Origin of the sequence: Pseudomonas sp. CFBP13528, from assembly GCF_005233615.1 — a bacterium.
Lineage (GTDB): Bacteria > Pseudomonadota > Gammaproteobacteria > Pseudomonadales > Pseudomonadaceae > Aquipseudomonas > Aquipseudomonas fluorescens_AM.
In genome coordinates this window covers 461,374-576,716 of record NZ_QGAJ01000003.1, presented here as the reverse complement: position 1 = coordinate 576,716, position 115,343 = coordinate 461,374, and the positions used below count along the sequence as shown (strand labels likewise).

Here is a 115,343-nt window from a genome sequence, read left to right as displayed (position 1 = left end):
CGCCGGCACCGGGTCTGGACGAAAAGGCCCGCCAGGAAGTCCTGGCTCGCTGCGTCAAGGCGTGCATCGACATCAACTACCGTGGCGCCGGCACCTTCGAGTTCCTCTACGAGAACGGCCGCTTCTACTTCATCGAGATGAACACTCGCGTGCAGGTAGAACACCCGGTATCGGAAATGGTCACCGGTATCGACATCGTCAAGGAGATGCTCAGCATCGCCGCCGGCAACGTGCTGTCCTTCACCCAGGACGACGTGAAGATGCACGGCCACTCCCTGGAGTGCCGGATCAACGCCGAAGACCCGAAAACCTTTATCCCAAGCCCTGGCCTGGTCAAGCATTTCCACGCGCCCGGCGGCAACGGCGTACGTGTGGATTCGCACCTGTACAGCGGCTACAAGGTTCCGTCCAACTACGACTCGCTGATCGGCAAGCTGATCACCTGGGGCGCGACCCGCGACGAGGCCATGGCCCGCATGCGCAACGCCCTGGACGAAATCGTGGTCGACGGCATCAAGACCAACATCCCGCTGCATCGGGACCTGGTCCGCGATGAAGGCTTCTGCGAAGGTGGTGTGAACATTCACTACCTGGAACACAAGCTGGCCAACCAGTAAGTGCTCCACCCACCAAAGCCGCCTTCGGGCGGTTTTGTTGTTTCTGGGCCCGTATTTTTTTGAATGCACACAGTCCAACTGTGGGAGGGGGCTTGCCCCCGATTGCGGTATGTCAGTCTCAATATCTGTAACTGATCCACCGCCATCGGGGGCAAGCCCTCTCCCACCTGGCCCTGTGTATATTCTGAGCACTGCAACTCGTCAGTACTGTCGTCTTCTGCCGTTCGCTCGCGTAAACTTGCGCGCTCTCGCGGCCTACTCGCTGCACACTCATTTTTTTCAAAGGTGCCCGCCATGCCTTGGCTGCAAGTCCGTCTCGCCATCAGCCCGGAACAAGCCGAAACCTACGAAGACGCCTTCCTTGAAGTCGGCGCCGTGTCGGTGACCTTCATGGACGCTGAAGACCAGCCGATCTTCGAACCGGAACTCAACACCACCCCGCTGTGGTCCCACACCCATCTGCTGGCCCTGTTCGAAGACGGTACCGAGGCCGCCAGCGTCCTGGCCCACCTGGAACTGCTGACCGGCGGCCCGCTGCCCGAGCATCACAGCGAAGTGATCGAAGACCAGGATTGGGAGCGCAGCTGGATGGATAACTTCCAGCCCATGCGCTTCGGCCAGCGCCTGTGGATCGTGCCGAGCTGGCACGCCGCCCCCGAGCCCGATGCCGTCAATCTGCTGCTGGACCCGGGCCTGGCGTTCGGCACCGGCACTCACCCCACCACCGCGCTGTGCCTGGAATGGCTGGACGGCCAGGACCTGACCGACTGCAACGTGCTCGATTTCGGCTGCGGCTCGGGGATCCTCGCCATTGCCGCCCTGCTGCTGGGCGCCAGGGAAGCCGTGGGCACCGATATCGATGTGCAAGCGCTGGAAGCGTCTCGCGATAACGCCGGGCGCAACCACATTCCTGAAGCCAAGTTCCCACTCTATCTGCCTGAAGACCTGCCCCAGGTGCAGGCCGATGTGCTGGTTGCCAATATTCTCGCCGGGCCGCTGGTTTCACTGGCGCCGCAGTTGTCGGGCCTGGTCCGGCCGGGCGGGCGCCTGGCGCTGTCGGGCATCCTCGCCGAGCAGGGCGAAGAGGTCGCTGCCGCCTACGCTAGGGATTTCGAGCTGGACCCCATCGCCAACCGTGACGGTTGGGTACGCATCAGTGGGCGTCGGCGCTAGAATGAGCGCTTGTCTGAATCGGATGGCCGCATGACCGACAGTTTCGTCACCCAGTGCCCGCATTGCCAGTCGCGCTTTCGCGTCAACCACGCTCAGTTGAGCGTGGCCCGCGGCGTGGTGCGCTGCGGCTCGTGCCTGCAAGTGTTCAACGCCGCTCGCCAGTTGCTGGAGCAACGGGCGCAAACGCAACCTGACCACGCCCCTGCACTTGAGCCTGCCACCGAGGCACCCCGCGCCATCAGCCAAAAGCAGTGGAGCGCCGAAGAACTGGACCTGGACAACCTGGACCTGGACGAAGAACTGGCCAAACTCGAGCGCCGCGAGATTCAGCACACCCAGCCCGTCGGCGCCGAACGCCGCCAGCCGGGGGCCGACCGTCGACACAAGGACGACGCCCTCAGCGCCAGCCGCGATACGGTCAAGGCCGAGGAAGAAAAATGGGCCGCCAGTTTATTCAGTGAGCCGCTGCAAGCGCGCGACCCGTCCGCTGAAGCAGAACCGAGCGCCCGCACCGAACCGTCCATGTCCTTTCACCCGGACGATATCGACGACGAGCCGCCACTGCGCGAGGCCCCGCACGACGACGATGATTCAGACCCACCGTTCACGCCCCTGACCCCATCGGCAGACGCAACCGATGACCGTGCGCAATCGCGGCGCAAGCGAGCCCGCGCCGAGTCCGGCGCCCACGACGACCTGTTCCAGGACCTGGAAGACGACCCGCTGCACCTGTATGCGCAGAAGCGCCCTTCCGGCTGGGGCCGCCGCCTGATCTGGATCGTGCTGGTGGTGCTCGCTGCCGCCGGCCTGGCAGGCCAGTACATCGCCTACCAATTCGACGAACTGGCCCGCCAGGACGCCTACCGCCCGTGGTTCCAGCAACTGTGCCCGACCCTGGGCTGCACCGTGCCATCGCGGGTCGACATCGCCCATATCAAGAGCAGCAACCTGGTGGTGCGCAGCCACCCGGAGTTCGCCGGGGCCCTGGTGGTGGATGCGATCATCTACAATCGCGCAACCTTCTCCCAGCCCTTCCCGCTGCTGGAACTGCGCTTTGCCGACCTCAACGGCGGCCTGATCGCCAGTCGACGCTTCAAGCCCGCCGAATACCTCAGCGGCGAATTGGCCGGAGTCAGCGAAATGCCGTCGCAGGTACCGATCCACATCTCCCTGGACATCCTCGACCCAGGCAACAAAGCCGTGAATTACAGCCTGAGCTTCCATTCGCCCGAATGAAGCCACGCCGCAGCCTTGGTTTGAAGGCGGATTATTGACTGCACCGACGTCAACCAAACCGATGGCGATAAAAAAATAACTGTTCAGATTTTATCCAATTCAGCCTTTATCCAGTCATCGAGAGCGGGTATCATGCCAACCCTTTTTCGAACTCTAATGATCCGGCCCCACAACAGGGAAGTCCTATGTCGGCGGTACGCATCGGCCCATATACATTGCACAACGGCTTGATCCTCGCCCCGATGGCGGGGGTCACTGACCAGCCCTTTCGTCAGCTCTGCAAACGTTTGGGCGCGGGTCTAGTAGTCTCTGAAATGGTCACCAGCGACATGAGTTTGTGGAACACCCGCAAGTCGCGGTTGCGCATGATCCACGAAGGTGATCCCGAGCCGCGCTCGGTGCAGATCGCCGGGGGTGATGCGCAGATGCTGGCGGATGCGGCCAGGGCCAATGTGGAGCTGGGCGCGCAGATCATTGATATCAACATGGGCTGCCCGGCCAAGAAAGTTTGCAACAAGGCCGCGGGTTCCGCCTTGTTGAAAGATGAGCAGTTGGTTGCCGAGATCCTGCAGGCCGTTGTCGCCGCAGTCGATGTGCCGGTGACCCTGAAGATTCGTACCGGTTGGGACCGGGACAACAAGAATGGCCTGACGGTGGCGAAGATCGCCGAACAGGCGGGTATTGCAGCGCTGGCGGTGCATGGCCGCACCCGCGCCGACCTTTATACCGGGGAAGCCGAGTACGACACTGTTGCCGCGATCAAGCAGGCAGTGTCGATGCCGGTGTTTGCCAATGGCGATATTGATTCAGCCGAGAAAGCCCGGCGCGTGCTGCACGCAACCGGTGCCGATGGCTTGTTGATCGGCCGGGCCGCCCAGGGGCGGCCATGGATTTTCCGTGAAATCGAGCGTTTCCTGCGTACCGGCGACGTGTTGCCGGCACCGGGACTGACCGAGGTGGAACATATTCTGCTGGAGCATCTGGCCGCCCTGCACGCCTTCTATGGGGATGTGATGGGCGTACGTATTGCTCGCAAGCATGTCGGCTGGTACCTCGCCACCTTGCCGGGCGCCAAGGAATTGCGCGCTCAGTTCAATCGTTTGGATGAAACGCAGGCACAGGTCGCCACCGTTCGTGAGTTCTTCGCCGAACGTGACAAGAGCCTGGAAACAGGGGATGGAGAGGGGGTGGCCGCATGACCATGATGACCGAGACTTTAGTGAGTGGAACAGCACCCGTGAGCGACAACGTCAATTTGAAACAGCACCTCAACACGCCGAGCGAAGAAGGCCAGACCCTTCGCGGGAGTGTCGAGAAGGCGCTGCACAATTATTTCGCCCACCTCGAGGGTGCTTCCGTCACGGACGTGTACAACCTGGTGCTCTCCGAAGTCGAGGCGCCCTTGCTCGAAAGCGTGATGAACTACGTCAAGGGCAACCAGACCAAAGCCAGTGAGCTGCTGGGCCTCAATCGTGGCACCTTGCGCAAAAAGCTCAAGCAGTACGATTTGCTGTAAGCATTCAATCAAACCAGAAAGGCGCCCGCGTAAAACCGGTCGCCTTTTTTGCTGACTCCTTTGCTTTTGATGGAAATTGAGATGACCGACCAGACTACCCGCCTGCCGATCCGCCGCGCCTTGATCAGTGTTTCCGACAAGACCGGGATCCTCGAATTTGCCCGGGAGCTGGAAGCCCTGGGCGTGGAAATCCTCTCCACGGGCGGGACCTTCAAACTGCTGCAGGACAACGGCGTGGCCGCAGTAGAAGTCGCGGACTACACCGGTTTCGCGGAAATGATGGACGGTCGGGTCAAAACCCTGCACCCGAAAATTCACGGCGGCATTCTCGGCCGTCGCGGCATCGACGACGCCATCATGACCGAGCACGGCATCAAGCCGATCGACCTGGTGGCCGTCAACCTCTACCCGTTCGAAGCCACCATCAACAAGCCGGGCTGCGACCTGCCGACCGCTATCGAAAACATCGATATCGGCGGCCCGACCATGGTGCGCTCGGCGGCCAAGAACCACAAAGACGTGGCCATCGTGGTGAACGCCAGCGATTACGCCAACGTGCTCGAAAGCCTGAAAGCCGGTGGCCTGACCTACGCCCAGCGTTTCGACCTGATGCTCAAGGCGTTCGAACACACCGCCGCCTACGACGGCATGATCGCCAACTACATGGGCACCGTGAACCAAGCGGCCCAAACCTTGAGCACAGAAGGCCGCAGCCAGTTCCCGCGCACCTTCAACAGCCAGTTCATCAAGGCCCAGGAAATGCGCTACGGCGAGAACCCGCACCAGAGCGCGGCGTTCTACGTGGAGGCAAACCCGGCCGAAGTCGGCATTGCCACCGCGACCCAGCTGCAAGGCAAAGAGCTGTCCTACAACAACGTGGCCGACACCGACGCCGCGCTGGAATGCGTGAAGAGCTTCGTCAAACCGGCCTGCGTCATCGTCAAGCACGCCAACCCGTGCGGCGTGGCCGTGAGCCCGGACGCTGAAGGCGGGATCCGCCAGGCCTACGAACTGGCCTACGCCACCGACACCGAATCGGCGTTCGGCGGCATCATTGCCTTCAACCGTGAATTGGATGCCGAGACCGCCAAGGCGATTGTCGAGCGCCAGTTCGTCGAAGTGATCATCGCGCCAAGCGTCAGCGAAGAGGCACGCGCCATCGTCGCGGCCAAAGCCAATGTGCGCCTGCTGGCCTGCGGTGAATGGTCGGCTGACCGCGCCGCTGCCTGGGACTACAAGCGCGTCAATGGCGGCCTGCTGGTACAGAGCCGTGACATCGGCATGATCGGCAGCCAGGACCTGAAAGTGGTGACCAAGCGCGCACCGACCGAGCAAGAGATCAACGACCTGATCTTCGCCTGGAAAGTGGCCAAGTACGTCAAATCCAACGCCATCGTCTACGCCAAGAACCGCCAGACCATCGGTGTCGGCGCCGGCCAGATGAGCCGTGTGAACTCGGCGCGTATCGCCGCGATCAAGGCTGAACACGCCGGCTTGCAGGTGGTGGGTTCGGTGATGGCTTCCGATGCGTTCTTCCCGTTCCGTGATGGCCTGGACAATGCCGCGAAAGCCGGCGTGACCGCCGTGATCCAACCGGGTGGTTCGATGCGTGATGCTGAAGTCATCGCCGCCGCTGATGAAGCCGGTATTGCGATGGTGTTCACCGGCATGCGCCACTTCCGCCACTGATCCAAATGTGGGAGGGGGCTTGCCCCCGATGACAGTGTGTCAGGCAACTGATCCTTAGCTGACACACCGCAATCGGGGGCAAGCCCCCTCCCACATAAAGCGTTCCTGCGACGCCTACAGAATTTGAGGTTTTTGAAATGAATGTTTTGATCATTGGCAGCGGTGGCCGCGAACACGCCCTGGCCTGGAAAGTTGCCCAGGACCCACGTGTCCAGAAAGTCTTCGTTGCGCCCGGCAACGCCGGTACCGCCACTGAAGCCAAGTGCGAAAACGTCGCCATCGACGTGCTGGCGCTCGAGCAACTGGCGGACTTTGCCGAAAAGAACGTCTCCCTGACCATCGTCGGCCCGGAAGTGCCGCTGGTGGCTGGCGTCGTCGACCTGTTCCGCAGCCGTGGCCTGGATTGCTTTGGCCCGACCGCCGGCGCCGCTCAACTGGAAGGCTCGAAAGCCTTCACCAAGGACTTCCTGGCGCGCCACAAGATCCCGACCGCCGACTACCAGAACTTCACCGAGATCGAGCCGGCCCTGGCTTACCTGCGTGAAAAAGGTGCGCCGATCGTGATCAAGGCCGACGGCCTGGCTGCCGGTAAAGGCGTGATCGTCGCCATGACCCTGCAGGAAGCCGAGGACGCCGTGCGCGACATGCTCGCCGGCAACGCCTTTGGGGATGCCGGTTCGCGCGTGGTCATCGAGGAATTCCTCGACGGCGAAGAAGCCAGCTTCATCGTGATGGTCGACGGCAAGAACGTACTGCCGATGGCCACCAGCCAGGACCACAAGCGCGTCGGCAACGGCGACAGCGGCCCGAACACCGGCGGCATGGGCGCTTACTCCCCGGCGCCGGTGGTCACCCCCGAGGTGCACCAGCGCGTCATGGACCTGGTGATCTGGCCGACCGTGCGCGGCATGGCCGACGAAGGCAACGTCTACACCGGCTTCCTCTATGCCGGCCTGATGATCGACAAAGCCGGCAACCCGAAAGTCATCGAGTTCAACTGCCGCTTTGGCGACCCGGAAACCCAACCGGTGATGCTGCGCCTGCAATCAAGCCTGGTGCTGCTGGTGGAGGCCGCGCTGGCCCAGGCCCTGGACAAGGTCGAAGCACAGTGGGACCCACGCCCGAGCGTCGGCATCGTGCTCGCGGCCGGCGGTTACCCGGCCGATTACGCCAAGGGCGATGTGATTGAGGGCCTGGACGCGGCCGCTGCGCTGGAAGGCAAGGTGTTTCATGCTGGCACTGCGTTGAAGGACGGCAAGGTCGTCACCGCCGGCGGCCGCGTACTGTGCGCCACCGCGATGGGCGCCAGCGTCGACGCCGCGCAGCAGCAAGCGTACACGCTGGCTGCGAAAATCGACTGGAAAGGCTGCTTCTACCGCACCGATATCGGTTACCGCGCCATTGCCCGTGAACGCGGCGAGAACAACTGAGTAGCTATCCGTTCGGGTAGGTAAGGGCCTCTGGCCCTTGCCGTACTCATGCCGCCCCGCGCATAGTTAACCCGTGCATTCACCTACGAAGGGACTTCGCCGTGCGCTGGCTCAGGATCGCCTTAGCTTTTACAGTCAGTCTACTGACCCTGCTCTGCCTGGTCCCGGCTCAAGCCGCGGCGCAAGGCAGTGGTTGGGCAGTATTGCTCGATGATCAGGCCGACCTGCAACTGAGCGACATCCGCTCCTCACGCTATACCAATCAATTCAGCCCCATCGAACTGGACCGGATTACCGCCGCGCAGCCGGACGGTGCGTTGTGGGTGCGCTTCAAGCTGCAACCGGGCAAGCATGAACAGGTGCTGCGGGTGTTCGCCCCGGACTTGTCGAGCCTGAGCCTGTATGTGCTGGACGGCGACACCCTGGTGGAACAGCAAACCACCGGCACGCGCCAACCCCAGGCCGAGCGCCCGCTGCCCAGCAGTGACTTCATGCTGCCGATGCCACAGAGCCAGCGCCCGCTCGAGGTTTACCTGCGCCTGGTGTCGGAGCACGAGCTACGCCCCTATATCACCCTGGAGCCCGCCGTACTCGCCGCCGCCAACCAGAACCAGACGCTGGTCTACGGCTTGCTGTTCGGCGTCCTGCTGATGTTGATCCTGCATAACCTCACGCGGTTCGCCTACCACCGCTCGCGCAGCAGCCTGTGGCTGGCCGCGTGTGAATGCCTGCTGATGCTCAGCCTGGCGCTGTTGCTCAACGTGGTGGGGCCATGGCTGCCCAACTGGCACGCAATCCAGACCCCCGGCGCCTACCTCGCCCTGCTGCTGACCGCGCCGTGCGGGCTGATGTTTGCCTATCGCTTCTTCATGCCCCTGGGCCCGCACCCGCTGAACAAACTGTTGATGGCCGACATACTGTTGATCGTGCTGTGTGGCCTGCTGCTGTTGTTCGTCAACACCCTGCCGCTGAACATCATCACTTATGCCCTGGTGGCGCTGGCCGGCCTGAGCATGCTGTTTGTCTCGGCCTATCACTGGCAACAGGGCTATCGCCCGGCGCGCCTGTTCGTGGCGGGGATGGTGGTGTTCAACATCGGCACGCTGATCATTCTTCCCGCCCTGCTCGGCCTCACGCTGGTGGCACCGCAAGGCCTGATCATCACCCTGCTGAGTTTCATTTGCATCAGCGGTCTGCTGATGAGCCTGGCCCTCGGCGAACGCCAGCGCGCCATTGTTGAAACCCGCTTCAGCCTCAGCCGCGACCTGGCCGCGAGCAACGCCGAAATCGCGGCCAAGGCCGAGTTCCTGGCGAAGATCAGCCACGAAATCCGCACGCCCATGAACGGCGTGCTGGGCATGACCGAGTTGCTGCTGGGCACGCCGTTGTCGGTGAAACAACGCGACTACGTGCAGACCATCCACAGCGCCGGCAACGAGTTGCTCACCCTGATCAACGAAATCCTCGACATCTCCAAGCTCGAATCGGGGCAGATCGAACTCGATGATGTGCAGTTCGACCTCAACGCGCTGATCGACGACTGCTTGAGCATCTTCCGCGCCAAGGCCGAGCAGCAGAATGTCGAGCTGATCAGCTTTATCCAGCCCCAGGTGCCGCGCGTGATCAGCGGTGACCCGACACGCCTGCGCCAGGCGCTGCTGAGCCTGCTGGAAAACGCCCTGCATAAGACCGACGAGGGCGAAGTGCTGATCGTCGTTGCCCTCGACGAGCGCAGCAGCAAGCCGCGCCTGCGCATTGCAGTGCAAGACAGCGGCGTGCCCATGGAAGCCGCCGAGCGCGACGCCCTGTTGCACAGCGAACTGCACAGCAAGAACTTCCTCTCGGCGACACGCTTGAGCGGCCACCTGGGCCTGGTGATCGCACGCCAGCTGGTCCTGTTGATGAACGGCGAATTCGGCGTCAAGAGCGGCAGCCACCAGGGCAGCACCCTGTGGCTGACACTGCCCCTTGACCCGGAACGCCTCGAGCACCCGACCTCCGATCTCGACGGCCCGCTCAAGGACGCGCGCGTATTGGTGGTGGACGACAACGACACCTGCCGCAAGGTGCTGCTGCAGCAATGCTCGGCCTGGGGCCTGAACGTCAGCGCCGTGGCTTCGGGCAAAGAGGCCCTGGCCCTGCTGCGCACCAAGGCGCACCTGCGCGATTACTTCGACGTGGTGTTGCTGGACCAGAACATGCCCGGCATGACCGGCATGCAACTGGCGGCCAAGATCAAGGAAGACCCGAGCCTGAACCACGATATCCTGCTGATCATGCTCACCGGCATCAGCAACGCGCCGAGCAAGATCATCGCGCGTAACTGCGGGATCAAGCGCATCCTCGCCAAACCGGTGGCCGGTTATACGCTCAAGACCACCCTGGCCGACGAACTGACCCAGCGCAGCAAAGGCGCAGCCCTCCCACGCCCCGCTCCCGCCGCGCCGGCAGCCATTACCGTGCCCAGCGACTTCCGCATCCTGGTGGCCGAGGACAACAGTATTTCCACCAAAGTGATACGCGGCATGCTCGGCAAGCTCAACCTCAACCCGGATACCGCCAGCAACGGCGAAGAAGCGTTGGAGGCAATGAAAGCCCAGCGCTATGACCTGGTGCTGATGGACTGTGAAATGCCGATCCTCGACGGTTTCTCCGCCACCCAGCAGCTACGCGCGTGGGAAGTCAGCCACCAGCGTGTCCGCACGCCGGTGGTGGCGCTCACGGCGCATATTCTCTCGGAACATAAAGAACGCGCGCGCCAGGCCGGGATGGACGGGCATATGGCCAAGCCGGTGGAGCTGTCACAGTTGCGCGAGCTGGTGGACTATTGGGTTGTACAGCGCCAGCAACGCCCGGAACACGCTCCGTCCTAATTGCAATGCACTCAAATGTGGGAGGGGGCTTGCCCCCGATTGCGGTGTGTCAGTTACAAATAAGCTGACTGTCACACTGCTATCGGGGGCGAGCCCCCTCCCACATTTGATTCGCGTCGCCTGATAGACTCACTGCACGTCCACCGCCCGCGAGTCCCCCCATGCTCCACGTGTTATTCAGCGTTTACCTGAAGATGCTGGTGCTCTACAGCCCGTTCTTCGTCCTGTCCTGCTTTATCAGCCTGACTCGCGGCTATTCCAGCAAGGAGCGGCGGCGCCTGGCGTGGAAAGTCGCGTTGGCGACGCTGGTGTCGAGCGTGCTGCTGTACCTGTTCGGCCGGGTTATTTTCAGTGTGTTCGGCATCACCGTGGACGCGTTCCGCATCGGCGCCGGCAGCGTGCTGTTTATCTCCGCCCTGGGTATGGCCCAGGGCAAATCGGCGGTGCAAACCGATAACGTGCAGCAGGACGTGACCATCGTACCGCTGACCATCCCGCTCACGGTCGGCCCCGGCACCATCGGTGCGTTGCTGGTAATGGGGGTGAGCCAGCCCCATTGGGACGACAAGCTCACCGCCATCCTCAGCATCGCCCTGGCCAGTCTCACGGTGGGTGTGGTGCTGTACCTGTCCAATCGGATCGAACGCATTCTTGGCGACCAGGGCTTGCAGATTGTCAGTCGGTTGATGGGCTTGTTCGTGTGCGCCCTGGCCGCGCAAATTATCTTTACCGGGGTCCGTGGCTATCTGGTGACCTAGATCCGGTATTTGGCAATGGCCGACTGCACGTTGTCACCCGCACTGTCGCGCATCAGCTGGATAGTCTTTTCGTTGACCACCGAGGTATTGAGCACCAGGCAGGTCTGCCCGCTGAAGGCCTCGAACGATGAGCTGTCCCATTCAAGGAACGGCAACCCCACCTGTTTGCTCACGCCGTGGCTGCTGTAGGTCACCAATACCATCATCACTTGGCCATTGGTTTCAGCACAGGACGCCACGCCGAAGTCACCTCCTTCGTGCACGCTGCTGTTGCGCTTGAACAAATCGAAAGAGGCCGGCTGTTGCTTCATGGCCTCCAGCGCATCGGCGGCCAGTTTCGGCAGCAGGCTGAGCAGCGGCCCCGACAGCGACATCGAGGCGAGCATCGCGCCGATGATATTCAGCGCCGCCAGTTGCACCGTCAGTCCTTTGCCGGCGCGTGAAACGCGCTCGAAGCTTCTGCGCAACGGCAGCCAGCCGAGGCTGACCATGACGTTGATAAATTCGTCGTACCACGCCTCAGTGCCGCGCTGCACCTTCAATACATCGCTCACGTAACGGCTGGCCAGCAGGTAGCTTTTACGGATGTACTCGCGGTTAAGCCCGGACAGCCCCTCGGCAAAAGAAATCACCCCGTTGTTGACCACTGCCGCATTGCAGTCATCTTCGGTGTCCAGCGGTAAAGTCGCGGGCGTGCCCGGCGCACCCGGCAATTTGTAAGCGGCAATCAGCTTGCGCCGTTTTGTACTGTTGATCCTTCTGTGGTGTCGCTCCATTTCCAATTCTCCACGTACACCCCGACTCGGGGCTTGTAACCACACTAGTCCAGTCACCGACAGGCTTTCCAGGCGACAAACATCCCTTGGCGCGGCCCGGCAAAACGTGCCGGCCAGCTATAACGCGGCATGAAGGATGAGTCTCGTTGTTTCGTCGTGAAAAAAAGAAAAAGCCCCGAACGACAACAGGAAAATCCCTGTGTCATTCGGAGCTTTCGGGCCGCCGCCGAGCTGTTTTCAGCAGGCGGGTTTATCGCCGTACCAGCGCGGGGTGTACACCCACTCGCCGCCACCGGCACGCGCAAAGGTGCAGGTGGTGGACGAGCCGATCAGCACCATGGTGCGCATGTCCACCTGGTCCGGGGCCAGTTGACCCAACGTGGTGACGCGCAGCGTCTGGCCCGGGCGACCGATGTCACGGCCCAGCACCACCGGCGTTTCAGGGGTGCGGTGCTGTGCGACGATCTCCAGCGCACGCCCCAATTGCCACGGCCGCGCACGGGAAATCGGGTTGTAGAATGCCAGGGCCAGGTCAGCCTGGGACGCGAGGTCCAGACGCTTTTCGATGATCGACCACGGCTTGAGGTTATCCGACAGCGACATCACACAGAAGTCATGCCCCAGCGGCGCCCCGGCCTGGGCAGCGGTGGCCAGGGAAGCCGAGACGCCCGGCAGGATTTGCAGGTCGACCTGGTGCCAGGCCGGGTCGCTGGACTCATGCAACGCCTCGATCACCGCAGCGGCCATGGCGAACACACCCGGGTCGCCGGACGACACCACCACCACCGAGCGTCCTTGGGCGGCCAGTTCGAAGGCGTGACGGGCGCGCTGCATTTCTTCACGGTTGTCCGTGCAGTGCTGCACCTGATCATCACGGAACGGCCCGGCCATGCGCACGTAGGTTTCGTAGCCCAGCACATCGGTGCAGCGCGCCAACTCGGCCTTGACCGCCGGCACCATCAATTCAGCGGCCCCCGGGCCAAGCCCGATCACGGCAAGGCGCCCGCGTGGGCGACCGACCTGTGACACGTCCAACGGCTGTTCAGCCACGCTGAGGCTGATGTCCGCCTGCGGCTCGACCTTGGCGAACCGCAGCGGTACGCCCAGTTCCAACGCGGCCTCATGCAGCGACGCTTCGGCCATCTGCAGATCGCTGGCGAGCAGGCACGCCAGCGATTGCACGGCAACGCCTGCCTCATGCAAGGCCGTGCGCACACGTGCGGCCAGGTGCACGCCTGGCTTGCAGGTGGCGCAGACGGTTTTCGGATAAATCACCAATTCGTTGGCGGCGGGCACGCGCTCGGCACTGCCCACATGGATCGCCAGGCGCGCCTGCGGGGACTGCGGCAAGTTGGCCTGCGCAAGCCAGGGCGCCGCGCCTTCAATGCGCACGCTTTCACCAGCGAGCAGGTCCGAGACAAAGCGCTTGCCCAGCTCCAGGTCCGCCAACTCATAGCCCTTGGGCGGGTTGAGCAGGCAGGTGCCGAACCGCAACTCGCCGCTGGTGGTGATCGCCGCCGTCACTCCCAACGCGGCGGCGATCTCCCGCGCCATCACATTTACACCGCCCAGCCCCCCCAGCAGTGGCACCACGGCGCTGCCGTCTTCGGCAACGGCCAGCACGGCGGGCTCCTCACCTTTTTCAAGCAGCAGCGGCGCGAGGGTACGGATGACGATGCCGGCGGCGCACAGCGCAATCAGCGGCGTCCCCTGCTGGTAGAGCTGGCGCAGTGTGGCGCCGAATTCAGGGTAGCTCTGGTCCGCGCCGTCTACCCGGCCGGTCAGGCCGTGGATCAATGCCGTCGGGTAACGCTGCTGGATCTTGCGCGCAGTCGCCAGGCTACCCTGGCCCAGAATGACAATCGCCGGGCTCATCAACCTTGCCACCGTTCACCGGGCACGATGATCAACGAAAAGTACGGTGACGACATCGGCTCCACCTGGTCCAGCGGCACGATTTTCTGATTGGCCATGGTGGCGCGCTCCACGTACAGCGCGCGCCCGGCCAGACCGAGTTCTTCCAGTACCTGGCGCACCTTGTGGAAGTTGCGCCCCAACTTCATGATCACCGCCGCGTCGGCATCCGCCAGCCGGCGCTTGAGGTCGTCGTGCGGCAACACGCCCGACAGCACCGACAGGCTCTGGTTGCGATACACCAGCGGCGCGCCCAATACCGAAGCACCGCCCAGCATCGAACACACGCCCGGGATGACGTGCGCTTCATAGCGCTCGGCGAGGCGGTCATGCAGGTACATATAAGAGCCGTAGAAGAACGGGTCGCCTTCACAGATCACTGCCACATCGCGGCCCGCATCCAGGTGCGCGGCCACGTCGACGCTGGCGGTATCGTAGAAGTCGCTGATCACTTGCTCATAGGACAGCGGCGCCGGCAGCGCCTCGGTGGTCACCGGGTACACCAGGGGCATCAGGGTTTGTTGCGGCACCAGATGGTCCTCGATGATGCCGAACGCGTTGCCCTTCTTGCCCTTGGCCACGAAGTACGCCACCACGGGCGACTCGCGCAGCAGGCGCAGGGCCTTGAGGGTGATCAGCTCCGGGTCGCCGGGCCCTACGCCCAGGCCGATCAGACGTCCGCGTGGCTGCATTATTCGACCTCCGTGGCGAGCGCATTGACGGCGGCGGCGGCCATGGCACTGCCGCCCAGGCGGCCCTGCATAATCACGAACGGCACGCCACGGCTGTCGGCGGCGAGCATCGCCTTGGATTCGGCGGCACCGACAAAGCCCACCGGGAAACCGAGGATCAACGCCGGTTTCGGCGCACCGGCGTCGAGCATTTCCAGCAGGTAGAACAAGGCGGTCGGCGCGTTGCCGATCACCACCACGCTGCCTGCCAGGTGCGGGCGCCACAATTCCAGCGCAGCGGCGGAGCGGGTATTGCCCAACTCCCGCGCCAGCTCGGGCACGCTGTCGTCACGCAGGGTGCAGATCACCGCGTTATTGGCCGGCAGGCGCGTACGGGTCACGCCTTCGGAAACCATCCGCGCATCGCATAAAATCGGTGCACCGGCCGCGAGCGCATCGCGCCCGGCCTTGCCCGCGCCTTCGGAGAATTGCAGGCCGTCGATCGCCTCGACCATGCCGCAGGCATGAATCACCCGCACCGCGAGTTTTTCCAGATCGGCCGGGATGCGGTCCAGGTTGGCTTCCGCGCGAATAATGGCGAAGGAGTTGCGATAGATCTCCTGACCGTCGCGGATGTAATCAATCATCGGTGTTGCTCCGTGGGCGAGCGCGTAACAGGGCGCCCGCCGCTTCAATGGAAAGAGTGCGCGCGTGCAGCCGGCCAAAACCTGAATGGGCGGCGTCGCGAAAATAGAGGTCGTAGTGGCCGGGGCTCACCGCCAGCAAGGTGACCGGCGCGGTGTGCGCGGCGGCGCAGGAGCGCGGGCAACCGGACAGGTGCACCTCGACGCCGGGCTGCAAGGCGGCCAGTTGCACCGCATCGGCCTTGGTATCGGCCAGGCCCTTGCCGCAACCGCTGGAACCGGTGCAGGCGATCATGCGGGCCAAGGGCTGGTCGATTGAACAGAGAAAGCCCAGTTGCCCCAAGCGTTCGGTGACGGCGCCAGGGCGCTCAATGTTAGGCAGCAGCACACCCTGCCAGGGCGTGAAGCGCAACGTGCCATCGCCGTACTCGCTGGCCAGCTGCGCGGCGCCCTGAAGCATCAGCGGATCCAGGCGACCCAGTGGCGCGACTGCCGCGACGTAGAACTGATTCTTCTGGGGCTGGGGATAACTTCCGATGTGCAGCAACGCACCACCGGCCGGGCGTTTGAAGCCCCGGGCCGACAGCAGCGGCAGGCTCAGGCGGCTCAATAACTTATCCACAGCCAGATGACGCATGCGCGTTTGCTCGGGCGTCGCCAGGTCGAGAAAAGCCTCCAGCACCGCCACCACCAGTGCATGGCCCTGGTTCAGCGGCACGGCCGCCACGGGCGCATTCAGGCCGGGGCAGCCGGCCAGGCCGAACGCCAGCAGCGTCTGCCCCTCGCGCACAAACGCCGACAGCCACAGGTCATGATGATGCTCGAGCATCGCCAGGGCTTCACCGCCGTCCAGCTGCACGGCGAACTTGGCCGACAATTGTTGAAAGCGCGGATGGTTTTCCAACGTGGCGAGGATCTGCGCGGCCAGCGGGCGGGTGTCGAACAGCATCTGTGAATCGATGCCGGCGCTGGGGCTGAGCATCAGGTTGCGCACGTCATCACCGGCCGCATTGCTCGGACCGAGGCCGGCCGCCAGCAGCGTTGCGATCAAGGCGTCCTGCTCGGCGCCGATCCCGCGAATCTGCAGGTTGGCCCGATTGGTCGCCTCGATCACCCCGCCCGCGTAAGCCTGGGCAGCGTCCGCCACGGCGTTGGCCTGGGCCGCGGTAATCGAACCACCGGCCAGTTTGACCCGGCAAATGCCACCGTCCAACGCCTGGACAATACGCAGCAACCCCGGACAAGCCGAGGGGCGCAAGGTATTCACAGCGGGCGTTGAGTTCACGGGGCTACCGGTTGACGGGTAAAGGCGCGGTATTATGCCTGCTTTGTCCGACGGCATGAAAAGCCTGCCCGTCGGATGTCGTTCAAGGAATTGCTATGTCGCCCTGGCTGACGGTTGTAGGCATCGGTGAAGACGGCTTCAAGGGCCTGGGCAGAAATGCCCGGCACGCCCTGTTGCACGCCACGCGGATTATAGGCGGCCAACGCCAGTTGGACCTGTTGCCGGTGTGTATTCGCGGCGAGCGCCATCTGTGGCCGAGTCCGTTTTCCCTGGAGCCGGTGCTGGCACAGCGCGGCGAACCGGTGTGTGTGCTGGCCAGCGGAGATCCGATGTTTTATGGCGTGGGCGCCAGTTTGGCGCGCCAGATTGCGGCGGATGAGTTGCTGATTTTACCGGCGCCGTCGTCGGTGTCCCTGGCAGCGGCGCGGTTGGGCTGGCCGTTGCAGGACGTGGTGACGGTATCCGTGGTGGCCCGCCCCTTCGCGGCAATCAACGCGCACCTGGCCAGCGGTGTGCGCTTGTTAGTACTGAGCAATGATGGTGGCAGCCCGGCGTTGATTGCTGCGTTATTGACGGAGGCCGGGTTTGGGCCCAGCCGATTGACGGTGTTTGAACACTTGGGCGGCGCGAACGAGCGGCGCGTCGACGGCCTGGCCGCAGACTGGCAACACCCCGGCTCTGCCGATCTGAACCTGGTCGCCATCGATTGCCTGGCCTCCAGCGACACGCCACCTCTGTCGCGCCTGGCAGGCCTGCCGGACTCGGCGTTCCAGCACGACGGCCAACTGACCAAACGCGATGTGCGCGCCATGACCCTCGCCCGCCTCGCGCCGATGCCCGGCGAACTGCTGTGGGATGTGGGTGCGGGCAGCGGTTCCATCGGCATCGAATGGATGCGTACGCATCCCAGCTGCCGTGCGCTGGCGATTGAGGCCGACACTGGCCGCCAAGGCCTGATCGAACACAATCGCGACGCCCTCGGCGTGCCCGGCCTGCACCTGATTCGCGGCAAAGCCCCGGACGCGTTGCACGGCCTGCCGGTACCCGACGCCATCTTCATCGGCGGCGGCCTCACCCGCGACGGCGTGCTCGATACCTGCTGGCAACAATTGCGGCCCGGTGGCCGGTTGGTCGCCAATGCGGTGACCCTGCAAAGTGAAATGACCTTGATGAACTGGCGCGCCGAGCATGGCGGCGAACTGACCCGCATCCACGTGGCCCAGGCGCAGCCATTGGGCGACTTCGATACCTGGCGCCAGGCGTTGCCGATCACGCTGCTGGAAGTGATCAAGCCGCTATGAAAAGGATTCTGCTGCTGGGCGGCGTGACGGAAGCGCTGGCCATTGCTCGCACCTTGGGGCCGGCGCATATCTACAGCCTGGCCGGTGTGGGCCGTGTGCCGACCGACCTGACCTGCCAGGTTCGCGTCGGGGGGTATGGAGGCGCTGAAGGGCTGGCGCAGTTTGTTCGTGATGAACGTATCAGCCTGATCCTCGATGCCACCCATCCGTATGCGGCGCAGATCAGCCACAACGCGGCCCGGGCTGCACAGTTGTGCGCTGTGCCGTGCTGGGCATTGCGACGTCCGGCGTGGCAACCGCAGGCGGGGGATGATTGGCGCGACGTGTCTGACTGGGCTGAGCTGATCGAAGCGTTGAAGCCCTTCAAGCGCCCGCTGTTCACCTTGGGCCGCGAACCGTTGCAGCATCTCGACGAAATCCCTGCCGACCAGTTCTGGACGCTGCGAGCGCTGGATGTGTACCCGGGCAATGAGCGGTGTGAAGTGATCGGCGCGCGCGGGCCGTTTCTCGTCGAGGATGAGCGGGCGTTATTCGAACGACGCCGAATTGACGTGCTGATCAGCAAGAACAGCGGCAGCACCGCCACCGAGCCGAAGCTGGAAGTGGCGCGGGAGTGTGGGGTGCCGGTGTTGGTGTTGAAGCGGCCGGTGTTGGCGGCGGTGGATCAAGAGTTCACCACCGTAACGGCGGTGCTACAGGCCATACACCCCCGCTAAGCAACACCGACCTGATGTGGGAGGGGGCTTGCCCCCTCCCACACTTGACCTGCGCAGCCTTGAAGTTCGGCACCCACTCAATTCCCCGTCTATCCTCAAACCCGGCACTGCGACACCAAACCACACCACGCGTTTTTACTTATCCCCCTCGATCAGGCTAAATACCCGCCTGATCGTTTAACCCTACGGATTATCCGCCATGGCCCGTCAACGCTTTGCAATTGCCTGGATCGCCTGCCTTGCAGTGCTGTTCAATGCGTTTGCCATGCCGCTGGCCAGTGCGATGCAGCAGACCGATGACCCGGTCAAGCGCCTGATGTGGGGCGGGTTCTGTTCATCCAATGGCGCCAGCCTGCAGGCCGTTGCCCTGGGCAAGCTGGAACTCCCGGCACCGGCGGACGATCACTCCGCCATGCAGCATTGCTGGTGTTGCTCGGGCTCGGCGCCGTGGGTGGCGCTGCCGGGGCATGGGCCGCAGGTGTATGTGACGCGGTTCGATACGGTCCACAGCCTGGCGCCGCGATCCTTGCAAACTCCCACCCCGCGCCAGCAATGGCCGAGCCTCAACCCCCGCGCCTCTCCAACGGTCTGATCGTCTTCGCAAGTGAACTGCGTTTAGAACCGTTCCGGAGAACTGCCATGCTTAAATCTTCCCTGCTTCTGGCGGCCTTGCTGCTGCCGGTGTTCAGTGCTGCCAATGCCGAGGATTACAAGGCCGGTGACCTGTTGGTCAGCGACCCCTGGTCCCAGGAGTTGCCACCGAATGCGCCCACCGTCGCGGCGTACTTTGTGATTCATAACACCGGGGCTACCCCGGATCGCCTGCTCAGCGTTGAAACCAGCGTCGCCGAGAAAGCCGAACTGCACGAGCATGTGATGCAAGGCGACCTGATGAAGATGCAGCAAGTACCCAGCGTTGCCGTACCGGCCAAGGGTGAACTGACTTTCGCGCCGATGGCCTATCACGTGATGCTGCTGGGCCTCAAGGACCGCAGCCTGTTGGCCGATGGCAAGCAGTTCCCACTGACCCTGACCTTCGAAAAAGCCGGCAAGGTCCAAGTGCAAGTGTCGGTGCAGAAAGCGCCGCCGATGGCCGGCCATGGGCCTGTGCACGCCCAGTAAGCCCATCCGATGGGCGCCCGCAGCGCCAGGTTATCTCCACACCGCCGCCTGATGCGCGGCAGTTGGATCAGCCTGTTCGCCATGCTGATGATTTTTATCGGTCCGCTGATTTCCCAAGCGATGCCGATGGATCATCACGCCGGTATGTCCATGGACATGCCCGCGTGCCACGGCGAGCCCAAGCCGAGCAAAGCCCCCGACGAACATCATGTTCTCTGGGAAAAATGCGGCTATTGCAGCTTGCTGTTCAGTTGCCCGGCCCTGCCCGGCAGCATCTCCTACGTCACGCTCGGCACCCCGCCGCCAGCCAACGCGCTCATTCCCACGCCGCGCCTGGGCCATGCCGGGCAGAGCATCTTCCCCGGCGCCCGCAGTCGTGCGCCGCCCATCGCGTCGTAAGCCCTTCACCGCGCTACTTCACCCCGGCCGACTTCAAACAGACAGCCGCAGGCTGCTGGCCGTGTTGTTTACGATTGATTGATGGAATTTGTCATGTCCAGGTTTTCTGCTGACACCCGTTTGGGCGCTGCCCCGGTTTTCGCCGTTCTGTGCGGCGCACTGCTTGCGCCCTACGCCCATGCTGACGAACACGAGCTGAGCCCCACGGTCATCACTGCGATCGCCCCTAGCTCGCCACTTACCGTTGTCACCAACCCCAAGGACCCGCGTCAACCGGTGCCCGCCAGCGACGGCGGCGATTACCTCAAGACCATCCCGGGCTTTGCCCTGGTGCGTAACGGCGGCACCAATGGTGACCCGGTACTGCGCGGCATGTTCGGCTCGCGCCTGAATATCCTCACCAACGGCGGCATGATGCTCGGCGCCTGTCCGGGCCGCATGGATGCGCCCACCTCGTACATCTCGCCGGAAACCTACGACAGGCTGACCGTGATCAAAGGCCCGCAAACCGTGCTCTGGGGCCCCGGCGCGTCAGCCGGCACCATTCTGTTCGACCGCGAGCCGGAGCAGTTCGGCGAGCTGGGCACGCGGCTCAATGCCAGTGTGCTGGCCGGCTCCAACGGGCGCTTCGACAAGGTCGTCGACGCCGCTGCCGGTGGGCCATTGGGCTACGTACGGGTGATCGGCAACCAGGCCCATGCCGACGACTACAAGGACGGCAACAACGACACCGTCGCTTCGCGTTATGACAAGTGGAATGGCGATGTAGCAGTGGGTTTCACCCCCGACGCCGACACCCTGCTGGAACTCACCGCCGGCCGTGGCGATGGGCAAGCGCGCTATGCCGGGCGCGGGATGGACGGCTCGCAGTTCCTGCGCGAAAGCCTCGGGCTGCGCTTCGAAAAATCCAATATCGGCGAGGTGCTGGACAAGGTCGAGGCCCAGGTCTACTACAACTACGCCGACCACGTCATGGACAACTACAGCCTGCGCATACCGTCCGGCACGGGAATGATGGCCGGGCCCATGGCCTCCAACGTCGACCGTCGCACCCTCGGTGGGCGGATCAAAGCGACCTGGCGCTGGGCCGACGTGCAACTGATCGGCGGCCTGGACGCGCAGACCAACGAACACCGCGCGCGCAGCAGCATGGGCATCGACACCTACAAGGACCTGCCGCGCAGCAAGGACGCCAACTTTCACAACTACGGCGTATTCGGTGAACTGACCTGGTACGCCGCCGACAACGACCGCCTGATCACCGGTGCGCGCCTGGATCGAGCCTCGGCCAGGGATTTTCGTCAACGTACCGGCTCGGGCATGATGAGCCGTCCCAACCCCACCGCCGACGCCACCCGCGCAGACACCTTGCCCTCCGGCTTCGTGCGCTACGAGCACGACCTGGCGGACATGCCCACTACCGTCTACGCGGGTCTGGGTCATGCTGAACGCTTCCCGGACTACTGGGAACTGTTCTCCCCCAACACCGGGGCGGCCGGCTCGGTGAATGCCTTCGACGGCGTCAAGCCCGAGAAGACCACCCAGCTGGATGTTGGCGCGCAGTACAAAACCGCCAACCTTGAAGCCTGGGCCTCGGCTTATGTCGGCCAGGTGCGCGACTTCATCCTGTTCGACTACCGGCCCGGCATGATGGGCACCACCTCCCAGGCACGCAATGTCGACGCGCGCATCATGGGCGGTGAACTGGGCGCGGCGTACAAGCTGACCACTCACTGGAAGGCCGACGCGAGCCTGGCCTACGCCTGGGGCAAGAACAGCAGCGACGGCAAAGCCCTGCCGCAGATGCCGCCGCTGGATGCGCGCCTGGGCCTGACCTACAGCCAGGACGATTGGAGTGCCGGCGCGTTGTGGCGCGTGGTCGCGGCGCAACACCGCATCGACCCGGACAAGGGCAACGTGGTCGGCAAGGACTACGACAAGAGCGGCGGTTTTGGCGTGTTCTCGCTGAACGCGGCGTACCGCATCAATAAGCACTTCAAGGTCAGCAGCGGGGTCGACAATCTGTTCGGCAAGGCTTATGCCGAGCATTTGAACCTGGCGGGCAACGCAGGCTTCGGCTATGCGGCGAACGACCCGCAGGCCATCAAGGAGCCGGGGCGTACGCTCTGGACCAAGGTGGATATGAGCTTCTAACAGCATCGGGGGCAAGCCCCCTCCCACACTTGACCGGGTTCCCAAATCCAACGATGTGAACCCAATCCAATGTGGGAGGGGGCTTGCCCCCGATAGCGGTGTAACTGACACAAAAAATCAAAAGCCTTGCGGAGCCCTGATGAGCACTCAACAAAAAGTTTCCTTCTACAACCTGGCCTGGCGCTGGCACTTCTACGCCGGCCTTTTCGTCGCCCCTTTCATGGTGCTGCTGGCCCTGACCGGCATCATCTACCTGTTCAAACCCCAGCTCGACCCGCTGATGTACGGCCACCTGCTCACCGTCCCCGCCGCCGAACACGCACTGAGCGCCGACGAGCAGTTGCAACGCGCCAGAGCCGCCTACCCCCAGGCGGTGATCAGCAAGTACCTGCCGCCCGCCGATGCCACCAGCAGCGCACAGTTCGTGATGCAACACGCAGGCCGCGAAGTGACGGTATTCGTCGACCCCTATCGCGGTACCGTCCTGGGTGAGCAGGACGCCAACTACAACCTGCAAGCCATCGCCCGCGCCCTGCACGGCGAACTGATGATCGGCACCGTCGGTGATCGCCTGATCGAACTCGCCGCCGGCTGGGGCGTGATGCTGGTGGTGTCCGGCCTGTACCTGTGGTGGCCACGCGGCAAGTCATCGGCTGGCGTGTTGTGGCCCCGACTCAACAGCCGTGGCCGCTTGTTCTGGCGTGACCTGCACGCTGTCGTCGGTTTCTGGGGCGCAGCGTTTTTGCTGGTGATGCTGCTCAGCGGCATGACCTGGACCGGTTTCTGGGGCAAGCAATACGCCGCCCTGTGGAACACCTTCCCGGCGGCGATGTGGAACAACGTGCCGCAATCCGACCAGCAGGCACGCGCGCTCAACACCGCCACCCAACAGACCGTGCCCTGGGCCATGGAAAACACGCCGATGCCAATGTCCGGTGACCATGCCGAACACCTGAACCATGGCGCCATGCACGCGGGCCCTGCCGCGCCGACCGTGCGCCTGCAACAGGTGGTCGACCTGGCCAACGCACGCAAGGTCGAGCCCGGCTACAGCATCACCTTCCCCACCACCGCCACGGGGGTATTCACCGTCGCGGTGTTCGCCAACGACCCGCGCAATGACGCCACCCTGCATGTGGACCAGTACACCGGCAAGGTCCTGGCCGATGTGCGTTGGGAACATTACAACCTGGTCGCACGCGCCACCGAGACCGGCGTGATGTTGCACGAAGGCAAGATGTTCGGCTGGGTCAACCAACTGATCGTGCTGCTGATCTGCCTGATGATCCTGCTCAGTGCGGTGAGTGGCGTGGTGATCTGGTGGAAGCGTCGGCCACAGGGCGGGCTGGGTGTGCCGCCGCTGCGTCATGACGTGCCGAAGTGGAAAACCGCGATGGTGATCATGCTGGGATTGGCAATTATTTTCCCGCTGGTGGGGGCGTCGTTGATCGTGGTGTGGGCGCTGGATCGCCTGGTGCTGTCACGCTTTTTTGCCCAAGGTGAATCTGCCTCAGGTTAAGCATGAAACAGGCGAGATGCCCGACGCTGCAGGCTTGTGTAGCCTTGCGCGACTGTTGTCGCGCAGCCAATAAGTGTTAACTTATAACACTTTCTGCGTTATCGTTGCTCGCCGCGCCCTGCGGCGAGCCCCCCTTCAAGAAGCGATTGAATCGACCGATGAACAACTCCCTAGCGTGCGGCCTGTGCCTGCTCGCCCTGCATACCAACGTCCAGGCCATGACCCTGCCCGAGAGCGCCATCACGGCACCGGCAGTCGATAACGAACGCGTCGAGCTCAATACGCCGACTACCGCCGGTTCGCGCCTGAACCTGACGGCGCTGCAAACCCCCGGCAGCGTAGAAAGCCAGACCGGCGCGCAGATCCGAGAACGTGGCGACGCCAGCGTGCAGGACGCCATCTCCCGCGCCACCGGCATCACCCGCACCGGCACCCCGGGCGACGGTGGCACCTCGCTGCAAGCCCGTGGCTTTACCGGCCAAAGCTCGGTGATGCAACTGTACGACGGTAACCGCATGTACACCGGCATGGGCACCTCGACCTTCCCGGTGGACACCTGGGCGGTGGAACGGGTGGACGTGCTGCGTGGCCCGGCCTCTGTGCTGTACGGCGAAGGCGCTACCGGCGCGGTGGTCAATACGGTCCCAAAAAGGCCTTTCACGGGCGCGATCGAAAACCACATCCGCCTCGGCTACGGTTCCTACGACCGCCAGCAACAAGCCCTGGACAGTGGCGGCTCACTGACCGATACCCTGAGCTACCGCCTGAACCTCAACCGCCTGCGCAGCAACGGTTTCATCGACCGTGGGGACGCCAGCAGCGACTTCATCAGCGGCGCCCTGCGCTGGCAGGCGGCCGACAACCTGAGTTTCACCCTGGCCAGTGACTACGGCGACCAGCGCCCACAAAACTACTTCGGCACGCCCCTGATCAACGGCCAGTTGCACAAGGGCCTGCGCGACAAGAACTACAACGTCAGCAACGACACTCAGCACTACAACGACCAGTGGACACGCCTGACCAGCGAGTGGCAGTTGAGCGATAACGTCAGCGCCACCAACGAGCTGTACTACCTGAAAAACCAGCGTCGCTGGCAGAACGCCGAGAACTACAATTTCACCAACGGCCAACTGACCCGCAGTGGCAACTTCGGGATCAAGCACGATCAGGAACAGGTGGGCGACCGCCAGACCTTCACCTTCAAGCACACCCTGTTCGGCCTCGACAGCCAGACCGTGGCGGGCCTGGAATACAACCGCATCCGCTTCCGCCTGGCGAGCAACACGCCGTTTAATGACGTGGCGCAAACCGGCCAACCCGTCGACCTGTATCACCCGGCGCCTGCGCCATTTGCCAGCCAGGACCCGTTCAACCCGGTGTTCGCCACCACCACCAGGACGGTGGCCGGCTTTGCGGAAAACCGCCTGCAACTCACGGATAAACTCGCGCTGGTCACCGGCATCCGCCGCGACTACGCGCACATCGACCGCGACGATCTGCGCACCGGTGGCCAATCCGATAAAACCCTCACCGGCAATAACTGGAAAGCCGGCCTGGTCTACGCGATCACCCCGCAGACTTCGGTCTACGGCCAGTACGCCACCAGCACCGACGGCGTCGGCGGGCTGATTTCCCTGAGCCCGAGCCAGCAGCAGTTCGACCTGTCCACTGCCAGGCAGACCGAGGTTGGTATCAAGCAAGCATTCTGGGACGCACGGGGTGAATGGACCCTGGCGGCCTACCACATCGTCAAGAAGAAGCTGCTGACGGACGTGCCGGGCGCCCCGGATTTCAAGCAGCAAGTCGGCCAACAATCCTCCAACGGCCTGGAGGCCAGCCTCGACCTGCAACTGCCTCACGCCTGGCAGTTGCACGCCAACGCCGCCATCGTGCGAGCGCAGTATGACGACTTCAAACAGGACGTCGGCGGCGTGCAGGTGTCGCGCGACGGCAACCGCCCAGTGGACGTGCCGCGCCGCACCGCCAACCTGTGGCTGAGCAAGGCCGTGACCGACAACGTGCGTGCCGGTGCCGGTGTGCGTTATGTCGATGCACGGTATGCCGACATGGCCAACCAGAACGAGTTGCCGAGCTACACCGTGGTCGATGCGACGCTGTCGTGGAACGCCATGCGCAACACCACACTGGGCCTGCAACTCAACAACCTGTTCGATCGCACTTATGCAGTCAGCCAGTACAACGATGGGCAGCAGTGGATTCTGGGTGTACCTCGTTCCATGTTCATTACTGCCGACTACACCTTTTAATGACCTCGCTCACCCTCACCGACCTGGCTTGGACTCCACCCGGCCACGACCACTGCCTTCACCAGTTCCAACTGCGTGACGCCGGCCTGCAGGTCGCTGCCGGGGAGTTTGTCGGCCTGATCGGGCCTAACGGCAGCGGCAAGACCAGCCTGCTGCGCTGTGCCTATCGATTCACCCGGCCGGAGCGCGGCGACGTGATGCTTGAGCACCAGAACGTCTGGAAGCAAAGCGCCAAGTGGTGTGCGCAACGCATCGCGGTGGTGCTGCAGGAATTCCCCGACGCGTTCGGCTTGCGCGTGGATGAAGTGGTCGCCATGGGCCGCACACCCCACAAGGGGTTGTTCGACAGCGACACCCAGCACGACCAGCAACTGATCCGCAACGCACTGCAGTCGGTGGGGATGCAGGGTTTCGCAGACCACGCCTTCGCCACCCTCTCGGGCGGTGAAAAACAGCGCGTCATCCTGGCTCGTGCCCTGGCCCAGCAACCGCAACTGTTGATCCTCGATGAGCCGACCAACCACCTCGACCCGCGCTATCAACTGGAGCTGTTAAGGCTGGTCAAGCAGTTGAAAATCGGCACCCTGGCGAGCATCCACGACCTGAACCTGGCCGCCGCGTTCTGTGATCGCCTGTACGTGATCCATCACGGGCGCATCGTCGCCAGCGGCACGCCCCATGAAGTGCTGACCGCCGCGTTGCTGCGCGACGTGTTTGGCGTCCAAGCCCTGATCGACACCCATCCCTTGTCCGGCTACCCCCGAATCACCTGGATAACTCAACCATGATCCTGCGCGCCCTGCTGTCTCTCGCACTGTTGCTCGGTACTGCCCAAGCGTTCGCCGAAGCCACCCATTACCCGCTGACCATCAAGAGCTGCAACCGCGACGTGACCTTCCAGCAAGCCCCGCAACACGCGGTCAGCCACGACATCAACATGACCCAGATGATGCTCGCCCTGGGCCTCAAGCCACACATGGCCGGCTACAGCGGCGTGACGGGCTGGAAGTCAGTGCCGCCGGACATGGCCGCGATCCTCGACGGCCTGCCGGAGCTGGCGAGCAAGTACCCGTCGGTGGAAACCTTGCTCAATGCCAACGTGGATTTCTTCTTCGCCGGCTGGGACTACGGCATGCGCGTGGGCGGCGACCTCACGCCGCACACCCTGCAACCCTTGGGTATCAACGTGTATGAGCTGACCGAGTCGTGTGCGTTCGTGATGAAGCGCCCCGCTGCCACACTGGAAGACACCTATAACGACCTGCGCAACCTGGGCAAGATTTTTGACGTGCAAGACCGTGCCAACGCGCTGATCGCCCAGATGCAGGCGCAGGTGGCCGAGGTACAAAAAGACCTGCCCGCCGACAAGCCACGGGTGTTTCTTTACGACAGCGGCGAAGACCGCGCCATGACGTCAGGACGCCTGGGCATGCCACACGCGTTAATCGACGCCGCTGGCGGGCGCAATATCCTCGACGACGTCGACGCCAGCTGGACCCGGGTCAACTGGGAAACCGTGGTGGAGCGCAACCCGCAGGTGATCGTGATCGTCGACTACAGCGAAATCACGGCCAAACAGAAAGAGCAATTTCTGCTCGATAACCCGGCCCTGCAATCGGTGGACGCCATCAGGAATCAGCGCTTTATCGTGATCCCGTACGTGCAGGCCACGCCGGGTATCGACAACGTGCTGGCGGTGCAAGCCCTGGCCAAGGGGTTCCACGGCGAATGATCGACCGTCGCTACGCCTTGCTGCTGAGTGCCCTGGGCGCGTTTTTGCTGATCTCCTGCGTGATCTCGCTGGGGTTCGGTTCGGCGCGGGTACCCGTGGACGTGGTGTGGCGGATCCTGCTGCACAAGACGTGCGGCATCGGTGAAGTGGATTGGAGTGCGGGCCAGGAACATATCGTCTGGCTGATCCGCGTGCCGCGCATGCTGCTCGGCGCCTTGGTGGGCGCCGGGCTGGCGTTGATCGGCGCGGTGTTGCAGGCCGTGACGCGCAACCCGTTGGCCGACCCACATTTGCTCGGTGTGACATCCGGCGCCACCCTCGGCGCGGTGATCGTGGTGCTGTATGTGGGCGAAGTCATCGGCCTGCTGACCCTGCCCATTGCGGCCTTCATCGGCGCGCTGCTGAGCATGCTGGTGGTGCTGGCCGTGGCCAGTCGCAATGGCCGCCTGGAAAGTGATCGCCTGCTGCTCTGCGGCGTGGCGGTGTCATTCGTGATGATGGCGGTGGCCAACCTGCTGCTGTTCATGGGCGACCACCGCGCCGCCTCAGCGGTGATGTTCTGGATGCTCGGCGGCCTGGGCCTGGCGCGTTGGGAGCTGCTGGCGATTCCCGCCGCCACGGTGGTGCTAGGGTTGGCCCTGCTGTCGGGCATGGCGCGCCCGCTCAATGCCCTGATGGCCGGCGAACAGACCGCCGTGACCCTGGGCCTGAACGCACGCAACGTGCGCCTCAAGGTGTTTTTGATCGCGTCGTTGATGACCGGCGTGCTGGTGTCGATCAGCGGCTCCATCGGCTTTGTCGGCCTGATGGTGCCGCACATCGCCCGGCGCCTGGTAGGCGCCGAGCACCGGCGCTTATTGCCGGTGTGCGTGCTGCTGGGCAGCGTGTTCCTGGTATGGGTCGACGTCGCGGCACGCACGCTGATCGCCCCTGAAGACCTGCCGATTGGCGTGGCGACGGCAGCGATTGGCGGGCTGTTTTTTATCGGCTTGATGCGCAAGCGCTGAGCGCGCCCCGTTGTAGCGCACCGCCACGCACCGACACTTGCGCCTGCCATTTCCTGGTGCGTCACGCCTGCAAAAGCGCGGGCAAACCACGCATTTCATGGGGTTTGTCGACTCGGCACAGCGCTTGCAATCCCCTGCTCAACTTGTCCCTCACACCCTTGTTGAGTTCACGGAGATCGCACTATGAAGCGTCGCAGTTTGATCAAGGCATTCACCTTGTCGGCATCCATTGCGGCCATGGGCTTGACCTGGACCGTCCAGGCCGCCGAGACCATCAAGGTCGGCATCCTGCACTCGTTGTCCGGGACCATGGCGATCTCCGAAACCTCGCTTAAAGACATGGCGCTGATGACCATCGACGAGATCAACGCCAAGGGCGGTGTGAACGGCAAGATGCTCGAACCGGTGGTGGTGGACCCGGCGTCCAACTGGCCGCTGTTCGCGGAAAAAGGCCGGCAGTTGCTGACCCAGGACAAGGTCGCCGTGGTGTTCGGCTGCTGGACCTCGGTGTCGCGTAAATCCGTACTGCCGGTGTTCGAAGAACTCAATGGCCTGCTGTTCTACCCGGTGCAGTACGAAGGCGAGGAGATGTCGCCGAACGTGTTCTATACCGGTGCGGCGCCGAACCAGCAGGCGATCCCGGCGGTGGAATACCTGATGAGCGAAGAAGGCGGCAGCGCCAAGCGCTTCTTCCTGCTCGGCACCGACTACGTGTACCCGCGCACCACCAACAAGATCCTGCGCGCCTTCCTGCATGCCAAAGGCGTGGCGGATAAGGATATCGAAGAGGTCTACACCCCGTTCGGCCACAGCGACTACCAGACCATCGTCGCCAACATCAAGAAGTTCTCCGCCGGCGGCAAGACCGCAGTGATTTCCACCGTGAATGGCGACTCCAATGTGCCGTTCTACAAGGAACTGGCCAACCAGGGCCTGAAGGCGACCGATGTACCGGTGGTGGCATTCTCCGTGGGTGAAGAAGAACTGCGCGGCATCGACACCAAGCCGCTGGTGGGCAACCTGGCGGCGTGGAACTACTTCCAGTCGGTAGAGAACCCGGTGAACCAGAAATTCGTCGCCGACTGGAAAGCCTACGCCAAGAAACACAACCTGCCGGGCGCGGATAAAGCCGTGACCAATGACCCGATGGAAGCCACCTACGTAGGCATCCATATGTGGGCGCAGGCGGCGGAGAAAGCCAAGTCCACCGACGTCGACAAAGTGCGTGAAGCCCTGGCCGGCCAGACCTTCGCCGCGCCGTCTGGCTTCACCCTGACCATGGACAAGACCAACCACCACCTGCACAAGCCGGTGATGATCGGCGAAATCCAGGCCGACGGGCAGTTCTCGGTGGTGTGGCAGACCGAAGCGCCGATTCGGGCGCAGCCGTGGAGCCCGTACATTCCGGGCAATGACAAGAAGCCGGACTATGCGGTGAAGAGCAACTGAAGCCCACCACAGGCTAAAAATGTGGGAGGGGGCTTGCCCCCGATAGCGCAGTGTCAGACATATATTCATCAACTGACACACTGCAATCGGGGGCAAGCCCCCTCCCACACTGTCCCCGCATGATCAGGACATTGTGTATGCCCACTGCCCTCCACCGTTTCATCCTCGCCGTGCTGTTGTTGCTGCCTTTGGCCGCACACGCAGGCGACGCCGAAGACTTCCTTGCCGCCAACCCGGTGCAGCAAGCCAAACTCCTCCAGGATTGGGCCGCCAACCCCGACCCTGCGCGCATCGAGCTGGTGGACGCGCTGCAACAAGGCCGGCTCACGCTCAACGGCGAAACCAAAACCCTGCGCCTGAACAACCGCCTGCGCGGCCTGATCGACAACGTTCAAGCCAGCCAGCAACTGCTCGCCGCCGACCCCAAGGTGCGCCTCAATGCCGCCCGCACCCTGCAAAAAAGCGCGGTGCCTGCGCAACTGAAATTCCTCGACCAGCAGGTCGCCGCCGAGACCGATGAGGATGTGCACAGCGCCCTCAGCCTGGCCCTGGCCAACCTGCAACTGGTCGACACCGATCCGGTGGTGCGCCTGGCCGCGGTGCGTTTGCTCGGCAGCACCGGCGACCCGCTGGCCCGCACGCGCCTCGAAGCCTTGCTTGCGCCCGGCGTCGAAACCGATGCCAGCGTGCATACCGCCGCCGAAACCAGCCTGGCCCAGGTCAAACGCAAGTTGATGTTCGGTGAAATCCTCGGCCAAGCCTTCAGCGGTATGTCGCTGGGATCGATTCTATTGCTCGCAGCCCTGGGCCTGGCGATCACCTTCGGCCTGCTCGGCGTGATCAATATGGCCCACGGCGAAATGCTGATGCTCGGCGCCTATTCCACCTACGTGGTGCAGTTGCTGATGCAGCGCTACGTGCCCCAGGCCATCGAGTTCTACCCACTGATCGCACTGCCGGTGGCGTTCTTCGTCACCGCCGCCATCGGCATGGCGCTGGAGCGCACGGTGATTCGCCATCTCTACGGCCGGCCACTGGAAACCCTGCTCGCCACCTGGGGCATCAGCCTGATGCTGATTCAGTTGGTGCGCCTGATGTTCGGTGCGCAGAACGTTGAAGTGTCCAACCCGCAATGGCTGTCCGGCGGCATTCAAGTGCTGCCCAACCTGGTGCTGCCGTACAACCGCCTGGTGATCATTGCGTTCGCGCTGTTCGTGGTGGTGTTGACCTGGCTGCTGCTGAACAAGACGCGCCTGGGCCTGAACGTGCGCGCTGTCACCCAGAACCGCAACATGGCCGCCTGCTGCGGCGTGCCCACCGGGCGGGTGGACATGCTTGCCTTCGGCCTCGGCTCCGGCATCGCGGGCCTGGGCGGCGTGGCGCTGAGCCAGGTCGGCAACGTCGGCCCGGACCTGGGCCAGAGTTACATCATCGACTCGTTCCTGGTGGTGGTGCTCGGCGGTGTCGGTCAGTTGGCCGGCAGCGTGACGGCGGCCTTTGGCCTGGGGATCGCCAACAAGATTCTGGAACCGCAGATCGGCGCCGTACTCGGCAAGATCCTGATCCTCGCGCTGATCATTCTGTTTATCCAGAAACGCCCGCAAGGACTCTTCGCACTGAAAGGACGGGTGATCGACTGATGAATCAGCCACTGATGCTAACGGCCACGCAAAAGGCCGGCCCCAAGGTGACCATTGCAGTGGGCGTGGTGATCCTGTTCCTGCTGCTGGCTCTGCCCTTGTGTTCGCTGCTGTCGCCGGAAAACCCGCTGCATGTGTCGGCCTATACCCTGACGCTGGTCGGCAAGATTCTTTGCTATGCCATCGTCGCACTGGCGCTGGACCTGGTGTGGGGTTACGCCGGCATGTTGTCCCTCGGCCACGGCCTGTTCTTCGCCCTGGGCGGTTATGCCATGGGCATGTACCTGATGCGCCAGGCATCGGGCGATGAGTTGCCGGCATTCATGACCTTTTTGTCGTGGACCGAATTGCCCTGGTACTGGGTGGGCACTCAACACTTCTGGTGGGCGCTGTGCCTGGTGGTCTTGGCGCCAGGCCTGCTAGCCCTGGTGTTCGGCTTCTTCGCCTTCCGCTCGCGGATCAAGGGTGTGTATTTCTCGATCATGACCCAGGCCCTGACGTTTGCCGGAATGCTGTTGTTCTTTCGCAATGAGACAGGGTTTGGCGGCAATAACGGCTTTACCAATTTCCGCAGCATCCTCGGCTTTGGCATCACTGAACCTGGCACGCGGGCGGTGTTGTTCGTGGCCACGGTGCTGTTGCTGGTGGCGAGCCTGTACATCGGCTGGCGCCTGGCCCGCAGCAAATTCGGCCGCGTGCTCACTGCACTGCGTGACGCGGAAAACCGCCTGATGTTCTGCGGCTACGACCCGCGTGGCTTCAAGCTGTTCGTGTGGGTGTTGAGCGCCGTGCTGTGCGGTTTGGCGGGTGCGTTGTATGTGCCGCAGGTGGGCATCATCAACCCCGGCGAAATGTCCCCGACCAACTCCATCGAAGCCGCCGTGTGGGTGGCCCTGGGCGGGCGTGGCACGCTGATCGGCCCACTGCTCGGCGCCGGGGTGGTCAACGGCATGAAGAGCTGGTTCACCGTAGCATTCCCGGAATACTGGCTGTTCTTCCTCGGAGCGCTGTTCATTATCGTCACCCTGTACCTGCCCAAGGGCGTCATCGGCCTGCTGAAGAAATGAGGAACGTCATGCTTGAACCTATTTTCGATGCGGGCAGCGGCCGCGATGCGATCGGTATCGGCCAGGCCGCAGGCTCTGGGCTCAACACCCGCCACGGCACCATCCTGACCCTGGAAGATATCAGCGTCAGCTTCGACGGCTTCAAGGCGCTCAACGACCTCAACCTCTACATCGGCGTCGGTGAACTGCGCTGCATCATCGGACCCAACGGCGCGGGCAAGACCACGCTGATGGACGTGATCACCGGCAAGACACGGCCCAGCCACGGCAACGCCTGGTTCGGCGAAACCCTCGATTTGACCAGCATGAGCGAAGTGCAGATCGCCCAGGCCGGTATCGGCCGCAAGTTCCAGAAACCGACGGTGTTCGAAGCCCTCAGCGTGTTCGAAAACCTGGAGCTGGCGCAGAAAACCGACAAGTCGGTGTGGGCCAGCCTGCGCGCACGCCTGAGCGGCGAACAGAAAGACCGCATCGATCAAGTGCTCGACACCATCCGCCTCAGCGCCTCGGTGCATCGGCCCGCCGGTTTGCTGTCCCACGGCCAGAAGCAGTTCCTGGAAATCGGCATGCTGCTGATGCAGGACCCGCAACTGCTGCTGCTGGATGAACCGGTGGCGGGCATGACCGACGCCGAAACCGAATTCACCGCCGAGCTGTTCAAGGGCCTGGCCGGCAAGCACTCGTTGATGGTGGTGGAGCATGACATGGGCTTTGTCGGCTCGATTGCCGACCACGTCACCGTGTTGCACCAGGGCAGCGTGTTGGCCGAAGGGTCGCTGGAACAGGTGCAGGAAAACGAGCGGGTGATCGAGGTTTACCTCGGTCGCTAAGGTGGTTTTCCTGTAGGAGCGAGCTTGCTCGCGAAGATCGTCAACGATAGCGCGGGCATTCTGAATGCACGCGGTGCCCTCAGGTTTTTCGCGAGCAAGCTCGCTCCTACAGGGATTGAGGAGGTTTTTGGAATGCTGCAAGTCGACAAGCTGCACCAGTATTACGGCGGTAGCCACATCCTGCGCGGGCTGTCCTTCGATGTGAAGATCGGCGAAGTCACCTGCCTGCTCGGGCGTAACGGCGTGGGCAAGACCACCCTGCTCAAATGTTTGATGGGCCTGCTGCCGGCCAAGGAAGGCGCAGTGAACTGGGAAGGCAAAACCATCACCGGCTTCAAGCCGCACCAGCGCGTGCATGCCGGCATCGCCTACGTGCCCCAGGGCCGCGAGATTTTCGGCCGGTTGACGGTGGAAGAAAACCTGTTGATGGGCCTGTCGCGTTTCCCTGGTTCAGAGGCCAAGGAAGTGCCCGCCTTCATCTACGAACTGTTTCCGGTACTGTTGCAAATGAAGCATCGGCGCGGCGGCGACTTGTCCGGTGGCCAGCAGCAACAGTTGGCGATCGGCCGCGCCCTGGCCAGCCGTCCGCGCCTGTTGATCCTCGATGAACCCACCGAAGGCATCCAGCCGTCAGTGATCAAGGAAATCGGCGCAGTCATCAAGAAACTCGCCGCCCGTGGTGATATGGCGATCCTGCTGGTGGAGCAGTTCTATGATTTTGCCGCCGAACTGGCCGACCAGTACCTGGTGATGTCACGCGGCGAAATCGTGCAGCAGGGCCGTGGTGAAAATATGGAAAGCGAGGGTGTGCGCGGTCTTGTAACCATCTAATCTGTAGCCTCCTGACGATAAGCACTCTGCCATGAACCTGCCCGTTTCCCCTGCCCTGTTCACCCCCAGCTGGCACGCCGAGCTGGAACTGGGCTATGCGCGTTTCGGCGACACCACGCGCCCGGTCATGCGCCGTCACCTTGGCCCGCTGCGGGTGCAAAAACACCTGTATGCCGAAGGCCCCGAGGTGTGCCAGCACATCATCGTGCACCCGCCCGGCGGGATTGCCGGTGGCGATCGCCTGGACATCAGCGCCCACGTCGGCGCCGGTGCCTGGGCGCAGTTGACCAGCCCCGGCGCAGCCAAGTGGTACCGCGCCAGTGGCCCGGCATTTCAGCACGTCGAGTTGACCGTCGAGGCCGGCGCGACGCTGGAATGGCTGCCCCAGGAAACCATCGTGTTCAGCGCCGCCCAGGCCGAGCTCACCACGCGCATTGAGCTGCAAGGCGATGCGCGGTTGTTCTACTGGGATGTGGTCGCTCTCGGGCGCCCGGCCAGCGGCGAGCGGTTTGATCTCGGCCACTTTCAATCGCACCTGGATATTCGCCGCGACGGCCAGTTGCTCTGGCATGAGCGCCAGCGCATTGTGGGCGGCGACGGGTTGCTGGATTCGCCCATCGGGTTGGACGGCCAGCCGGTGTTTGCCACGTTGCTGGTGACCGGTGAGGTCGATCCCCAATTGCTCGAACAATGCCGCTCACTGCCACACGCGGTGCGCGGCGACTTGACCCAATTGCCCGGGTTGCTGGTGGCGCGCTGCCTGGCCAGTGAAGCGCTGCTGGCGCGGGGGTGGTTGAGTGATTTATGGCGGTTGTTACGCCCGGCGCTGCTGGGCCGCGAAGCAGTCGCACCACGAATCTGGAGCACATGAAGATCAACATGTGGGAGGGGCAAGCCCCCTCCTACACTTGACCTGCATTGTATTTAAGAATGTATTCAAAGGACCTTGAACCATGGACCTGACCCCACGGGAAAAAGACAAGCTGCTGATCTTCACCGCAGGCCTGGTCGCCGAACGGCGCCTGGCGCGCGGTGTGAAGCTCAATTACCCGGAAACCATCGCCTACATCTCCGCCGCGCTGATGGAAGGCGCCCGCGACGGCCGTACCGTGGCCGACCTGATGCACTACGGCACCACCCTGCTCAGCCGCGAACAGGTGATGGAAGGCATCCCGGAAATGATCCCGGATATCCAGGTGGAGGCCACCTTCCCGGACGGCACCAAGCTGGTCACCGTTCATCAACCCATTGCATGAGGCGCTGTGATGATTCGTGATGCAACCGAACACGACCTGCCGGCGATCCGCGCTATCTACAACGACGCGGTGCTCAACACCACAGCGATCTGGAACGAGCAACCAGTGGACCTGGCCAACCGCCAGGCCTGGTTCAGCGCACGCCAGGCGCAGCAGTACCCGATCCTGGTGGCGGTGGAAAACGATGAAGTTACCGGCTACGCCTCATTCGGCGACTGGCGCCCCTTCGAGGGCTTTCGCTACAGCGTCGAACACTCGGTGTACGTGCGCAATGACCAGCGCGGCAAAGGCCTAGGCCCACGCCTGATGCAGGCCCTGATCGAGCGCGCCCGCAGTTGCGGCAAGCACGTCATGGTCGCGGCCATTGAAAGTGGCAACCTGGCGTCCGTCCGCCTGCATGAACGCCTGGGCTTCATCACTACCGGGCAGATGCCCCAGGTAGGCATCAAGTTCGGCCGCTGGCTGGACCTGACCTTTATGCAACTGACGTTGAATCCGGGCTGTGAGCCGCCCAAGGAGTGAGATCGATGAGCGCTGCACACCTGCGTCGAGTCAATGCGGAAAGTTTTGCCCATTACCGCCTGGGCTTGATCGAACTGTTGCTGGACGCGGTGCAGCATGGCGCCTCGGTGGGCTTTATGGCCGACTTCGATGAGACCCAGGCCCGCGAGTATCTGACCGGCGTACAAGCCGGTATCGAAGACGCCAGCCTGCTGTTGTGGGTAGTCGTGCGGGAAGAACGGGTGGTCGCCAGCGTGCAATTGGCGCTGTGCCAGAAAGCCAACGGCCTCAACCGCGCCGAAGTGCAAAAGCTGCTGGTGCACAGCAGCGCCCGCCGTCACGGCCTGGGCCAGCAATTGATGAACACCCTGGAACTCGCCGCACGCCAGCACAAGCGCGGCTTGCTCTATCTGGACACCGAGGCCGGTTCCGGTGCCGAAGCCTTCTACCAGTCGCTGCACTACACCAAGATCGGTGAACTGCCCGACTACTGCCAAAGCCCGGACGGGCGCTACAGCCCGACCGCCATTTACTTCAAGACTCTGGGGCAACCTGCATGATTCCTGGTGAGTATCAGATCCAGCCTGGCGACATCGAACTGAATGTCGGCCGTCGCACCATCACCCTCGGCGTGGCCAACAGCGGCGACCGGCCGATTCAGGTGGGTTCGCATTACCATTTTTTCGAGACCAATGACGCGTTGGAGTTTGACCGCTCCGCCAGTCGCGGCATGCGCCTGAATATTCCGGCGGGAACAGCGGTGCGGTTTGAACCGGGGCAGAGTCGTGAAGTCGAGCTGGTGGATTTAAGCGGCGGGCGGCGAGTATTCGGGTTTGCCGGGCGGATCATGGGCGACCTTTAGGGCCTCATCGGCGGCAAGCCCCCTCCCACATTTGGAGCTGTGAATACCTTCAACGGTGGGAGGGGGCTTGCCCCCGATAGCGATTTCCCATTCAACACATCTTTATCAGGGCTTACACACATGAAAATCACCCGCCAAGCCTACGCCGACATGTACGGCCCCACCGTCGGTGACAAAGTCCGCCTGGCCGACACCGAACTGTTCGTCGAAGTCGAACAGGACTTCACCGTCTACGGCGAAGAAGTGAAATTCGGCGGCGGCAAGGTCATCCGCGACGGCCAGGGCCAGAGCCAACTGCTCGCCCATGAAGTGGTGGACACCCTGATCACCAACGCGCTGATCATCGACCACTGGGGCATTGTCAAGGCCGACGTCGGCTTGAAGAATGGCCGCATCCATGCGATCGGCAAAGCCGGCAACCCGGATATCCAGCCCGGCGTGACCATGGCCATCGGCGCCAGCACTGAAGTGATCGCCGGCGAAGGCATGATCCTCACGGCAGGCGGCATCGACTCCCACGTGCATTTCATCTGCCCGCAGCAGATCGAAGAAGCGCTGACCAGCGGCGTCACCACCATGATCGGCGGCGGCACGGGACCTGCCACCGGTACCAACGCCACCACTTGCACATCCGGCCCATGGCATCTGGCGCGCATGCTCCAGGCCAGCGACTCGTTCCCGATGAACATCGGTTTTACCGGCAAGGGCAACGCCAGTTTGCCGGAGCCGTTGATCGAGCAAGTCAAGGCCGGCGCCATCGGTTTGAAGCTGCATGAAGACTGGGGCACCACGCCCGCGAGCATTGATAACTGCCTCAGCGTGGCCGATCAATACGACGTGCAGGTCGCGATCCACAGCGACACGCTCAACGAGTCCGGCTTCGTCGAAACCACCCTCGCCGCCCTCAAGGGCCGCACCATCCACACCTACCACACCGAAGGCGCCGGTGGCGGCCACGCGCCGGACATCATCAAGGCCTGCGGTTTCCCCAACGTGCTGCCCAGCTCCACCAACCCGACCCGGCCGTTCACCCGTAACACCATCGATGAGCACCTGGACATGCTGATGGTCTGCCATCACCTGGACCCGAGCATTGCTGAAGACGTGGCCTTCGCCGAAAGCCGCATCCGCCGCGAGACCATCGCCGCCGAAGACATCCTGCACGACCTCGGCGCGTTCTCGATGATCAGCTCCGACAGCCAGGCCATGGGCCGCGTCGGTGAAGTGATCACGCGCACCTGGCAGACCGCCGACAAGATGAAAAAACAACGTGGCGCCCTGCCCGGCGACGGCCCGGGCAATGACAACTTCCGCGCCAAACGCTATATCGCCAAGTACACCATCAACCCGGCGATCACTCACGGTGTGAGTCATATTGTCGGCTCCATCGAAGTGGGCAAGTGGGCCGACCTGGTGCTATGGCGCCCGGCGTTCTTCGGCATCAAACCGAGCCTGATCCTCAAGGGCGGCGCGATTGCCTCCAGCCTGATGGGCGACGCGAATGCTTCCATCCCCACGCCTCAGCCCGTGCATTACCGCCCGATGTTCGCCAGCTTCGGCAGTTCGCTGCACGCCACCAGCCTGACCTTTATCAGCCAGGCCGCCCGGGACGCCGGCTTGCCCGAGTCGCTGGGGTTGAAGAAGCAGATCGCCGTGGTCAAGGGTTGCCGCAACGTGCAGAAAACCGACCTGATCCACAACGATTATCTGCCGGACATCGAAGTGGACCCACAAACCTACCAGGTCAAGGCCGACGGTGTGTTGCTATGGTGCGAACCTGCGGATGTGCTGCCGATGACCCAGCGTTACTTCCTGTTTTGAAAGGCCGCTGACCAGGTAGCCGGCGGCGCGGTGGCGCTTGCACGATGCGCACACACGCCCCGACATCGGATTTACACGAACACTTTTTTCACCATGGCTTCGGTGTACTCATAGTCCATTCGCAGCTCGGCACCGGCCGGAATATCTTCGGTTGCAAAGACCACCGACAGCACATAGTTCTTTCTTTTAGTGGTGGCCCCAGGCCCCACGCCCAGCCACATATCCGCCTCAACACTGAACGGCACGACTTCGACGTTGTACCCCGTCGCGGCCTGGCGCACCGGTTTTCCATCCGCGTCATACTCTCCACACCCCATCGACATCGGGCTTGGCGAGAATCGAACTGCTGACCAACGCAAACGGGTTGTCCGGTGCCTGCACCCACAAGAGGTAATGCTCGCCATCCCCGTCGGGCAGACTGGCAACAAAGTACTGTTTCCCATTGAACTCGATGGCTCGTGCCTGTGAGAGCTGTAACTCACGCGCTGTGCGCTTGCCAGGATCGACCAGCACTTCAAGTTCGTCCTTTGGCAGCAGGATTTCAGCGATTTCCTGACGGCTCAGCGTATAGATCAATTCGCTTTCCTTAATCGCCATCCGAACCTGCAAGTCATCGACCTGCGCCTTATAGGCAGGTTGGGCCAATTCCCCGGCGGCGCGCGTGGCCTGCAATTCGGACAGCTGCCGCTGATAAGGCTCACTCTGCGCATCAAATTGGGCGCGGTATCTGTGAGTCACATACTCCTGCCAGAATTCACGGGACAACAGGGCCTGAAACTCCTCAACGGAGTTGTCCATGGCGATGATTTTTTCGTAGGCGGCATCCAGCATGGCCGGGGTGACAGCGCCCATCTGGGTGAAGCTGACCTGTTGCGGTTGCCCCGGCAACTGCAGACGGTCCTTGAGGCCGAAGCGATACGCCAGCCTGATCTCCACCTCTTCCAACAGGCGTTGGGTATGCGGCAACTTGTCTGCCATCGACACCGCAGAGTCGTTGACGATGGCTTCGCTGCGCTGAATGTCCGCCGAGGCGAACGTGTCGACCGCGTGCAAACGGAACAACCCTTTGGACAGACTCGATAGCTGTACGCCTTCTGCCTGCCCCGCCGCCTGCGCCCGCGCCCTGAAGACCAGCGTCCTGACCTCCAGGTTGCTGAAGGAAAACGCGGCGCGATCACAGCAACCGGGCTCGCCAGCCAGGTCGAACAGTTCCTTGCGGTGTGTTTCCGATTCCGCAGTGTTTTCGCTGATGCTGTCGATCACTTCCCAAACGCGACGCTGCAGGTCAGCCTGGCCGGGGCCTGCTGGCTGTAGACGATCAAGGATGTCAAAGAACGGGCCGGCGCGCTCCTCACCCCGTAGCGCGTGCCACTGGGCACTCCTGGCGCTCACCTGGTCTGCAGGAAGGTTTCGCGCCCAGCGCTCGAACGCCTGCCGCATAGCCGCACCGGGCACCACAGCGGCACGGATGTTCAGTGCGGTGGTCACCAAGCGGTTCGGGTTTTGCGCTGACGCCAAGCCCGCCTGTTCAAGACGCAGGTTGTATTGCCGAACCTGTTGCAAGGTGTCCGCAGTCAAGGGGTTGCCGGATACGGACGTCAGGTTATTGACCCGCGCCGTCTGCGCCAACTGTTCCTCAGGCGGCGCAATGACGGAAGCCGGAATGGTTGTGATGGTGTTGTTACTCAACTCTATCTGGTCCAACAACGGCTGCTCAACCAAACCGATTGGCCAGGTATCGATGCCAGCGTTATTCAGGCTGAGGGAGCGCATGTCGGTTATCAGGCTGAAGTCCGGTGTGATGCCCAGCACGTTATTGTGCAGCCATAGCGCACGCAAGGTCACACGCTGCGACAGGATTTGCGCCGTTGCGGGGCTCAGGCGAATGTGATTGTTATTCAGGAACAAACGGGTCAGACCGTGCATTTCGCCCAGGGCCGGCGGCAACTCGTGCAGCAGGTTGTTTGCCAGGTCCAGCCAACGCACATGTGTGTAGCGTGAGAGGAAGCCTTCGGGCGAGGTCCTCAGGCCCATGTTGTTCAACTTGAGTGAGCCGACATGGCTGAAATCGGCCTCCAGGTCCGGCAAGCTCGGCAGTGTCAGGCGACTCAAGTCCAGCTCCAGGCCAATCGGTTGCCCGTCGTTGCTGAGCAATTGCGGGGTTTCCCGGCGCCAGCAGGCGAGAATGCGCTCCTTGGCCCGGTAACGGTCATCCAGCCTTCCTGCGTTAGCTTGCCGTTCATTAGTTCGTACGTAGCGTTGACGTTCACCCGCGCCCGAAAGCGTCCAGGCGCTCAACTGCCGCTCCAGGGTATTGAATTCCAATTCCAGCCGGGTCAGCTGCGCCTCGGCACCGGCGCCCAGGTTCCAGATCCACTCCCTGGCCTCTTGCATACGCTTGTTCGGGTACAGGCGGCGCACTTTTTCAAGCACAGGGTTGCCGTTGTCAAACGCCCTGTCGCGCGCACTTTTCACCAGATCCGGCCGGACCTGATTCAGGCGTTGCCAGTAGTTGTCGAATTGCTGCCAGTAATCGGCAGGAAATGGGTTGCCCTCAAGCAAGGTGACGGCATTGAGCCGCGCACTCGCTTCGAGCTGCTCAGGCGCTGGGTTGAGGTTGCGCTGGGGCACCTCGCGCAGAAGGTTATGGCTCAAGTCAACGGATTCCAGCCCCGTGTGCGCCTCCAGCCCCCTTGGCCATTGGCCCAGCTGCGTATTCCTTAAGTTCAGGTTTCTCAGCCGGGGCATAGCGCTGAAGTCCGGCATTATGCCCAGCGGGTTATTGGTGAGGTAAAGCACTTCAAGGTTGCCAAGGGCGCTCAGCAGTCCGGCGCTTTGGGAGGTCAACCGAATGCCGTTGGAGGCCAAGTCCAACGACGTCAGGTTGTTCATTTCACCGACCACGACGGGCAGCGTGGTGAGCCCACTGCTTGTCACCGTCAACCCTCGCAGGTGAGTGAAGTTTTCAAGGAAAGCGTCCGCGTTCGCAGTCCACCTGACATTGTGCAGTTCAAGCGTGTTGACATGACTGAAGTCGGCGCTCAATGCCGGCAGTTCCAATCCCCTCCCTAGCAAGTGCATTGAGCCCGTCACTTCACGACGCCAGTGACTCATGAGGGTATCGCTGATGTACTGCGCGGAAGAAAAGTGGCGCGCCTGTCCGGCAGTGGGTTGCGGTGAGTTGGCTTTGACCCAGTCACCCAATGCCTTCGTCAACGTCTTCAGCTCGGCTTCCCGGCGGCTGAGCCCACCTTCGATATCCTCACCCAATGACTCGATAAATGCAGTGACGTCGTCCTCAGCCATGGAGGGGTACAAATCACGTACCCGTTTCAGTCGCCGCTCTTTTACCGTCGCCTCTGAAGGCCCAAAAATCCTCGCCGCCAGCTTACGAAAGCCTCGACCACCGCCCAGCAGTCGCAGTGTCGGATCGACACTTGGCTTGAGCAGCGGGTGCTCCAGCAACACCGTACGCAGCGGCGCACGCGGCAGGGGCGTTCGCTGGAGGGCGGCTTTCATTTGCAACGCATCGGTAAAGCCCAGCGCCTGGCGCTCGGTGGCGGATAACAGGTCCCAGGCCGCCGCGTAGAAATCCCTGGGCGGGGACGCCTCGAACAGACCGTTGTCCTTTTGCACCAACGTCCTGGCAGTGACGTCCGGGGAACCGATTGCATCCAGTAGAGGCCCTTGCGCTGAATACTGGCGCAGCTCCACCCGTGTGCCCCGCGGCCACCCTGGCAAAGTCTCCAGGGTGCGCAACGCCAGGCGCTGGCTGTCTATGTCTGCCAGGGTGTCCAGGTGCAGCCCCTCATAAGCGCGGGAGACCCGTGTTTCCTGTTCACACCATCGCGCTTGCTCGGCAAGGTCTTCAGGCAACAGCCCGGTGCGGCGCAAGGTTTGCAGTTGCTCGGCACTCAGGCGTGTGACCAGGTGTTCGGCCACCGCCGTCGGTAATTTGGGATAGCTTGCCAGGATCCAGTGCACGTCGGGGTCCTGCGAGGCGGTCAGTGCCTTGTAGCGCTCCTCCACCAGCGGGCCCTTGAAAATCTGCACCGAGTCGCCCAGGTACTGACGCAATTTGGCGGCCCGCACAGTGAGTGAATCTTCGGCGGTACCCGGGATTTCCTTGAGGGTGGGGTCAACGTCTCGCAAGCTGATCAACACTTCTTTGAGCAACTCACCGCGCGCTATCTGGCTTGGCGCGACCCCTACGACGAGCGGGGAAGCAGCCACCGCGGCTTCCTCTTCCCAGAGCACCCTGTTGTCGCTCATGACCCGAAGCGGCCTGTCAACGGGCAACATCCCGCGTCGCCGCATCATCTGCAATTGCAGCACCGGGTCAGCCTGGGCGTACACCGCCGGGTCGGCGCTGTGCATTTGCTCGACAAAGGTCGTCAGTTCTTGATGGACCTTGAAGTGCTGGATCGTGTCTTCGAGCAACAAGGGCACCGGTTCATGCTCGACAAAGGTCTGGCGCAACACGTCTTCTTCGATGCCGCTGGCGGCACGCGCCTGCTCCAGCGTTTCGGTGTCCAGCCCACGCTGCTCCAGCCCCAGGCGCCGCATCAGGGTCGGCTGGTCCCAGGTCAACGGCTCTTCGACTTCATGACTCCAGGCGCCGGCGTGGTTGTGTTCCAGCAGCGGTTCATACGCGCCGGGACGACTGGGGTGCTGGATGCGGTACTCGCCGGTGTCGGGTGCCTGCCGGACTTGATAGTGGTCGCCTTCATGGGGCAACACCTTCTGCCCGTTGTGCGCGTAGAGCCCCAAGGCGTCTGGCTTGGCATCCGCAGGCAGTTCGAGTGGCACCTTGTAGGGCGTCATGTCAGGGTTCCACAACACCTGCTTGCCAGTTGCCAGGGTGACGGGCCTGAGGTTATCAACCATGCTCACCAGTTTGACCTCGGGCAATACCTTGGCCCCGGTCGCCAGCATCGCCGCATTCAGCGCGACGCTGGAAAAGTGTGCCCACATCGTCTTCAGGTCGCCCTGCTCGTAGGCCTCAATGCCTTCATACACTTCAGTACACATCTGCGCTGCGCCCACCGCCAGCATGACCGGCCCGAGCCCGGGCACCACAAACGCCAAGAGGTTGAACACGCTGACGACCGCACTCGTGTAGCTTTCCAGGCGGTCAATGCGCGCCTGGTAGTCTTCGTCCCCGGTGGGCACGGCCACAGCGCGGGCGTCGGCCAGAATCTTGCGCACCTGGGCCGCGCGCAGTTGCTCCCACAGGTTGCCGGTAATGCTCAACTCATCCAGGGGCAATTTCACCGGGCTTGACGCCAGCGGGTAATCGCCTGCAGCCCCATTGCCGTTGGCGGGTTTGTACAGCGCATTGAAATGTCGGAAAAAAATACCCTGCTCGCGTTGAGCCACAAAACGGCTGAAAAAACGTCGGTACGACGCGCTGTGCAAACGCGTGCGCAGGTCGGCCATAAAATCGCCGCGGGAGGCATACTCCTTGAGCGGTTGCTGGGGGTCATTGGGGATATACACCACCAGCCGCTCGACCCTGTCGCTGTTATTACGGTCCGGCCCGATCAGCAACGGGCCCACCAACTGGGCGCCAAATACCTTGAGCCCGACAAACGTCACCGGCTTGCCATCGAGCCTGGCGCTACCGGGGTCAGCGATGACCTGTTGGATCATGCGGTAGGCATCGGGCTTGATCCCCCACTCAGGCCTGCGAACCGCCACCTCGGCACTCAGCGCCAGCAGTTGACGCTGGTGTTCTTGCAGCTGCTGCTCCAGCACCGTGCGTGCGGTTGCGTCGTCTGGCTTGACGATGGCGGTGATGTGCTGCTGATACAAAGTCCCCAGGTCCAGGGTGCGGCACAGCTGGGCGAACTCATGGGCAGGGATGGGCAGAGCGTGCGAAGTCAACACACTTGAGGTCGGGATGACCTCACCGCCAGACGAAGCGCTCACGGTCGTGATGATCTGGCAATCGGCGCACGGACTCGCTTGCTCTTCTTGCGGGGTAAAATTGGCCAGGGCGGCTTCAAGTAAAGAAACAGTGCGGTATTCATACCGCAGCGCCGGGTCGCTGACTTGGTCGAAGACAAACACCCCGAACAGGTCGTCACGGTCCTTGAACCCATACTTGCGCGCAAAGTAGACGTGGTTGACGTCCAGCTCCAGGTTGAAGCGTTTCTTGATCGCGTCTTTAAGCGGTTGCTCGGCAAAGGCCAGCACATCCTGGACAGTGCCCAGGCTTCTCTCCACCTTATTCAAGGTCTCGCGGTAGCGGGTGTGGCTGTCAGCCAGTGCGGTTTTTTCCTGCGCCGTGGCACTCAGGTACCAACTGGGCAGTTCCATTTCGTGGTTGGCGAGTTCCTCCTGGCGCTGGACGGTGCCTTGGTTGAACCAGGCAGGCACGCGCTCTTTGAGGAAGTCGTAGTGAACGCCCCGAAGGTCAACATTGAAAGTGCCTTCGGGGGCAGTGGTAGGGGGTTGTTCTGACATAGTAGGGCCATCCATGACGGGCTGGGAAAAAAACCAACCTATCCGATCGCCCGGCGTGCAAAGCCCTAGCTATTTATCGCCGCTCAGAAATGCTCGCGCGGGTTGAACGCCGCTTTCTGCGCCAGCTCCTGCCACAAGGCCTTGACCTCCTCGTCGCTGCTTTTAGGCATCACGGCCTTGAGCTGCACGAACAGGTAACCGCGCTGCCCGGCCTTGTTCAGCAACCCATGCCCCTTGGCACGCATGCGCTGGCCATTCTGGCTACCGGCGGGCACCTTGAGGTTGATCTTGCCGGTGAGGGTCGGCACAGCCACTTCCGCGCCCAGTGCCAATTCCCATGGCGCCAGGGGCAGGTTGATGATCAGGTTTTCGCCGTCCACTTCAAACTTGGGGTGTGGCGCAAACTTGATGATCAGGTACAGGTCGCCATTGGCGCCACCACCGATGCCCGGTGCACCCTGCCCTTTGAGGCGGATGCGCTCGCCGTCGGCCACGCCGGCGGGGATCTTCACGTTCAGGCTCTTGGTGGTGTTGCTGACGTGCCGACCCGAAGCGTCGTATTGCGGCACCTGGAAGTTGATCTGCTTGGACTCGGTGGACAGCGTCTCTTCGAGGTGCACCGTCAGTTGCATCTCCACGTCCTGGCCCTTGCGCCCGGCAGGACGGCGTTGGCCGCCACCGAAGGCATCGCCGCGCCCACCAAAGATCGAGCTGAAAAAATCGGAGAAGTCCTCAGTGCCCGCGCCGCCACCGCCGTAGCCGCCACGGCTCTGCCAGCCCGGCGGGCCCTGGAACGGCTGGCCGTGCTGGCCGTATTTGCGCAGTTCGTCGTACTCGGCTCGCTTGTCGGCGCTTTTAAGCGCCTCATAGGCTTCGGACGCGTCCTTGAACTTGGCTTCGGCGTCTTTTTCCTTGCTTACATCGGGGTGATATTTGCGTGCGAGCTTGCGATAGGCAGCCTTGATTTCCTTGTCATCGGCCGTCGGCTCGACACCCAGAATCTTGTAGTAATCTTTGAAATCCATCGGCGGTTCACCATCCTTTATCGAGATCGCACTGCCCGGGGCACAACGTGCGCTGGTTTGCACCTGTTGAGGGTTGTGGCTCGGGGGTACGTCAAAGTGTTATCGGCATCAGCCGTATGCATCAGATGTGGGGGCAAATCCCGTACTTTCAAGCGCGATTTAACGGATGGTCGGCCTACGCAAGCGCCTGCGACTGGCATACACTGCGCGGCCGTTTTTCAACCGGAACCCGATAGACATGAAAAACCCATCCCCAGCCCGTGCCTGCGGCATCGACTTCGGCACGTCCAACTCCACCGTCGGCTGGATCCGCCCCGGCGAGGAGACGCTCATCGCGCTGGAGGACGACAAGATCACCTTGCCGTCGGTGGTGTTCTTCAACTTCGAGGAGCGTCGCCCGGTGTACGGCCGCCTGGCCCTGCATGAATACCTGGAAAACTACGAAGGCCGGCTGATGCGCTCGCTCAAGAGCCTGCTGGGCTCCAAGCTGATCAAACACGACACCAGCGTGCTCGGCACCGCGATGCCGTTCACCGACTTGCTGGCGCTGTTTATCGGCCAGCTCAAGAGCCGCGCCGAAGCCAACGCCGGCCGCGAGTTCGAAGAAGTGGTACTGGGCCGCCCGGTGTTTTTCGTCGATGACGACCCGATGGCCGACCAGGAAGCCGAGAACACCCTGGTGGACGTGGCGCGCAAGATCGGCTTCAAGGACATCTCGTTCCAGTACGAACCGATTGCGGCAGCGTTCGACTACGAGTCCACCATTGAAAAAGAAGAGCTGGTGCTGATTGTCGACATCGGCGGCGGTACGTCCGACTTCTCGCTGGTGCGTCTGTCGCCGGATCGCCGCCACAACGACAACCGCCAGAGCGACATCCTTGCCACCGGCGGCGTGCACATCGGCGGCACCGACTTCGACAAACAGCTCTCGCTGGCCGGCATGATGCCGCTGTTCGGCTATGGCAGCCGCATGAAGAGCGGCGCCTACATGCCTACCAGCCACCACATGAACCTGGCCACCTGGCACACCATCAACTCGGTGTACTCGCAAAAGTCCCAACTGGCCCTGGGCAGCATGCGCTACGACATCGAAGACACCGGCGGCATCGACCGCCTGTTCAAGCTGATCGAACAGCGCGCCGGACACTGGCTGGCCATGGAAGTGGAAGAGACCAAGATCCAGCTGACCCAGGCCGACAGCCGCCATGTACCACTGGACCGTATCGAAGCGGGCCTGAGCGTGGACCTGAGCCGGGCACTGTTCGAATCATCCATCGACAACCTGCTGGAACGGGTGCGCGGCAGCGTCACGCAGTTGCTCAATGACGCCTCGGTGAGCGTGGCCCAGGTGGACACGGTGTTCTTTACCGGCGGCTCCAGCGGCATCCCGGCGCTGCGCCACAGCATTTCGGCGATGCTGCCGAATGCGCGGCACGTAGAAGGCAATATCTTTGGCAGTATTGGGAGTGGCTTGGCGATTGAGGCGAGCAAGCGCTACGGGGTTTAAGCGGCAAGTTTTCAGCTTCAAGCTGCAAGTAGAAGCAAGCCCGCTCTCACTTGCAGCTTGCAGCTTGCAGCTTGAAGCTTGAAGCTGCTTTCAAACCATCCCCCCCAGCTTCAACTCACTCTTGAGATACGCATAGTAAATCGGCCCCGCCACCACCCCCGGCAAACCGAATGCGGCCTCGAACACCAGCATCGCCAGCAGCAATTCCCACGATTTGGCACTGATCTGCCCGCCCACGATGCGCGCGTTGAGGAAGTACTCGACCTTGTGGATCACGATCAGATACCCCAGCGCCGCCACCGCCACCCAGATCGACAACGACAGGGCCACGATGGTGATCAGGGTGTTGGACATCAGGTTGCCGATCACCGGCAGCAGGCCGAGCAGGAACGTCAATACGATCAGGGTTTTGGTCAGCGGCAGGTGAATACCGCACAGCGGCAGGACCACGGCAAGGAACACAGCGGTGAAAGCGGTGTTGAGCGCGGCGATCTTGATCTGGGCGAAGACGATATTGCGAAACGCCTGGACCAGCAGGTGCAGGCGGTCGAACAACGCCGCGGCCAGGGGTTTGCGCTTGGTCAGGTCGGGCACGCGCTGCAGGGCGATGATCGCGCCCAGCACCATGCCGATCAGCAAGGTGACGAACATGTGCGCGGCGTCCTTGCCGACCAGTTGCAGTTCGCTCAGGTGCTTGCTCAGCCATTGGCCGATGGCCACGCGAAACTCGGCGGCGCTGGCCGGCAGGTAGGCGTCCAGGAACGGCGGCAACTGGCCGCGCGCACGGTCAACCACACCCATGAACTTGTCGAGCGAAGCGCCGGGGTTTTCCGCTTCATGGAGCAGAAAGCTGATGGCGCCGGCGAAGATCAGCGCAAGTACGCTGACGATCAAGGTGCCGAGCAGGGCCACCGCCAGCCAGCGCGCACGCCGCCCTTCGATCAGCCGTTGCAGTTGGGGGGTGAGCATGTTGACCAGTTCATAGACCAACAGGCCGGCCAGCAGACTGGGCAGCAATTTCAGCGGCAGCACCAGCAGCAGTCCGCCGAAAATAATGATGTAGCTGGCCAGCAACAACACATGACGCTGAGAAAACGTTGGCATACAGCCTCAAAACGAACGGCGTTAAAGGATGTGTAGGAGCGAGCTTGCTCGCGAAGGCCGCCAACGATAACGCGTTTATTCTGAATAAACGCGGGGTAATTGAGTTCTTCGCGAGCAAGCTCGCTCCTACAGGGGGGCTGTGTGCAAGTGTCTCAGCCTCTATGGCCTGGGGCTATCAATTCTTCAGGCAGGTGCTCATGAAGGTCTTGCGCGCATCGCCCGCCAGGGCTTTGGTCTTGGCCTCGGCATTGCAGTCTTTCATCTTTTGCTGCTGCGGGGTCAGGGTCTTGGCGTCGTTGGCGGCCGGGGTCGACAGGCAGGTCTTCATGAAAGCCTTGCGCTCATCGCCCTTGAGGGTCTTGGTGGTGGCCTCGGCGTTACAGGTGGTCATTTTGTTTTGCTGGGCGGTGGCGGCAAAACCCTGGGAACACAGCAGCACGCCCATCATCAACAGCGCAATACGCAGCATCTTCATGGAATTTTCTCCCTGTTACCGCGCCGAAGGGCGCGGCCTACAGCGCAGTGTAGTCAAAGCCTGTTACAACTTCACCGGCCGCGAATATTCGCCCGACGGTATTGCTCCGGCGTGCAGCCGGCATGGCGCTGGAACATCGCGATAAAGGCCGAGGCGCTGCTGTAGCCCAGGTCAAATGCCACCTGCTGCACGCTGCGCTCGCTGTCCAGCGCTTCAATGGCCGCCAGGAAGCGCAGGCGCTGGCGCCACTCACCAAAGCTCATGCCCAGTTCGCGCACAAACCGGCGCGCCAGGGTGCGTTCGCTGACATGCACCTGCTCGGCCCATTGCGCCAGCGGGCGGTTGTCGCCCGGTTGCGCCTGCATGCCTTCCAGCACCCCCAGCAGGCCGGGATGGCGGGCGTAAGGCAGGAAGCAATCGTGGATCGGCGCCTGCTTGAGTTGGTCCACGAGCACCTGGGCCAGGCGGATATCGGCGTCGGTCTGCGGCCGATTGACGTCGCGCAGGGCGAAATCCTTGAGAATCGCCTTGAGGATGTCACTGATCGCCAGGGTGCAGGGCTGCCTGGGCAATTGCTCGCACAGGGCCGGCGCCAGGCCCACCGAGTGGTAGACGATCGCCTCGGCATTGTAGGAACTGTGCTCGGTATGCGGCGGCACCCACACCGCGTACTGCGGCGGCGACATAAAACGGCTGCCGGCCACTTCCATGCGCATCACCCCGCTGGCCGAGTAGTCCAGCGAGCCCCAGGCGTGCTGGTGCGGGGTGCATTCGGTGTCCGGGGCAAAGTCGCAATAGCGGAAGTACACCGGGCTCGGCAAGCGGACGAAATCGGGCAGGCGTACGGTGTGTCTGGACATATTGTCTGGATTCGAGGGCGGGTTGTCTGGATCGCAGTATAGGCTGCGATCCAGACAAGGGATAATCCCGCCTCTTCAACACACTGGGTGTGCTTTCGATGCAATACGCGTATCCCCTGCTGGCCATTCTGATCTGGGCCGGCAACACCGTGGTCAACAAACTGGCGGTGGGTTCGATCTTCCCGGCTGAAATCGGCTTTTATCGCTGGCTGTTCGCGGCGCTGCTGTTCACTCCGTTCATGCTCAAGCCGGTGATCGCCCACTGGGCACTGATTCGCCCAAACCTGAGCAAGATCTTCATTCTCGGCGTGCTGGGCATGGCCGTGTATCAAAGCCTGGCCTATTACGCAGCCACGCTGACCAGCGCCACCAACATGGGCATCATCCTCTCGCTGATGCCGCTGATGGCCCTGACTGCCGCCATCATCAGCCTGGGCCAGCGCTTGACCTATGGCGCGCTGACTGGCGCGGTGCTGTCGTTCGCGGGGGTTGTGGTGGTGGTGTCATCCGGCAGCCTGGGCGCGTTGCTGCAACACGGGATCAACCTCGGTGACGGCATGATGCTGGTCGCCACCCTGGCCTACGCGGTCTACAGCACCTTGCTGAAAAAATGGCACCTGCGCCTGCCGCCGTTGGTGCTGTTGTATTTGCAAGTGCTGGTGGCGGTGGTGGTGCTGTTACCGCTGTTCCTGTGCTCGGCCAAGGCAGGCCTGGGCTGGGCGAATATCCCGCTGGTGCTGTATGCGTGCCTGCTGGCTTCGATGCTGGCGCCGCTGGCGTGGATGCACTCGGTCAGAACCCTGGGGCCCAGCCGTACCACCTTGTTTTTCAACTTGCTGCCGTTGATTACCGCCTTGATTGCGGCGGTGGTGCTGAAGGAAGAGCTGGCGCTTTATCACCTGGTGGGAGGGTTGCTGACCTTGGGTGGGGTGGTCCTGTCGGAGCGCTGGACGACACCCGTCAGACCCAGTCGTGACACATCCTGTTAAATCCGATAAAACTTTTCGCCTCTCTCGCCACTCACAACTGGGAGCGATCACGCCGGCAGAGCGTGGCGTAAAACCGGATTAGCCCCAGGAGATTGAGATGACTGAAGCACAATTGACTGACGTTGCGACCCTGCGCAGCCGCGCCCGCCAGAACGTCGAAAACGGTGCCGTGACCGAAGGCTATGACGCCGACCGCGAAGAGATTATCCGCTTGCTCAACGCATCGCTGGCCACCGAGCTGGTCTGCGTGTTGCGCTACAAGCGTCACTACTTCATGGCCAGCGGCCTGAAAGCCAGCGTCGCCGCCGATGAATTCCTGGAACACGCCACCCAGGAAGCCGAGCACGCCGACAAACTCGCCGAACGCATCGTGCAGTTGGGCGGCGAGCCGGAGTTCAACCCCGACCTGTTGTCGAAGAACTCCCACGCGCAATACGTGGCGGGCAATTCGCTGAAAGAAATGGTCTACGAAGACCTGGTGGCCGAGCGGATCGCGGTAGACAGCTATCGCGAGATCATCCAGTACATCGGCGATAAGGACCCGACAACTCGTCGCATCTTCGAAGACATCCTGGCCCAGGAAGAAGAACACGCCGATGACATGGCGGATATTCTAGAAGGCCTGTAATCAGCCGCACAGCACTACCCATGTGGGAGGGGGCTTGCCCCCGATAGCAGTGGTTCAGTCAACGATGTACTGGCTGATATACCGCTATCGGGGGCAAGCCCCCTCCCACATTTGCTTTCAGGTGCAGTCCGTTACTTCACGGTCTTGGGCGCCTTGCCTTCTTTCATCTGTTGCAGCAACGGTGCGCAGGCATTGGGCTCGCCGCCGCTTGGGGCAACCAGTGCAAGCAACCCGGCCGCCGGGCCGGCGATCACACCCAGCGCGACCATGCCCGCGCCACGCAGCGCCAGGGGAATGGCCTTGACCCCCGCATTGGGCTTGATGAACGGCCCGTTCACATACAACGGTGAGCGCAGGGAGAACAAACGGAAGCCCTTGGACTCCGGGGTAATGGTCAGGTCCAACTGTTCGGTCGCCATATTCGCCGTACCATCGACGTAGATGATCGCGTTCTCGGTATCGAACACAAACAACCGGGTGGTCGCCAGGCCAGTCTTGATGCCGAAGTCTGCCGCGGCGCAGTTGATCTTCACTTCCTTGTCGCCAAACAGGCGCCCCACCACGTAATTGCCCACGTTGAGGCCGGCGATTTCCATCAGGCCACGGCTGATCGCACCGTCGTTGATCAGCATCTTCAGGTCACCGTTGGCGGTGCCCAGCAGCGCTGCCACGGAGTTGCCGCGCCCGGCAATATCGGCGTCGCCGTTGAGTTCGCCAAAGCTGGTTTTCATCGGCTCAAAGCTTGGGAACAACTGCTTGAGCTTGAAGTTACGCGCCGTGAGCTTCGCCCGGCCTTCCATCGGCGCGGTACGGCCGTTCAAGCGGATCTGCGCATCGAGCTTGCCGCCGGCCACGCCGAAGCGCAGGGGCTCCAGGCTCAGCTCACCATTGTCGAGTACCAGGTGCGTATAGAGGTCGGTGAACGGCAGCTCGGCGCTGTGCACGATGCGTTTGCCGGTGAATTCCACGTCGGCATCCATCTCGCGCCAGCGCTCGGTGCGGAACTCTTCGACCGGCAGCACCTTGGTCGCCGGTTGCTTGCTTTCACCGCCACGGGCTTTCTGCTTGGCATTGGAATCGGCGCCGATCAGGGGCGCCAGGTCGTCCATCAGCAGCTGATTGGACACCAGCGCGCCGCTGAGCTTGGGCCGTGGCTGGCTGGCCACGTAGGCCAGGTCGCCGTGAATATCACTGTTGCCGATCTTGCCGTTGAAGTTTTCATAGCGGAACGACGCGCCGCTGGCTTCATGCAGCTTGGCGATCAGATGACCGTCGGTTGAATACGCCGGCGAATCGGGCAACGTCACGCCGGTCAGCGGGTAGAGATTGCCCAGGCTGGCACCGGCGAGCTTCAGGCGCAGGTCCAGGGCGCCGAGGTTCAGCGGGTCGGTCAGGGTGCCGGCCAGGGCGATGCGGGTGTCGGCGATCTTGACCTGGGCCTGCAGCGGGAACGGCTTGGCCGCGTCCTGCAGGGCGAGCAGGCCGCCGATCTTGCCGGTGCCGGCGAGCGCCTGGCCATGGTACTGACCCTTGACCTTGAGGGCGAACGCGTAGTCCTGGGGCGCCGAGCCTTTTTCCAGGGCCTTTTTGGCATCCGCGTCTCCGACGATTTCACCGAAGGGAATCGGTTTGCCCAGCGGGTCGATGATCACATCGAGCCGGGTCTTGAGGGTCTGGTCGTCGAGGGTGACGTGGCCCTTGTCGAAGCCGATGGCGCCGATATCCACCACCCAGCTGGAAGGCTCGGCGTCGGGATCCTTGGGGTCGAACTTGAAGGTCCAGTTGGCGCGGCCGTCAGCCAGGCGCTGCAGGTCGGCGCTCGGTTCGGTGAGGTCGATACGCGGGATCACCACGCGTTGTGCCAGCAACGCCAATGGCGAAATACGCAACTCGACCTTCTTGAGCGTGACCATCTGCGGTTGCTTGGACCAATCGGGATTGCCCAGGCTCAGGTCTTCGGCAATCACATGGGGCCAGGGCACCCAGGCCCGCCAGCCACCCTCGTCGGGCTCACGCTGCCACACCACCGCCAGGTTGCCGTTGATGGCGAATGGGCGGTGCAACTCTTCGGAGACCTTGGCATTGAGGGGTGGCTTGATGCGGTTCCAGTCAAAAAACACCAGGACCAATACCGCGATGGCAATTAACAGAACGACGCTGGCGCAGCACCAGGCGACGATTTTTCGAGTGCGCGTCATTGCACAGAACTCCTGAATACGACTGGCTGGGCAACAGCCTTTTACACAGCTTATAGGACTACGACTGGCAAAGTGCCCGGGGGTTTAACGCAACGGCGGATTTAGCCGAAAAAAGCGATTTTCCTGATCGATCAGACCGTTTCTGATCATCCGCCACGCACCATTGTTACCCAGGTTCGTGTCGAAAATACCCACTGCGGTGCAAAACCGCGTGCTTGAGAGGCGCGATCTAGAGCGTCCCCGGCGAACAATCAATTCTGTTGATTATTACCATTGTGTTTATGAACTTTTATATCGACTTATCAAGAGTAGCATTAGCCCTGTACCCACTTTATCGCCCTCCCAAGGAGCAACCCTCATGAAACGCCAAGTACTTGCTACCGTCCTGTTATCCGTCCTGGCTTCCAGTGCCTTTGCCCTGCCAGCCGCCGAACAGGCCACCCCACAGAACCAGGCCCAGGCCGTGCAGTCGAGCCAGACCCTGGCCCGCAGCGGTTCGCAGGAAGATGAAAACCGTGACTACGCTAAAGGCGCTGTCGCTGAAAACGGTTCGGAGCAGGCCAACAAACGTGCCTACACCGAAGGCCTGACTGAAGGTGGCAACGACCGCCTGCAAGAAAAAGGTCTGGTAGAAGGCGGCGCTGAACAAGCCAATGACCGCGCCTACACCCAAGGTATTGCTGAAGGTGGTGCCGACCGTCTGCAAGAACTGCATCAAGCACAGAGCTAAGCCCGTGGTGGCCCAGAAAAAAGCCCGATCTGCCGATCGGGCTTTCGCTTTTATATAGACCGCGTCACGTCTGCCCCCCGCCAAGTTCGACGCCGGCAAAGCGGTTTTGCTAGAGTGCGTCGCTGTACTCGCCGACAAAGCCCATCCGCTCATGCTGCCCCGCGCCGAACAGAAGCAACAGACTCGCCTCGCCCTGATGGACGCTGCCCGCCATCTGATGGAGTGTGGCCGTGGGTTTGGCAGCTTGAGCCTGCGCGAAGTGGCCAAGACAGCGGGTATCGTGCCCACCGGGTTCTATCGCCATTTTGCCGACATGGACCAGCTTGGGCTCGTATTGGTCAGTGAAGTCGGCCAGACGTTCCGCGCCACGATTCGCCTGGTGCGCCACAACGAATTCGTCATGGGCGGGATCATCGATGCGTCCGTGCGGATCTTTCTCGATGTGGTCTCGGCCAACCGTTCCCAATTCCTGTTCCTGGCCCGCGAACAATACGGTGGTTGCCTGGCCGTGCGCCAAGCCATCGGCGCGCTGCGCGAAGACATCACTCGCGACCTGGCAGCCGACCTTACGCTGATGCCCAAGCTGCAACACCTGGATGCCGACGGCTTGCACGTAATGGCCGACCTGATCGTCAAGAGCGTGTTCGCCACCCTGCCCGATATCATCGACCCGCCCGCCCAGGCCTTGCCTGCCCACCTCACGCCCCAGGCGAAAATCACCCAGCAATTGCGCTTTATCTTTATCGGCCTCAAGCATTGGCAAGGCCTGGGCAGCACCGAGTAATACGCTCAGCCGGCCTTATGAAAGCGCTTGGCGGTGGTGTAGTTCCTGTTCCAGTAGCTATTGCTCAACGAATCGATACGTACGTTTTTGCCGGTACGCGGTGAATGGATGAATTTGCCCTCGCCGATATACAGCCCGACGTGACTCACTCGCCCCTGCCCATTGCCTTTGAAAAAGACCGCGTCGCCCGGCTTCAACGCCGTGCGCTTGATGGTCGCGGCCGTTGAACGGTGCATCGCAGTCGTGGTGCGCGGGAGCTGGATATTGGCTTGGGTCTTGAACAGATAGACCAGGAAGCTGCTGCAATCGAACCCTTGATCGGTAGACGTACCGCCCAACTTGTAGGGTGTGCCGAGCAGTTGATGGGCGCGGTCGATCACATTTTCGACGGAAGACGATGCATGGGCGGAAACAAACATCGGTGGCTGTTGAAGAGTGGCCGAGGCTGAGGAGATAAGACAAGACAGGCTGACGACGACAGAACAGATAAGTGACTTGAACATGATGAACATCGCGGCGGATTAAACACGGCGCGAATCTTAAAGAACCACCACGTAAACTCACGAAGGCTTATTCCCGGGCTCTTGTAGGATAATTCCTTAAAACCAAATGAAGAATTGGATGAAAGAAATTTCATGCAATACGCCAGCGTACTCCACGCAAAATGCCCCTTCCCGGTGCTTCAGCCCGCTACAACGCACCAACTTGCATCACAGGCGCATTCAGTGAGTGCCCTGCCGTGTGGCATTCGCGCCCTGCTGACAGGAATTTCCTACGTGCCTGCGGGGTTGGCAAGCCCCTTGCTCTAGCACCCTTATCGTTCATAGCTGGAAACCCTCCGATGCTGGTGATCCACCGCCGAATCGCCCCGCAAGCCCTCTGGGCCGCCGAGCTGCTGCTGAACTTCGAAGCTCGCAGCAAAAGCCGCCTGCGCTGTTTCAGTGCCGACGGTGAAGACGTCGGCCTGTTTTTGGAGCGTGGGCAACCGCCGCTGCACGATGGCGAATTCCTGCAAGCCGAAGACGGACGCGTCGTACGTGTCTGCGCACGCCCTGAGCAACTGCTGCACGTCACCTGCCGCAACGCCTTTGAACTGACCCGCGCGGCCTATCACCTGGGCAATCGCCATGTGGCCCTGCAGGTCGGCGATGGCTGGCTGCGCCTGCTTGATGACTATGTGCTCAAGGCCATGCTCGAACAGTTGGGCGCCGATGCGCAAGCGATCGAGGCGCCTTTCCAACCCGAACACGGGGCCTATGGCGGCGGTCATCATCACTCGCGCCATGGCGACGAAGACTTCAATTACGCGCCTAAACTGCATCAGTTCGGCGTGCGTCCATGAACCCGGCCTGGGCGCTGTTGCGCCTGGCCAGTCCGCAGTTGCCGATTGGCGGCTACAGCTACTCCCAGGGCCTGGAAATGGCGGTGGAGAACGGCCGCGTCAACGATACCGCCAGCGCGCGGCGCTGGATCAGCGATCAATTGTTGCTCAATCTCGCGCGTTTCGAAGCGCCGTTGCTGCTCGCCCATTGCCGCGCCGCCGCTGAACAGGCCTGGCCGCGCCTGGCGCAGTTGTGTGAAGAACACCGTGCCAGCCGCGAAACCCGCGAGCTGTATCAGGAGAGTCGGCAGATGGGCTACTCCCTGCAACAATTGCTCTGTGGCCTGCCGGAGTTAGACGCCGACGCCAGTGATTTCCTTGACCAACAGCCTGAACCCCATCTGGCCCTTGGCTGGGCGTTGGCCGCACGGGCCTGGGCCATCCCCCCCGATGACGCCCTCGCGGCCTGGCTCTGGAGCTGGCTGGAAAACCAGTTGGCGGTGCTGATGAAGACCCTGCCCCTGGGCCAGCAAGCCGCGCAGCGCCTGACCAGCGAACTGCTGCCACTGTTGCAGCAGGCCCAGCAGACGGCTGGCCGCGTCGAACCCGATCACCTTGGCAGCGCCGCGTTTGGCCTGTCTTTGGCGTGCATGGCCCACGAGCGCCAGTACAGCCGCCTGTTCCGTTCCTGAGGCTTTTTTGGAGAACCCACCATGAACACACAACCCCTGCGCGTCGGCATCGGCGGCCCGGTCGGCTCCGGCAAGACCGCCCTGACCCTGGCCCTGTGCCTGGCGCTGCGCGAGCGCTATAACCTGGCGGTGGTTACCAACGACATCTACACCCGCGAAGACGCAGATTTTTTGGTGCGCAACCAGGCCCTGGCGCCGGAACGCATCATCGGCGTGGAAACCGGCGGCTGCCCGCACACGGCGATCCGCGAAGATGCCTCGATCAACCTGGAGGCGGTGGACCAGCTCAACCGCCGGTTTCCAGGCCTGGACCTGATTCTGGTGGAGTCCGGCGGCGATAACCTGTCGGCGACGTTCAGCCCCGAGCTGTCGGACCTCACCATCTACGTGATCGATGTGTCCGCCGGCGACAAGCTGCCGCGCAAGGGCGGGCCCGGTATTTGCAAATCCGACCTGCTGGTGATCAACAAGATCGACCTCGCGCCACTGGTGGGTGCCTCGCTGGAATTGATGAACAGCGACACCCAACGCATGCGCAATGGCAAACCCTTTGTGTTCAGCAATCAGAAAACCGGCGTCGGCCTGGATGAAATCGTCGCTTTCATCGAACGTCAAGGCCTGCTGACCGCTGCCTGATCCCCCTACGGAGTCTGTTTATGAACCTCAAGAAACTGTTCGCCACCGCCGCGCTGCTGCTGGCCCCCGCCCTCGCCTTCGCGCACCCGGGCCACGGCGACAATGGCCTGGTCGCCGGTATCAGCCACCCATTGGGCGGGCTCGACCACCTGCTGGCCATGGTTGCGGTCGGCCTGTGGGCGGCGCAGCAAAAAGGCAACGCACGTTGGGCGCTGCCTTGTGCCTTTGTCGGCACTATGTTGATCGGTGGCATGCTCGGTTTTGAAGGCCTGCAACTGCCGGCGCTGGAAAGCGGGATCGCCGCATCGGTGCTGGCGCTGGGCCTGGCGGTAGCGCTGGCAGTGCGGCCACCGCTGTTCGTGGCGGTGGGGGCAACGGCATTGTTTGCGTTGTTCCATGGCGTGGCCCATGGCCTGGAGCTGCCGGACATGTCCAGCCCCTGGGCGTACGCGGCAGGGTTTGTCGGCGCGACGGCTGCGTTGCATGCGGCGGGTTATGCGGTGGTGCGTTTCCTGCCTGCGGCGGCAGCGCCGTTGGTGCGGGTGGCGGGGGCGGCTTCGGCGGCGACTGGGGCCTGGTTGTTGGCGGGCTGATCTTCAGCGCTGCTGAAGGCCTCATCGGGGGCAAGCCCCCTCCCACAGTTAACCGCGTTCCAACGTTGAAATGCGGTCGAAGGTGGGAGGGGGCTTGCCCCCGATAGCGGCGCCACAGACACCACAGTTCCCAAGCCTGATAACATGCGCGCCACACCCCTGCCGTGACGACGCCAGCCAATGCCCATCGCTTCTGTGCCCGCTTTGAATTCCGTGCTCACGCACTTCCATGACCTGATCGTGCCGCTGTGGCAAGGCCCGGGCTGGAATGCCGAGCTGGCGCTGCCCTTCGAGGCGCTGGACGCCAATCATCAGCCGCTGCCCCCGCAACGCTACCGCGCCATGGCCTGCGCCCGCCAGTTGTACCTGTTTGCCAGCCTGATCGGTGAGCCCGGCACGGCCTTCGCGCAAGCGCGCGCGGCAGAGTTGTTCCGTTCCCTGCAACGGCACTTCCACGACGCCGAGCACGGCGGCTGGTTCTACAGCATCGACCCGGCCGGGCAGCCACTGGATAAACGCAAAGACCTCTACACCCACGCCTTCATCATCTTTGCCTGCGCGCAATACTGGGCCAAGGTACGTGAACCCTTGGTGGAGTCGGTGCTCAATGCCGCGCTCGAAGTGGTCGCCCAACGTTTCGCAACCGGTGACGGTCTGTACGAAGCGGTGCTGGACCGCAACTGGGCCTCGCTCAAGTCGGGCCCGTTGCAAAACCCGTTGATGCACCTGGCCGAAGGCTTCCTCGCCACCCTCGCAGTGCGTGACGACGCCGACGTACAAGCGGCCCTGCTGGCATTGGCGACGGCCATGCAGCAACGCTTCATTGATCGCCAGCATGGCGTGATGTTGGAGAAACCGCTGGGTGCTGTGGATAACTGGTTTGAGCCAGGGCACCAGTTCGAGTGGTTCTTTTTGCTGGAATCCTCAGAAGTATTGCGCGGCACACCGCTGCATGCGTCGCTGACACGGGCGTTCGCCTATGCCGAACAGACCGGTGTGGATAAGTTGAGTGGTGCGGTCAGCGGCATGCTGTCCGTGGATGGCACGGTGCGCGACGGCACCCAGCGTATCTGGGCCCAGGCCGAGTACCTGCGGGCATTGACCTTGCGCCCCGGCAGCGAGGCCGTGCTGCAGCGTCAATTGCTGGCGCTGCAAGAGCATTTCCTGCATGCGAAGGGTTGGCATGAATGCCTGGATGCCGAGGGTCAGGTGAGCCGGAGGGATATGCCTTCTACCACGCCTTATCATTTGGCGACTTGCTATCAGGGTTTGATCCAGCATTTGGGCTGACCTTCAGGGCCTCATCGGGGGCAAGCCCCCTCCCACACTTGACTGCTGTGAACCCGGTCCAATGTGGGAGGGGGCTTGCCCCCGATAGCCTCACCTCGGTCTGACAGCCCTCACGCAATCCACTTGCGATCCCCAGTAAAACTGATCGTCAACCAGCGCGCCGCATCCGGCGTGCCCAGCGCTGTGGATATCTCTTCGCGCAACCCGTCGAGGGTCGCGACCTTATCCACTGGGTAATCGGCCGGCAACACCACATGAATTTCAATGAATCGTGCCCGCCCGTGCTTCTGCACGTAGGACACGTAGTCGTCGAAGCCATGCCTGGCCTGCGCCGCGTCCATCACTTCGCGCACGGTGTCGTCCAAGTGATCCGGGGCAATGCCCAGCACCTCACGCAAGGCCGGGCGCAGGATCTTGAACGCCGGCGCCAGCATGCTCAGGGCCAGTAGAATCAGGATCAGCGGGTCGACGTACACCGCCCACTCGCCATACCCCTGGGACTTGAGCAACAGTGCCGCCAGAAAGCTGATCAGCAAGCCCACCGACAGCATTGCGTCCACCAGCCAACTGATATTGTCGAACTGGATCAGCGAGGATTTCAACCTGCGGTTGCGGTAGCGCACATAGAAAAAGTAGGCGAACTCCACGACGGTAAACACCGCCGCATACACGATCACCAGCCCCAACTCGATTTCGCGACCGCCATTGATAATGCCGAACACACCGTTGAGAAACGCGTAGATGGCGATCAGCAGCAGGAAGCTGCCTTCGATCAACAGCACCATCGGCTCCAGGTGCCAATAGCCGAACTGGAAACGCTCGTTGCTTTTCTTGGCGATCAGCTTGGCCGTGATCAGCATCAGCACCTTGATGGCGGTGGCGATCAGCGAGAAAAAGCCGTCGAACAGAATGGATTGGGCGCCGGACATCACACCCGTGACAATCCCGGCGATCGCGACTGCGAACATCAGGATGGTCGATTGTTTGAGCAGTGCCTGCTCACCTCGGTTACTCACATTTCCTCCCGTCAAAACCTTTAAACCGCAGGGTGCGGTGGGGTTTTCAAAGGTGGAGTGTACCTTATGGCCTGTTTTTGGCCGATTTGACGCCATCGGGGGCAAGCCCCCTCCCACATTTGGAACGCATTTCAACCTGTGGGAGGGGGCTTGCCCCCGATGGCAGCGACTCGGTCTAAAGCCTTACTTGGCCCCACGCTCAATCGCAAACCCAGCCCAGGTCTGGCTCACCGGCATCAGTTCCAGCCGGTTGATATTCACGTGCGCCGGCGTGTTCAGCACCCAGAAGATTGTGTCGGCAATATCCTGCGGCTGGATCGGCTCGGCGCCGGCATAGGTCGCGTCATAGCGCGCCTGATCACCACCGAAACGCACCAGGGAAAACTCGCTCTCGCACAAGCCCGGCTCGATGTTGGTCACCCGCACGCCGGTGCCTTGCAGATCGCAGCGCAGGTTCAGCGAGAATTGCTTTACGAACGCCTTGGAGCCGCCGTACACGTGGCTGCCCGGGTAGGGGTAACTGCCGGCGATGGAACCCAGGTTGATGATCCCGGCGCCACGGCCATGGGCGATCAGGCGCGGCAGCAGCAGGTGGGTGGTGGTCAACAGGCCCTTGATATTGGTGTCGACCATGGTTTCCCAATCGTCGAGGTTGCACTTGGGCGCAGGGTCAGCGCCCACGGCCAGGCCGGCGTTGTTGATCAGCCCGCGCAGCTTGGCGAACGCTGGCGGCAGGTTGGCGATGGCTTCTTCCATGCCTTGGCGATCACGCACGTCCACCACCAGACCATGCACTTCGGTCTGCCTGGAGAGTTCTTCGACCAGCGCATTCAAACGCTCGGCACGCCGGCCAGTGAGCACCAGTTTCCAGCCGGCCTCGGCAAAACGGCGGGCACAGGCTTCTCCGAAACCTGAAGTGGCGCCAGTAATAAACAGCGTGTCGGACATGGTGTTCTCCTTGCGGGCAACGAAAAAAGTTGCCAGCAGAATGCCCTTACGCCGCCGTTGCGGCAACCGCTATGCGCACACCTTCATGTCGGACTGATCATTTTTTAACCACCCCTGGCAGAGCTATATGAATCGCGGCCTGCAGCCATGTACGCGCAGGTTATCCACAACTGCGCCCACAGTCTTTGGGGGCAAGTGCACATCGCCTCGGGCCACGGTATACAAGGCTTGCAGGTGTTTGCGCAAAGTTTTTTGCTTGACCAGGATGCAGGGCGTATGCAGGCAATTTCACTCGATGAGATGCGAACGATGGCTACAGGCCAGTCATTCCGGCCTCTGCGGCGGTCTTTCCAGAGTTTAGTCACAGACTTATCCACAGGCTGAACTGACCTATTTCGGTCATATACCTGTGTCTTTAAACAGGTTGACAAAACCCTCGGACGGCCGTGAAAAAGCCACTGATCAAAAAACAACCACAAGCCTGCAGGCCACGTATTCAAAGGCGTTCAGCCATGTACCACCACGTTACCCACAGCCGGTTCCACAGTGGATGGGGACAAGTCAAAACTGTGACAAAACAGGTATTTGCGGCGGCTATATGTCGCGCTTTGGAGGGGGGCTGGAATTGTTTTCCACAATTTCAAAAGCCACTCGAAATCAAATGTGGGAGGGGGGCTTGCCCCCCTCCCACAGGGTATTGCGCAGTCAGTGACCGCCGAGGTAGGCGTTGCGCACTTCCTCGTTCACCAGCAACTCCTTGCCGCTCCCCGTCAGGCGAATCTCGCCGTTGACCATCACATAGGCCCGGTCCGAGAGGCGCAGGGCGTGGTTGGCGTTCTGCTCCACCAGAAAGATAGTCATCCCGGTGGATGCCAGCTCGCGCAGGGTGGAAAAGATCTGTTTCACCACAATCGGCGCCAGGCCCAGGCTCGGCTCATCGAGCAGCAACAGCTTGGGCCGGCTCATCAGCGCACGCGCGATGGCGAGCATTTGCTGCTCGCCGCCGGACATGGTCATCGCCCGCTGGTTGCGCCGCTCCTTGAGCCGTGGGAACAGCTCGAACATGCGCTGCATATCCTCATCGGCGAACTTGTCGCCAATGGGGATGGTGCCCATCAGCAGGTTTTCCTCGACGGTCATGTCAGGGAATACCCGCCGCCCTTCCGGCGACTGCGCGATGCCGTTGGAGGCAATGTAGTGGGACGACTTGTGGGTGATGTCCACGCCGTTATAGAGAATCTGCCCCGACTCGGCCCGTGGCTGTCCGAAGATCGACATCAGCAGCGTGGATTTGCCCGCGCCGTTGGAGCCGATCAGGCTGACGGTTTCGCCCTCGTTGATATGCAGCGAGACTTTTTTCAGGGCCTGGATCGGGCCGTAGAACACGTCCAGGTCCTTCATTTCGAGGATAGGCCCGCTCATACCAGCTCCTCTTCGTCCGCGCCCAGGTAGGCGGCAATCACTTTCGGGTCGTTGCGGATCGCGTCCGGCCCGCCTTCGGCGATCACGTTGCCGTGGTCCAGCACCACGATGTGGTCGGAAATACTCATCACCATGCCCATGTCGTGTTCGATCAGCACCACCGTGAGGTCGTGTTCGTCGCGCAGCAGGCGAATCATCGCACTGAGGGCTTCGGTTTCCTGAGGGTTGAGGCCCGCTGCCGGTTCGTCCAGGCAGATGATCTGCGGCCGCGTGCACATGGCGCGAGCGATTTCCAGGCGGCGCTGCTGGCCGTAGGAAAGCTCGCCGGCCAGGCGGTTGGCGCAGTCCACCAGGTCGACCACTTCCAGCCAGTAAAAAGCGTGGTCGAGGGCGTCGCTTTCAGCCTTGCGGTAGCCCTTGGTGTTGAGGATGCCCGCGAGCATATTGCGGTTGACCCACATGTGCTGGGCCACCAGCAGGTTTTCCAGCACCGACATTTCCTTGAACAGGCGAATGTTCTGGAAGGTCCGCGCCAGGCCGGCGCGGTTCACCAGGTGGGTGCCGCCGAACATCTTGTAGTACACACGGCTGAAAAAGCTCTTCGGCGACACGAAGTCGGTGGCCTCAAAGCGCTCACCCAGCAACTGGATGACGTTGGTTCGCTTGCCCCGCACGTTGAGTTCGATCTTGCCGCCGCTGGCCTTGTAGAAGCCGGTGAGGCAGTTGAACACCGTGGTCTTGCCGGCGCCGTTGGGGCCGATCAGGGCAAAGATCGAATTGCGCTTGACCTGCAGGCTCACATCACTGAGGGCCTTGATGCCCCCGAAGTGCATCATCAGGTGTTCGACGGACAGCACGACTTCCTTGCTCATGGTGCTACCCCCTTGCGTGGCGCCACGCCGGTACGGCTGATGCGAATCAAGCCGCGCGGCCTCCAGATCATCATCACCACCATCAACACGCCGAACAGCAGTACGCGGTATTCAGAGAAGCTGCGCAGCAATTCAGGCGCCACGGTCAGTACGAACGCGGCGATCACCACACCCACCGTCGAGCCCATGCCGCCCAACACCACGATGGCCAGGATCAACGCCGACTCGAAGAAGGTAAACGACGACGGGTTGACGAAGCCCTGGTAGCTGGCAAAGAACACCCCCGCCAACCCGGCGGTGGACGCGCCAATGGTGAATGCCGATAGCTTGACCAGCACATGGTTCAGGCCCATGGAGCGACAGGCGATTTCATCTTCGCGCAAGGCCTCCCACGCGCGGCCGACCGGCATGCGGGTCAGGCGGTGCTTGATGTAGAGCACCGCCAGCACGACGAGGAACAGCACGATGTAGATAAACATGAACTTGATGTTGGGGTTGTAATCGAGACCGAAGAACTCGTGGAACGGAATCCCGCCATCCTTCGCGCGCTTGCCGAACTCAAGGCCCAGGAACGTCGGCGAAGGCACCGGCATACCGTTTGGCCCGCCGGTAAACGACAGCCAGTTGTTCAGCACCAGGCGGATGATTTCACCAAAGCCCAACGTCACGATGGCCAGGTAGTCGCCGTGCATTCGCAGCACCGGGAACCCGAGTATGCACCCCGCCAACGCCGCCGCGATCGCCGCCAGTGGCAGCACGCTCCAGAAGCCCAGGCCGAGGTATTGGTAACCCAGCGCCAGGCCGTAGGCACCGATGGCGTAGAACGCCACGTAACCCAGGTCGAGCAGACCGGCCAGGCCCACCACGATGTTCAGCCCCAGGCCGAGCAACACGTAGATCAACCCGAGGATCACCACGGTCAGCAGGTACTTGTTGGCGAAAATCGGGAACACGATGGCGATCACGATCAGTGCTGGAATGATCCAGCGCAGCCGCGATTTGTAGTCCGGCGGCAACACGTGCACGCCCGAGCCGCTGCTTTCGAAACCCTGCAGGATCTTCACGCCCTTGGGGGTTTGCAGGAACAGGCTCAAGGCAAAACGCCCGGCCATCACAATGGCGACCAACGTGGCAACGCGCGCAGGCTCCAGGTTGAAGCTGTAGCCGTCGAGCACCACGCCAACAATCGGGCCGAACACGATCAGCGAAATCAGCCCGGCGAGGACCGTGTCGACCACACTTTTCTTGATATCAATGGATTTGGCAGCAGACATGTTTACACCTTCGCCACAAGTGGGCGACCAAGCAGGCCCTGGGGACGGAAAATCAGAATCACCACCAGCAGGGAGAAACTGAACACGTCTTTGTAGTCAGAGTTGATCAACCCCGAGAACAACGACTCGGAGATACCGAGGATGATCCCGCCCAGCATCGCCCCAGGCAGGGAGCCGATGCCGCCGAGTACCGCTGCGGTAAACGCCTTGATGCCGATAATGAAGCCGGCATAGAAGTCGAAGGTGCCGTAATTGAGGGTGATCAGCACGCCGGCCAGGGCAGCCATGGCGGCGCCGATGACGAACACGTAGGAGATCACGCGGTCGGTGTTGATGCCCAGGATCGAGGCCATCTTGCGGTCTTGCTGGGTGGCCCGGCACATGCGGCCAAGCTTGGTGTATTTGATGATGTAGGTGAGCAACGCCATGCCGGCGAATGCCGCCACGAGGATGAACACTTTGGTGTAGGTCAGTTGCACGAAGCCGGTGCCGATGTCGACGCGCCAGGCGCCTGCCAGCAGGGTGGGAATGCCTTGTTGCTTGGCGCCCTGGGCAATCTGCGCGTAGTTCTGCAGGATCAGGGAAATGCCGATGGCGCTGATCAGCGGTGCCAGTCGGGTGGAGTTGCGCAGCGGTTTGTAGGCGACACGTTCGATGACCCAACCGTACACGCCGGTAACGACCACGGTGAAGATCAGGGTGCCGAGAATGAGCAGCGGGAAGGATTCGATGCCGAAGTAAGCCAGCAGTGCCAGACTGATCGCCGCGAGGTAAGCGGAAATCATATAAACCTCGCCGTGGGCGAAGTTGATCATGCCGATGATGCCATAGACCATTGTGTAGCCGATGGCGATCAGGCCATAGACCGACCCGAGGGTCAGGCCGTTGACCAGTTGCTGCAGGAAAATACCATCCATAACGCAATCTCACGCGGTGAGCACCTGCACACCGAGGGGTGTGCGGCGCTTCTGGAGGAAAAAACAGCGACCAATAACCACACTGTTCCAAGGTGGGAGGGGGCTTGGCCCCGATGCGGTGTATCAGTCAACAAAGGTGCAGCTGACCCACCACAATCGGGGGCAAGCCCCCTCCCACATGGATTACTTCTGTTTTTCCAGCTGGTGGTATTTGCCGTCTTTATCCCACTGGTAAACCACGTAGTCGGAGATTTTCAGGTCGCCCTTGGCATCCCAGGCCTTTTCGCCCATGACGGTTTTAACCGGGTTAGCCTTGAGCCACTTGGCCGCGTTTTCGCCCTTGTTGGACTTGGCACCATTGAAGCCGGCGGCCAGGGCCTGGATCGAGGCGTAGGCGTACAGGGTGTAGCCTTCCGGCTCGTACCCGCTTTTACGGAAGGCATCCACCACCGCCTTGCTGTCTGGCAACAGACGCGGGTCAGCACCGAAGGTCATGTAGACGCCATCCACGTACTGGTTGCCACCGGCGGTTTTTGCCAGTTCATCGGTCACTACGCCGTCATCGGACATAAACGCGGCCTTGAGGCCCGCCTCGCGAATCTGACGAACCAGGGGACCTGCTTCGGGATGCAGACCGCCGAAGTACACGACGTCGGCACCCAGGGAACGGATCTTGGTCACCAGGGCGCTGAAGTCTTTCTCGCCACGGGTCAAGCCTTCTTCCAGCACCGGTTTGACGCCGCGCTTGGTCAACTGCGCAGCGGTGGCGTCGGCCAGGCCTTTGCCGTAGGTGTCCTTGTCGTTGATCACCGCGACTTTCTTGCCTTTGAGCACGTCGACGATGTAGTCGCCGGCGACGATGCCCTGCTGGTCATCGCGCCCGCACATGCGGAACATGGCGCCCAGGCCGCGCTCGGTGACCTGTGGGTTGGTGGAGCCGGGAGTGATCGCGATGATGCCTGCTTCGTCGTAGACCTCAGACGCCGGGATGGTGTTGGACGAGCAGAAGTGCCCGACCACGCCGATCACTTTGTCCTGGTCGGCCAGGCGGTTGGCCACGGCCACCGCCTGTTTTGGCTCGCAGGCGTCATCGCCGGCCACCAGCACGATCTGCTCGCCGTTGATGCCACCGGCCTTGTTGATAACATCGGCTGCCGCCTGGGCACCCTTCATGTACTGCTCACCGAAAGCGGCGTTGGCGCCCGTCATCGGGCCTGCCACACCAATTTTCACATCAGCTTGAACAAACGTAGAAACACCCAGCGCCGCAGCAACGGCGAGGGCCAGAAAACCTTTCTTGTAAAACGTCTGGGACATGAGTGGTGCTCCGGTATTTTTGATTTTTGGCACGACAACTTGCATTCAAACCTTTCACCGAAAGCTCAGAGCAAGCCGCGTGCCATTACTTTTTTATTCTTCAAAAAGACACCGTGTCATTGTTATTGCAGGCGTTTCACGTCCTCCCGCCAGGACGTGCAACCGTCTAGCCTCGACAGGTGCAACCTGCAAGCCAAAAAAGTACAACCTTGAACGGTGAGACCTGCAACCGAAGGGATAAACGGCAGCTCCAGGCGCTGTAACCCTGCGCGTAACGGAACTGCACATTTACAGTGCGTGATTGCTACGACTTGCACCAATACAGATGGGTAGCCGGCTAAGGAAATGCCCGCTACCGGGTCAGACCACGATCCGCAGGCACTGCCCCGCGTGGTACAGCGAGAAACCTGCCTCATAGAGGCAACTGCGCAGGCCCGCGCCTGCCAGGGGTTGCATCGGTGCGAAGGGAATCGGCAGCGCCTGGGGATTGTGGTGACATAAATAGTCGGCAAACGCCTTGCCGACCACGCTGCCGGTGGTCACGCCGCGCCCGTTGTATCCGGTGACCGCCACCAGCCCGGGCGCCGGCTCGAACAAACGCATCAGGTGATCGGGCGTAAACGCGATGCATCCGGTCCAGGTGTATTCCCACTGCACCGATTTGAGATAGGGGAAGTAGTGCTGCTGCACCCGATCGGCCCACGCCTTGAGGAACCAGGCCGGCTTCTGGTTACCGTTGCCCAGGCTACCGAGCAACAGACGGCCATCGGCGTCGCGGCGAATGCTGCTCAGCACCTGGCGCGTGTCCCATGAACCCTGACCGCCAGGCAGGATACGCCCGGCGGCGGCATCGGTGAGCGGCGCCGATGCCACCTGATAGTAGTAACCGGGGAAGAAATTACGCCGCAGCTCGGTCCATTCACCTTCGGTATAGGCATTGGAGGCGATCACCACCTGGGCGGCCTGCACCGCGCCCTGGGCGGTCTGCACAGACCAGCCAGCGCCCTGGCGCTCAAGCTGGGTGACGGGGGAATGATCGAACAACTGCCCGCCCAACCCGACGGCCGCATTCGCCAGACCGCTGGTGTAGGCCATCGGGTTCAAGGTGCCGGCGCGTCGGTCCAGCAACGCTGCGGCGATTTTCGTAGTGCCGGTGGCTTGCTCGCAAGCCAGCCCGGTCAGCAACTCGACCGGCGCGCCACGGCGCTTCCATTGTTCTTCACGACTGCGCAGATCCGCCTCGCCACGGGCGTTATGCGCCATGTGCAGCGTCCCCTCGCGACGCACCTGGCAATCGATGTGGTACCTGTCGATCAGGCCGAATACCAGCGACGGTGCCGCGCCCAGCATGCGGTTGAGCTGGCTGCCCACGGCTTCGCCGAAACCGGCTTCGATCTCGTCCGGCGGGATCCACATACCGGCGTTGACCAGCCCGACGTTGCGCCCCGAACCACCGTGGCCGGTGCGGTGGGCCTCTAGCACGGCAACGCTTTTACCCTGTTCCATCAAATGGATGGCGGCTGACAAACCGGTGATGCCGGCGCCGATCACGCACACATCCACCTTGACCTCACCCTTGAGCGCGGCACGATCCGGCCGGTTGGGGGTGAGGTGTTCCCATAAACATGCTTCGCGTAAAGGCATTGCCAGACTCCGTAGAGGACCTAACAAACGGCTATATTCAGTTGTGAACCCGATCAAATGTGGGAGGGGGCTTGCCCCCGATGGCAGTGTGTCAGTCAACAGATGAACAACTGAGCCACCGCTATCGGGGGCAAGCCCCCTCCTACATGGACTCAGTCGAACGTGATGCCCTGCGCCAACGGCAACTCCAGCGAATAGTTCACGGTATTGGTCTGGCGACGCATATACCCGCGCCACGCATCCGAGCCCGACTCACGCCCGCCGCCGGTCTCCTTCTCACCGCCAAACGCGCCGCCGATCTCCGCGCCGCTCGGACCGATATTGACGTTGGCAATGCCGCAGTCACTGCCCACCGCCGACATGAATTGCTCGGCTTCACGCACATCGGTGGTGAAGATGCACGACGACAAGCCTTGTGGCACCGCATTGTTCAGGCGCAACGCTTGGGCAAAGTCGCTGTAGCCGATCACGTACAGAATCGGCGCGAAGGTTTCGGTGCACACCACGTCACTCTGCTCGGGCATTTCCACAATCGCCGGCGACACGTAGTAAGCGTTGGGGAACTGGTCTTGCAGCTGGCGCTTGCCGCCAAACACCTTGCCGCCCTCGCTCAGGGCTTGCTCCAGGGCGTCCTGCATATTGTCGAAGCCGTGCTTGTCGATCAGCGGGCCGATCAGGTTGCCTTCCAGCGGGTGGCCGATGCGCACCTTGGCGTAGGCGGCCTTGAGGCGAGTGACGATTTCTGCCTTGACCGACTCATGGGCGATCAGCCGGCGCAGGGTGGTGCAACGCTGGCCGGCGGTGCCGACGGCGCTGAACAGGATTGCGCGCACGGCCATGTCCAGATCGGCGCTCGGGCCGAGGATCATCGCATTGTTGCCGCCCAGCTCGAGGATGCTGCGGGCAAAGCGCGCAGCGACTTTGGGCGCCACTTCGCGGCCCATGCGGGTGCTGCCGGTGGCGCTGATCAGCGCCACACGCGGGTCATCCACCAACGCGGCGCCGGCCTCGCGGCCACCGATGATCACTTGGCTGAGGTACTGCGGCGCCTCCTTGAAATTCTTCAACACGCGCTCGAACAGTGCCTGGCACGCCAGCGCGGTGAGTGGGGTCTTTTCCGACGGTTTCCAGATCACCGCATTGCCGCACACCAGCGCCAGGGTGGTGTTCCACGCCCACACCGCGACCGGGAAGTTGAACGCGCTGATCACGCCGACCACGCCCAGCGGATGCCAGGTTTCACGCATATGGTGACCGGGACGCTCGGAGGCGATGGTCAAGCCGTACAACTGGCGCGACAAGCCGACGGCGAAGTCGCAGATGTCGATCATTTCCTGGACTTCCCCCAGACCTTCCTGGGTGATCTTGCCGGCTTCCCAGGAGACCAGCTCGCCAAGGTCGGCCTTGTACTCGCGCAACACGTCGCCGAACTGGCGCACCAGCTCGCCGCGACGCGGGGCCGGTACTTTGCGCCAGGCGTCGAATGCATGCTCGGCGCGACTGACCTGCTGCTCCACCTCGGCGGCACCTTCCCAGTTCACGACGCCGATGCGGCTGCCATCGATCGGCGAATGCACGGGCTGTGTCCCCGCCTGGTACAGCGCCGGGTTTACGCCTAGACGGTCAAGCAATGCGGCAACCATGGGGTACTCCTTCAAATCTGCAAAGACAAAATTGCGCCGCCCAAGACACGGCGATCCAGGCCTCATTTGTAGCTGGCCCAAGACTTGCCAACAAACGACGATTAGGCGAGATATCATTCCGTTTATTCATGCAAAGAATAAAAAGAGGCATGCCGTGCTGAACAAAAGACATTTGCCCTCGATCACCGCCCTGCAGTGTTTCGAAGCCGCCACGCGCCACCTGAGCTTTACCCGCGCCGCCGAGGAATTGAACCTCACGCAAAGCGCGGTGAGCAAACAGGTGGCGCAGTTGGAAGAGTTGCTGCAGCACCTGCTGTTTCGCCGCGTGCGGCGCCGCTTGCAGATGACGCCGGCGGGCGACCTGTACCTGGTGGAAGTGCGCAAGATCCTCTCCCAGGTGGAGATGTCCACCCACTACCTGCGCTCCTACGGCGGCGAAACCGAAGTGCTGCGCGTGTCCACGCCCTACACCTTCGGTGCGCGCTGGCTGGTGCCGCGCCTCAAGGGCTGGCGCCTGCGCCACCCACAGATCCATCTGGACCTGTGCAACGAACAGGAACCGGATGAGCTGCTGCAGGGCAAGGCCGACATGGCGTTCTATTTCGGCCAGGGTTCACGCCCCGGCACCGAGAGCTTGAAGTTGTTCAGCGAAGAGCTTGTACCTGTGTGTTCGCCCGAGAGCGTGCCGGCAGAGCCGTTCACCGATCCCACCCAACTGAGCGAACTGGTGCTGCTGCAAAATGCCTCGCGGCCACAGGGCTGGCATGACTGGTTCGCCAGCCAGGGTTTGCACACCGAGCACAGTTATCACGGGCCGCGCTTTGACACCTTTTATATGTGCATTCGCGCGGCGCAGGTCGGCTGTGGCGTGGCACTGCTGCCGCGGTTTCTGGTGGAAGAGGAACTGGCCGACGGCAAGTTGGTGATTGCCTGGCAGCATGGGATGCCGAGCCAGGATGCGTATTACCTGGCTTATCCGGAGCATGCGGCGGAGGTGCCTAAAGTGAGGGAGTTTGTGAAGTGGATGCTTGAGCAGGTTATTTAGTGCCTGGAATATAGCCATCGGGGGCAAGCCCCCTCCCACACTTGGAATGCATTTCAAATGTGGGAGGGGGCTTGCCCCCGATGGCGCCAGTAGCCACACCCCAAAAAAATCACTGGCAATACCCCACAGGTCTATGCGCCACTAGCCCCCTTTCCTCAATTGTGCGTAAAGGCCGGCGCCCAGCGTCGACCCGTCTGGAGATTCCCGTTATGAGCGAGAGTGTGTTTGCCGATCGCATCGTGCAGAACCTGCTCGACACCGACTTCTACAAGCTGACCATGATGCAGGCGGTGCTGCACAACTACCCGAATGTGGAAGTTGAATGGGAGTTCCGTTGCCGCAACAGCGAAGACCTGCGCCCCTATTTGGCGGAGATCCGCTACCAGATCGAGCGTCTCGCCGAGTTGAGCCTGAGCCCGGACCAATTGGGCTTCCTGGAACGTATCAGCTTCATGAAGCCGGACTTTTTGCGCTTCCTGGGGCTGTTCCGCTTCAACCTGCGCTACGTGCAGACCGGCATCGAGAACGGCGAGCTGTTTATCCGCCTGCGCGGGCCGTGGCTGCATGTGATCCTGTTTGAAGTGCCGATGCTGGCCATCGTCAGCGAAGTGCGTAACCGCTACCGCTACCAGACCGTGATCCTGGAACAGGCCCGCGAGCAGTTGTACCGCAAGTTCGACTGGCTGACGGCGAATGCCGCCAGCGATGAACTGTCGGAGCTGCAAGTGGCTGACTTCGGCACGCGCCGGCGCTTCTCGTACCGGGTGCAGGAAGAAGTGGTCAGCGTACTCAAGCATGACTTCCCCGGGCGGTTTGTCGGTACCAGTAACGTGCACCTGGCCCGCGAATTCGACATGAAACCATTGGGCACCATGGCCCATGAATGGATCATGGCCCACCAGCAACTCGGCCCGCGCCTGATCGACAGCCAGATCGCCGCCCTTGACTGCTGGGTCCGCGAATACCGTGGCCTGCTGGGCATCGCCCTGACCGACTGCATCACCACCGATGCGTTCCTGGGCGACTTCGACTTGTACTTCGCCAAGCTGTTCGACGGGCTGCGCCACGACTCCGGCGACCCGGTGCAATGGGCGGAAAAAGCCATCGCCCATTACCACAAGCTGGGTATCGAGCCGATGAGCAAGACCCTGGTGTTCTCCGACAGCCTGACGTTGCCCAAGGCCCTGGAGATTTTCCGCGCCCTGCGTGGTCGCATCAATGTGAGCTTTGGCATCGGCACCAACCTGACCTGCGATATTCCAGGGGTGGAACCGATGAGCATCGTGCTTAAAATGACCGCCTGCAATGGCCAGCCCGTCGCCAAGATTTCCGATGAAGCGGGCAAGACCCACTGCACCGATCCGAATTTTGTCGCCTATTTGCGTCACGTGTTCAAAGTACCTGCCCTATCCAGCAAGGAGTGAAGCATGCAAGCCGTACAGCGTGAGATTGCGCAGCAGCTCAAGGTGCAAGCGCCGTTCAAAGACCAGGCCGCCCTGGAGGCAGAAGTCGCCAGGCGCGTGGCCTTTATCCAGGACTGCCTGCGCAATTCCGGGCTCAAGTCGCTGGTACTGGGCATCAGTGGGGGTGTCGATTCCCTGACCGCAGGCCTCCTGGCCCAACGTGCCGTGCAGGAACTGCGCGCCAGCAGCGGTGACGCGGCCTATCGTTTCATCGCCGTGCGCCTGCCCTACGAAACCCAGTTCGACGAACACGAAGCCCAGGCTTCGGTGGACTTCATCGAGCCGGACGAGCGCCACACCGTCAACATCGGCCCGGCGGTCAAGGCCCTGGCCAATCAGGTTGCGGCGTTCGATGACAAACCGGCGGCATCCCGCGATTTCGTGCTGGGCAACACCAAGGCGCGCATGCGCATGGTCGCGCAGTACACCATCGCCGGTGCGGCCGGTGGGCTGGTGATCGGTACCGACCATGCGGCGGAAGCGGTGATGGGCTTTTTCACCAAGTTCGGAGATGGCGCCTGTGACCTGGCGCCGCTGAGCGGGCTGGTGAAAAACCAGGTGCGTGCGATTGCGCGGCACTTCGGCGCGCCGGAGTCGTTGGTGGAGAAAGTCCCGACCGCCGACCTGGAGGACCTGTCGCCGGGCAAGCCGGACGAAGCGTCACATGGCGTGACCTATGCCGAAATCGATGCATTCCTGCACGGTGAACCCGTGCGTGAAGAGGCATTCAGGATTATCTGCGAGACGTACCGCAAGACGGAGCACAAGCGGGTGATGCCGTTTGCGCCTTGAGGTGAGGCAGATAGTTTTGCGTTGACTGCCAGAATGCCATCGGGGGCAAGCCCCCTCCCACACTTGATTTGTGAATACAGTCAAATGTGGGAGGGGGCTTGCCCCCGATGAACGATAACGCGGTGTTACTTGACGGTCACAGTGCCTTTCATCATCGAGATATGGCCTGGGAACGAGCAGAAGAACATGTAATCCGTGCCCGCCGTCAGCTTCGACACGTCGAATGTCACCGAATCTTTTTCGCCGGCGCCAATAAGCTTGGTGTGGGCGATGATGCGGTCGTCGCCTTCCTTGAGGTAGTTTTTGTCCACCCCGGCGGCCATGCCGTCGCTGGCAACGGGCTGCATGTTGGCGGCGCTGGTCAACACCCAGTTATGCCCCATGACGTTTTTCGGCAGGTTACCGGAGTGCGTCAGCTCGACGGTGAACTGCTTGCAGCTCTTGTCGATGGTGATTTCTTTGGTGTTGAACGACATCTGGTCGGTGGAGTCGACAGTGACCTTGCACTCTGCAGCAAGCAACTGGCCGCTGGCCAGAGTCAGCAGGGAAACAGCAACGAGTTTGGCGAACATGTGAATCTCCAGGGCAGGGTTAGAAAACGCGTATTGCGACAAGGGTGCCTCAAGCAGGCCTAATTTCTTATGATCTGCATCAACAGATTGTATACAACTTTAGGCTATCAGGCTGATCAACACAATCTACCATCGGCCCTCGCGGCAACCGGCTATGATCGGCCCATTCCCCATTGGAGCCTGCGCCATGCACCTCAATCAACTGTTCAAAGGCCTGTTCGCCGCTTACGCCAGCGGTAAGTGAAGGCCAAGCGCGCTGCGAAGCTGCTACCATAGTGACCCAAGGCAGCCGCGCGCCGCCCACCCTCACCTTCGACCCTAGAGGATCGCCCATGGCCAAACCTAATTACTCCTTCGCCAAACGTCAGAGAGACTTGGCCAAGGAACAGAAGAAAGAGGAAAAGTTGCAACGCAAGAAAGCCGCTGCAGATGAAGAAGCGGGCGCACTGAACCCGGACGTCGATGCTGAAGAAACCAGCGACGACACTGAAACACCAAAAGATCCGGCTGAATAATTTCCTTTGCGGTGAGCAGGCCCGCCTTGCTCACCGCAATCTGCTACGCCAGCGGCATTACCGTCACCCGCACTTCCGGGTCATGGTTCCCTCCCCCCAATATCACCCCTCGCAACGGCGACACATCGGAAAAATCCCGGCCCCACGCCAGGGTGATGTGCTCCAGCGCCGGCTGCACGTTATTCGTCGGATCGAAATCCACCCAACCCGACACCGGACAAAACACCGACACCCAGGCATGAGACGCATCGGCACCGATCAGCCGTGGCTGGCCGGGCGGCGGCTGGGTGAGCAGGTAACCGCTGATATAACGTGCCGCCAGGCCCCGCGAGCGCAGGCAGGCGAGCATCAGGTGCGCGAAGTCCTGGCACACGCCGCGACGGCGCTCCAGCACTTCCACCAGCGGCGTGGCGACCTGGGTGGCTTCGGCATCGAAGGTGAATTCGCTGAAGATCTTTTGCATCAGCGCTTGCACGCCGAGCAGCAACGGCTCGCCGGCCGGGAAGCAGCTTTCGGAGAACTCGACGAAGGTTCTTTTCAAATGCACGTAAGGCGATTCGAAGCGATAACGGCAGGCTTCGATGATCTCCAGTGACAGCGCTTGGCTGCTGTAGGTAAAGCTGTCACGGGTGCGGTCCCAGGCCGGCGATTGCCGTAAGTCCAATGCCGGTCGCGCCAGCACTTCCACGGTCAGGCCGGCATTGATCAGCAATTCGTCATGGGGCCGCTCGAACGCCAGGCGGGTGATCGGGTTGCCGAACACGTCCAGCTCGTCGCGGCGTGAAGAGGGCTGCGGGCTGATATCCAGGGTCTGCCAGGTGCACCGTTGCCACGCACAGGGCCGCGGCCATAGATGCGCCAGCTGCTGGGCCAGGGACACCGCGCTGTCGTAGTGATAATGGGTGTCATGGAAAATCTGATAGCGCGCACTCATCACACCGACACCGTTTGCTGGCTGACATCATCCACATGGGCAAAGTGGCGCAGGGCCAGGCGATCCGACACTTGCCCGCTCTCATCGGCGACCGCTTGCAGCAGGTCGGCCAGGCCATCCAACGCGGCGCGCACGCCGGATTCACCGAACAGCGGGTTCTCCAGGCAACCGAGGTCGAAACGCGCCAACTGCTCCACCAACGCTGCCAGGCCGGTTTCCCGCGGCACGCCGAAATCATCATTCAAGCGACGCAAGGTGCGGCTCACCAGCTTGAGCTGGAACAGCACCGCATGGGGGTTCTGTTCGTCGAGCAACAACAGGTCGAGCACCGGAATCAGTTGCGGCACCGCCAGGTACCGCGAACGGTAGGTGATGCTGCTGTTGCCCAGCTCCAGCAACCATTCCAGCCCGGCCTGATCGAAGACCGCCACACCGCGCAGGAACGCGGCAAGGCTGCTGCTCAGAAACTGCAGGCGCTCGATACGCCGGCCCATCATCAAGAAGCGCCAGCCCTCGTCGCGGGTCATATCGTCCAGGGCAAACCCGGACAGCGCCGCCAGGGACATCACCAGGCGGTTGAGGAAGTCCAGCAACTCGCCGAAGTCCGGGGTTTCACGCTCCAATTCCATGGCTTCGCGTTGCAGCTCCACCAGGGCCTGCCAGTTTTCCCGGGACAACTTGCCGCGCACCTGGGACGCTGCCCACTGCAAGCGCTGCAAATTGGCGCGCAGGCTCGAGGGCCAGTCATCGCCGAGCAAGGCGGCCAGCAAGCGGTCGGGCAGCTCGCCCTCTTCCGGCAACAGCCGCAGGCTTTCTCCCAGTTCGACCGCCGCCTGCAAGGCCAACGGATCGTCGCCGTCGACATAGCGCGCCAGCACGATACGCAGCCAGCGCGCACTGTCATCGCAGCGCTCGCAATAACGGCCAAACCAGAACAGGTTTTCCACCACGCGTGACGGCAGATACGGATCGCGGCGCACCAGGTCGTGCGCACCAATCACGCGCTGGGCGCGCCATTGCTCGCCACCGGGCGCACGTTCGCCGAGTACCCAAGTGTCCTTGCTCGCTCCGCCGCGTTGCATCGATACCACTTCGGCATCGGCCTCGGCGGCTACGCGGGTCAGGCCGCCGGGCAGTACACGGTAGCCGTCGTCACTGGCCACGGCATACACGCGCATGCCGATGGCGCGGTGTTGCAAATGGTCTTCCACGGTGTGCCACACCGGTGCCTGGGACAATTGCGCCAGCTCCTGGGCAACATAAGCGTAAGGCCGCGCGCGCATGCGCTCGGCCAGGGCCTGGCGTTGTTCGGCGTTCAGGTCGCGACCGAACACCGGGGCGAAACTCTGCGAAGGGAACGCCGGTTTGATCAACAACTGCGGCAGCTTCTCCAACGCTTCGGCCAGCACCGGCGCCTCACCGCACCACCAGGTGGCGATGGACGGCAGGATCAGTGCTTCGCCAAATAAAAACTCGTTGATCCCGGGCAGGAAACCGAGCAGCCCCGGCGACTCCAGCACGCCGCTGCCCAAGGCGTTGGCCACCAATACATTGCCTTGGCGTACGGCATCGAGCAGGCCCGGGACGCCGAGGGCCGAATCCGTGCGCAGCTCCAGGGGGTCGCAGAAGTCGTCGTCCAGGCGCCGCATGATTGCGTGAACGCGGCGCAGGCCACTGAGGGTCTTGAGAAACACGGTGCTGTCGCGCACGGTGAGGTCGCCGCCTTCCACCAGGGGGTAGCCGAGCTGACGCGCGAGGTAGAGGTGTTCGAAATAGCTTTCGTTGAAGCGCCCCGGCGTCAGCAGCACGATCAGCGGTGGCTGGTCATCGCCGGGCGCCTGGCGGGCCAGGGTTTCCTGGAGTGTGCGAAAGAAACCGGTGAGGTGTTGCACCTGCAAGTCACGGTAAAGATCCGGGAAGGCGCGCGACACAATGGTACGGTTTTCCAGGGCATAGCCGGCGCCCGACGGTGCCTGGGTACGGTCGGCCGTTACCCACCAGCGTCCATCCGGCGTGCGTGCCAGGTCCACCGCATACAGGTGCAGGAAGGCACCATCCGGTGGCTGGATACCCTGGCACGGCCACAGGAAGTTGTTGTGGCCAAATACCAGCTCGGCGGGCAGCAGGCCTTCCTTGATCAGGCGCTGCGGCCCATAGAGGTCGGCGAGCACGGCATTGAGCAGGCGCGCCCGCTGGGCAATGCCGGCCGACAGGTGCTGCCACTCGTCAGCGGCCAGCACGTGGGGCAACAGGTCCAGTTCCCATGGGCGATCGGCGCCCTTGGGGTCGGCGTAGACGTTGTAGGTCACGCCGTTTTCCTGGATCTGCCGGGTCAGCAATGCCTGGCGCTGGGCCAGTTGGGCCGGCGTGCTGCGTTGCAGGTGGTCGAGCAGGCGCTGCCAGTGGGCACGCACTGCGCCGCTGTCATCCAGCAGTTCGTGATAGGTGCCCGGGGTCAGCGGGTAACGGTCGAGCAAGTCGGACATGGAACGCTCGGCAGAGGCAAGGGGGCTCAGGTTAACTTAAATTCACTACGATCCAATGTGGGAGGGGGCTTGCCCCCGATTGCGGTGCCTCAGTGACAGAAGTTCTGACTGACAGACCGCTATCGGGGGCAAGCCCCCTCCCACATTTGGATTGTGATTCAGTCATTTTTATTGGGGAAGCGGCGCAAATCCAGAGTCATTGGCAATTCATCGTTCACCACCACAGTCGGCACAGAGAGCTTGCCCGGACTATGCCCCAAGCGGAAAAACCGCGCCATCCGCCGGCTCTCGGCTTCATTGGCATTCACCGGCAAGCTGTCGTAATTGCGCCCGCCCGGATGGGCCACATGGTACTGGCAGCCGCCCAGCGAGCGCTGCATCCAGGTGTCCAGCAGGTCGAACACCAGCGGCGCGTGCACCGCGATGGTCGGCTGCAGGCAGTTGGCCGGTTGCCAGGCGCGGTAACGTACCCCGGCAACAAACTCGCCGACGCGGCCGGTCGGCTGCAGCGGCACCGGACTGCCATTGCAGGTCAGCACATAACGTTGCGGCGCCAAGCCGCTCAACTTCACTTGCAGGCGCTCCAGGGACGAGTCCACATAGCGCACCGTACCGCCTACTGCGCCCTCCTCGCCCAGTACATGCCAGGGTTCCAGGGCCTGGCGCAGTTCCAGCTCGATACCGCTGACGGCATAGTCGCCGACCTTGGGGAAACGAAATTCCAGGTGCGCGGCAAACCACTCGGCGCGCAGCGGATAACCGGCGGCATTGAGCTCGACGATCACATCGGCGAAATCCTGCTCGATAAAGTGCGGCAACAGGAAGCGATCATGCAGTTCGGTCCCCCAGCGCGCCAACTTCGGTGGCGCGTAAGGTTCACGCCAGAACCGCGCGACCAGCGCCCGCAACAGCAACTGCTGGGTGAGGCTCATGCGCGCATGGGGCGGCATTTCAAAGGCGCGCAGTTCCAGCAGGCCCAGGCGACCGGTGGCGCCATCGGGGGAATAGAGCTTGTCGATGCAGAACTCGGCGCGATGGGTATTGCCCGTGACGTCGATCAGCAGGTTGCGCAGCAAACGGTCGACCAACCAGGGCGGGCATTCTTCGCCCGGCGCGGGCATCTGCGCAAAGGCGATTTCCAGCTCATACAGCGCATCGTTGCGCGCTTCATCCACTCTCGGCGCCTGGGACGTCGGGCCGATAAACAGGCCGGAGAACAGATAGGACAGCGAGGGATGATTGTGCCAATAGCTGATCAAGCTGCGCAGCAGGTCGGGCCGGCGCAGGAACGGTGAATCCTTGGGCGTGGCGCCGCCCAGCACGAAATGGTTGCCGCCGCCGGTGCCGGTGTGGCGACCGTCGATCATGAATTTTTCCGTGGTCAGGCGGGTTTGCCGCGCCTCTTCGTAGAGGAATTCGGTGCGCTCCACCAACTCGTCCCAGGTGGCGGACGGCTGCACGTTGACCTCGATCACGCCGGGGTCCGGCGTCACCCGGAAATGGCTCAGGCGTGTATCCATCGGCGGCTCGTAGCCTTCCAGCAGCACCGGGCAATGCAGTTCTTCGGCGGTCGCCTCGATGGCCGTCACCAGCTCCAGATAGTCCTCGACACGCTCCAGGGGCGGCATGAACAGGTACAGGCGCCCTTCCCGCGCTTCGGCGCACAGCGCAGTGCGGGTCAGCCAGTCGGCGGACTCATCGACCTGCGGCACGCGCTCATCGCTCGGGGCCGGCTCGCCATGGCTGTGCAGGTGTGCGGTGGTCGGCAGCGACGGTTGCTCCTGATTCGGGTCGGTCGGATGCACAAACGGATATTCGGCAGCCGTCACCCAGGGCTGCGAGGCCAACGGCAATCGATACCCCAACGGCGAGTCGCCCGGCACCAGGCGGCAGTGGTTGTCGCGCAGGTACCAGCGCCCGCTCTGCCAGCGATCGTTGGCGGCGGTGCGCGCCAGTGGCAGCACCTGGCCAATGACTTTATCCAGGCCCTGGCTGAAGACTTTGCGCAGGCGCTCGCGCTCCAGGTCATCGCTCAGGCGCGGGTCCTGGGCGGTGACGTTTTGCGGTAGCGCGCCCTCGCGCCACAGGTAGTAGAAATTGTCTTCATACGCCGGGAACACAAAACGCGCCGGCAGCTTGAGACGCTCGGCGATACTGGCCAGAAAGCGCCCGGCCATTACGCTATCCGCGTCATAGTCGGCTTGTTCATCGGCGATCAACGCGCTGTTGTGCCAGATCGGCACGCCGTCGCGGCGCCAGTAGCAGTTCAGGGACCAGCGCGGCAACTGCTCGCCGGGGTACCACTTGCCCTGGCCGAAATGCACCAGGCCCTGCGGCGCGTAGTGCCTGCGCAGGCGCAGGAACAGTTCAGCGGACAGGCGGCGCTTGTCCGGGCCCAGGGCGGCGGTATTCCATTCGGCGCCGTCGGGGTCGTCGATAGACACGAACGTCGGTTCGCCGCCCATGGTCAGGCGCACATCGTCCCTGTGCAGGTCAGCATCGATCTGCCGGCCCAGAGCCTGGATCGCCAGCCATTGCTCTTCGGTGTAGGGCTTGGTCACCCGTGGCGCTTCCCAGAGGCGCTCCACCGACATCTCATGGCTGAACTCGCACTCGCATGGCTCAACCAAGCCACTGATCGGAGCAGCGGACGATGGATCGGGACTGCAGGCCAACGGGATATGGCCTTCACCGGCGAACAAGCCCGAGGTGGCGTCCAGGCCGATCCAGCCGGCGCCGGGCAGATACACTTCGCACCAGGCGTGCAGGTCGGTGAAATCCACGTCGGTGCCGGAGGGGCCATCCAGGGCTTTGACATCGGCGGTGAGCTGGATCAGATAGCCGGAGACAAACCGCGCCGCCAGCCCGAGGTTGCGCAGCAGCTGCACCAGCAGCCAGGCCGAATCGCGGCATGAGCCCGAGGCATTTTCCAGGGTGAACTCCGGGGTTTGCACGCCCGGCTCCATGCGGATCAGGTAGCCGATATCGGCGGCCAGGCGCTGGTTGAGTCCGACCAGAAAATCCACGGCCGGCAACGGTGTGCGGTCGATACCGGCCAGGTAGGCGGAAAACTTCGGCGTCAGCGGCAACGTTTCCAGGTAAGGCGCCAGTTCGCGCTGCTCATCGGCGGCATAGCTGAAGGGAATGTTTTCGGCGTAGGGTTCGAGGAAAAAATCGAATGGGTTGAATACCGCCATCTCGGCGACCAGATCGACCTCAACGCGCAGCTCGTCAGTCTTTTGCGGGAATACCAGGCGCGCCAGATAATTACCCTGGGGGTCCTGTTGCCAGTTGATGAAGTGCTGCTCGGGCAGCACCTTCAGCGCGTAGGACAGTATCCGCGTGCGGCTATGGGCCGCCGGGCGCAATCGCACAATTTGCGGGCCAAGTTCGACAGCACGGTCGTAGCGGTAATGCGTAACGTGGTGCAACGCGACATGAATCGACACGGCGGCCTCCTGCGAGCCAGGGCATGGGCACAACGCGCGCAAGACTTATGCCAGAGCGGCAGTCATTGCGCTTTATCGTGGGAACCGCCGCAGTACAGCACCAAAATGGCGCCAACGGTGGCGTCATGGTGCGAAGGCTGCACATATTTATGGCGAACGCCTGGAGGGAGGTGGTGAATCTACCCAGTCATGGGGCCTTGTGCCTGGCGCCGATGGCTTGCCGCAGGTGGCGAATTTTCACCAATTTGGCCCGCATCTCGCGCTGCCCCTTGCTGTTGAGTATCAGCAGCCCGAACAGTGGAAAAACCAGCGCCAGCCCATAAAGAACAGGATGAGGGGCGTATTGGAACATCGGCAACACAAACAGCAGGCAGGCCACGCAGATACCGATCATCAACCATGTCCAAGAGGGTTTGCCGAGCAAAATCATGAAGTTGCTATGCACCGTCAGGAGCGTGAATACTGCGCCGGCCGCCATGATCTTGAGCCCGACTTGAGCCAGGGGCACATCATCAAAATAGGTGACGAACGCCAGCGCCATGGCCAACGCCAATGAAAAATACGCCGCAAATACGCCGCCCAGAAATGTCAGAAAGTAATGCCTGAAAAAGTCCCGGAGCGTCATCAGTTCGCCCATTCTTTGGCCAGGGGGTTGCCCATGGGGTGTTCTTCCTTGAAGAGGTAGAGACTGAAAGGACGCTATCGGGGGCAAGCCCCCTCCCACATTCGACTGCATTCTCATGCTGGAACTCAGTCAAGTGTGGGAGGGGGCTTGCCCGCGATAACCATTCAATGGGCGCCACCCTATCAAACGGGTTCACCACCGACCACAAAGCGAAACGCCAACCCGAGACTGGCGCTTTACAGGTCAGGGCGGCCGGCTGGTTTAGCGAGATATCCTAAAGCGGGCCAGACCTTCTGGTGAAGGTGCGAACACAGGTGGTGAATCTACCCAATCAACGGCGTTTATGTTGGGCAGTCATGGTCTGGCGCAGGCGGCGGACTTCGACCAGTTTGCGGCGCATTTGGCGGTGGCGTTTGCTGTTGAGCAGCAACAACCCGAGCAGCGGAAACAGCAGGCTCAATCCATAGGACAGAGGATGAGGACCAAAGGCAATAGTGGGCAGTACCGCCAGAACACAGAGTGCGAGCAGCGCCGCCAGCGGCCATACCCACTGCGGTCGCCCGCGGGCGATCATGAAATTGCACTGCACGATGCCCCACGTCAGCGCGAGGCCACCCAGGAAGGAATACTTGAGGTTGTCGTCCATCGGCAAGCTTGGGAAATAACTGTCGAAAATCAGTGGCACCGCAAACACAAGGCTGAACACCGCCGCGAAAATAGCGCCCATGAAGACCGGAAAGTACTGCGCCAGAAAACTGCGAATACCAGGTAGCTCATTCATCGCTCATTTCCTCATACAGCCCCACGGCAATGGTGCGCACATTCCCGGAAATTGCGCTGCCGGTAAAGCCGATGGCCGCGCCCAATGCATCCTGTATCTGGGTCACTGTGGCATGCCTGACCTGAACGGGCGTGAACCGCTTGGTCGTCTCGCCGGACAGCTGCTTCAACTTGAGCATTTTGGCGCTCATGCGCGGGTCCTTGATGCTGAGCAGCTCCTTGGTAAGCTTGGCGCGCTCTTGCCGGTTCAATCCGCGCAGCACGTCCCGCACGCTTTTGCCGGTGGTCGCCTGGTTCAACCGCACCAGTTTTACCGTGGTCAACGTCGATGCACCGACCCCGATCAACGACGCCGCGTCCAGCGCGATCATCGTGTAGTGATACCACTGCGAGCTATCAAGCTTGTCATTTTTGGAGGGGTCGCTGATCTCATTGCTGACGCGATAGCCGCTGGCAAAACACTGGAGCGTGCTGGCCGTGGCAGCGGTATAGCCGATGGCCGTAATCACAGTGCTGGCGCCCGCCGTGAACGGCACAGCAACGGTGCCGCTGAGCACAACGATCCAACCGATAATCGCGCCCGCGCAGGATAGGGAGGTGTTGATCGCCTCCCCCACCAGGCGCGATTCGCGGGGGTTGTCCTGGACCTGTTGCGCAAACTGCGCCGGGGCGATGTATTTCTGCGCCTCACGCAAAATAACGCGCTTGGGGGCAATGCTGCAGATAGGCTGGAACTCACGCAGGGTCACCACGTTGAAGTCGGCGTCGATATACACCACGCCCGCACCAACAATGCCGGGGTCTGCGTCAATGGCCGCGAACAGCCGCGGCAGGTTGATCTGGCTTTCAATGCGCTGTCGCGCCATGAACTGGGAGCGGTTGGAGTCCATGCCGATGCCAGCCAGGGGGTTGCCCATGGGGTGTTCTTCCTTGAAGAGGTAGAGACTGAAAGGACGCTATCGGGGGCAAGCCCCCTCCCACATTCGACTGCATCCTCATGCTGGAACTCAGTCAAGTGTGGGAGGGGGCTTGCTCCCGATGGCAATCTAATGGGTGCCACCTTACCAAACAGGCTCACCACCGACCACAAAGCAAACGCCAAGCCGAGACTGGCGCTTTACAAGCCTGGGCGGCCGGCTGGTTTATCGCGAGATCGCAACGCGGGCCAGACTTCCTGATGAGGGTGCGAACACAGGTGGTGAATCTACCCAATCAACGGGCTCTACGCTGGGCAACGACGGCCTGTCGCAGGCGCCGTATTTCAAGTAGCCGCTGACGCATTTCGCGGTGGCGCTTGCTGTTGAGCAACAGCAAGCCCAGCAGTGGGAACAACACCGCCGAGCCGTACACCAGGCGGTTGAGGTCGTACTGAATCATCGGCAAGACGAACAACAGGCATGCGCCGAGGTATCCCGCCACCAGCCTGGCCGCCCAGGGATAGCCACGCGCGATCATCACGTTACCAAACACCAGCACCACCACCAGCAGCAGAATCGCAGCCCCCGAATAGCTGGACTTGAGCGCTGGCTCTACCCCACGCAAATAGGTCACGCCCGCAGTGGAAACTGCGACTGAGCCGGAGAAGATCGCCATGAAGACGGTGCCCATGAACACCGGAAAATAACGGGCGAGAAAACTGCGCATATCGGGGAAGCCGCTCATTCGGTCAAATCCTCGTACAAGCCGATCGCAATGGTGCTGGCCGTACCGACATGCCCGGTTCGATAGCTACCGGCGATGCCCAATACGCCGCCCAGCGCATCTTTCAATTGGGTCAGCGTGGCGTGGCGGATTTCGGTGGAGCTGTAGCTCTTGGTCAGCTTGCCGGCGCGCTGCTGCAGCTTGAGCAACTTGGGCGTCAGGCTCGGATCGCGCAGGCTGAGCAACTCCTTGGTCAATTTCTTGCGTTCCTGACGGCTCAGACCCTTGAGCAGCTCATACCAACTCTTACCCAACGCGGCGGCCTTGTTGGCTTTGAGCAGCCTGACCGTGGTCAAGGCCCCCGTGCCGATCCCCACCAGCGAGGCCGCATCGAGGATGGGTGAAACCGCGCCATACCATTCGGCGTCGTCCATGCGGTCGTTTGCATCGGGATCAAGTATTTCGTTATAGGTACGTGCCACGCCAAATCCGCATTGGGCGCTGCTCGCCAGCGCCGCAGTGACGCCGATACCCACCACAAACGCACTGGCACCCGCAGTGAACGGCACAGCGACGCTGCCGCTGAATACAACGATCCAGCCAATCACCGCTGCGCCACATGAAAGGCCCATATCAAACGCCTCTTTCCTCAGACGTCCTTCGCGGGGGTCAGTCTTCACCTGCTCTACAAACTGTGCGGGCGAGATGTATTTCTGCGCCTCGCGCAAGATGATGCGCTTGGGCCTGATACTGCAGATGGGCTTGAATTCGCGCAGGGTAATGACGTTGAAGTCGGAATCGATGTAGACGACGCCTGCGCCAACGATGCCGGGGTCAGCATCGATAGCTGCAAACAGCCGCGGCAGGTTGATCTGACTTTCAATACGCTGGCGCGCCATGAACTGGGAGCGGTTGGAGTCAATGCCGATGCTGAGCAGGGGGTTGCTCATGGGGGTGCTCTTCCTTGAAGGGGGGTGACGGAACTGACGCTATCGGGGGCAAGCCCCCTCCCACATTTTGAATGTATTCACACATCAAAGTGTGGGAGGGGGCTTGCCCCCGATGGCAATCTGATAGGTGCCACCTTACCAAACAGGCTCACCACCGACTAGAAAGCAAAACGCCAGCACGAGGCTGGCGTTTTGCATGTCAGGCTGCGATCAACGCGGCACCACCGGCTTGCGCGCAGGCTTGCCGCCTTTGCCCTTGGCCGCATCGGTACGTTCCTTCGCCGCCTGTTTGTTACGCGCCTGAGCCGCCGCCTTGGCTTGCTCGCGCTTGTCCCACGGGTTGCTGCCGTCGCTGCCACGCGGTGGCAGGCCGGTGTGCTGGGTGAGGATTTTGGTGGTGGTTTCCCTGGCGACCTTGTGGCTGCCGGCCGGCGTCGAGTTCTTGCGACGCGCGCTCTGGTAGCTGTCGGTGCTCGGCTGATGCAGCGGGATCAACTGGTCCTTGCCCGGCCCGATCAGGTCGGCACGGCCCATGCGGGTCAGCGCTTCACGCAGCATTGGCCAGCCCTTGGGGTCGTGGTAGCGCAGGAACGCCTTGTGCAGGCGGCGCTGCTCTTCGCTCTTGACGATGGTCACCGCGTCGCTCTTGTAGGTGACCTTGCGCAGCGGGTTCTTGCCCGAGTGGTACATCGCGGTGGCGGTGGCCATCGGCGAAGGGTAGAACGCCTGCACCTGGTCGGCGCGGAAACCGTTGCCCTTGAGCCACAGGGCCAGGTTCATCATGTCTTCATCGGTGGTGCCGGGGTGGGCGGCGATGAAGTACGGGATCAGGTACTGCTCCTTGCCCGCTTCCTTGGTGTACTTCTCGAACATGCGCTTGAACTTGTCATAGCTGCCAATGCCCGGCTTCATCATCTGGTTGAGCGGACCTTCCTCGGTATGCTCCGGGGCGATCTTCAGGTAGCCACCCACGTGGTGAGTCACCAGCTCCTTGACGTACTCCGGCGACTCGACGGCGAGGTCGTAGCGCAAGCCGGAGGCAATCAAAATCTTCTTCACACCCGGCAACGCACGGGCGCTGCGGTACAGCTGGATCAGCGACGAGTGATCGGTGTTCAGGTTCGGGCAGATGCCAGGGAACACGCACGACGGCTTGCGGCACGCGGACTCGATTTCCGGGCTCTTGCAGGCGATGCGGTACATGTTCGCGGTCGGCCCGCCGAGGTCGGAGATCACCCCGGTGAAGCCCGGCACCTTGTCGCGGATCTCTTCGATTTCGCGAATGATCGACTCTTCGGAACGGTTCTGGATGATGCGGCCTTCGTGCTCGGTGATCGAGCAGAAGGTGCAGCCGCCAAAGCAACCACGCATGATGTTCACCGAGAAGCGGATCATGTCGTAGGCCGGAATCTTTTCCTTGCCGTACACCGGATGCGGGACACGGGCGTAAGGCATGCCAAACACGTAGTCCATTTCTTCGGTGGTCATGGGAATGGGCGGCGGGTTGAACCACACATCCACTTCACCATGTTTTTGCACCAGAGCGCGGGCGTTGCCTGGGTTGGTTTCCAGGTGCAACACGCGGTTGGCGTGAGCGTAGAGCACTGCGTCGCCACGGACTTTTTCCACCGACGGCAGGCGGATTACGGTTTTGTCGCGGGTCATGCGCGGGCTGGCCAGGATCTGCACGACCTTGGCTTCGTCCGGATCATCAACCGGCCCCTTCTCTTGCTCAATGGCGCAAGCCTGGGTGTCCTGGGTGTTCACGTACGGGTTGATGATCTTATCGATCTTGCCCGGACGGTCGATACGCGTGGAGTCCACTTCGTACCAGCCTGCCGGCGTGTCACGGCGAATGAACGCAGTGCCGCGCACGTCAGTGATGTCTTCAATCTTGTGGCCCCACGACAGGCGCTGGGCAACTTCGACAATTGCGCGCTCGGCGTTGCCGTACAACAGGATGTCGGCGGTGGCGTCGATCAGGATCGAGTTACGCACGCGGTCCTGCCAGTAGTCATAGTGGGCGATGCGGCGCAGGGAGGCCTCGATGCCACCGAGCACGATCGGCACGTTCTTGTAGGCTTCCTTGCACCGCTGGCTGTACACCAGGCTGGCGCGGTCCGGGCGTTTGCCGGCCATGCCGCCAGGGGTGTAGGCGTCGTCGGAACGGATTTTCTTGTCGGCGGTGTAGCGGTTGATCATCGAGTCCATGTTGCCGGCCGCGACGCCGAAGAACAGGTTCGGCTCGCCGAGCTTCATGAAGTCGTCTTTGGACTGCCAGTTCGGCTGGGCAATGATCCCGACGCGAAAGCCCTGGGACTCCAGCAGCCGGCCGATGATCGCCATGCCGAACGACGGATGGTCGACGTAGGCATCACCGGTGACGATGATGATGTCGCAGGAATCCCAGCCAAGCTGATCCATCTCCTCCCTGCTCATGGGCAGGAATGGCGCAGGACCGAAACATTCGGCCCAGTACTTGGGATAGTCAAATAACGGCTTGGCTGTTTGCATGACGGTGACCGGTGTTGAGATGAAAAATCGCGGGCGCGGAATATAGCACAAATTTTGACCAATTCCGACGGTAATGGTCGGAATTGAGCAAACGGGTTACTCGTCGTCGTCGAAGTTGTAGCTGCCCGGCGCGAGGTTTTCGAAGCGCGTGTACTTGCCGATGAACGCCAGGCGGATAAAGCCGATAGGCCCGTTCCGCTGCTTGCCGATGATGATCTCGGCAATGCCTTTGTGTTCCGTTTCGGGGTGATACACCTCGTCGCGGTACACGAACATGATCACGTCGGCGTCCTGCTCGATCGCTCCGGATTCACGCAAGTCGGAGTTCACCGGGCGCTTGTTGGGGCGTTGTTCCAGGGAACGGTTGAGCTGGGACAGCGCCACCACCGGGCAGTTGAATTCCTTGGCCAGGGCTTTCAGGGAGCGGGAGATTTCGGAAATCTCGTTGGTGCGGTTGTCGCCGCTGGAACCCGGGATCTGCATCAACTGCAGGTAGTCGATCATGATCAGGGCGATGTCGCCGTGTTCACGCACCAGGCGGCGGGTACGCGCACGCATCTCTGAAGGGCTGATACCGGCGGTGTCATCGATGAACAGCTTGCGGTCGTTAAGCAGGTTGACCGCCGAGGTCAGGCGTGGCCAGTCGTCGTCCTCCAATTGGCCGGAACGCACCTTGGTCTGGTCGATACGACCCAGGGACGAGAGCATACGCATGATCAGCGATTCACCTGGCATCTCGAGGGAGTACACCAGCACCGCCTTGTCGCTGCGCAGTACGGCGTTCTCCACCAGGTTCATGGCGAAGGTGGTCTTACCCATCGAAGGACGGCCGGCGACGATGATCAGGTCGGACGGCTGCAAGCCGCTGGTCTTCTCATCGAGGTCGGTATAGCCGGTGGAAATACCGGTGATCGCGGCATCGGTATTGAACAAGGTGTCGATGCGGTCGATGGCCTTGGTCAGCAGGTCGTTGACGCTGACGGGGCCGCCGGTCTTGGGCCGTGCTTCGGCGATCTGGAAGATCTGGCGCTCGGCTTCGTCGAGGATCTCGGCGGCGGTGCGACCTTCGGGGTTGAAGGCGCTGTCGGCGATCTCGGTGCTGATGCCGATCAACTGGCGCAGGGTGGCGCGCTCGCGGACGATCTGCGCATACGCCTTGATGTTGGCGACAGACGGCGTGTTTTTCGCCAGCTCACCGAGGTAACCGAGGCCGCCCACTTGGGAGGTCTGGCCCTCCTTGTCCAACTGCTCAGCCAGGGTCACCACGTCGATCGGTGAGTTCTGGTCGGCCAGCTTGGCGATGGCGCGGAAGATCAGGCGGTGGTCATGGCGATAGAAGTCACCGTCCGAGACTTGATCCAGCACGCGTTCCCAGGCGTTGTTGTCCAGCATCAAACCACCGAGCACAGCCTGTTCGGCCTCGATGGAATGCGGCGGCACCTTCAGGGCAGCGGTTTGCAGGTCATATTGCTCAGGAGCGGAGATTTCGTTCATGGCCACTTGGAATTTAAGGGTGTGTAGAAAAACAAAAGGCACGACCTGTAAACAGGATCGTGCCCGATGTTAACCGGCTGGCACACGAGGTGCCAGTCAGTTAGGTGCGACTTAAGCTGCTACCACGACAACGCGTACGGTGGCTTCAACTTCGGCGTGCAGGTGCACGGCTACGTCGAATTCGCCTACGTTGCGGATGGTGCCGTTCGGCAGACGAACTTCGCTCTTCTGCACTTCAACGCCGGAGGCGGTCAGTGCATCAGCGATGTCGTGGGTGCCGATCGAACCGAACAGCTTGCCTTCGTCACCGGCGGTGGCAGTGATAGTCACTTCCAGCTCAGCCAGTTGGGCAGCGCGAGTTTCGGCCGAAGCTTTTTTGTCTGCTGCGGCTTTTTCCAGCTCAGCACGACGCTCTTCAAACGCAGCCAGGTTGGCAGCGGTTGCAGCGGTGGCTTTGCCGTATGGCAGCAGGTAGTTACGACCGTAGCCGGCCTTAACGTTCACTTTGTCGCCCAGGTTGCCCAGGTTGGCGACTTTTTCCAGAAGGATCAGTTGCATGTGAAAATCCTCTAACTTTTAACCTTCACCGTTCGCGCTATCGGCGTCTTTCGACGCCAGACGTCCGCGAAAATCAATCAGGCCGTCGACAATGGCCAAGACCACGAGTAACGGATAGATCAGCTGCATGAACAGCAACAGCGTCACGTACAACCCCACCAGCCAGAACCTGGCCAGGCGCTTTCGCGCAACCAGCCCGTGAATCAGGGCCAGCCCGGCAAACACCAGCGGTACGCTGCAAATCGGCGCCAGCAAGGCCATCTGTGGACCGAAGTTCGGTCCGACAACCATGCACGCCAGCAGCAACATCGCCGGTCCCGCGGGAATCCTGATACTGCGAAACTCGCGACCAAAACCACCCGGGTTATACAACAACGCCTGCCAATAACGCCCAAGAATCAGGCTCAGCACGCTGACAACCTGCAACAAAGCCGCAATCAGGCCGGTCAGGACCGGGGCAATCAGTGACGCAAACCGCGCTCGCTCATCTACCGACAATTGCTGGTAGAGATCCCCGAGGGCCAGCGGCAGGATCTTGACGATCTCCTGCGCCAGCGCCTCGATTTGCGGGCGGAAAGCCGCGCCAAGCATCACTGAGTACACCAACCCCACTGCCACGCTGACCAGCAGCGTACGGACCCAGGACTCACTTGCGCGTAAAACCAACGCAAGGCTCGATGACCCCAGCAGTACCAGAAGTACCCGTGGATCACCCATTTGCAGCCACCAGATCAAGGCCGGCAACAAACCCAGGGCAAGAACGCCCAGGGCGTCCTTCAAACCGCGCCGCAGGAGCACAAGGCAACCTGCGGCAGCACCCAACCAATAAAGCAACGGCAATGCCGCACAGCCAGCCACTACCAGAGTGGCCTGCACACGACCGCGCATGATGAACTCAGCTAAGGCGCGCATGCATTCAATCCCTTACTACTTGTCGACTGCCCGGTCTCAGCGGCCGTGGCTGTCGGTGTAGGCCAGCAGGGCCAGGAAGCGGGCGCGCTTGATAGCGGTGGCCAGCTGACGCTGATAACGTGCTTTGGTACCGGTGATACGGCTTGGAACGATTTTGCCGGTCTCGGATACGTAGGCTTTCAGAGTGTTGAGATCTTTGTAATCGATCTCTTTCACGTCTTCAGCGGTGAAGCGGCAGAATTTACGACGACGGAAGAAACGTGCCATTTGATAGGCTCCTTAAAAGGTCCGTGGATTACTCGTCAGCGTTATCGCTGTTGTCGCTGTCATCACTGTCAGCGCTATCAGCGCCTTCGTGCTCAGGACGGTCGCGACGCTCACGGCGCTCACTGCGGTTTTCTTCAGCCTTGAGCATCTCGGATTGGCCGGTAACGGCTTCTTCGCGACGGATGACCAGGTTACGGATCACTGCATCGTTGTAGCGGAAGTTGTCTTCCAGCTCGGCCAGGGCCTTGCCGGTGCATTCAACGTTCAGCATCACGTAGTGAGCCTTGTGAACATTGTTGATTGCATAGGCCAGTTGACGACGGCCCCAATCTTCCAGACGGTGGATTTTGCCGCCGTCTTCTTCGATCAGCTTGGTGTAACGCTCAACCATGCCGCCGACTTGCTCGCTTTGATCCGGGTGGACCAAAAAGATGATTTCGTAATGACGCATGAATGCTCCTTACGGGTTGTAGCCTGCCGCTCAAAAACGGTCAGACAAGGAGTGAATGACACTTATGGATCTTGCCGCAGGGGAGGCACATGCGTGCCTGCCAGGTGGGCAAGGGGCGCAATAGTAGAGGAGCAGGGGGGAAGCTGCAAGCTACAAGCTACAAGTGGTCGACCACCTAGCTTTTAACTTGCAGCTTGAGGCTTACGACTTGCGCGAAGCGACTGCCTTTTTGGCACCGCGCTGACGCCGGGCTTCGAACAGGCACACGCCCGTCGCCACCGACACGTTCAAGCTGCTGACGCTGCCGGCCATCGGCAAGTGCACCAGGTAATCGCAATGCTCGCGGGTCAGGCGACGCATGCCCTTGCCTTCGGCGCCCATGATCAGGATGGTCGGGCCGGTGAGGTCCTGGTCGTAGATGCTGACTTCGGCCTCGCCTGCCGTGCCGACAATCCACAAGCCGCGCTGCTGAAGCTTCTCCAGGGTGCGCGCCAGGTTGGTCACGGCCACCAGCGGAATCACTTCCGCCGCGCCGCAGGCCACTTTACGCACGACCGGCGTGAGGGTGGCCGACTTGTCTTTAGGCACGATCACTGCCAGCGCGCCGGCCGCATCCGCCGAACGCAGGCAGGCGCCGAGGTTGTGCGGGTCAGTCACGCCGTCCAGCACCAGCAGCAACGGTGCGCCTTCGGTACGGTCGAGCAGCTCGTCGAGCATGGCTTCGCCCCACACCTGGCTCGGGCTGACGTCGGCCACCACGCCCTGGTGAACGCCTTCTACCCACACGTCCATTTCACGGCGCTCGGCCTGGCCGATGGCAACCTTGTTCTGGGTGGCCAGCTCGACCAGCGCTTGCACGCGTGGCTCGCTGCGACCTTCCGCCAGCCACACCTGCTTGACGCGCTTGGGGTGGTGACGCAGCAGTGCTTCTACGGCGTGCACGCCGTAGATTTTTTCCAGACTCATGACTTGGCCTTAGGTTTGCGCGACCCGCCGCTTTTCGCGGGGGCCGAACCCGCTTTAGGCGGGCCTTTACGGTGTTTACTCGGTTTGCTCGACGGTTTTTCCGCCCCCTGGGACTTTCCCCCAGACGCCGCTTTACCACCGCTTTTGGCTTCGTTGAGCAACTGCTGCTTCAACTCGCGGCTCTTGCGCAGCTCGGCGTTTTTCGCCGCGGCATCGCTTGGACGGTAGGCTTCAGGGGCCTTGTCCTTGGCCGAAGAACGACGACCGGTCTTGGCAGGTGCAGGCTCGGCAGCTGTCTTCACGCTGGAAGCCTTGCCTTTGGAAGCCGGCGCTGCGGTTTCGCTGCCACGCTTTTTGCGGCCAGCCGGCTCTGCAGGTTTGTCAGGCATGCCGAAGTCGATCTTGCGCTCGTCCAGATCGACACGCATGACCTGCACTTCCACAGTATCGCCCAAGCGGAAGCTGCGACCGGTGCGCTCGCCCGCCAGGCGGTGGTGCACTGGATCGAAATGGTAGTAGTCACCCGGCAAGGCGGTGACGTGCACCAGACCCTCGACGTAGATGTCGGTCAGCTCGACGAACAGGCCGAAACCGGTCACGGCGGTGATCACACCCGGGAACGACTCGCCCACGCGATCTTTCATGAACTCGCACTTGAGCCAGTTCACCACGTCACGGGTAGCTTCGTCGGCGCGGCGCTCGCTCATGGAGCACTGCTCGCCCAACTGCTCAAGCGCCGCTTCGTCGTACGGATAGATCCGTGCCTTCGGAATGGTCATGGCACCGGCGCGCTTGACGTGCGGGGTGTTCTGCTTGGAATGGATCACGCTGCGGATCGCACGGTGCGTGAGCAAGTCCGGGTAACGGCGGATCGGCGAGGTGAAGTGGGTGTACGCCTCGTAATTCAGGCCGAAGTGACCCTGGTTATCGGCGCTGTACACCGCCTGGCTCAACGAACGCAGCATCACGGTCTGGATCACGTGGTAATCCGGACGGTCCTTGATGCTGGCCAGCAGGGCCTGGTAATCCTTGGGCGTCGGGCCGTCCTTGCCTTTGTGCAGGGACAGGCCGAGTTCACCGAGGAACGCACGCAGTTTTTCCAGGCGCTCCGGCGGCGGACCGTCGTGGACGCGGTACAACGCAGGAATCTCGTGCTTCTTCAGGAATTCCGCGGTGGCCACGTTGGCCGCCAGCATGCATTCCTCGATCAGCTTGTGCGCGTCGTTACGGGTGGTCGGGGTGATGGCGGCGATCTTGCGCTCGGAACCGAAGACAATCCGGGTTTCCTGGGTTTCAAAATCGATCGCGCCACGGGTGTGACGGGCGCCCAGCAACACCTTGTACAGCGAATACAGCTGCTTGAGGTGCGGCACCACGTCGGCGTATTCGCTGCGCAGGGCCTTGGCTTCGCCGGTCTTCGGCGTTTCCAGGATGGTGCTGACCTTGTTGTAGGTCAGGCGCGCCTGGGAGTGGATCACCGCTTCGTAGAACTGGTAGTCGGTCATTTCGCCGGTTTTGGAGATGGTCATCTCGCACACCATGGCCAAACGGTCGACTTTCGGGTTCAGCGAGCACAGGCCGTTGGACAGCTGCTCCGGCAGCATCGGAATCACGCGCTCAGGGAAGTACACGGAATTGCCGCGCACCTGGGCTTCGTTATCCAGGGCCGAACCGATCTTCACGTAGCTGGACACGTCGGCAATCGCGACATACAACTTCCAGCCGCCGGAAAACAGGCGCAGCTTGCCCGGCTTGGCTTCACAGTAGACCGCGTCATCGAAGTCGCGGGCATCTTCGCCGTCGATGGTGACGAACGGCAGATGGCGCAGGTCGATGCGTTTTTCTTTGTCTTTATCTTCGACTTCCGGCTTGAGCTTGGCGGCTTCCTTGAGCACGGCATCAGGCCAGACGTGAGGAATATCGTAGGTGCGCAGCGCCACGTCGATTTCCATGCCCGGCGCCATGTAGTTGCCGACCACTTCAACGATATCGCCCTGGGGCTGGAAGCGCGCAGTTGGCCAGTGGGTGATTTTCACCTCGACAAATTGGCCGACCTTGGCGGCGCCATTGCGGCCCGGGGTGATCAGCACTTCCTGCTGGACCTTCGGGTTATCCGGCACCACAAAGCCGATGCCGCCTTCTTCGAAGTAACGACCGACGATGGACTCGTGGGCACGGGACACCACTTCGACGATCACGCCTTCACGACGACCACGACGGTCCAGGCCGGAAACACGCGCCAGGGCACGGTCGCCGTCGAACACCAGGCGCATCTGCGCCGGGCTCATGAACAGGTCGTCACTGCCGTCATCCGGAATCAGGAAGCCGAAGCCGTCCCGATGGCCGGCGATGCGGCCCAGGATCAGGTCGAGCTTGTCGACCGGCGCGTAAGTGCCACGGCGGGTGTAGATCAACTGAGCATCGCGCTCCATCGCACGCAAACGGCGGCGCAGGGCTTCGAGCTGGTCTTCGGTGGTCAGACCGAATTCTTCAACCAGCTGCTCGCGGCTAGCAGGCGAACCACGATCGGCGAGGTGCGCCAGGATCAGTTCGCGGCTAGGAATAGGGTTTTCATATTTTTCCGCTTCACGAGCGGCCTCGGGATCGAGGGACTGCCAATCGGCCATTAGAGAGTTTTCACCTTGTCTATATGCGGGTTAGTTTGGCATACGCGTATTGAAACGGGAAATTTCAGACGTCATCAAGCCTTTTAAAAGGCCTTTGCAGCCCCCGGCGCGCACCTTGCACGACCATTGGCGAAATTTTCCAGGCTTTTTTCATGGCAGGGGTTTACAGCGTAAATATCGCTCCGTATAGTGCGCGCCATCGACGACGGCAACGTTGTCAGATAATGCCCAGGTGGTGAAATTGGTAGACACGCCAGCTTCAGGTGCTGGTGATCGCAAGGTCGTGGAAGTTCGAGTCTTCTCCTGGGCACCAAATTCAGATCAAACCCGCGAAAGCGGGTTTTTTCGTTTCAGACCTTTGATTTTTAACGGAAAAATTGATTTATATTTTTCGAATCAGGGGTTTACAGATCAAAAAGCCCGCCGTATAGTTCGCCCCATCAACAGCGGCAACGTTGTCAGATAATGCCCAGGTGGTGAAATTGGTAGACACGCCAGCTTCAGGTGCTGGTGATCGCAAGGTCGTGGAAGTTCGAGTCTTCTCCTGGGCACCAAATTCAGATCAAACCCGCGAAAGCGGGTTTTTTCGTTTCCGGGGTTTGGAAACTTTGGCTGGAAAACTTTACCCACCGTCAGCCTCAAGCCCGCACTTGAGAAGCTTTATCGTTTATCCTTGTAGTGATTTGTTGCACATAAGCGAGGAACACTTCGGATGATGATCCGCGATAACCGACTCAAGACATCCCTTCTGCGTGGCCTGTCTCTTACCCTGCTCGGCCTGACTCTGCTCTCACCCAACGCCTATTCCGCTGACAAGATCTCCCTGACCCTTTACAACGGCCAGCACAAGGAAGTCGGCGATGAGCTCGCCAAAGCCTTTGAAGCCAAGACCGGCATTCACGTCAACGTGCGCAAAGGCAGCAGTAACCAACTGGCCAGCCAAGTCGTCGAAGAAGGCGACCGCTCCCCCGCCGACGTGATCTATACCGAAGAATCGCCGCCGCTGAACAAACTCGGCGAGCAAGGCTTGTTGGCGAAAATCGATGCCAGCACCCTCGACGTGCTGCCCAAGGACTACGTCGGCAGCAATGGCGACTGGATGGGCGTGACTGCACGCACCCGCGTTGTCGCCTTCAACCCCAAGCTGATTGCCGAAAAAGACCTGCCCAAATCGGTGCTGGATTTCGCCGGTCCCGAGTGGCAAGGCAAGGTCGGCTTCGTGCCCACCAGTGGTGCCTTCCAGGAACAGGCGGTGGCGATCATCAAGCTGCACGGGCGTGAAGCCGCTGAAGAGTGGCTGACCGGCCTGCGCGCCTTCGGCAAGGTGTACAGCAACAATATGGTGGCCCTCAAGGCCGTTGAAAATGGTGAAGTGGCCACTGTTTTGGTGAACAACTATTACTGGTTTGCCCTGAAGAAAGAAAAAACCAACCTCGACTCCCAACTGCACTATTTCACCGACGGCGATGCCGGCGGCCTGATTACCGTGTCTTCGGCGGCCGCGCTGAAATCCAGCAAACACCCCAAGGAAGCCCAGCAACTGTTGGCCTTCATGGCCAGTGAAGAAGGCCAGCGCGTGATCACCAACACCTCGGCGGAATACCCGTTGCGCAAGGGCATGCAATCCAATCGCGGCCTGAAGCCCTTCAACGAACTGCAACCGCCGAAAGTCACCCCTGCCGACCTGGGCAATGCGGAAGAAGCCCTGGAACTGGAACGTGACGTTGGCTTGAACTGATGACCCCAACGCTTCGCGCTGCAGGCTTTCGCCCCCGGCGCAAACGCCCTTCAATCTGGCTGCTGTTGCCGGTGCTGTTGCTGGTTGGCCTGAGCCTGCTGCCACTGGTGTATGTCGGGCTCAAGGCCTGGCAGGCCGGCTGGGCACAGGCGGTGCATCTGCTGTGGCGGCCTTATGTCTTCGGGCTGCTGCGCAATACCTTGTCGCTGATGGTCGGCGTGACGGTTGTGTGCGGCGTGGTCGGCCTGTCCCTGGCCTGGTTGCTGGAACGCAGCAATCTGCCGGGGCGACGCATCTGGGGCGTGATCCTGTGCCTGCCGTTTGCGGTACCGGCGTTTGTCAGCAGCTTCACCTGGGTGTCGCTGAGCGCCAACTTCGAAGGCCTCGGCGGCGCGATCCTGGTGATGAGCCTGTCCAAGTATCCGCTGGTATTTCTGCCGGTGGCCGCCACGCTGCGCAATCTTGACCCCGCCCTGGAAGAGTCGGCGCGCACCCTGGGGTTGAATCGCTGGGGCGTGTTCCGGCGCATTACCCTGCCGCTGCTGTGGCCCTCGCTGGTCGCGGGAGCGCTGCTGATTGCGTTGCACATGCTGGTGGAATTCGGCGCCCTGTCGATCATCGGCTTGCAGACCTTTACCACCGCGATCTACCAACAGTTCGAACTGGAGTTCAGCAACGCCAACGCCGCAATGCTCTCGGCGGTGCTGCTGGTGATGTGCCTGAGTTTGTTGTGGCTGGAGCTGCGCGTGCGCGGCAAAGGCCGCCATGTGCGGATCGGCCAGGGCGCGGCGCGACATGCCGAGCAGGTGAAACTGGGCAAGTGGGCGTTTTTTGGCCAGCTCTATTGCCTGGCGCTGGCGATCATTGGCAGCGGCATTCCGCTGGGAATGCTTGGCTATTGGCTGGCCGTGGGTTCATCGGCGGCGTTTCCGGTCGCTGCAATCAGTGAGGCGCTGTTATCGTCCCTGGCGCTTTCCCTGGGTGGCGCAGCGTTGTGCCTGGCACTGGCGGTGCCGGTGGGCCTGCTGGTGGTGCGCTACAAAGGCCAACTGGCGATCTGGGCTGAACGCCTGCCGTACCTGCTGCACGCCCTGCCCGGCCTGGTGATTGCATTGACCCTGGTGTATTTCGCACTGCATTACGTGCCGGCGCTGTATCAGACGTCGGCACTGTTGCTGATCGCCTATGCGCTGTTGTTCTTGCCCCTGGCCCAGGCGCCGATTCGCACGGCTCTGAACAAGGCCGCGCCACAGTTGGAGGAGGCAGCGCGCACGCTCGGCGCATCGTCGTTCAGTGCGTTCTGCCGGGTGACGCTGCCGATCATTTTCCCGGCATTGGGTGCCGCGTTTGCGCTGGTGTTTCTGGATGCGATGAAGGAGCTGACGGCCACCTTGTTGTTGAGCCCCACGGGGTTGAACACTTTGGCGACTGCCGTGTGGGCGCATACCTCGAATGTGGAGTTTGCGGCAGCGGCGCCGTATGCGGCGTTGTTGATTCTGGTGTCGGGGTTGCCGGTGTATCTGCTTACGACGCGGATGTATCTGAGTCGCTGAAATGGCTATCGGGGGCAAGCCCCCTCCCACACTTGAGTTGTGAACACATTCAAATGAGGGAGGGGGCTTGCCCCCGATGAGGCCGGCACAGACAACACTAAGCCCGAAACTGCCCCAGACTCGCCTTCAACTGCGCCGCCAACCCATCCAGCACCTTGCCACTGGCAGTAGTCTCCACCACCGCTTGCGCGGCCCGCTCAGCCTGGGCATGAATCACCTCGACCCGGCCACGCACCGCATGCGCACCCTGGGCCTGATGCTCGGCCGCGCGTGTCGCCAGACCGATTGCCGCATGCACCTGCTCCACCGACGCCTGCACCGTCTGCTGCAAGCGCACGCTGTCGCGCAGCACCAGCAAGCCTTCATTGGCCTGGCGCCCCGCCTTGCCGATGGTTTCCACGGCCTCACGCGCGCCCTGCTGCAACGCCACGATATGCGCCTGGATATCGCCGGTGGAGCTTTGGGTCTTGCTGGCCAGCGCACGCACTTCGTCCGCCACCACCGCAAAGCCGCGCCCGGTCTCGCCGGCCCGTGCCGCTTCAATAGCCGCGTTGAGGGCCAACAGGTTGGTTTGCTCGGCGATGCCATGAATCACCGTCAGCACTACCTCGATCTGCTCGCTTTGCTGCGCCAACCGCTCGATCACCTGGGACCCGGCCTGCACCTGCCCGGCCAACGCCTCGATCAAGCTGCCGACCTCAGCCGACGTGCGCGAGTTCTCATCCGTGGCCTGGCGAATCTCCACCACCTGCTGCAAGGCCGCCTGCATGGCATGGCTTTCGGCCTGGGCCTCGTCGGCCATTTGCGACAGTGCGCGCAGGCTTTCTGCAACCTCGTCGCGCTGCAGGCCAGCCGCTGCATCGGCGCCGGCATTGCGCAAGGTCATCGCGCCGATCTCCATGCCGGTGCGCTGGGCCACATCGCCCGCCTCGCGCACGATGGGCTGTAACTTATCCACAAAGCGATTGACCGCCGAAGCCATGTCACCAATTTCATCCTTGCTGCTGATCTGAACACGCTTGGTGAGGTCGCCCTCGCCTGCCGCCAGGTCATCCATGGCGGCGATCAACAGCTTCAGGCGGTTGACGACGCGGCGGCCGAGCACAATGGCGATCAGCAGCAATACGCCAAGACCGACCAGCGCCAGGCCCATGCCGATACGCCAGCGCAAGGTGCCGGCAGCCTCTTGCACCGCACTGGTGGTATTGGCGGCCATCTGCGTGGCCGTGACTTGCGCCGATTGCAGGCGCGCGCCCATGGCGGCAGCGCTATCGGCCGCGGCGCCTTTGAGGCTGTCGCCAACCAGTTGATCACCGCTGGCAATCAGCGCGGCGAAACGGGTGTCCAGTGCTTGCAGATCGGCCTCGACCGATGCGGTCGACACCCCCATGCGGACTTTGCCGATCTCAACGCCGTTGGGGCTGATCGAGGCTTCGACGTAATACACCGAAGGATCAGCCTTGGCCGCGTCCAGTACTTTATCCAGGGCACGGTCCCCCGCGCCTTTGGCCAACAAGGCCTGGTTGATCGGATTTTCACGGTTCAGGTAGCGGGTCAAATGCTCGCCGGCCGCGTCGTCATACACCACGAACAACACGTTAGGATTACGCTGCGCACGCCGGGCAAACTCCGATAATGTCGGCACGTCGCTGTCCCACATGGCACGCGGCGCCACCGAAGCCAGCAACTGCGCCATGTCATTGGCGGAGTCCTGCAGGTCTTTTTCCAGGGTCGCACGCAATTGCTTCTGCTCTTGCTGAAGACGCGTGGAAAGCCCTGCGGTCAGACGCTGGCGGGTGCTGGTGGAAAGGCTATCCAGGCTGGAGGTGACTTCCTTGCCGGCCTGGGCCAATTCGCCGGACAGCTTCTGACTGTCGATGCCCAGGCGGTGACCCAAATCGGCCTCCAGGGCCGTGACCGTGCTCCGCGTCAGCGCGACGGCCACCAGCACTTGCACCAAAAGAGCGATACCTAGGGTAACGAACACCGGCCGCAGCAGACGGCTTTGTAACAACGAGAGAACGGCAGACACTGGAAATCCCTCCACCACGGGTGCCATTAAATTGATAGCACCGCGAAAAAGAGAAACACAGCAAGGGTCGTGCCGCTTGCCAGGCAGAAACGACAAAGGGCTCCCGAAGGAGCCCTTTACTTTTTACATCAACAGCTTATTAAGCGAACGGGTGACGCAGAACGATGGTCTCGTTGCGGTCCGGGCCCGTCGAAATAATGTCGATCGGTGCGCCGATCAGCTCTTCGACGCGCTTGATGTAGGCGCGGGCGTTGGCTGGCAGCTCTTCCAGGGTCTTGGCGCCCACGGTCGATTCGGTCCAGCCCGGCACTTCTTCGTACACAGGCTGCAGGCCCACGTAGCTGTCAGCGTCGGTCGGCGCAACATCGTTGCCTTGCGCGTCTTTGTAGCCGACACAGATGTTGATGGCTTCCAGGCCGTCGAGCACGTCCAGCTTGGTCAGGCAGATGCCCGAGATGCTGTTCACGTCGATAGCGCGACGCAGGATAACGGCGTCGAACCAGCCACAACGACGAGCACGGCCGGTGGTCGCGCCGAATTCGTGACCTTGTTTGGCCAGGTGAGCGCCGACGTCGTCGAACAGCTCAGTCGGGAACGGACCGGAACCTACACGGGTGGTGTACGCCTTGGTGATGCCCAGGATGTAGTCCAGGAACATCGGGCCCACGCCCGAACCGGTGGCCACGCCGCCGGCGGTGGTGTTGGAGCTGGTCACATACGGGTAGGTACCGTGGTCGATGTCCAGCAACGAGCCCTGGGCGCCTTCGAACATGATGTCTTTGCCAGCGCGACGCAGGTCGTGCAGCTCGGCCGTCACGTCGAGCATCAGCGGCTTGAGCAGCTCAGCGTATTCCTTGCACTCGGCCAGGGTCTTTTCGAACTCGATGGCGGGCTCTTTGTAGTAACCCACCAGCATGAAGTTGTGGTAATCCACCAGTTCACGCAGCTTGTCTTCAAAGCGCGGCATGTTGAGCAGGTCGCCCACACGCAGGCCACGACGTGCAACCTTGTCTTCGTAGGCCGGGCCAATGCCGCGACCGGTGGTGCCGATCTTCAGCTCGCCACGGGCCTTTTCACGGGCCTGGTCCAGCGCCACGTGGAAGGACAGGATCAGCGGGCAGGATGGGCTGATACGCAGGCGCTCGCGCACCGGTACGCCTTTCTCTTCCAGCTTGATGATCTCGCGCAGCAGGGCGTCCGGCGCAACCACCACGCCGTTGCCGATCAGGCACTGTACGCCTTCGCGCAGTACACCCGAAGGGATCAGGTGCAAGACGGTTTTTTCGCCATCGATGACCAGGGTGTGGCCCGCGTTGTGGCCACCCTGGTAGCGCACTACGGCGGCAGCATGTTCGGTCAGCAGATCAACGATCTTGCCTTTGCCCTCATCACCCCATTGGGTGCCCAGGACTACGACATTCTTACCCATAACACTTGTCCTCATTCGCGCAAACTTGGTGCCGGCGATGGCCGGCAGGAAAACTCAAGAAGCCAGTGGCGATACTTGCCAAAGCCCGTTCTGCTGAATCAATTGCCGGTCGCAGTCCGCTTCACGGGCGGCGGCCAATGGCTGCCCAGGCAACGCCTGGACGACACGCTGACCCTCACTGCGCAACTGGCAGACCTGCTGCCAGAGTGCCGCGTCCGTACTGTCGGGCATCCAGATGCCACCAGACGGCAGCTCGACCTCAGCACGCCCCAGGGTCACCAGGGTTTTCAAATCGGTGGAAAAGCCGGTGGCCGGACGGGCGCGACCGAAGTCGGCGCCGATATCGTCATAACGACCACCCTGGGCGATGGCCTGGCCAACACCCGGAACAAACACCGCGAACACCACACCGGTGTGGTAGTGGTAGCCGCGCAACTCGCCCAGATCAAAATACAGCGGCAACTGCGGGAAGCGCGCCGACAATTGCTCGGCAATCGCCAGCACATCGTTCAGGGCGGCCAACACCGGCGCCGGTGCGTTGGCCAGGCGCTCACGTGCAGTGACCAGCACTTCACGGCCGCCGCACAGGTTGACCAGCGCACGCAGCATGTCGGCCAGTTCAGCCGGCACGCCAGCGGTCAGGGCAATGACTTCATCGATGGCCTTGCGTTGCAGCGCATCGAACAACTGTTGCTCAACCTCACCGGACAAGCCGGCCGCACGTGCCAGGCCGCGGTAGATACCCACGTGGCCCAGGTCCATGTGCACGTCCGGCACATCAGCCAGTTGCAGCATGGCCAGCATCAGGCTGATCACTTCAACGTCGCTGCTCGGGCTCGCATCGCCATACAACTCGGCGCCCAGCTGGATCGGGCTGCGCGACGATGACAAGGCACGCGGCTGGGCATGCAGCACGCTGCCGGCGTAGCACAGGCGGCTGGGGCCTTCGCGGCGCAGGGTATGCGCATCGATACGCGCCACCTGCGGCGTGATGTCGGCACGAAACCCCATTTGCCGGCCCGATTGCGGGTCGATGACCTTGAAGGTGCGCAGATCCAGGTCCTGGCCCGCGCCAGTCAGCAGGGATTCCAGGTACTCGATATGAGGGGTCACGACAAACTCGTAGCCCCAGCTCTGGAACAGATCCAACACCTGGCGACGCGCTATTTCAATACGCGCAGCTTCTGGTGGCAGTACTTCTTCGATGCCATCTGGCAGCAGCCAGCGGTCTACCGTTGCCATTACGCCATTCCCCTTTGATCCGGGCGGCCAGCCCTCGGCCGAGCCTTGAGTGAAGCAGAAAATACCCGCTGCCTGCATAAACCACGCGCAAGAGCGACGTGACGAACGACCTGTCACCGGCCTCGTCGGGCACTTTCCTCGAAAAACCTGTCACGCCTGCCGAATCGAACACGCAGACGCAAAAAAGCCGGGAATTTCCCGGCTGCCGCATCATACACCCGTTTTCTGAAAGGATCACCCCGCCAGGCATTTTAGCCGCCCGACGGAGTGGTCCCTACAGAATCACAGGCCTGTTACTTGGACTTTTCCAGGTAGCGGAAGAAATCGCTGCTTGGGTCCAGCACCAGCACATCAGTCTTGTTCGCGAAGCTTTCACGGTAGGCGCGCAGGCTACGGTAGAACGCGTAGAACTCCTGGTCCTGGCCGTACGCCTTGGCGTAGATCGCCGCGGCTTGAGCATCACCATCACCACGAGCCTCTTCAGACTCGCGATAGGCCTCCGCCAACAGTACACGGCGCTGACGATCGGCATCCGCACGGATACCCTCGGCCAGCTCGTTACCCTTGGCGCGGTGCTCACGGGCTTCACGCTCACGCTCGGTGCTCATGCGCTCGAACACGCTGCGGTTCACTTCCTTGGGCAGGTCGATAGCCTTGACGCGAACGTCGACCACTTCGATACCCAGTTCTTTCTCCGCCATGGTGTTCAGCGAACGAGTGATGTCAGCCATCAGCGCATCGCGTTCACCGGATACCACCTCGTGCAGGGTGCGCTTACCAAACTGGTCACGCAGGCCCGACTCCAGACGGCGCGACAAACGCTCGTCTGCAATCTGCTTGAGGCCCGAGGTCGCAGTGTAGAAGCGCTCGGCATCCTTGACGCGCCACTTGGCGTAGGCGTCAACCATCACGGCTTTCTTTTCCAGGGTCAGGAAGCGCTGTGTCGGTGCATCCAGAGTCATCAGGCGCGCGTCGAACTTGCGCACCTGATTGACGTAGGGGACTTTCACATGCAGGCCCGGCTGGACATCCGCCTGGACCACGCGACCGAATTGCAGCAGCACCGCGCGCTCGGTCTGAGCGACGATGTAGAAGCAGTTCCAGGCAGCGATGACCACGACGACGCCCACAATCAGGGCGGTCAGCGATTTATTGCTCATCAACGGCTCTCCCTGGTACGTGTTTGCTGTTGCAGCAAGTCAGCGGCCGCACGGGCGCTCGCTTCGTTGGCAGCGGCATTCGAACCGGTGGACGGCGCGCTGGCGCCGCTACGCCCACCTTCGATCATCTTGTCCAGCGGCAGGTACAGCAGGTTGTTCTGCCCACCCTTGCTGCCGGTCACGAGAACCTTGCTGGTGTTGCTGAAGACTTCCTGCATGGTGTCCAGGTACAGACGCTCACGAGTAACCTCGGGCGCCTTGCGGTACTCGGCAACCAGCTTGGTGAAGCGGTCCGCCTCACCCTTGGCGCGGGAGACTACTTCGTCGCGGTAACCGTTGGCATCCTCAAGGATACGCTGGGCCTGACCACGGGCTTCCGGCACCACGCCGTTGGCGTAGGTTTCAGCCTGGTTGCGCGAACGCTGCTCGTCTTCACGGGCGCGGATCACGTCGTCAAAGGCTTCCTGCACTTCACGCGGTGCGGCTGCGCTCTGTACGTTGACCTGGGTGACGGTGATACCGGTGCGATAGGTATCGAGGAAGCGTTGCAGGCGCTCCTTGATTTCGCTGGCCATCAATTCACGCCCTTCGGTCAGTACCTGGTCCATGGCGGTGGAACCGACCACGTGGCGCAGGGCACTTTCGGTTGCGTGTTGCAGGCTGATTTCCGGCTGATCGACGTTCAGCACGAAGTCCTGCAGGTTGCTGATCTTGTACTGCACGGTCAGCGGCACTTCGACGATGTTCTCGTCTTCAGTCAGCATCTGGCCCTGCTTGGTGTAGGCACGCTCACGCGTGACGTTCTCCATGTACTTCTTGTCGATCGGCGGGAAATAGATGTTCAGGCCTGGCCCGACAGTCTCGTAATACTTGCCGAAGCGCAGCACAACGGCTTGCTCCTGCTCATCCACCACGTAGACCGCGCTGTACAGCCAGACGGCTGCGAGCACGACAAGACCCAGGCCCAGCAGGCCATAGCCGCCGCCCTTGCTTGTGCGACCGCCATCGTCACCACCGCGTTTTTTCCCACCACCGAACAACCCATTCAGGCTTTCCTGCAGCTTTCGGAAGGCCTCGTCGAGATCCGGTGGCCCCTTGCGGTCGCCATTATTGCGGCGCTTACCACCCCAAGGATCCTGATTATTCGAGTTGCCACCCGGCTCATTCCAAGCCATAGCGCTCTCCATCTGATAAAGCAAAGACGCACCCACGGCGCGCCGACCAATGCTACAGAATGCCTGCTACCGCGGCACAACCGCTTTCTCAGGCTTTTATTGCAAAGTGTGTTGTTCGATGAACTCCGCCGGTACAACACCCTCGCGACTGACCAGTCGATTGAGCTCCGCGCGTGGCAATCGAACGGCCAGCAAGCTGACACCTTCTTCGTCGTGTTCTTCTTTCTGTACCGCGCCCAGCTCGAAAAACTGTGCACGCAGTCGAGCAAAACGCTGCGGCAAGCGCAAGGTGCCAACGAACAAATCGCCGCCGAGCAACTCGGCGATGGCTTGCTCAAGCAACTCAAGACCACTGCCATCACGCGCCGACAACCAGACCCGCTGGGGCCTGCCATTCTCATCGCGCTGGATTTGTGGCTCGACGCCTTCAAGCAAATCGAGTTTGTTATAGACCTCGAGGATCGGCAAGTCCTGGGCACCAATCTCGCCCAGCACCAGCATCACCTGCTCGATCTGCAGCATGCGATCCGGCTCGGCCGCATCGATCACGTGCAACAGCAGGTCGGAATTGCTCGACTCTTCGAGCGTAGACCGAAATGCCTCGACCAGCTTGTGCGGCAAGTGACGAATGAACCCCACCGTATCGGCCAGGACAATCGGCCCCAGGTCGTCCAGATCCAGGCGGCGCAGGGTCGGGTCGAGCGTCGCGAACAGTTGGTCGGCCGCGTACACGTCCGACTTTGTGACGTTATTGAACAACGTGGACTTGCCCGCGTTGGTATAGCCCACCAGCGACACGGTGGGAATATCCGCACGGGAACGGCCACGGCGCGATTGCTCGCGCTGGCTGCGGACTTTCTCCAGGCGGCCCTTGATCTGGCGCAGGCGAACCCGCAACAGACGCCGGTCGGTTTCCAGCTGGGTTTCACCCGGGCCACGCATGCCGATGCCGCCGCCCTGGCGCTCAAGGTGCGTCCAGCCGCGGACCAGCCGGGTGCTCATGTGGTCAAGCTGGGCCAGTTCGACCTGGAGCTTGCCTTCATGGGTACGCGCGCGCTGGGCGAAAATATCGAGAATCAGGCCGGTGCGGTCAATCACGCGACACTCGAAGACACGTTCGAGGTTACGTTCCTGACTGGGCGTGAGGGTGTGATTGAAGATCACCAGATCGGCTTCTTCGGCATGGACCAGGTCGCGCAATTCTTCGACCTTGCCGCTGCCAATCAGGTATTTGGCGGTTGGCCGATGACGCGGCACGTTAAAAAACGCAACGGTCTCGGCGCCGGCCGAATTTGCCAACTCCTGAAACTCCTGCGGATCTTCGCGCGCCTCAGGGTCCTGTCCATCCAAGTGAACGAGGATTACTCGCTCACCACCACCGTGGCGCTCAAAGAACAAAGGAGACTCCTATCAGGCGTTACCTGGCTCAGCGTCAGCTGCTTCATCACCTGCTGCGCTAGGCAGACGGATTGGACGAACAGGAACGACTGTCGAGATAGCGTGTTTGTAAACCATCTGGCTGACGGTGTTTTTCAGCAGGATCACGAACTGGTCGAACGACTCGATCGTACCTTGCAACTTGATACCGTTGACCAGATAAATGGAAACCCCCACTTTCTCTTTACGTAAGGTATTCAAGTAAGGGTCTTGTAGCGAATGCCCTTTTGACATGTGCCGCACTCCTTTAAGGATCAATAATAAAAAATCGGAAAAATAAATAGCTCATGGCCGCCACACCCCCAAGGATAGACGGCAATTGCAAGGACTCAGCTCAATATGGAGACCGTTCCCAGGTATTTCAAGGCGCGTGACAGATTGTCGCTGTCCAGGCTGTCCAGCCAGTGCAAATCGCTCCAGCTGCGCAGCCAGGTGAACTGGCGCTTCGCCAATTGGCGCGTGGCAATGATGCCGCGCTCCTGCATTTCGGCTGACGTCAGCTTGCCATCCAGATGATCCCAGACTTGGCGGTAGCCTACAGCACGTATCGAAGGCAAACCTGCATGCAGATTACCTCTGGAACGCAGTGCTACGACCTCCTCCACAAACCCCTGTTCCAACATATTTGTGAATCTTTGTGCAATTCGTTCATGCAGCACCTGGCGGTTTGCCGGAGCGATGGCCAGGTTCGCCACAGTATAGGGCAATTGTGACCGGCCAGATGCGCCTGCATCAGCACTTTGCGCAGTTTGTTTCAGCCTGTGTTCAGTCATGGTCTGGCCACTGACGCGCCAGACTTCCAGCGCGCGGGTCAGACGCTGGGGATCATTGGGGTGAATGCGCGCCGCCGACACCGGATCCACCGCCGCCAACTGGTCGTGCAGGGCTTGCCAGCCAAGGCGTGCAGCCTCTTCTTCGAGTTCGGCACGCACCTGGGCATCGGCGGGCGGCATATCCGCCAGGCCTTCCTGCAAAGCCTTGTAGTAGAGCATCGTGCCGCCGACCAGCAACGGGATATTACCCCGCGCGGTGATCTCGGCCATGGCGGCCAGGGCGTCGGTACGGAAATCCGCAGCCGAATAGCTCTCGGCCGGGTCGATAATGTCGATCAAACGATGCGGATGCCGGGCCAACACGTCTTTCGAAGGCTTGGCCGTGCCGATGTCCATGTCCCGGTAAACCAGGGCAGAGTCCACACTGATCAGTTCGCACGGCAAGACCTTGGTCAGCTCGATGGCCAGGTCGGTCTTGCCGGCGGCCGTTGGGCCCATGAGGAAAATCGCGGGGGGCAAGGCACTCATCAGCGACCGCGCAGGAACAGTTTGTCCAGATCATCCAGGCCCATCTGGGTCCAGGTCGGGCGGCCATGGTTGCATTGGCCGCTGCGCTCGGTGTTTTCCATGTCGCGCAGCAGGCCGTTCATTTCCGGCAGGGCCAGGCGACGGTTGGCGCGGATGGCGCCGTGGCAGGCCATGGTGCCGAGCAGCTCGTTGATATGCGCCTGGATACGGTCGCTGGTGCCGTACTCCATCAGGTCGGCCAATACATCGGCTACCAGGCGGTTAGCCTCGGCTTGCTTGAGCAGCGCGGGAATCTGGCGGATCGCCAGGGTTTCCGGGCCCAGGCGTTGCAGTTCGAAGCCCAGCTTCTGGAACACGCCGTGGTGCTCTTCGGCGCAATCGGCTTCACGCTGGCTCACCGCCAGGGATTCCGGTACCAGTAATGGCTGGCCACTGAGCCCTTCACTGGCCATGGCGATCTTCAAGCGCTCGTACATGATGCGCTCGTGAGCCGCATGCATGTCCACCAGCACCAGGCCGTGGGCATTTTCCGCAAGGATGTAGATGCCCTTGAGCTGTGCCAGCGCGTAGCCCAACGGTGGAATATCACCGCCACCCTCGGGCAAGGCAACGGTGCCTGGCTCGGCACCCGGCAGCGGCGCGAAGAACTCACGATAAGCCGCCTGGGCCTCGGCCACCGGCACGGTCGATTGCGGGCGCGGCGTGTATTGATATTGATAACCGGCGCCGGCTCCCGCGTTGGGCGCCGTGTAATTGGGCTGCGGCTGCGGTGACTGCAGCAGATTAGCGGCGAGGCTCATTTCGCCCTGGGGGCCGAACTCACCGGCCTCAGGGCCGCTTGGGCGAACTACCGCCGTCACGATGGGCGCCGACAACTGATCATCCGGGCGCACATCGCCCAAGGCACGGTGCAAGGTGCCATACAGAAAGTCATGCACCATGCGCCCATCACGGAAGCGCACTTCGTGCTTGGTCGGGTGCACGTTGACGTCGACCACCGAGGGATCGACCTCAAAAAACAGCACAAACGTCGGATGCCGCCCGTTGAACAACACGTCGCGGTACGCCTGGCGCACCGCATGGGCCACGAGCTTGTCGCGCACCGCCCGGCCATTCACGAAGAAATACTGCAAATCCGCCTGGCTGCGGGAGAAGGTCGGCAAACCGACCCAACCCCACAGGCGCAAGCCATTGCGTTCAATCTCTATCGGCAGCGCCTGCTCCAGGAAGCCACCACCGCACACCGCCGCCACCCGCCGAGCGCGCGCGGCGTCGTCATTGGCTTCGTGCAGGCTGAGGATGGTCTTGCCGTTGTGGCGCAGATGGAACGCCACGTCGAAACGCGCCAGGGCCAGACGCTTGATCACTTCCTGCAGGTGATCGAATTCGGTTTTTTCGGCCTTGAGGAACTTGCGCCGCGCCGGGGTGTTGAAGAACAGGTCGCGCACTTCCACCGAGGTGCCCACCGGATGGGCTGCCGGCTGGACCCGGGGCGCCATGTCGCGGCCTTCGGTTTCCACTTGCCAGGCCTGCTCGGCGCCGCGTGTACGCGAGGTCAGGGTCAAGCGGGCCACGGAGCTGATGGAGGCCAGGGCCTCACCGCGAAAGCCCAGGCTCATCACCCGTTCAAGGTCCTCCAGATCGCGGATCTTGCTGGTGGCGTGACGGGCCAGGGCCAGCGGCAGGTCATCCGAAGAAATGCCGCTGCCATCGTCGCGCACCCGCAGCAGCTTGACGCCGCCCTGTTCCACGTCAACGTCGATGCGTTTGGCGCCGGAGTCGATGCTGTTTTCCAGCAGTTCCTTGATCACCGAGGCCGGGCGCTCGACCACCTCGCCCGCAGCGATCTGGTTAGCCAGGCGCGGGCTGAGCAATTCGATACGCGAGCCACTATTCAAAACAGATTCGCTCATTACTGCGCCGCCAATTCGGTGCCCGGGATGGTCAACACCTGGCCGATCTTCAGCTCATCGGTCTTCAGGTTGTTGGCGCTGCGCAAGGCGGCGGGCGTGACCTGGAAACGTACGGCCAGCATGGCCACGGTGTCGCCGGGCTGCACGCGGTGGTCACGCGGGCCCTGGGCAATTTTGCCGGAATCACGCAACCAGGCGATGTAAGTGCCCGGTGGCGGGTTCTGTTGGAAGAACTGGCGCACGCCGGCACTGATCGAGCGCGCCAATGCTTGCTGGTGGCCGGCGCTGGCGAGCTTGGATGCCTCGTTGGCGTTGGAAATGAATCCGGTCTCGACCAGGATCGACGGGATATCCGGCGACTTCAGCACCATGAACCCGGCTTGCTCAACGCGCTGTTTGTGCAGCGACGTGACGCGACCGATGTTGCTCAGGACTTTCTGGCCGACATTCAGGCTGGAGGTCAGCGAGGCGGTCATCGACAGGTCGAGCAGTACGCCGGCGAGCATTTTGTCCTTGTCGTCGAGAGACACGTTACCGGCCCCGCCGATCAGGTCGGAACGGTTTTCACTGTCGGCCAGCCAACGGGCGGTCTCGGACGTCGCGCCGCGATCCGACAGGGCAAACACCGACGCACCGAAAGCGGCGGTGGAAGGTGCAGCGTCGGCGTGGATCGAGACGAACAGGTCTGCGCCTTTCTTACGTGCGATTTCAGTACGTCCACGCAACGGAATGAAGTAGTCGCCGGTACGGGTCAGTTCGGCGCGATACCCTTTCATGCCGTTGACCTGGCGTTGCAGTTCGCGGGCGATGGCCAGCACCACGTCTTTTTCATGTTGGCCGCGCGAACCGGAGGCGCCGGGGTCTTCGCCACCGTGGCCGGCGTCGATCACCACAATAATGTCGCGCTTGCCTGCCGGAGCGGGCGGCGGCGGTGGCAACTTGACCTGAGGTTGCGAGGGGTTGACCGGCACCGCAGGCACCGTCGCGACGCTGGGCGTCGGCACAGGCGGCGGCGCGGCATCGGCGGGGTTGTCGAACAGATCGACCACCAGGCGGTTGCCATATTGGGCGTTGGGGGCCAGGGAAAAGCTTTTTGGGGTGACCGCCTTTTTCAGGTCGATGACCACGCGCAGGTCGGTCGGCGTGCGCTGGGCCGAACGCATGGCGGTAATGGGTGTATTGGCGGTGGAGACTTTCAGCGGCGCGGCCAGGCTCGCACCGTTGATGTCGATCACCAGGCGATCGGGCGCCGTGAGGGTAAAGACGCTGTGCTGGACCGGGCCAGACAGGTCGAACACCAGTCGCGTGTTATCCGGCGCTCGCCACAGGCGCACACTTTTCACCTGTGAAGCAGCCAGAGCATTGACAGTCATTGCCGCAAGCAACACCCCCACGACAGCAACCAACGCGCGAAAGCGCATACCTAACCCCACCAATTATTTGAATTCCAGTGCCAAAGCGGCGCACCACGACTGGCCGCGCGCGCTCTGGGGCAACAACTTCAACTGACGTCCGTGCTCATGCGGCGTAATGGTAATGGTCATGTCCGGCTTTGGCAAAAAGCCTGTGCCTTTATTTGGCCACTCGATCAGGCATAACGCGTCTTCGTCGAAATAATCACGGATGCCCATGAATTCCAGCTCTTCAGGGTCCACCAAGCGATAGAGGTCGAAGTGGAAGGCGCGAATGTTACCGATCTCATAGGGTTCGACCAGTGTGAACGTCGGACTTTTTACCGCACCGGCATGCCCCAAACCGCGAATGATGCCTCGGGACAGCGTGGTCTTGCCCGCTCCCAGGTCGCCCTCGAGGAAGATCAGCCCTGCCCCGGCCGTGACCTGGGCAATGCGCTTGCCGAGGCCGACCATGGCCTCTTCATCCGCCAGGAAAAGAATTACTTCAGGCACGGCGACTGCTCCTCCAACAATTGACGAATGGCCGGTATCAGGTCACTGGCGGCGAGGCCGCGACCGAACGTGCCCTGACGGTCCCCTGCCGTGGCGTGCAACCACACGGCCAGGCAGCTTGCCTCATAGCCGTGCATGCCCTGGGCCAGCAATGCACCGACGAGGCCGGCCAATACGTCACCCAGCCCCGCCGTCGCCATGGCGGGATGGCCCTGGTCACAGCGTGAAACACGACCGTCCGGACTTGCAATCAAACTGCCAGCGCCCTTGAGGATAGTCACCGCATTGAATGTCTGGCTCAACGCGCGCGCCACCTTGAGGCGATCGGCCTGAACCTCGGCTGTCGAGATGCCCAACAGCCGTGCGGCTTCGCCTGGATGCGGGGTAATCACGCAGTTGGCCGGCAGGCTGACGCTGCCCGTCGCCAGTTGATTCAAGGCGTCGGCGTCCCAGACTTGCGGCTGGGGCGCGTTGGCGGCGACGGACAGCAGGCTTTTACCCCAGGATGCGTCACCCAGACCGGGCCCGATCACAATGACCGAGATCTTTTCCAGCAGGCCCATCAGTTGGTTGGCCGAATTCACACCCTTTGTCATCACTTCGGGCAGACGAGCCAGCGCGGCGGGAACATGCTCAACGCGTGTCGCCAACGACACCATCCCCGCACCACTGCGCAAGGCACTTTCGGTACTGAGCAACGCTGCCCCGCCAAAGCCTCGGTCGCCGCCGATCACCAGCAGGTGGCCGAACTGGCCTTTATGAGCGTCCAGCGAACGCGCAGCCAGTTGCGGCAAGTGGCCCGGCAACAACAGCTGAACGTCGGTTATTTCGTGTTTTGTCTGAGGCATGCGTCTTCAAGCTCCGATGTCTGGCAGAATTATACGCATCTAACCTGTGGTTTCCCGTGTCTCATGCCCGCTATTACCTCCGATCTGCCTGCTCTCGCCCAATCGATCAAAGACTGGGGCCGCGAGCTGGGCTTCCAGCAAGTCGGCATCAGCGGCCTCGACCTGGCCGAGCATGAACAGCACCTGCAACGCTGGCTCGACGCGGGCTACCACGGCGAGATGGACTACATGGGCGCCCACGGCAGCAAACGCTCCCACCCCGATGAGCTGGTGCCGGGCACCTTGCGCGTGGTGTCGCTGCGCATGGACTACCTGCCCGGCGACACCCAGATGGCGCAACTGCTGGCCCAGCCGGAAAAAGCCTATATCTCGCGCTACGCCCTGGGGCGCGATTATCACAAGCTGATCCGCAAGCGCGTGCAGCAATTGGCTGACCGTATCCAGGCGCAGATCGGGCCGTTCGGCTTTCGCGCTTTCGTCGACAGCGCACCGGTCCTGGAAAAAGCCATCGCCGAACAGGCCGGCCTCGGCTGGATCGGCAAAAACACCCTGGTACTCAATCGCAAGGCCGGCAGCTATTTCTTCCTGAGCGAACTGTTTGTCGATTTGCCATTGCCGGTGGACCCACCCCACGCCACCGAACATTGCGGCCGCTGTACCGCGTGCCTGGACATCTGCCCTACCAACGCCTTCGTCGGTCCCTACGTGCTGGATGCCCGGCGCTGCATTTCCTACCTGACCATCGAACTCAAGAGCGCAATCCCCGAGGACCTGCGCCCTCTGATCGGCAACCGCGTATTCGGCTGCGATGACTGTCAGATCGTTTGTCCGTGGAATCGTTTCGCCCGGCCCACCGCCGAAAGCGATTTCAAGCCACGGCACAATCTGGATAACGCGGAACTTGCCCAATTGTTTATGTGGGACGAGGATAAATTCCTCAGCAGCACCGAAGGCTCACCCTTGCGCCGCGCCGGTTACGAGCGCTGGCTGCGCAATTTGGCGGTGGGCCTGGGCAATGCGCCGTCGAGCATTGCGGTACTGGAAGCCTTGAAGGCGCGGCGCGATTACCCGTCGGAACTGGTGCGCGAACATGTGGAGTGGGCGCTCAAGCAACACGCCGCACGCTAGTGGACATCGTCGTTGTAGACGAACTTGGGC

General features: G+C 61.9%; 100 protein-coding genes and 2 tRNA genes (2 of these 102 only partly in view). 50 read left to right on the top strand and 52 right to left on the bottom strand.

Features of this window, described 5'->3' with window-relative positions:
• The 9 genes from accC to PspCFBP13528_RS09155 all read left to right on the top strand — a co-directional run.
• Positions 1-617, top strand: the 3' portion of a protein-coding gene (accC, locus tag PspCFBP13528_RS09205) for an acetyl-CoA carboxylase biotin carboxylase subunit (RefSeq protein ID WP_003188188.1). 745 nt of this gene lie to the left of the window's left edge; the window shows 617 of its 1,362 coding nt (coding positions 746-1,362); its start codon lies beyond the left edge, outside the window; the stop codon is at positions 615-617.
• A gap of 294 nt (positions 618-911) precedes the next feature.
• Complete coding sequence (gene prmA, locus PspCFBP13528_RS09200; protein WP_065951444.1) at positions 912-1,790, top strand: 50S ribosomal protein L11 methyltransferase; 879 nt, start codon at positions 912-914, stop codon at positions 1,788-1,790.
• Positions 1,791-1,820: 30 nt separating this feature from the next.
• Positions 1,821-3,026 (top strand): DUF3426 domain-containing protein, encoded by a 1,206-nt coding sequence (locus PspCFBP13528_RS09195; protein ID WP_137200037.1) that lies wholly within the window; start codon positions 1,821-1,823, stop codon positions 3,024-3,026.
• A gap of 185 nt (positions 3,027-3,211) precedes the next feature.
• Complete coding sequence (gene dusB / locus PspCFBP13528_RS09185; RefSeq protein WP_137200036.1) at positions 3,212-4,225, top strand: tRNA dihydrouridine synthase DusB; 1,014 nt, start codon at positions 3,212-3,214, stop codon at positions 4,223-4,225.
• Entirely contained in the window at positions 4,222-4,542 is a 321-nt protein-coding gene (gene fis, locus PspCFBP13528_RS09180; RefSeq protein WP_003221275.1) for a DNA-binding transcriptional regulator Fis, read from the top strand. Before dusB ends, fis begins: the two co-directional genes overlap by 4 nt.
• An 81-nt stretch (positions 4,543-4,623) precedes the next feature.
• Complete coding sequence (gene purH, locus PspCFBP13528_RS09175; protein ID WP_065951447.1) at positions 4,624-6,231, top strand: bifunctional phosphoribosylaminoimidazolecarboxamide formyltransferase/IMP cyclohydrolase; 1,608 nt, start codon at positions 4,624-4,626, stop codon at positions 6,229-6,231.
• Between the two features lie 137 nt (positions 6,232-6,368).
• The gene (gene purD / locus PspCFBP13528_RS09165) at positions 6,369-7,661 is read left to right on the top strand and encodes a phosphoribosylamine--glycine ligase (RefSeq protein WP_065951448.1); all 1,293 of its coding nucleotides are present in this window, start codon (positions 6,369-6,371) and stop codon (positions 7,659-7,661) included.
• A 101-nt stretch (positions 7,662-7,762) separates the two neighbouring features.
• Positions 7,763-10,534 (top strand): hybrid sensor histidine kinase/response regulator, encoded by a 2,772-nt coding sequence (locus PspCFBP13528_RS09160; RefSeq protein WP_065951449.1) that lies wholly within the window; start codon positions 7,763-7,765, stop codon positions 10,532-10,534.
• Positions 10,535-10,695: 161 nt separating this feature from the next.
• On the top strand, positions 10,696-11,292 hold the full coding sequence (locus PspCFBP13528_RS09155; protein WP_065883442.1) for a MarC family protein: 597 nt from the start codon (positions 10,696-10,698) through the stop codon (positions 11,290-11,292).
• On the opposite strand, the gene PspCFBP13528_RS09150 is transcribed toward PspCFBP13528_RS09155, so the two are convergent.
• The 5 genes from PspCFBP13528_RS09150 to cobG all read right to left on the bottom strand — a co-directional run bounded on the left by PspCFBP13528_RS09150 (position 11,289) and on the right by cobG (position 16,639).
• On the bottom strand, positions 11,289-12,068 hold the full coding sequence (locus PspCFBP13528_RS09150) for a hypothetical protein (RefSeq protein WP_101218864.1): 780 nt from the start codon (positions 12,066-12,068) through the stop codon (positions 11,289-11,291). The two genes, PspCFBP13528_RS09155 and PspCFBP13528_RS09150, sit on opposite strands and share 4 nt — an antisense overlap.
• 237 nt (positions 12,069-12,305) lie before the next feature.
• The gene (cobJ, locus tag PspCFBP13528_RS09145) at positions 12,306-13,943 is read right to left on the bottom strand and encodes a precorrin-3B C(17)-methyltransferase (protein WP_137200034.1); all 1,638 of its coding nucleotides are present in this window, start codon (positions 13,941-13,943) and stop codon (positions 12,306-12,308) included.
• Positions 13,943-14,674, bottom strand: a complete 732-nt coding sequence (locus PspCFBP13528_RS09140; RefSeq protein ID WP_101218866.1) for a precorrin-2 C(20)-methyltransferase — start codon at positions 14,672-14,674, stop codon at positions 13,943-13,945. Before PspCFBP13528_RS09140 ends, cobJ begins: the two co-directional genes overlap by 1 nt.
• Positions 14,674-15,300, bottom strand: a complete 627-nt coding sequence (locus PspCFBP13528_RS09135; RefSeq protein WP_065951453.1) for a precorrin-8X methylmutase — start codon at positions 15,298-15,300, stop codon at positions 14,674-14,676. The genes PspCFBP13528_RS09140 and PspCFBP13528_RS09135 overlap by 1 nt, the downstream gene beginning before the upstream one ends.
• Positions 15,293-16,639: a precorrin-3B synthase gene (gene cobG, locus PspCFBP13528_RS09130; protein WP_137200033.1), complete on the bottom strand. Its 1,347-nt coding sequence runs from the start codon at positions 16,637-16,639 to the stop codon at positions 15,293-15,295. The genes PspCFBP13528_RS09135 and cobG overlap by 8 nt, the downstream gene beginning before the upstream one ends.
• Before the next feature lie 38 nt (positions 16,640-16,677).
• On the opposite strand from cobG, the gene cbiE reads away from it, so the two are divergent.
• From cbiE to ureC, 22 genes are all read left to right on the top strand, one after another.
• Positions 16,678-17,883: a precorrin-6y C5,15-methyltransferase (decarboxylating) subunit CbiE gene (cbiE, locus tag PspCFBP13528_RS09125; RefSeq protein WP_137200032.1), complete on the top strand. Its 1,206-nt coding sequence runs from the start codon at positions 16,678-16,680 to the stop codon at positions 17,881-17,883.
• On the top strand, positions 17,880-18,599 hold the full coding sequence (locus tag PspCFBP13528_RS09120; protein WP_137200030.1) for a cobalt-precorrin-6A reductase: 720 nt from the start codon (positions 17,880-17,882) through the stop codon (positions 18,597-18,599). Before cbiE ends, PspCFBP13528_RS09120 begins: the two co-directional genes overlap by 4 nt.
• Positions 18,600-18,798: 199 nt before the next feature.
• Complete coding sequence (locus tag PspCFBP13528_RS09115; RefSeq protein WP_065951457.1) at positions 18,799-19,191, top strand: DUF2946 domain-containing protein; 393 nt, start codon at positions 18,799-18,801, stop codon at positions 19,189-19,191.
• 47 nt (positions 19,192-19,238) lie between these two features.
• Positions 19,239-19,721 (top strand): copper chaperone PCu(A)C, encoded by a 483-nt coding sequence (locus PspCFBP13528_RS09110; RefSeq protein WP_065951458.1) that lies wholly within the window; start codon positions 19,239-19,241, stop codon positions 19,719-19,721.
• A gap of 9 nt (positions 19,722-19,730) precedes the next feature.
• Positions 19,731-20,120 (top strand): DUF2946 domain-containing protein, encoded by a 390-nt coding sequence (locus PspCFBP13528_RS09105; protein WP_241669074.1) that lies wholly within the window; start codon positions 19,731-19,733, stop codon positions 20,118-20,120.
• Positions 20,121-20,213: 93 nt separating this feature from the next.
• The gene (locus PspCFBP13528_RS09100) at positions 20,214-22,274 is read left to right on the top strand and encodes a TonB-dependent copper receptor (protein ID WP_137200028.1); all 2,061 of its coding nucleotides are present in this window, start codon (positions 20,214-20,216) and stop codon (positions 22,272-22,274) included.
• A 139-nt stretch (positions 22,275-22,413) separates the two neighbouring features.
• Positions 22,414-23,793, top strand: coding sequence for a PepSY domain-containing protein (locus PspCFBP13528_RS09095; RefSeq protein ID WP_137200026.1), 1,380 nt, complete (start codon positions 22,414-22,416; stop codon positions 23,791-23,793).
• Between the two features lie 158 nt (positions 23,794-23,951).
• On the top strand, positions 23,952-26,060 hold the full coding sequence (locus tag PspCFBP13528_RS09090; protein ID WP_101218882.1) for a TonB-dependent receptor: 2,109 nt from the start codon (positions 23,952-23,954) through the stop codon (positions 26,058-26,060).
• Positions 26,060-26,848, top strand: a complete 789-nt coding sequence (locus PspCFBP13528_RS09085; protein ID WP_065951463.1) for an ABC transporter ATP-binding protein — start codon at positions 26,060-26,062, stop codon at positions 26,846-26,848. Before PspCFBP13528_RS09090 ends, PspCFBP13528_RS09085 begins: the two co-directional genes overlap by 1 nt.
• Positions 26,845-27,792: an ABC transporter substrate-binding protein gene (locus PspCFBP13528_RS09080; RefSeq protein WP_101218884.1), complete on the top strand. Its 948-nt coding sequence runs from the start codon at positions 26,845-26,847 to the stop codon at positions 27,790-27,792. Before PspCFBP13528_RS09085 ends, PspCFBP13528_RS09080 begins: the two co-directional genes overlap by 4 nt.
• On the top strand, positions 27,789-28,799 hold the full coding sequence (locus PspCFBP13528_RS09075; protein WP_137200024.1) for an iron ABC transporter permease: 1,011 nt from the start codon (positions 27,789-27,791) through the stop codon (positions 28,797-28,799). The genes PspCFBP13528_RS09080 and PspCFBP13528_RS09075 overlap by 4 nt, the downstream gene beginning before the upstream one ends.
• Positions 28,800-28,982: 183 nt before the next feature.
• Entirely contained in the window at positions 28,983-30,248 is a 1,266-nt protein-coding gene (gene urtA / locus PspCFBP13528_RS09070; protein WP_065951466.1) for an urea ABC transporter substrate-binding protein, read from the top strand.
• Between the two features lie 137 nt (positions 30,249-30,385).
• Positions 30,386-31,888: an urea ABC transporter permease subunit UrtB gene (gene urtB, locus PspCFBP13528_RS09065; protein WP_137200022.1), complete on the top strand. Its 1,503-nt coding sequence runs from the start codon at positions 30,386-30,388 to the stop codon at positions 31,886-31,888.
• Positions 31,888-32,955, top strand: a complete 1,068-nt coding sequence (urtC, locus tag PspCFBP13528_RS09060; protein ID WP_065951468.1) for an urea ABC transporter permease subunit UrtC — start codon at positions 31,888-31,890, stop codon at positions 32,953-32,955. The genes urtB and urtC overlap by 1 nt, the downstream gene beginning before the upstream one ends.
• Positions 32,952-33,785: an urea ABC transporter ATP-binding protein UrtD gene (gene urtD, locus PspCFBP13528_RS09055; RefSeq protein ID WP_162515419.1), complete on the top strand. Its 834-nt coding sequence runs from the start codon at positions 32,952-32,954 to the stop codon at positions 33,783-33,785. Before urtC ends, urtD begins: the two co-directional genes overlap by 4 nt.
• A gap of 132 nt (positions 33,786-33,917) precedes the next feature.
• The gene (gene urtE, locus PspCFBP13528_RS09050) at positions 33,918-34,616 is read left to right on the top strand and encodes an urea ABC transporter ATP-binding subunit UrtE (protein ID WP_065951470.1); all 699 of its coding nucleotides are present in this window, start codon (positions 33,918-33,920) and stop codon (positions 34,614-34,616) included.
• Positions 34,617-34,647: 31 nt separating this feature from the next.
• Complete coding sequence (locus PspCFBP13528_RS09045) at positions 34,648-35,487, top strand: urease accessory protein UreD (protein ID WP_137200021.1); 840 nt, start codon at positions 34,648-34,650, stop codon at positions 35,485-35,487.
• 82 nt (positions 35,488-35,569) lie between these two features.
• Positions 35,570-35,872 (top strand): urease subunit gamma, encoded by a 303-nt coding sequence (ureA, locus tag PspCFBP13528_RS09040; RefSeq protein WP_003171437.1) that lies wholly within the window; start codon positions 35,570-35,572, stop codon positions 35,870-35,872.
• Positions 35,873-35,881: 9 nt separating this feature from the next.
• Complete coding sequence (locus PspCFBP13528_RS09035) at positions 35,882-36,394, top strand: GNAT family N-acetyltransferase (protein ID WP_137200020.1); 513 nt, start codon at positions 35,882-35,884, stop codon at positions 36,392-36,394.
• A 5-nt stretch (positions 36,395-36,399) separates the two neighbouring features.
• Positions 36,400-36,933 (top strand): GNAT family N-acetyltransferase, encoded by a 534-nt coding sequence (locus PspCFBP13528_RS09030; protein ID WP_065951473.1) that lies wholly within the window; start codon positions 36,400-36,402, stop codon positions 36,931-36,933.
• Positions 36,930-37,235: an urease subunit beta gene (locus tag PspCFBP13528_RS09025; RefSeq protein ID WP_065951474.1), complete on the top strand. Its 306-nt coding sequence runs from the start codon at positions 36,930-36,932 to the stop codon at positions 37,233-37,235. Before PspCFBP13528_RS09030 ends, PspCFBP13528_RS09025 begins: the two co-directional genes overlap by 4 nt.
• Positions 37,236-37,355: 120 nt before the next feature.
• The gene (gene ureC / locus PspCFBP13528_RS09020) at positions 37,356-39,056 is read left to right on the top strand and encodes an urease subunit alpha (RefSeq protein ID WP_137200019.1); all 1,701 of its coding nucleotides are present in this window, start codon (positions 37,356-37,358) and stop codon (positions 39,054-39,056) included.
• Positions 39,057-39,127: 71 nt separating this feature from the next.
• On the opposite strand, the gene PspCFBP13528_RS27775 is transcribed toward ureC, so the two are convergent.
• The 3 genes from PspCFBP13528_RS27775 to PspCFBP13528_RS09010 all read right to left on the bottom strand — a co-directional run bounded on the left by PspCFBP13528_RS27775 (position 39,128) and on the right by PspCFBP13528_RS09010 (position 46,549).
• Positions 39,128-39,337 carry a hypothetical protein gene (locus PspCFBP13528_RS27775; protein ID WP_241669073.1) on the bottom strand — a complete coding sequence of 70 codons (210 nt, stop codon included), beginning with the start codon at positions 39,335-39,337 and terminating at the stop codon, positions 39,128-39,130.
• A gap of 16 nt (positions 39,338-39,353) precedes the next feature.
• Positions 39,354-45,524: a DUF6543 domain-containing protein gene (locus PspCFBP13528_RS09015; protein ID WP_241669072.1), complete on the bottom strand. Its 6,171-nt coding sequence runs from the start codon at positions 45,522-45,524 to the stop codon at positions 39,354-39,356.
• 83 nt (positions 45,525-45,607) lie between these two features.
• On the bottom strand, positions 45,608-46,549 hold the full coding sequence (locus tag PspCFBP13528_RS09010) for a DnaJ C-terminal domain-containing protein (protein ID WP_101218895.1): 942 nt from the start codon (positions 46,547-46,549) through the stop codon (positions 45,608-45,610).
• A gap of 238 nt (positions 46,550-46,787) precedes the next feature.
• On the opposite strand from PspCFBP13528_RS09010, the gene PspCFBP13528_RS09005 reads away from it, so the two are divergent.
• Positions 46,788-48,056: an Hsp70 family protein gene (locus PspCFBP13528_RS09005; protein WP_065951478.1), complete on the top strand. Its 1,269-nt coding sequence runs from the start codon at positions 46,788-46,790 to the stop codon at positions 48,054-48,056.
• A 90-nt stretch (positions 48,057-48,146) separates the two neighbouring features.
• Here the strand turns inward: PspCFBP13528_RS09005 and PspCFBP13528_RS09000 are convergent, their stop codons facing one another.
• The 3 genes from PspCFBP13528_RS09000 to PspCFBP13528_RS08990 form a co-directional block, all read right to left on the bottom strand.
• A complete protein-coding gene (locus tag PspCFBP13528_RS09000) occupies positions 48,147-49,160 on the bottom strand; it encodes an AI-2E family transporter (RefSeq protein WP_065883382.1) in 1,014 nt (337 codons plus the stop codon).
• Between the two features lie 175 nt (positions 49,161-49,335).
• The gene (locus PspCFBP13528_RS08995; protein ID WP_101218900.1) at positions 49,336-49,635 is read right to left on the bottom strand and encodes a PsiF family protein; all 300 of its coding nucleotides are present in this window, start codon (positions 49,633-49,635) and stop codon (positions 49,336-49,338) included.
• A gap of 71 nt (positions 49,636-49,706) precedes the next feature.
• Positions 49,707-50,495, bottom strand: a complete 789-nt coding sequence (locus PspCFBP13528_RS08990; protein ID WP_065951480.1) for a helix-turn-helix transcriptional regulator — start codon at positions 50,493-50,495, stop codon at positions 49,707-49,709.
• A gap of 98 nt (positions 50,496-50,593) precedes the next feature.
• Between PspCFBP13528_RS08990 and PspCFBP13528_RS08985 the strand changes: the two genes are divergently transcribed.
• Together PspCFBP13528_RS08985 and PspCFBP13528_RS08980 are read left to right on the top strand one after the other, a co-directional pair.
• Positions 50,594-51,484 (top strand): DMT family transporter, encoded by an 891-nt coding sequence (locus PspCFBP13528_RS08985; RefSeq protein WP_137200017.1) that lies wholly within the window; start codon positions 50,594-50,596, stop codon positions 51,482-51,484.
• A gap of 97 nt (positions 51,485-51,581) precedes the next feature.
• Positions 51,582-52,112, top strand: coding sequence for a ferritin-like domain-containing protein (locus tag PspCFBP13528_RS08980; protein ID WP_065951482.1), 531 nt, complete (start codon positions 51,582-51,584; stop codon positions 52,110-52,112).
• Positions 52,113-52,243: 131 nt separating this feature from the next.
• On the opposite strand, the gene PspCFBP13528_RS08975 is transcribed toward PspCFBP13528_RS08980, so the two are convergent.
• On the bottom strand, positions 52,244-54,310 hold the full coding sequence (locus tag PspCFBP13528_RS08975) for an AsmA family protein (RefSeq protein WP_065951483.1): 2,067 nt from the start codon (positions 54,308-54,310) through the stop codon (positions 52,244-52,246).
• Between the two features lie 358 nt (positions 54,311-54,668).
• Between PspCFBP13528_RS08975 and PspCFBP13528_RS08970 the strand changes: the two genes are divergently transcribed.
• Together PspCFBP13528_RS08970 and PspCFBP13528_RS08965 are read left to right on the top strand one after the other, a co-directional pair.
• Entirely contained in the window at positions 54,669-55,040 is a 372-nt protein-coding gene (locus tag PspCFBP13528_RS08970) for a hypothetical protein (RefSeq protein WP_065951484.1), read from the top strand.
• A 151-nt stretch (positions 55,041-55,191) separates the two neighbouring features.
• Entirely contained in the window at positions 55,192-55,824 is a 633-nt protein-coding gene (locus tag PspCFBP13528_RS08965; RefSeq protein WP_017526383.1) for a TetR family transcriptional regulator, read from the top strand.
• A gap of 5 nt (positions 55,825-55,829) precedes the next feature.
• Here PspCFBP13528_RS08965 and PspCFBP13528_RS08960 read toward each other — a convergent pair whose 3' ends face one another.
• Entirely contained in the window at positions 55,830-56,327 is a 498-nt protein-coding gene (locus PspCFBP13528_RS08960; RefSeq protein ID WP_101219039.1) for a C40 family peptidase, read from the bottom strand.
• A gap of 338 nt (positions 56,328-56,665) precedes the next feature.
• Between PspCFBP13528_RS08960 and ureE the strand changes: the two genes are divergently transcribed.
• The 5 genes from ureE (at position 56,666) to PspCFBP13528_RS08935 (ending at position 60,356) form a co-directional block, all read left to right on the top strand.
• Entirely contained in the window at positions 56,666-57,166 is a 501-nt protein-coding gene (gene ureE / locus PspCFBP13528_RS08955; RefSeq protein ID WP_137200015.1) for an urease accessory protein UreE, read from the top strand.
• Positions 57,163-57,837: an urease accessory UreF family protein gene (locus PspCFBP13528_RS08950; RefSeq protein ID WP_137200014.1), complete on the top strand. Its 675-nt coding sequence runs from the start codon at positions 57,163-57,165 to the stop codon at positions 57,835-57,837. Before ureE ends, PspCFBP13528_RS08950 begins: the two co-directional genes overlap by 4 nt.
• Positions 57,838-57,858: 21 nt before the next feature.
• Positions 57,859-58,473: an urease accessory protein UreG gene (ureG, locus tag PspCFBP13528_RS08945; protein ID WP_057724209.1), complete on the top strand. Its 615-nt coding sequence runs from the start codon at positions 57,859-57,861 to the stop codon at positions 58,471-58,473.
• Between the two features lie 20 nt (positions 58,474-58,493).
• Complete coding sequence (locus PspCFBP13528_RS08940) at positions 58,494-59,066, top strand: HupE/UreJ family protein (RefSeq protein ID WP_137200013.1); 573 nt, start codon at positions 58,494-58,496, stop codon at positions 59,064-59,066.
• Between the two features lie 180 nt (positions 59,067-59,246).
• Positions 59,247-60,356: an AGE family epimerase/isomerase gene (locus tag PspCFBP13528_RS08935; RefSeq protein ID WP_137200012.1), complete on the top strand. Its 1,110-nt coding sequence runs from the start codon at positions 59,247-59,249 to the stop codon at positions 60,354-60,356.
• 110 nt (positions 60,357-60,466) lie between these two features.
• Here PspCFBP13528_RS08935 and PspCFBP13528_RS08930 read toward each other — a convergent pair whose 3' ends face one another.
• The 9 genes from PspCFBP13528_RS08930 to PspCFBP13528_RS08890 all read right to left on the bottom strand — a co-directional run bounded on the left by PspCFBP13528_RS08930 (position 60,467) and on the right by PspCFBP13528_RS08890 (position 71,409).
• Complete coding sequence (locus tag PspCFBP13528_RS08930) at positions 60,467-61,372, bottom strand: cation diffusion facilitator family transporter (RefSeq protein WP_101218914.1); 906 nt, start codon at positions 61,370-61,372, stop codon at positions 60,467-60,469.
• A gap of 183 nt (positions 61,373-61,555) precedes the next feature.
• Positions 61,556-62,320: an SDR family oxidoreductase gene (locus PspCFBP13528_RS08925; protein ID WP_137200010.1), complete on the bottom strand. Its 765-nt coding sequence runs from the start codon at positions 62,318-62,320 to the stop codon at positions 61,556-61,558.
• Positions 62,321-63,025: 705 nt separating this feature from the next.
• The gene (locus tag PspCFBP13528_RS08920; protein ID WP_137200009.1) at positions 63,026-63,742 is read right to left on the bottom strand and encodes an ABC transporter ATP-binding protein; all 717 of its coding nucleotides are present in this window, start codon (positions 63,740-63,742) and stop codon (positions 63,026-63,028) included.
• Positions 63,739-64,614: an ATP-binding cassette domain-containing protein gene (locus tag PspCFBP13528_RS08915; RefSeq protein ID WP_065951493.1), complete on the bottom strand. Its 876-nt coding sequence runs from the start codon at positions 64,612-64,614 to the stop codon at positions 63,739-63,741. The genes PspCFBP13528_RS08920 and PspCFBP13528_RS08915 overlap by 4 nt, the downstream gene beginning before the upstream one ends.
• Complete coding sequence (gene livM / locus PspCFBP13528_RS08910; protein ID WP_065951494.1) at positions 64,611-65,888, bottom strand: high-affinity branched-chain amino acid ABC transporter permease LivM; 1,278 nt, start codon at positions 65,886-65,888, stop codon at positions 64,611-64,613. The genes PspCFBP13528_RS08915 and livM overlap by 4 nt, the downstream gene beginning before the upstream one ends.
• Positions 65,889-65,890: 2 nt before the next feature.
• Positions 65,891-66,805 carry a branched-chain amino acid ABC transporter permease gene (locus PspCFBP13528_RS08905; protein WP_003188099.1) on the bottom strand — a complete coding sequence of 305 codons (915 nt, stop codon included), beginning with the start codon at positions 66,803-66,805 and terminating at the stop codon, positions 65,891-65,893.
• Positions 66,806-66,988: 183 nt separating this feature from the next.
• Entirely contained in the window at positions 66,989-68,122 is a 1,134-nt protein-coding gene (locus PspCFBP13528_RS08900; protein ID WP_101218916.1) for a branched-chain amino acid ABC transporter substrate-binding protein, read from the bottom strand.
• Positions 68,123-68,482: 360 nt separating this feature from the next.
• Positions 68,483-69,766 carry an FAD-binding oxidoreductase gene (locus PspCFBP13528_RS08895; protein WP_137200007.1) on the bottom strand — a complete coding sequence of 428 codons (1,284 nt, stop codon included), beginning with the start codon at positions 69,764-69,766 and terminating at the stop codon, positions 68,483-68,485.
• A gap of 152 nt (positions 69,767-69,918) precedes the next feature.
• Entirely contained in the window at positions 69,919-71,409 is a 1,491-nt protein-coding gene (locus PspCFBP13528_RS08890; protein WP_065951497.1) for an aldehyde dehydrogenase family protein, read from the bottom strand.
• A gap of 154 nt (positions 71,410-71,563) precedes the next feature.
• On the opposite strand from PspCFBP13528_RS08890, the gene PspCFBP13528_RS08885 reads away from it, so the two are divergent.
• The 3 genes from PspCFBP13528_RS08885 to nadE all read left to right on the top strand — a co-directional run bounded on the left by PspCFBP13528_RS08885 (position 71,564) and on the right by nadE (position 74,709).
• Positions 71,564-72,454: a LysR family transcriptional regulator gene (locus PspCFBP13528_RS08885; protein ID WP_065951498.1), complete on the top strand. Its 891-nt coding sequence runs from the start codon at positions 71,564-71,566 to the stop codon at positions 72,452-72,454.
• 209 nt (positions 72,455-72,663) lie between these two features.
• Positions 72,664-73,878 carry a nicotinate phosphoribosyltransferase gene (gene pncB, locus PspCFBP13528_RS08880; RefSeq protein ID WP_065883346.1) on the top strand — a complete coding sequence of 405 codons (1,215 nt, stop codon included), beginning with the start codon at positions 72,664-72,666 and terminating at the stop codon, positions 73,876-73,878.
• A 3-nt stretch (positions 73,879-73,881) separates the two neighbouring features.
• A complete protein-coding gene (gene nadE / locus PspCFBP13528_RS08875; protein ID WP_065951499.1) occupies positions 73,882-74,709 on the top strand; it encodes an ammonia-dependent NAD(+) synthetase in 828 nt (275 codons plus the stop codon).
• 125 nt (positions 74,710-74,834) lie between these two features.
• Here the strand turns inward: nadE and azu are convergent, their stop codons facing one another.
• Positions 74,835-75,281, bottom strand: coding sequence for an azurin (gene azu / locus PspCFBP13528_RS08870; protein WP_065883471.1), 447 nt, complete (start codon positions 75,279-75,281; stop codon positions 74,835-74,837).
• A 332-nt stretch (positions 75,282-75,613) separates the two neighbouring features.
• Here azu and PspCFBP13528_RS08860 point away from each other — a divergent pair, with 332 nt between their 5' ends.
• Positions 75,614-75,796 (top strand): hypothetical protein, encoded by a 183-nt coding sequence (locus PspCFBP13528_RS08860; protein WP_065951500.1) that lies wholly within the window; start codon positions 75,614-75,616, stop codon positions 75,794-75,796.
• Positions 75,797-75,839: 43 nt separating this feature from the next.
• Here the strand turns inward: PspCFBP13528_RS08860 and PspCFBP13528_RS08855 are convergent, their stop codons facing one another.
• The 16 genes from PspCFBP13528_RS08855 to rnr form a co-directional block, all read right to left on the bottom strand.
• Positions 75,840-76,730: a transglutaminase family protein gene (locus PspCFBP13528_RS08855; protein ID WP_065951501.1), complete on the bottom strand. Its 891-nt coding sequence runs from the start codon at positions 76,728-76,730 to the stop codon at positions 75,840-75,842.
• A complete protein-coding gene (locus tag PspCFBP13528_RS08850) occupies positions 76,730-79,216 on the bottom strand; it encodes a circularly permuted type 2 ATP-grasp protein (protein WP_137200006.1) in 2,487 nt (828 codons plus the stop codon). Before PspCFBP13528_RS08850 ends, PspCFBP13528_RS08855 begins: the two co-directional genes overlap by 1 nt.
• Positions 79,217-79,374: 158 nt before the next feature.
• Positions 79,375-82,665, bottom strand: coding sequence for a transglutaminase family protein (locus tag PspCFBP13528_RS08845; RefSeq protein ID WP_137200004.1), 3,291 nt, complete (start codon positions 82,663-82,665; stop codon positions 79,375-79,377).
• A gap of 187 nt (positions 82,666-82,852) precedes the next feature.
• Entirely contained in the window at positions 82,853-83,302 is a 450-nt protein-coding gene (locus PspCFBP13528_RS08840) for a hypothetical protein (protein ID WP_137200003.1), read from the bottom strand.
• A gap of 319 nt (positions 83,303-83,621) precedes the next feature.
• Positions 83,622-84,071 (bottom strand): hypothetical protein, encoded by a 450-nt coding sequence (locus PspCFBP13528_RS08835; RefSeq protein WP_065883329.1) that lies wholly within the window; start codon positions 84,069-84,071, stop codon positions 83,622-83,624.
• The gene (locus tag PspCFBP13528_RS08830) at positions 84,064-84,987 is read right to left on the bottom strand and encodes an NAD synthetase (RefSeq protein ID WP_137200002.1); all 924 of its coding nucleotides are present in this window, start codon (positions 84,985-84,987) and stop codon (positions 84,064-84,066) included. The genes PspCFBP13528_RS08835 and PspCFBP13528_RS08830 overlap by 8 nt, the downstream gene beginning before the upstream one ends.
• A 295-nt stretch (positions 84,988-85,282) precedes the next feature.
• Positions 85,283-85,732 carry a hypothetical protein gene (locus PspCFBP13528_RS08825; RefSeq protein ID WP_137200001.1) on the bottom strand — a complete coding sequence of 150 codons (450 nt, stop codon included), beginning with the start codon at positions 85,730-85,732 and terminating at the stop codon, positions 85,283-85,285.
• Positions 85,729-86,661, bottom strand: coding sequence for an NAD synthetase (locus PspCFBP13528_RS08820; RefSeq protein ID WP_137200000.1), 933 nt, complete (start codon positions 86,659-86,661; stop codon positions 85,729-85,731). The genes PspCFBP13528_RS08825 and PspCFBP13528_RS08820 overlap by 4 nt, the downstream gene beginning before the upstream one ends.
• Positions 86,662-86,871: 210 nt before the next feature.
• Positions 86,872-89,175 carry a YgiQ family radical SAM protein gene (locus tag PspCFBP13528_RS08815; protein WP_101218932.1) on the bottom strand — a complete coding sequence of 768 codons (2,304 nt, stop codon included), beginning with the start codon at positions 89,173-89,175 and terminating at the stop codon, positions 86,872-86,874.
• A gap of 96 nt (positions 89,176-89,271) precedes the next feature.
• On the bottom strand, positions 89,272-90,669 hold the full coding sequence (gene dnaB / locus PspCFBP13528_RS08810) for a replicative DNA helicase (RefSeq protein WP_003188079.1): 1,398 nt from the start codon (positions 90,667-90,669) through the stop codon (positions 89,272-89,274).
• A gap of 111 nt (positions 90,670-90,780) precedes the next feature.
• A complete protein-coding gene (gene rplI / locus PspCFBP13528_RS08805) occupies positions 90,781-91,227 on the bottom strand; it encodes a 50S ribosomal protein L9 (RefSeq protein ID WP_003171376.1) in 447 nt (148 codons plus the stop codon).
• 18 nt (positions 91,228-91,245) lie between these two features.
• Positions 91,246-92,139, bottom strand: a complete 894-nt coding sequence (locus PspCFBP13528_RS08800) for a hypothetical protein (protein ID WP_065894510.1) — start codon at positions 92,137-92,139, stop codon at positions 91,246-91,248.
• Positions 92,140-92,175: 36 nt separating this feature from the next.
• Entirely contained in the window at positions 92,176-92,406 is a 231-nt protein-coding gene (gene rpsR / locus PspCFBP13528_RS08795) for a 30S ribosomal protein S18 (protein ID WP_002551829.1), read from the bottom strand.
• 28 nt (positions 92,407-92,434) lie between these two features.
• A complete protein-coding gene (gene rpsF, locus PspCFBP13528_RS08790; protein WP_003236224.1) occupies positions 92,435-92,857 on the bottom strand; it encodes a 30S ribosomal protein S6 in 423 nt (140 codons plus the stop codon).
• Positions 92,858-93,058: 201 nt separating this feature from the next.
• A complete protein-coding gene (rlmB, locus tag PspCFBP13528_RS08785; protein WP_065951508.1) occupies positions 93,059-93,823 on the bottom strand; it encodes a 23S rRNA (guanosine(2251)-2'-O)-methyltransferase RlmB in 765 nt (254 codons plus the stop codon).
• A complete protein-coding gene (gene rnr, locus PspCFBP13528_RS08780) occupies positions 93,820-96,450 on the bottom strand; it encodes a ribonuclease R (RefSeq protein WP_101218934.1) in 2,631 nt (876 codons plus the stop codon). Before rnr ends, rlmB begins: the two co-directional genes overlap by 4 nt.
• A 226-nt stretch (positions 96,451-96,676) precedes the next feature.
• Here rnr and PspCFBP13528_RS08775 point away from each other — a divergent pair.
• From PspCFBP13528_RS08775 to PspCFBP13528_RS08760, 4 genes are all read left to right on the top strand, one after another.
• Positions 96,677-96,763 (top strand) — tRNA-Leu (locus tag PspCFBP13528_RS08775).
• A gap of 154 nt (positions 96,764-96,917) precedes the next feature.
• Positions 96,918-97,004: transfer RNA gene (locus tag PspCFBP13528_RS08770), tRNA-Leu, on the top strand.
• A gap of 158 nt (positions 97,005-97,162) precedes the next feature.
• Positions 97,163-98,188, top strand: coding sequence for an iron ABC transporter substrate-binding protein (locus tag PspCFBP13528_RS08765; RefSeq protein WP_101218936.1), 1,026 nt, complete (start codon positions 97,163-97,165; stop codon positions 98,186-98,188).
• Positions 98,188-99,741: an iron ABC transporter permease gene (locus tag PspCFBP13528_RS08760; protein WP_065951511.1), complete on the top strand. Its 1,554-nt coding sequence runs from the start codon at positions 98,188-98,190 to the stop codon at positions 99,739-99,741. The genes PspCFBP13528_RS08765 and PspCFBP13528_RS08760 overlap by 1 nt, the downstream gene beginning before the upstream one ends.
• Before the next feature lie 97 nt (positions 99,742-99,838).
• On the opposite strand, the gene PspCFBP13528_RS08755 is transcribed toward PspCFBP13528_RS08760, so the two are convergent.
• The 12 genes from PspCFBP13528_RS08755 to PspCFBP13528_RS08700 all read right to left on the bottom strand — a co-directional run bounded on the left by PspCFBP13528_RS08755 (position 99,839) and on the right by PspCFBP13528_RS08700 (position 114,185).
• Entirely contained in the window at positions 99,839-101,773 is a 1,935-nt protein-coding gene (locus PspCFBP13528_RS08755) for a methyl-accepting chemotaxis protein (protein ID WP_065951512.1), read from the bottom strand.
• Positions 101,774-101,912: 139 nt separating this feature from the next.
• Positions 101,913-103,202 (bottom strand): adenylosuccinate synthase, encoded by a 1,290-nt coding sequence (locus PspCFBP13528_RS08750; RefSeq protein ID WP_065886517.1) that lies wholly within the window; start codon positions 103,200-103,202, stop codon positions 101,913-101,915.
• Positions 103,203-103,256: 54 nt separating this feature from the next.
• On the bottom strand, positions 103,257-104,444 hold the full coding sequence (locus PspCFBP13528_RS08745; RefSeq protein ID WP_065951513.1) for an ATP phosphoribosyltransferase regulatory subunit: 1,188 nt from the start codon (positions 104,442-104,444) through the stop codon (positions 103,257-103,259).
• A gap of 293 nt (positions 104,445-104,737) precedes the next feature.
• The gene (hflC, locus tag PspCFBP13528_RS08740) at positions 104,738-105,604 is read right to left on the bottom strand and encodes a protease modulator HflC (protein WP_003188064.1); all 867 of its coding nucleotides are present in this window, start codon (positions 105,602-105,604) and stop codon (positions 104,738-104,740) included.
• The gene (hflK, locus tag PspCFBP13528_RS08735; protein ID WP_003188062.1) at positions 105,604-106,779 is read right to left on the bottom strand and encodes an FtsH protease activity modulator HflK; all 1,176 of its coding nucleotides are present in this window, start codon (positions 106,777-106,779) and stop codon (positions 105,604-105,606) included. Before hflK ends, hflC begins: the two co-directional genes overlap by 1 nt.
• Positions 106,780-106,875: 96 nt before the next feature.
• Entirely contained in the window at positions 106,876-108,177 is a 1,302-nt protein-coding gene (gene hflX / locus PspCFBP13528_RS08730; RefSeq protein WP_065951514.1) for a ribosome rescue GTPase HflX, read from the bottom strand.
• 12 nt (positions 108,178-108,189) lie between these two features.
• Positions 108,190-108,450 carry an RNA chaperone Hfq gene (hfq, locus tag PspCFBP13528_RS08725; RefSeq protein ID WP_016976904.1) on the bottom strand — a complete coding sequence of 87 codons (261 nt, stop codon included), beginning with the start codon at positions 108,448-108,450 and terminating at the stop codon, positions 108,190-108,192.
• Between the two features lie 95 nt (positions 108,451-108,545).
• Entirely contained in the window at positions 108,546-109,517 is a 972-nt protein-coding gene (gene miaA / locus PspCFBP13528_RS08720; RefSeq protein WP_065951515.1) for a tRNA (adenosine(37)-N6)-dimethylallyltransferase MiaA, read from the bottom strand.
• Positions 109,517-111,415 carry a DNA mismatch repair endonuclease MutL gene (gene mutL / locus PspCFBP13528_RS08715; RefSeq protein ID WP_162515421.1) on the bottom strand — a complete coding sequence of 633 codons (1,899 nt, stop codon included), beginning with the start codon at positions 111,413-111,415 and terminating at the stop codon, positions 109,517-109,519. Before mutL ends, miaA begins: the two co-directional genes overlap by 1 nt.
• Positions 111,416-111,429: 14 nt before the next feature.
• Entirely contained in the window at positions 111,430-112,851 is a 1,422-nt protein-coding gene (locus tag PspCFBP13528_RS08710; RefSeq protein WP_065951517.1) for an N-acetylmuramoyl-L-alanine amidase, read from the bottom strand.
• 15 nt (positions 112,852-112,866) lie between these two features.
• Positions 112,867-113,337, bottom strand: coding sequence for a tRNA (adenosine(37)-N6)-threonylcarbamoyltransferase complex ATPase subunit type 1 TsaE (tsaE, locus tag PspCFBP13528_RS08705; RefSeq protein WP_137199999.1), 471 nt, complete (start codon positions 113,335-113,337; stop codon positions 112,867-112,869).
• Positions 113,325-114,185 (bottom strand): NAD(P)H-hydrate dehydratase, encoded by an 861-nt coding sequence (locus tag PspCFBP13528_RS08700; protein ID WP_065951519.1) that lies wholly within the window; start codon positions 114,183-114,185, stop codon positions 113,325-113,327. The genes tsaE and PspCFBP13528_RS08700 overlap by 13 nt, the downstream gene beginning before the upstream one ends.
• Positions 114,186-114,248: 63 nt before the next feature.
• On the opposite strand from PspCFBP13528_RS08700, the gene queG reads away from it, so the two are divergent.
• Positions 114,249-115,313 (top strand): tRNA epoxyqueuosine(34) reductase QueG, encoded by a 1,065-nt coding sequence (gene queG, locus PspCFBP13528_RS08695; RefSeq protein WP_101218944.1) that lies wholly within the window; start codon positions 114,249-114,251, stop codon positions 115,311-115,313.
• Here the strand turns inward: queG and PspCFBP13528_RS08690 are convergent.
• On the bottom strand, positions 115,310-115,343 hold the final stretch of the coding sequence (locus tag PspCFBP13528_RS08690) for a trimeric intracellular cation channel family protein (protein WP_170827587.1). It continues 584 nt past the right edge of the window; the window shows 34 of its 618 coding nt (coding positions 585-618); its start codon lies off the right edge, out of view; the stop codon is at positions 115,310-115,312. The two genes, queG and PspCFBP13528_RS08690, sit on opposite strands and share 4 nt — an antisense overlap.

Bases quoted from the DNA above. Each gene is read 5' to 3' on its own strand.
- prmA (WP_065951444.1), top strand. From the start codon at position 912: ATGCCTTGGCTGCAAGTCCGTCTCGCCATCAGCCCGGAACAAGCCGAA.
- PspCFBP13528_RS09195 (WP_137200037.1), top strand. From the start codon at position 1,821: ATGACCGACAGTTTCGTCACCCAGTGCCCGCATTGCCAGTCGCGCTTT.
- dusB (WP_137200036.1), top strand. From the start codon at position 3,212: ATGTCGGCGGTACGCATCGGCCCATATACATTGCACAACGGCTTGATC.
- fis (WP_003221275.1), top strand. From the start codon at position 4,222: ATGACCATGATGACCGAGACTTTAGTGAGTGGAACAGCACCCGTGAGC.
- purH (WP_065951447.1), top strand. From the start codon at position 4,624: ATGACCGACCAGACTACCCGCCTGCCGATCCGCCGCGCCTTGATCAGT.
- purD (WP_065951448.1), top strand. From the start codon at position 6,369: ATGAATGTTTTGATCATTGGCAGCGGTGGCCGCGAACACGCCCTGGCC.
- PspCFBP13528_RS09155 (WP_065883442.1), top strand. From the start codon at position 10,696: ATGCTCCACGTGTTATTCAGCGTTTACCTGAAGATGCTGGTGCTCTAC.
- PspCFBP13528_RS09150 (WP_101218864.1), bottom strand. From the start codon at position 12,068: ATGGAGCGACACCACAGAAGGATCAACAGTACAAAACGGCGCAAGCTG.
- cobJ (WP_137200034.1), bottom strand. From the start codon at position 13,943: ATGAGCCCGGCGATTGTCATTCTGGGCCAGGGTAGCCTGGCGACTGCG.
- PspCFBP13528_RS09140 (WP_101218866.1), bottom strand. From the start codon at position 14,674: ATGCAGCCACGCGGACGTCTGATCGGCCTGGGCGTAGGGCCCGGCGAC.
- PspCFBP13528_RS09135 (WP_065951453.1), bottom strand. From the start codon at position 15,300: ATGATTGATTACATCCGCGACGGTCAGGAGATCTATCGCAACTCCTTC.
- cobG (WP_137200033.1), bottom strand. From the start codon at position 16,639: ATGCCGTCGGACAAAGCAGGCATAATACCGCGCCTTTACCCGTCAACC.
- cbiE (WP_137200032.1), top strand. From the start codon at position 16,678: ATGTCGCCCTGGCTGACGGTTGTAGGCATCGGTGAAGACGGCTTCAAG.
- PspCFBP13528_RS09120 (WP_137200030.1), top strand. From the start codon at position 17,880: ATGAAAAGGATTCTGCTGCTGGGCGGCGTGACGGAAGCGCTGGCCATT.
- PspCFBP13528_RS09115 (WP_065951457.1), top strand. From the start codon at position 18,799: ATGGCCCGTCAACGCTTTGCAATTGCCTGGATCGCCTGCCTTGCAGTG.
- PspCFBP13528_RS09110 (WP_065951458.1), top strand. From the start codon at position 19,239: ATGCTTAAATCTTCCCTGCTTCTGGCGGCCTTGCTGCTGCCGGTGTTC.
- PspCFBP13528_RS09105 (WP_241669074.1), top strand. From the start codon at position 19,731: ATGGGCGCCCGCAGCGCCAGGTTATCTCCACACCGCCGCCTGATGCGC.
- PspCFBP13528_RS09100 (WP_137200028.1), top strand. From the start codon at position 20,214: ATGTCCAGGTTTTCTGCTGACACCCGTTTGGGCGCTGCCCCGGTTTTC.
- PspCFBP13528_RS09095 (WP_137200026.1), top strand. From the start codon at position 22,414: ATGAGCACTCAACAAAAAGTTTCCTTCTACAACCTGGCCTGGCGCTGG.
- PspCFBP13528_RS09090 (WP_101218882.1), top strand. From the start codon at position 23,952: ATGAACAACTCCCTAGCGTGCGGCCTGTGCCTGCTCGCCCTGCATACC.
- PspCFBP13528_RS09085 (WP_065951463.1), top strand. From the start codon at position 26,060: ATGACCTCGCTCACCCTCACCGACCTGGCTTGGACTCCACCCGGCCAC.
- PspCFBP13528_RS09080 (WP_101218884.1), top strand. From the start codon at position 26,845: ATGATCCTGCGCGCCCTGCTGTCTCTCGCACTGTTGCTCGGTACTGCC.
- PspCFBP13528_RS09075 (WP_137200024.1), top strand. From the start codon at position 27,789: ATGATCGACCGTCGCTACGCCTTGCTGCTGAGTGCCCTGGGCGCGTTT.
- urtA (WP_065951466.1), top strand. From the start codon at position 28,983: ATGAAGCGTCGCAGTTTGATCAAGGCATTCACCTTGTCGGCATCCATT.
- urtB (WP_137200022.1), top strand. From the start codon at position 30,386: ATGCCCACTGCCCTCCACCGTTTCATCCTCGCCGTGCTGTTGTTGCTG.
- urtC (WP_065951468.1), top strand. From the start codon at position 31,888: ATGAATCAGCCACTGATGCTAACGGCCACGCAAAAGGCCGGCCCCAAG.
- urtD (WP_162515419.1), top strand. From the start codon at position 32,952: ATGAGGAACGTCATGCTTGAACCTATTTTCGATGCGGGCAGCGGCCGC.
- urtE (WP_065951470.1), top strand. From the start codon at position 33,918: ATGCTGCAAGTCGACAAGCTGCACCAGTATTACGGCGGTAGCCACATC.
- PspCFBP13528_RS09045 (WP_137200021.1), top strand. From the start codon at position 34,648: ATGAACCTGCCCGTTTCCCCTGCCCTGTTCACCCCCAGCTGGCACGCC.
- ureA (WP_003171437.1), top strand. From the start codon at position 35,570: ATGGACCTGACCCCACGGGAAAAAGACAAGCTGCTGATCTTCACCGCA.
- PspCFBP13528_RS09035 (WP_137200020.1), top strand. From the start codon at position 35,882: ATGATTCGTGATGCAACCGAACACGACCTGCCGGCGATCCGCGCTATC.
- PspCFBP13528_RS09030 (WP_065951473.1), top strand. From the start codon at position 36,400: ATGAGCGCTGCACACCTGCGTCGAGTCAATGCGGAAAGTTTTGCCCAT.
- PspCFBP13528_RS09025 (WP_065951474.1), top strand. From the start codon at position 36,930: ATGATTCCTGGTGAGTATCAGATCCAGCCTGGCGACATCGAACTGAAT.
- ureC (WP_137200019.1), top strand. From the start codon at position 37,356: ATGAAAATCACCCGCCAAGCCTACGCCGACATGTACGGCCCCACCGTC.
- PspCFBP13528_RS09015 (WP_241669072.1), bottom strand. From the start codon at position 45,524: ATGTCAGAACAACCCCCTACCACTGCCCCCGAAGGCACTTTCAATGTT.
- PspCFBP13528_RS09010 (WP_101218895.1), bottom strand. From the start codon at position 46,549: ATGGATTTCAAAGATTACTACAAGATTCTGGGTGTCGAGCCGACGGCC.
- PspCFBP13528_RS09005 (WP_065951478.1), top strand. From the start codon at position 46,788: ATGAAAAACCCATCCCCAGCCCGTGCCTGCGGCATCGACTTCGGCACG.
- PspCFBP13528_RS09000 (WP_065883382.1), bottom strand. From the start codon at position 49,160: ATGCCAACGTTTTCTCAGCGTCATGTGTTGTTGCTGGCCAGCTACATC.
- PspCFBP13528_RS08995 (WP_101218900.1), bottom strand. From the start codon at position 49,635: ATGAAGATGCTGCGTATTGCGCTGTTGATGATGGGCGTGCTGCTGTGT.
- PspCFBP13528_RS08990 (WP_065951480.1), bottom strand. From the start codon at position 50,495: ATGTCCAGACACACCGTACGCCTGCCCGATTTCGTCCGCTTGCCGAGC.
- PspCFBP13528_RS08985 (WP_137200017.1), top strand. From the start codon at position 50,594: ATGCAATACGCGTATCCCCTGCTGGCCATTCTGATCTGGGCCGGCAAC.
- PspCFBP13528_RS08980 (WP_065951482.1), top strand. From the start codon at position 51,582: ATGACTGAAGCACAATTGACTGACGTTGCGACCCTGCGCAGCCGCGCC.
- PspCFBP13528_RS08975 (WP_065951483.1), bottom strand. From the start codon at position 54,310: ATGACGCGCACTCGAAAAATCGTCGCCTGGTGCTGCGCCAGCGTCGTT.
- PspCFBP13528_RS08970 (WP_065951484.1), top strand. From the start codon at position 54,669: ATGAAACGCCAAGTACTTGCTACCGTCCTGTTATCCGTCCTGGCTTCC.
- PspCFBP13528_RS08965 (WP_017526383.1), top strand. From the start codon at position 55,192: ATGCTGCCCCGCGCCGAACAGAAGCAACAGACTCGCCTCGCCCTGATG.
- PspCFBP13528_RS08960 (WP_101219039.1), bottom strand. From the start codon at position 56,327: ATGTTCAAGTCACTTATCTGTTCTGTCGTCGTCAGCCTGTCTTGTCTT.
- ureE (WP_137200015.1), top strand. From the start codon at position 56,666: ATGCTGGTGATCCACCGCCGAATCGCCCCGCAAGCCCTCTGGGCCGCC.
- PspCFBP13528_RS08950 (WP_137200014.1), top strand. From the start codon at position 57,163: ATGAACCCGGCCTGGGCGCTGTTGCGCCTGGCCAGTCCGCAGTTGCCG.
- ureG (WP_057724209.1), top strand. From the start codon at position 57,859: ATGAACACACAACCCCTGCGCGTCGGCATCGGCGGCCCGGTCGGCTCC.
- PspCFBP13528_RS08940 (WP_137200013.1), top strand. From the start codon at position 58,494: ATGAACCTCAAGAAACTGTTCGCCACCGCCGCGCTGCTGCTGGCCCCC.
- PspCFBP13528_RS08935 (WP_137200012.1), top strand. From the start codon at position 59,247: ATGCCCATCGCTTCTGTGCCCGCTTTGAATTCCGTGCTCACGCACTTC.
- PspCFBP13528_RS08925 (WP_137200010.1), bottom strand. From the start codon at position 62,320: ATGTCCGACACGCTGTTTATTACTGGCGCCACTTCAGGTTTCGGAGAA.
- PspCFBP13528_RS08920 (WP_137200009.1), bottom strand. From the start codon at position 63,742: ATGAGCGGGCCTATCCTCGAAATGAAGGACCTGGACGTGTTCTACGGC.
- PspCFBP13528_RS08915 (WP_065951493.1), bottom strand. From the start codon at position 64,614: ATGAGCAAGGAAGTCGTGCTGTCCGTCGAACACCTGATGATGCACTTC.
- livM (WP_065951494.1), bottom strand. From the start codon at position 65,888: ATGTCTGCTGCCAAATCCATTGATATCAAGAAAAGTGTGGTCGACACG.
- PspCFBP13528_RS08905 (WP_003188099.1), bottom strand. From the start codon at position 66,805: ATGGATGGTATTTTCCTGCAGCAACTGGTCAACGGCCTGACCCTCGGG.
- PspCFBP13528_RS08900 (WP_101218916.1), bottom strand. From the start codon at position 68,122: ATGTCCCAGACGTTTTACAAGAAAGGTTTTCTGGCCCTCGCCGTTGCT.
- PspCFBP13528_RS08895 (WP_137200007.1), bottom strand. From the start codon at position 69,766: ATGCCTTTACGCGAAGCATGTTTATGGGAACACCTCACCCCCAACCGG.
- PspCFBP13528_RS08890 (WP_065951497.1), bottom strand. From the start codon at position 71,409: ATGGTTGCCGCATTGCTTGACCGTCTAGGCGTAAACCCGGCGCTGTAC.
- pncB (WP_065883346.1), top strand. From the start codon at position 72,664: ATGAGCGAGAGTGTGTTTGCCGATCGCATCGTGCAGAACCTGCTCGAC.
- nadE (WP_065951499.1), top strand. From the start codon at position 73,882: ATGCAAGCCGTACAGCGTGAGATTGCGCAGCAGCTCAAGGTGCAAGCG.
- azu (WP_065883471.1), bottom strand. From the start codon at position 75,281: ATGTTCGCCAAACTCGTTGCTGTTTCCCTGCTGACTCTGGCCAGCGGC.
- PspCFBP13528_RS08860 (WP_065951500.1), top strand. From the start codon at position 75,614: ATGGCCAAACCTAATTACTCCTTCGCCAAACGTCAGAGAGACTTGGCC.
- PspCFBP13528_RS08855 (WP_065951501.1), bottom strand. From the start codon at position 76,730: ATGAGTGCGCGCTATCAGATTTTCCATGACACCCATTATCACTACGAC.
- PspCFBP13528_RS08850 (WP_137200006.1), bottom strand. From the start codon at position 79,216: ATGTCCGACTTGCTCGACCGTTACCCGCTGACCCCGGGCACCTATCAC.
- PspCFBP13528_RS08840 (WP_137200003.1), bottom strand. From the start codon at position 83,302: ATGGGCGAACTGATGACGCTCCGGGACTTTTTCAGGCATTACTTTCTG.
- PspCFBP13528_RS08835 (WP_065883329.1), bottom strand. From the start codon at position 84,071: ATGAATGAGCTACCTGGTATTCGCAGTTTTCTGGCGCAGTACTTTCCG.
- PspCFBP13528_RS08830 (WP_137200002.1), bottom strand. From the start codon at position 84,987: ATGGGCAACCCCCTGGCTGGCATCGGCATGGACTCCAACCGCTCCCAG.
- PspCFBP13528_RS08825 (WP_137200001.1), bottom strand. From the start codon at position 85,732: ATGAGCGGCTTCCCCGATATGCGCAGTTTTCTCGCCCGTTATTTTCCG.
- PspCFBP13528_RS08820 (WP_137200000.1), bottom strand. From the start codon at position 86,661: ATGAGCAACCCCCTGCTCAGCATCGGCATTGACTCCAACCGCTCCCAG.
- PspCFBP13528_RS08815 (WP_101218932.1), bottom strand. From the start codon at position 89,175: ATGCAAACAGCCAAGCCGTTATTTGACTATCCCAAGTACTGGGCCGAA.
- dnaB (WP_003188079.1), bottom strand. From the start codon at position 90,669: ATGAACGAAATCTCCGCTCCTGAGCAATATGACCTGCAAACCGCTGCC.
- rplI (WP_003171376.1), bottom strand. From the start codon at position 91,227: ATGCAACTGATCCTTCTGGAAAAAGTCGCCAACCTGGGCAACCTGGGC.
- PspCFBP13528_RS08800 (WP_065894510.1), bottom strand. From the start codon at position 92,139: ATGCGCGCCTTAGCTGAGTTCATCATGCGCGGTCGTGTGCAGGCCACT.
- rpsR (WP_002551829.1), bottom strand. From the start codon at position 92,406: ATGGCACGTTTCTTCCGTCGTCGTAAATTCTGCCGCTTCACCGCTGAA.
- rpsF (WP_003236224.1), bottom strand. From the start codon at position 92,857: ATGCGTCATTACGAAATCATCTTTTTGGTCCACCCGGATCAAAGCGAG.
- rlmB (WP_065951508.1), bottom strand. From the start codon at position 93,823: ATGAGTCTGGAAAAAATCTACGGCGTGCACGCCGTAGAAGCACTGCTG.
- rnr (WP_101218934.1), bottom strand. From the start codon at position 96,450: ATGGCCGATTGGCAGTCCCTCGATCCCGAGGCCGCTCGTGAAGCGGAA.
- PspCFBP13528_RS08765 (WP_101218936.1), top strand. From the start codon at position 97,163: ATGATGATCCGCGATAACCGACTCAAGACATCCCTTCTGCGTGGCCTG.
- PspCFBP13528_RS08760 (WP_065951511.1), top strand. From the start codon at position 98,188: ATGACCCCAACGCTTCGCGCTGCAGGCTTTCGCCCCCGGCGCAAACGC.
- PspCFBP13528_RS08750 (WP_065886517.1), bottom strand. From the start codon at position 103,202: ATGGGTAAGAATGTCGTAGTCCTGGGCACCCAATGGGGTGATGAGGGC.
- PspCFBP13528_RS08745 (WP_065951513.1), bottom strand. From the start codon at position 104,444: ATGGCAACGGTAGACCGCTGGCTGCTGCCAGATGGCATCGAAGAAGTA.
- hflC (WP_003188064.1), bottom strand. From the start codon at position 105,604: ATGAGCAATAAATCGCTGACCGCCCTGATTGTGGGCGTCGTCGTGGTC.
- hflK (WP_003188062.1), bottom strand. From the start codon at position 106,779: ATGGCTTGGAATGAGCCGGGTGGCAACTCGAATAATCAGGATCCTTGG.
- hfq (WP_016976904.1), bottom strand. From the start codon at position 108,450: ATGTCAAAAGGGCATTCGCTACAAGACCCTTACTTGAATACCTTACGT.
- miaA (WP_065951515.1), bottom strand. From the start codon at position 109,517: ATGAGTGCCTTGCCCCCCGCGATTTTCCTCATGGGCCCAACGGCCGCC.
- PspCFBP13528_RS08710 (WP_065951517.1), bottom strand. From the start codon at position 112,851: ATGCGCTTTCGCGCGTTGGTTGCTGTCGTGGGGGTGTTGCTTGCGGCA.
- PspCFBP13528_RS08700 (WP_065951519.1), bottom strand. From the start codon at position 114,185: ATGCCTCAGACAAAACACGAAATAACCGACGTTCAGCTGTTGTTGCCG.
- queG (WP_101218944.1), top strand. From the start codon at position 114,249: ATGCCCGCTATTACCTCCGATCTGCCTGCTCTCGCCCAATCGATCAAA.